This is a genomic window from Nocardioides marmotae (assembly GCF_013177455.1).
Classification (GTDB): Bacteria; Actinomycetota; Actinomycetes; order Propionibacteriales; family Nocardioidaceae; genus Nocardioides; species Nocardioides marmotae.
Genome location: NZ_CP053660.1, coordinates 2772625 through 2886584, shown reverse-complemented (window position 1 = coordinate 2886584; position 113960 = coordinate 2772625). Strand labels below are relative to the sequence as shown.

Sequence of the window (113960 nt, the reverse complement as noted above, 5' to 3'; positions counted from 1 at the left end):
GGCGCCGTCGAGCAGGTCGGTCGTGGCGTCGAGGACGTTGCGGACGGTGCCGGTGACGGGAGCGACCGTGCCGCTGGTGGCCGCGTCGAGGACCTCGACGAGCTCGGTCACGACGGAGTCGAGGAGCGCCGAGGTCGGTCCGCGACCGCTGCCCGGGGTGGGACCTGGGTCGGGGCCGGGCGGCGGCTGCGGGCCGGGGGCGGGTGGCGGTGTCCCGGCGCCGGGGGCCTCGTCTCCTGTCGCGGGCGGGGCGGGCGGGGCGGGCGGGCCGGCCGGGGGAGCCGTGGGGGTGAGCACCGCGCCGGGGACCGGGACGGCCGCGGGGCCGGCCGACGGTCGGGGTCCGGCCGGGGGCGCGGGTCGGGAGTCGGGCGGGGGGCCGGCCTGGGCGGCAGGCTTGCCGCGGTCCCGGTCGAGGAACGGGACGACGTCGGAGAGCGGGCCGGTGCCGACCTGGACGGCCAGCAGCGCGACGACGCCCGCCGCGAGGATCGCCACCGCCCCGGCCGGCTCGAGGAGCCGGTCGCGCCAGCGGACGGGCGTCGTCGCGACGACGGTGGCCGGGGCGGCCGGCGCGGGCGGACGAGGCGCGGGCGGAAGAGGCGAGGGCGCGACGACGGGAGCCGGCAGGTCGGGGACCGCGGCGTCCGCGGCCGCCAGCAGAGCGGCTGCCAGGGCGGGGTCGCGGTGCGCGGGGTGGACCAGCAGCCGGTGGGCACGGCGGGGGCCGGCCGAGGTGGCGACGTACCCCACGACGTGGCGGACGCCGTCGTCGTCGAGCACGGCCACGCCCGACCACGCCGGCCGCTCGCGCTGGAGCCACTGGGCGGCGCGCACCGACCCGGCGGCGACCTCGGGCGCGACCGACGGGTCGTCGGCCACGACCGCCTCGACCAACCGGGCGACGCGCCCGCGGTCGTCGGGGCGCGCCGGCTCGACGCGCGGCCCGGCCGGCGGCTGCGCGGCGGGTGCTCGGTCGTCCATGGGCGCTCCGGGAGCGGGTGTCGGGTCCTGACGGCGGGACAACGAGCGGGGCGCCCCGGGGTACGGCCCGGTCTAGATCGCCGGGTCGTGGTCCGGCCGGTGGGGGAGGTCGAGGGCATCGAGGTCGCGCACGGCGTACCGGTGGTGCTGCCACTCCTCGGTGAGGACCACGTGCAGGCAGTGGAGGGTCGAGACCTGCCTGCCGGGCCCCCACGGGTGCTCGCACGGCACCGCGAGCCGCTCGGCGGTGAGGTCGGCGAGGAAGCCGCGGACCATCGCGACCCGGTCGCCGCGCGCCTCGAGCACCTCGGCCCACGAGGGCGTGCGCGTGGTGAAGACGGAGGTGTCGTACCCGTCGGTGGCGTACTCCGCGTTGGGCACGCCGAGCGGGTGCGTCGCCTCGGCGAGGGTGCGGCCGAGGACGCCGCGGCCGAGCCAGGTGTCGGTGGCCATGACCAGGTGCCGCAGGGTCTGGGCGAAGGACCACTCGCCGTCGACCGAGGCGTCGGCGGCGGCGGGCGGCATCGCCTCGACGCGCGCGAGGGTGCCCGCCCAGGTGCGCTCGACCGCGGCCCAGGCGGCGCGCAGCCCGTCGGGGTCGCTTGCCCGGCGCAGCGCCCGGCCGGGGTGGCGGCGGTCGAGCTCGGCCTCGACCAGCGGGGCGACGTCGACACCGTTGACGATCAGCGAGCCGCCGGCCTCGGCCAGCCACGGCGCGTCGATGTCGGCGCCCTGGACGTCCACGCCCCGCATGACCGCTCCGGACAGGTCGGCGCGGACGAAGCGGGCGCCGCGCAGGTCGGCGTCGACGAACGTGGCGGGCGCCTCCTCCTGGCGGGTCATCTCCCGAGCGTGCCACGGCTTAGGCTCGAGCGGTGAGCGCCACCCTCGTCGCCAAGGACCTCTCCGGCGGCCACGGCCACCGCGTGCTCTTCGAGGGGCTCGACCTCACGGTCGCCCCCGGGGACGTCGTCGGTGTCGTGGGCGCGAACGGCGCCGGCAAGTCCACGCTGCTGCGCCTGCTCGCCGGGGCGGACACCCCGATGGGCGGGACGGTGAGCACCGCGCCGAGCGACGCGTTCGTCGGCTGGCTGCCCCAGGAGCACGAGCGGGTGCCCGGGGAGACGGTCGGGCAGTACGTCGCCCGGCGCACCGGCGCCGCCGCCGCGACCGTCGCGATGGAGGAGACCGCCGCGGCCCTCGGGTCCGGCGAGCCCGGCGCGGACGACGCCTACGCCGTCGCCTTCGACCACTGGATGGCCAGCGGCGCCGCCGACCTCGACGACCGGCTCGGACCGGTCCTCGCCGACCTGGCACCCGATGTCGCCGCCGACGCGCTGATGACCTCGCTCTCGGGCGGCCAGGCGGCGCGGGTCGCCCTCGCGGCGCTGGTGCTGAGCCGGTTCGACGTGGTGCTGCTCGACGAGCCGACCAACGACCTGGACCTCGCGGGGCTGGCCCGGCTCGAGGAGTTCGTCCAGGGCCTGCGCGCCGGCGTCGTCCTGGTCTCGCACGACCGGGAGTTCCTCGCCCGCTGCGTGACCCGGATCGTCGAGCTCGACCTCGCCCAGCAGCAGGTGACGGTCTACGACGGCGGCTACGACGCGTTCCTCGAGGAGCGCGCGGTGCAGCGGCGCCACGCCCGCGAGGCCTACGAGCAGTACGCCGGCACGCGGGCCGACCTCGTCTCGCGGGCGCGGACCCAGCGGGAGTGGAGCTCCCAGGGCGTGCGCAACGCGATGAAGAAGAGCCCCGACAACGACAAGATCCGGCGCAAGGCGGCCACGGAGTCCTCGGAGAAGCAGGCCCAGAAGGTCCGCCAGATGGAGTCGCGGATCGCGCGCCTGGAGGAGGTCGAGGAGCCCCGCAAGGAGTGGGTGCTGCAGTTCGACATCGCTGCGGCGCCGCGGTCCAGCTCGGTCGTCGCGACCCTCAACCAGGCCACCCGCCGCCTCGGCGACTTCCAGCTGGGGCCGGTGTCCCTCCAGGTCGAGGCCGGCGACCGGATCGGGATCACCGGGCCCAACGGCGCCGGCAAGACGACGCTGCTGGACCTGCTGCTCGGCCGGACCACCCCCGACGAGGGCTCGGCCTCGCTCGGGGCGTCGGTCGCGGTCGGCGTCATCGACCAGGCGCGCACCGGCCTCGCCGAGGACCTGCCGCTCGGGGAGGCCTTCGAGGCGGTCGTGCCGGAGCTCAACCAGGCCGAGGTGCGCACCCTGCTGGCCAAGTTCGGCCTCAAGGCCGACCAGGTCGCGAGCCTCGTCTCGCGGCTCTCCCCGGGCGAGCGCACCCGCGCCTCGATGGCGCTGCTCCAGGCGCGCGGGGTCAACCTGCTCGTCCTCGACGAGCCGACCAACCACCTCGACCTGCCCGCGATCGAGCAGCTCGAGCAGGCGCTCGACGCCTACGACGGCGCGTTGCTGCTCGTCTCCCACGACCGGCGGCTCCTCGCGGGCGTCCGGCTCGACGAGCGCTGGCACGTCGAGGCCGGCCGGGTCGAGACCGCGCACGTCGCCGCCGGGGAAGGCGCACACCCCGCGGGCCGTTGAGCAGGACATGAGGCTGTCCCTGCTCGACCGCTCCCGCACCCGCACCGGCCACGCCGAGGGGGCGGCGCTGGGCCACACCGTCGAGCGGGCGGTGCGCGCCGAGGAGCTGGGCTACGAGCGGGTCTGGGTGGCCGAGCACCACGGCGTGCCCGGCGTCGCCTCCGGCGCCCCGGCCGTCCTGCTCGCGGCGGTCGGCGCGGCCACCTCGCGCATCCGGATCGGTTCCGGCGGCGTGATGCTGCCCCACCACCAGCCCTTCGTCGTGGCCGAGCAGTTCCGGATGCTCGCCGCGCTGCACCCCGGCCGGGTCGACCTCGGCGTCGGGCGCTCGGTCGGCTTCACCGCCCCGGTGCGCCGGGCGCTGCGGCGCGGCGCCGAGCAGCCGGACACCTTCGCCGAGGACGTCGCGGAGCTGCGCGACCACCTCGAGGACGCCGGGCCGGTGACCGCACGGCCCGCCGGGGTCGGGCCGGTGCCGGTCTCGGTGCTCGCGACCGGCCGCGGGGTCGAGGTCGCCGCGGCGCTCGGGCTGCCCGCGGTCGTCGGCGGGCCGGTGCTCGCCGAGCCCGACGTTGGCGAGCGGCTGGCGGCGTACCGCCGGGGCTTCCAGCCGCACCGCGGCAGCGAGCCGCACCTGACCGTCTCCCTCGACGTGCTCGTCGCCGACACCGACGCCGAGGCCCGCGAGCTGGCGCTGCCGGAGGTCTGGGCGATGGTCCGCTCGCGCCGCACCGGCGTCTTCGGGCCGCTGGAGCCGGTCGTCGACATCCGCGCGCAGCGCTGGGACGCCCAGGACGCCGCGCGCCTCGAGCGGGGGCTGGACGCGGTGGTCGCCGGCAGCGCGGGGACGGTGCGCCGGCGGCTCGAGGAGCTCGTCGAGCGCACCGGCGCCGACGAGCTGCTGGTCAGCGGCTCCACCCACGACCGGGACGCGCTCGCCGCCTCCGACGCCGCGGTGCGCGCGCTGGTGGCCTGAGCAGTGCTTCGATGAGCGGGTGCCCCTGCTGCGTGCGGTCCTCCCGCTCCTCCTGCTGACGCCGCTCGCCGCGGCACCGGTCGCCTCGGATGTTGCGCCTGCCGAGCGGGCGGCCGAGCCGGTCGCGGCGGTGGTGCGCGTCAACCAGGTCGGGTACGCCGCCGGGGAGCCGGTCGTCGCGCAGGTGATGACCGCCGCGCCGGCCCCGCGGGCGACGTACGCGCTCATCGACGCGGCCGGCGGGGTCGTCGCGTCCGGCCCGCTCGGTGCCGACGTCGGGCGCTGGAGCGATCGGTGGCCGCACGTGCACCGGGTGAGCGTGCCGGCGCCGGCCGACGGTCGCTACCGCGTCGAGGTGCGCGGCGCGGCCGCGGGCGCCTCGCCCACCTTCGCGGTCGCCCCGGCCACCGAGCTCTACGGGCCGCTCGCGGCCAACGGGGTCCGCTTCTTCCAGGCCCAGCGCGACGGCGCGGACGTCGTCGGCTCGGTGATGCAGCGCCGCCCCAGCCACCTCGCGGACCGGCGGGCCCGGCTGCACCGACCGCCGCGGTTCCGCGGCACCCGGCTCGTCGGCGACCTGCGCCCGGCCGGCGGGCGGGTCGACGTGCGCGGCGGGTGGGCCGACGCGGGGGACTACCTCAAGCTCGTCGAGACCACGAGCTACGCCGCCTCCCTGCTGCTCGTCGCCGCCCGCGACGCCCGCACGCCGGTGCCCGGGCTGGTCGAGGAGGCGCTGCACGGCGTGCGCTGGCTGGACCGCGCCTGGCTGGACCGCCGCAAGGCGCTCGTCTACCAGGTCGGGCTCGGCGAGGGCCGGCCCGGCCTGCGCGGCGACCACGACGCCTGGCGGCTGCCCCAGGCCGACGACCGGCGCCGGGTGTCGCCCGGCGACGCGGCGTACCTCCTCAAGCACCGGCCCGCCTTCGTCACCGGCGGGCCGCGTGCCCGGATCAGCCCCAACCTGGCGGGCCGGACGGCGGCGGCCCTCGCCCTGGCCGCGCAGGTCCTCGCCGAGGAGCGGCCGGACCGGGCGCGCGCCCACCTGCGCACGGCGCGCGCCGTGCTCGCCCGGGCCCGCACCCGCGACGTGGGGCGGCTGCTGACGACCTCCCCGCACGTCTACTACGAGGAGGACGAGTGGCGCGACGACCTCGAGCTCGGTGCCACCGAGATCGCGCTCGCCGGCCAGGCGCTCGACGTCCCCGCCGCCCGGCAGCGGGCCGACCTCCGGGCGGCGGCGCGGTGGGCGCGGTCCTACCTGCGCAGCCCGCGGCACGGCTGGTACACCCTGGCCCGCGACGACCAGTCCGCCGTCGCGCACGCCGACCTGGTCCGCGCGCTGGAGGCCCACCCCGGGCTGCGGCTCGCCGTCGACCGGGCCGACCTGGTCGGGGACCTGCGGGCGCAGGTCCGCATCGCGCGGGACCGGTACGCCGCCCCGCTGGCCTTCGGGGGTGACGAGGACCCGGGAGCCGACTTCGCCCTGGGTGCGTCGGTGACCGCGCGGCTGCTCGAGCGGCTGACGGGGGAGGTCCCGGCCGGACCGGTCGCCGGGGTCGGGACCGGCCTGCGCGACTGGGTGCTCGGCGCCAACGCGTGGGGCACCTCGCTCGTGGTCGGCGCCGGGACGACGTACCCCCGCTGCCCGCACCACCAGGTCGCGAACATCCTCGGCGCCCGCGCCGGCGGGCCCGGCCGCGGCGAGGAGCTGCTGGGCGCGGTCGGCAACGGGCCGGTCGCGGCCGCCGCGCTGCGCGGGCTGGGCGCGCCCGGCGCCTACGCCGAGCCGTGCTCGAGCGGGTCGTGGCGCGCCTTCGACGGGCAGGGGGCGCGCTACCTCGACGACGTCCGCGCCTACGCCGCCACCGAGCCGGCGATCGACTACGTCGCGGTCTCGGTGCTCGCCTTCGTGCTCGAGGCGGCCACCGGCCGGTAGCCGAGGCGGTGGCGCGCCTGGGGCGGGCCCGCGTTTCGGCGCTCGCGGCGGCGCCTGGGATGCTTGGCGGCTGCTGCACGGCAGGCGTCGAGGGGGTCGGGGATGAGCGGGATCGCGGGAGAGCTCGCGGGCGTCCGGCGCGCCTTCGCCCAGCCGACGCTGACCCTGCTGCACCAGCGCCAGGCCCCGGTGGTCATCACGATCTTCCGCGAGGCCTTCGGCCGCAACAACCTGCCGATCCCGACCGCGCGGCTGCACACCCAGGTCGAGGAGCACCTCGCCGAGGTCCGCGCGGCCGGCGAGACCGACCTGCCGTCGGGCACCGGCCGGGAGATCTGCCAGCGCTGGATGCGCGGCCAGTGGCTGGTCCGCTCCCTCGACGACGGCGGCCGCGAGGTCTACACGCTCACCTCCCACGCCCAGCAGGCGCTCGAGCTGGTCAAGAACCTCGCCCGCGACCGGGCGACGCTCAGCGAGCACCGGATCGCCACGATCCTCGGCACGGTGCGGCGGTTCAACGCCGAGGCCAACCCCGACCGCACCGCCCGGGTCGGCATCCTCAACGCCGAGATCGCCCGGCTCCAGGCCGAGCGGGACCGGCTCGTCGACGGCGGCGAGCTCGAGGGCGCCACCGAGGACTACATGCTCGAGGGGTTCACCGAGCTGCTGTCCCTGGTCTCGGCGCTGCCCAGCGACTTCGCGCGGGTCGAGGAGCGGTTCGCCACGATCCGCGGGGAGATCCTGGCGGCGTTCCGCGCCGAGGACCGCCCGCCGGGGCAGGTCATCGACGACTACCTCGCCCGCGCCGACGCGCTGATGACCGCTACCCAGGAGGGCCGCGCCTTCGAGGGCGCGTTCGCCCTGCTGCGCGACGACGGGCTGGTCGGCCAGCTCCGCGAGGACCTCACCGCGCTGCTCGACCACCCGCTCGCCGACGGCATCATCAGCGATGCCGAGCGCGCCGAGCTGCGCGGCACGGTCCGGCTCGTCCGCGACGGCCTGGACCGCGTGCTCGTGCAGCGCTCCCGGGTCACCGCGACGCTCAAGGACTACATCGTCTCCCGCGACGCCGCCCGCGACCGCGAGCTCGAGCAGACGCTGCGGCAGGTCGAGTCGGAGCTGATGACCTGGATGGCGACCACCGGACCGCGCGCCACGCACGACGTACCCCTGCTGCCCGCGCGCGCCGACGTCGGGCACCTGCGCGAGCGGTTCCACGACCCCGCTGACGACGTGCTGCCCGAGCGGATCGAGGTCGCCGACCCCGGCGACGCGCCGCCGGTGTCCCTGGCCGAGCTGGTCGCCCAGGGCGGCCCGCGCCTGACCGACCTGCGCGAGCGGCTCGAGGCCTCGCTGGCCTCGCTGCTGCCCGCCGGCTCGCTCGGTGAGCTCTTCGAGGGCCTCGACCCCGCGCTGCGCCGGCCGGTCGAGCTGTTCGGCCTGCTGCACCTGGCCGCCGACCGCGGCTGGGACCCCGACCCCGACGTCCTCGAGACCGTCACCGCCGTCCGCCCCGACGGCTCGCAGCGCGTCTTCGCGGTGCCGCGCACGCCGCTGCCCGACCCCGACCGCGCGCGCGACACCACCCCCGACAGCACCCCCGACAGCGCCGACCGCACCACCGGAAGTGAGACCGCCCCATGAGCCTGACCGGACCCGACCTCGACGAGCCGGTCGACCAGGCCTCGGTCTCGCTCTGGGAGGGCGACGAGGGCGGCCTGGAGCAGGCCCAGCGCCAGGCGCTGGTGACCCTGCTCAAGCAGCGCTTCGTCAGCGCGCGCACCCACCCGCGGGACTGGCAGGTGCTCGTCGAGCACGAGCGGGTGCTGCGCTCGCGGCTCAACGACCTCTTCCTCGACCTCGCGCTGGACCGGGAGCGGGAGGTCGCGTGGAAGCGGCAGGCCGTCTCCGAGACCGGCGCCCGCTTCCCGACCCTGCTGTACGACGCCGCGTGGTCGCGCGAGGAGACGATCGTGCTGGTGCACCTCCGCGACCGCCTGCGCGCCGGCGCGGCCGCGGGCGACCGACGGGTCTTCGTCGACCGCGAGGACCTCGTGGAGCACGTCGCGGGCTTCCGGCCGCCGCACGCCACCGACGAGGCGGGTGACGAGAAGCGCGCCCGCAACGCGGTGGTCAGCCTGGTCAAGGCCGGGCTGCTGATCACCGGCGACCACGAGGACCGGTTCGAGATCAGCGAGGCCGTCGAGCCGCTGCTGCCGCTGGAGCTGCTCCACGAGCTGCTCGAGGCGCTGCGGCGCGCCAACGAGGACCCGGCTCCGGTCGACGAGGTCGAGGGTGACGGGCTGTTCGAGCAGGCCGGCCAGGCAGGGGAGTGACGGTGTCCATCGACGAGATCGAGCAGCTCGAGGACGAGCGCTCCGAGGGGCTCTTCGACCGCAGGGTCGTGGCGACGCCGTCCGACGACGGGATGCAGTGGCGCGCCGCGCTCATGCAGCTGGTCAACTGGGGCGGCTTCGCGGGGCTCACCACCATCCCGCTGCGCGGCGACGCGACGATGATCTCCGGCGCCTCCGGCGCGGGGAAGAGCACCGTCCTGGACGCCTACACCGCGCTGATGATGCCCTCGGACACCAAGTTCAACGGCGCGTCCAACGACGCGGTCGCCGGCCGGGCGCGCGGCGTCGGGCAGCGCAACCTGCTGTCGTACCTCCGCGGCGCCGTCGACGTCGTCGACGACCCCCGCACCGGGCGGCCGGTCGAGCGGCTGCTGCGCGGGCAGGGCAGCGACACCTGGGGCGCGGTCGCGATGACCTTCGTCAACGACCAGGGCGGCCGGTTCACCGTGCTGCGCACCTACTACGTCCCGCGCCGGGCGACCCGGTCGGCCGACGTGCAGATGCAGCTGGCCACCCACGACGGCGCGCTGCCGCTGGGCAGCCTCGAGGTCGCCGTCGGCGAGCGGTTCCACGCCACCACGCTCAAGAAGCTCTTCCCCGGCATCCGGGTGCACCGCACCTACGCGGACTTCGCCGCCGTGCTGCACGCCCGGCTCGGCATCGGCGCGGGCGGCGACGGCGCGAAGGCGCTGCGGCTGCTCGCCCGGATCCAGGCCGGTAACCAGGTCCGCAGCGTCGATGAGCTCTACAAGGAGATGGTCCTCGAGCGGCCCAGCACGTACGCCGCCGCCGACCGCGCCGTCGAGCACTTCGACGACCTCGAGCAGGCCTACGCCGCGATGCGCACCGAGGAGCAGAAGCTCGAGCTGCTCGAGCCGATCACCGACCTGCACGAGCGGGGCACGGCCGCCGCCGCCCGCCTCGCGGAACTCGACTCCTACGGCGTCACGCTCACCGGCGACACCCCGCTGCGGCTGTGGCTGCTGCGCACCCACCTGCGGCTCATCGAGTCCGCCGTCGCGGTCAACCGCGAGGAGCGGGCGACCACCTCCGACGCGCTGGCCACGGCGCTCTCGACCGAGCAGACGCTGCTCGGCGACCTCGAGGCCGCCAAGGAGGAGCACCGCGCGGCCGGCGGGTCGACCCTCCAGTCGCTCGCGCTGGCCCTGGAGCAGGAGCGGGTCGTCCGCGACGACCGGCTCGCGCGGCGTACCGCCCTCTCCGAGCGGCTCCTCCCGCTCCTCGAGGCCACCGAGACGGCCGACGACTCCTCGGCGCTGGACCTCGACGGCGCGCTGATGTCGGCCGAGGCGTTCGCGGTGCTCCAGCAGCACGCCCGGCAGTGGCTCTCGGGCTGCCGCTCGGCGCTGGAGACCATCAAGCGCGACCGCGACGGCACCCGCGACCGGCGCTACCCGCTCCAGCAGCGCCAGGCCGAGCTGCGCCGCGAGCGCGCCTCGCTGGAGAGCCGCGCCGGGCGGGTGCCCGCCGGCATGCACGAGATGCGGGCCGAGGTCGCGCGCGCCAGCGGGCTCTCGGTCGAGGAGCTGCCGTACGTCGCCGAGCTGGTCGACGTCGCGCCGGAGGAGTCGCGCTGGCGGACCGCGGTGGAGACCGTGCTCGGCGCGAGCGCCCGGGTCATGCTCGTGCCGCTCGACCGGCTCGAGCACTTCTCGGCCGCGATCGACGGGCTGCGGCTGCGCGGCCGGCTGACCTTCGAGGGCGTCGAGCTCGACCTGCCCGACCCGGGCCCGGCCGACCCCGACCACGTCGCGGGCAAGCTGGTCCACCAGGACTCGCCGTTCAGCGGCTGGGTCCGCGCCCACGTCGCCCACCCCTCGCGCAACGCGCTGTGCGTCGAGGACGCCGCCGGGCTCGCCGGCGAGGGGCTGCGGGTCACCCCGACCGGTCAGACCCGCAGCGGCCGCCGCGGCACGCACGGCCGCGCGGACGCCCGCAGCATCATCGGCTTCTCCAACGCCGACGCGATCGCCGAGCTCGACACCGAGCTGGCCACCCTCGAGGAGCAGCTGCGGGCGATCGACGCCGAGGTCGGCGCCCTCGACCACCGCGCGGCCGTCCTCGAGCAGCGCCGCACGGCGTACGACGCCGTCGCGACCGCGCGCTTCGACGACCTCGACGTCACCGCCAGCGACCGGCGCACCGCCGAGCTGGAGCGGCGCCGCGAGGACATCCTCGGTTCGGATGACAAGCTCCAGGCGCTCCAGTCGCAGGTCGAGGAGCTCTCCGCGCGGCTGGAGGAGACCCGCCGCGAGCGGTTCGCGCTCGAGCAGCGGTCGCGGGCGCTGACCGAGGCCCACGGCGTGCTCGTTGACGACGAGGACGCGGTCAAGGACCGGCTCGAGGCCGTCGAGCGGGCCGGTGAGGTCGTGCTGACCGAGGAGCAGGACGCCGCGCTGGCCGCGGAGTTCGCCGCCGCCGCCGAGCCCGCCGACCCCGGCGACCTCGACCGGTTCCACGAGACCTCCCACCGGCTCGCCGAGGGGCTGCGCGCCGCGGTCGCCGACGCCGAGGCCGAGACCCGCCGGGTGGCCGAGGAGCTGGCCGGGATCTTCCGGCTCTACCAGGCGCGGTGGGAGTCGCCGAACCTCGGCGCCACCGCCGAGTCCTACCCCGACTACGCGCGCATCCTCGAGGAGGTCCGCGGCACCGGGCTCGCCGAGCGGCGCTCGGAGTGGCGGCGCCGGCTGACCGAGTGGAGCGGGCAGGACCTCGTGCCGCTCGTCGGCGCGATGGCCGCCTCGATCGAGGACATCGAGGACCGGCTCGAGCCGATCAACGCGATCCTGCGGCGCCTGGAGTTCGGCGCGACCCGCGACCGGCTGCGGATCCGGCTGCGCCGGCTCACCCCCGCCCACGTCACGGTCTTCCTGCGTGACCTCCGCGCGCTCTCCTCCGGCTCGACCCGCGAGCTCGACGAGAGCGAGCTGGAGGAGCGGTTCATCCAGCTGAGCCGGTTCATGCAGCAGCTGCGGCCGGCGTCTTCCTCGGCCTCCTCCGCCTCGGCCGGGGGGGCGGACGGGGTGGCCGAGGGCGGCATCTCCGACCGGGACCGGCTACTCGACGTGCGCCGCCACGTGGAGGTCAGCGCCGAGCGGTACGACCCGCTCACCGGCGAGCTCAAGGCGACGTACCGCACGCTGGGGGAGAAGAGCGGCGGCGAGACCCAGGAGCTGGTCGCCTTCATCGTCGGCTCGGCCCTGCGGTTCCGCCTCGGCGACGAGCTGCGGTCCCGGCCGCGCTTCGCGCCGGTCTTCCTCGACGAGGGGTTCGTCAAGGCCGACGCCGAGTTCGCCGGCCGCGCGGTCCAGGCCTGGAAGGGGCTCGGCTTCCAGCTCGTCGTCGGCGTGCCGCTCGACAAGGTCACCGGCCTCGAGCCGCACATGGACGAGCTGCTCGCGATCACCAAGAACAGCGCCACCCACCAGTCGTGGATCACGCCGATCCGCGACGCTGCCGCCGTCGCTGCGGACGGGTAGGGCCGGCTGGTCGCGAGGTTCATCGGCCGGCCGCTGAAACTGTCGGTGGGCCGATGGAACTTCAGCGTCCGACCGGGAGTTTTGTCGGCCGGCCGATGAATCATCCGGCCGGCCGGCCGGCGGTTCATCAAGGTATGTCGGCGAACCGTCACTTCCCCGGGTGAATTCACACGGGGGAGTGACGCGTCATCAAGGTATGCAGGCGAACCGTCGCCCGACGGTTCGCCTGCATACCTTGATGAACAGGCAGCAGCAGGTCAGCCCGAGAACCGCGCGGTGACCGAGCCGAGGCCGGAGATCTCGGCGACGACGGTGGCGCCGGGGGGTACGTCGCGCATCGGGCCGAGCGCGCCGGAGAGGACGACCTGCCCGGCGCGGAGGGGTTCGCCGTAGGCACGGGCGGCGCGGGCCAGCCAGGACAGCGCGGTGAGCGGGTCGCCGAGGCAGGCGGCGCCGGTGCCGGTGGAGACCTCTTCGCCGTCGATGGTCATCCGCATCGTCACCTCGGCCGGCTCGACCTCGTCGAGGGTGCGGCGCTCCTCGCCGAGCACGTAGAGGCCGGAGGAGGCGTTGTCGGCGACGGTGTCGCCGAAGGAGATGTCCCAGCCGGCGATCCGGCTGTCGACGATCTCGAGGGCGGCGACGACGGAGTCGACCGCGGTGCGCACCTGCGCCTCGTCCAGCGGCCCGTCCGCGAGGTCGGCGCCGAGCACGAAGGCCACCTCCGCCTCGGCCTTGGGCTGGAGCAGCCGCGCCATCGGCACCTCGGCGGCGCCGGAGAGGTCCATGTCGTCGAAGAGCCAGCCGAAGTCGGGCTGGTCCACGCCGAGCTGCTGCTGGACGGCCACCGAGGTCGCGCCGATCTTGCGGCCCACGACGATCGCCCCGTCGGCGCGGCGGGCCTCGACGAGCAGCGACTGCACGGCGTACGCCGCCGCGAGGTCCTCGGAGCCGATCAGGTCGCGGACCGGTGCGCAGGGGGCGACCGTGCGGGCGGCGTGCACCAGCCGGTCGGCCGCCTCGCGGATCGCCGCCTCGGGGACGTCGGTGCTGCCGGCGGTGGTCAGGGAGTAGGGCTCGCTCACGAGGGACAGGGTGGCCCCGCTCACCCGCGCAGGGCCAGGGGGTCTCGCGGGTCGGTACGCACGGCGTACCGGTAGGACGACCCGACCCGCTCCAGCGCCCCGTCGAGGCCGGTGTCGATCGCCCGCTTGACCACCTTGCTGGTGGCGGTGCGCGGCAGCGCGTCGACCGGGCGCAGGTAGCGCGGCACCCAGGTCGTGCCGAGGTCGGGCTGGGCGGCGAGGAAGGCGGCGAAGGCGTCGGGGTCGAAGGCCGCGCCGGGCTCGAGCTCGGCGACGGCGAGCACCGCGTCGCCGACGGCTTCGTCGGGCACGGCGAGCACGGCGACCGAGGAGAACGCGGGGAACCGGCCGAGCAGCCGCTCGATCGGCGCGGTCGCGACGTTCTCCCCGTCGACGCGCAGCCAGTCACCGGAGCGGCCGGCGAAGTAGAAGAAGCCGTCGGCGTCGCGGTAGGCGAGGTCGCCGGACCACACCCAGCCGTGGCGCAGCCGCCGCGCCTCGGCCTCGGGGTTGTTCCAGTAGCCCTCGAACAGCGCCGCCCCGGTCGTGTTGACGATCTCCCCGACGGCCTCCTCGGCGTTGAGCAGCACGCCGGCGTCGTCGAACCGCGCCGGCGGGCACTCGCGCAGCGTCTCGGGGTCCAGCACGACGGTGCCCTCGGGTGCGACGCCGAGCGAGCCCGGCGGCGTCTCCGGGGTCCGCATCACGTGGATCTCGCCCTCGCTGGAGCCGAAGGAGTCGATCACGCGGCAGCCGAAGCGCCGGGAGAACTCAGCGATGTCGCGCTCGGAGGCCTCGTTGCCGAAGGCGATCCGCAGCGGGTTGTCGGCGTCGTCGGGCCGCTCGGGGGTCGCCAGCACGTAGTGCAGCGGCTTGCCGACGTAGTTGAAGAACGTCACCCCGTGCCGCCGCACGTCCGGCAGCCACGCCGACGCCGAGAACCGCCGCCGCAGCACGACCCGCCCGCCCGTCCGCACCGCCGGCGCGATCCCGGCCATGATCGCGTTGGAGTGGAACATCGGCATCACCACGTAGAAGACGTCGCCGCCGGTGAGCCCCCGCCGCTCGACCTGCTGCCCGGCGATCCGCGCCATCCGCCCCTGCGTGCAGACCACCGCTTTCGGCGCGGAGGTGGTGCCGCTGGTGAACACCAGGGAGTACGCCGCGTCGGCCGCCACGTCGCCGGCCCGCGCGAGGTTGAGGGGCACCGCCGCGGCCAGCCGGGCGGCGTACCCGGGCTCGTCGACGTGGAGCGTGCGCGCCGCGGGGACGCCGGTCGCGAGCCCGTCGAGCAGGGGGCGGCGGCTGTCGTCGACCACGAGCGCCTGGCACTCGGTGAAGGCGATGTCGCGCGCGAGCTCGGGGCCGCGGCGGGTCGGGTTCACGCCGACCACGGTCGCGCCGGCGATCGCGGCGGCGCACCACCACAGGAGGTGCTCGGCGGTGTTCTCCATCGCCAGGCCGACGTGCCAGGGGCCCTCCACGCGCAGCTGCTCGAGCAGGCCGGCCCGCTGCCGCGCCTCGGCGACGACCTCCCGCCAGGTCCAGGACCGCTCCTCGAACCACAGGCCGGGGGAGTCGTCCTCGGCGCGGTCGGCGACCAGCCGGGCGAACGTGTCGGGCATGGGCCACCTCGGGATCGGGGTCGGGGCCGGCAGGACGAGAACGGATTCTAGTTCTGTGCCGGCCCGCGGCCGCCCGCGTCCACCAGCCGCCGCCCGACCCGGTCGATCGCGGTGGCGAGCTCGGGCGGGCCGACCACCTCGAGGTCGGCGTCGAAGCGGGCCAGCAGCGCGACCAGGCCGGTCCACGACCAGGAGCCCACGGCCAGCCGGGTGTGGTCGGGGCCGAGCGCCTCGACCACCCCGTCGAGCGCGAACGGCGCGACCTGGGCCAGCGGCAGGTGCAGCACCACCTCGCCGCGGCACGGCCAGTCCTCGCCCGCGGCCGCGCCGCGGAAGCGGCCGGTGAGGAACGAGGCCACGCTCCCGTCGCCGGGGAGCGCGCGCGGCGTGAAGCGCGGCCCGTGCGGCACCCGCGGGCGGACCCGGTCGACGCCGAAGACCCGCCAGTCGTCGCGGTCGAGGTCCCACCCGACGAGGTACCACCGGCCGGCCCGGGACACCACGTGGTGCGGCTCCACCCGTCGTACGACGCCGGGCCGGTCGCCGGGGTCGCCGGGGTCGCCGGGGTCGCCGTGGTCGAACCGCACCAGCTCGCGCGCGCGGACCGCGGCGGCGAGCGTGGCCAGCACCGCGGGGTCCGCGGCGGGGCGGGCGCCTCTCGAGGGCGCGGCGGAGGACAGCTCGACGGCGTCGACGCGGTGCCGCAGCCGGGAGGGCATCACCTGGCGCAGCGTCGCCAGCGCCCGGCCGGCGGCCTCGCCGACGTCTGCCCCCGACGCGGTCGCGCTGCGCAGCGCGACGGCCAGCGCGACGGCCTGCTCGTCGTCGAGCAGCAGCGGCGGCAGGTCCGCCCCGGCGCCGAGCCGGTAGCCGCCGTCGGGTCCCTTCGTCGCGGTGATCGGGTAGCCGAGGTCGCGCAGCCGGCCCACGTCGCGGCGCACCGTGCGCTCGCTGACCTCGAGACGCTCGGCCAGCAGCGCGCCGGGCCAGTCGCGCCGCGCCTGGAGGAGGGAGAGCAGCGCGAGGAGACGTCCCGACGTACCGGCCATGGCACTCAGGTTGCCAGGAGAAGAGGACAGGACCTGACCGGATCGCCCGCCAGGCTCGAGGTGTCGGCCGACCGGTCGGCGCCCACCACCTTCCGAGGAGCACCCATGAGCATCGACGTCACCCCCCACCTCAACTTCCGCGGCCGGGCCCGCGCGGCGCTGGAGCACTACCGCTCGGTCTTCGGCGGCGAGCTGGTCATCGCGACGTACGGCGACCTCGGCAGCCAGGACCCGGCCGAGGCCGACCAGGTCGTCTTCGGGCAGGTCATCAGCCCCGACGGCTTCCGCGTGATGGCCTACGACGTGCCGGCCGCCCGCCCGTGGAGCGCCGGGGACGACCCGTTCTTCGTCTCGGTCCGCAGCGCCGACCCGGCCGAGATCACCGAGCGCTGGGAGCGCCTCGCCGAGGGCGCGACCGTCGTGCAGCCGCTCGGGCCGGCGGCGTGGGCGCCGCTCTACGGCATGCTCACCGACCCGTTCGGCGTCACCTGGGTGCTCGACGTCGCGCCGGCCGGCTGACGCCCCGGCTGACGCCCCGGCGGCCAGCCGGCTGACAACCTCGGCGGCCGCGGCAGCGTCGAAGAGGGTGTGGCCGCCGCCCGGCGGCCGCACCCGCCCCCACTCCTGGAGCCACCGTGTCCCGCACCCACGTCGCCCTGGCCGCCACTCTCGCCGCCGTCACTGCTGCGGTCGTCGCGCTGATGCCAGCCCCAGCCGGGGCGGCGGCGGACGACCCGGTGCTCATCCGTCCGGCCGCCCTCGCGCGCGGCGCGGACCCGGCCTTCCCGGCGCTCGTCGGCTCGACGATCGTCGACGGCGACCGGCGCGTCCGCATCGACCTGCCCGACGCCCGGCTGCTCGGCCGCGCCGGCGGGGCCTACGTCGTCGCGTTCACGCCGGTCAACGGCACCCACCAGCGGGTGACCCGGGTGCGGCCCGACGGCTCCCGGCGGGTGCTCCTGCGCGGCCGCGGCTGGAACGACGCGCACCTCTCCGCCGACGGCGACCACCTGCTCACCGGTCAGTACCTCGGCCGGCCCGGGCGGCCCGGCCGCACGGTCCTGCGCGCCCTCGACCCGCGCTCGGGTGAGCTGCTCGTGCAGCGGACCCTCGCCGGCGCCCGTGACGTGCTGGACGCCCGGGACGGGGTCGCGCTCGTCTCCGGCGACGGGGTGCGCCGCCCGACGGTCCGCTGGGACCTCACCGCCGGCACGATCCGCACGCTGACCGGCAGCGACGTCTACCTGGCCGACCTCGCGGCCGACCGGATGGCGGCGTGGACTCGCGACCCCTACCTCGGCGGCTGCAGCGTGGTCACCTCGATCTCCGACCCCGGCCGGGTGTGGTGGCGCTCGTGCCAGTGGCGCGTCGAGGCGGTCGCCCCGGACGGCGGCCGGCTGGCGGTGGTCCCGCTCCTGAGCGACGGGCTCGGCACGAGCACCGTGCAGGCCCGGGCGGTGCGCGGCCGGCGGCTGGCGACGTACGACATCGGCGGCTGGTTCGGCCAGGTCCGCTTCGAGACGGCGACCGACCTGGTGCTCGACGCCCATGGCCGCGTCCGGACCGCGCTGGTGCGCTGCGACGGGGCCGACTGCGAGCGGGCGAGCCGGACGGTGTCGACCCGCCGGCCCTGACCCGCTAGCGCCCGTCCGTGTCTGCCCCCGCGTCGACGCCCGCGTCGGCCCCCGCGTCGGCCCCCGCGTCGGCCCCGGCGTCGCCCGGGGCGAGCACGACGTCGAAGCGCGTGCTCGCCCAGGAGCGGTCGGCGAGGTCGCGGCCGTCGGGGGTCGGCGTGCCGGCCGGGTGCTCGACGAAGTCCATGACCAGCGAGTCCTTGACGCCGAAGACGCTGTCGCTGGCGAGCAGCTCGTCGCCGCGCACGAAGATGTGCGTGACCAGGGTGCGCAGGCCGGGCGCGGTGACCATGAAGTGCAGGTGCGAGGCGCGCATCGGCGAGCGGCCGGTCGCGGCGAGCATGGCGCCGACGGGGCCGTCGTGGGGGATCGGGTACGGCGTCGGCGTGACCGCCCAGAACCGGTAGCCGCCGTCCTCGTCGCTGAACAGGTGGGCGCGCCCGGCGGTGCGGCCGTCGCCGTACTGCACGTCGTAGAAGCCGTCCTCGTCGGCCTCCCACACCTCGATCCGAGCGCCGGGGACGGGCCGGCCGTCGGTGTCGCGGACGGTGCCCTCGACCCAGCACGGCTGCCCGGTCGCGCCGCCGGCGATGTCGCCGCCGAGCTCGACGCGCGGGGCGTCCTCGACGAAGAACGGCCCGAAGACGGTGGCCTCGGTGGCGTCGGCGTAGGCCTGGTTGTTGATCGCGATGGTCTGCATCGAGGCGCCGAGGGTGTCGGAGAGCAGGATGAACTCCTGGCGCCGGTCGTCGGTGATGTGGCCGATCGCGGTGAGGAAGTCGATGCCCTGGCGCCACTCCTCCTCGGTCAGCCGCACCTCGCGGAGGAAGCCGTGGAGGTGGCGGACGGCCGCGCCCATGATCTCGCGGAGCCGGTCGTCGGGCGTGCCGGCGAAGGAGTCGACGACGCGCTGGACGAGCTCCTCCTCGCGCTCGCGCTGGGCGTCCTCGATGGTGTGGTCGGCGGCGCTCGGGGTGGTCGGGGTGCTGGTCATCGCGGGTCTGCTCCTTCCCACGCCTGCCGCAGGAGGTGGCGCAGCGTGTCGATGGTGACGGGGGCGGGGTTGCTGGGTGGCACGGCGGGCAGGACGGCCGCCGCGGCGTCGTCGAGGTCGTCCTCGGGCAGGCCGTGGTCGCGCAGCGCACGGGGTGCGTCGAGCCGCGAGCGCAGGGCCTGGAGGCCGTCGAGCGCGGTGTCGGAGCCGAACGCCTCGGCGATCCGCCGCTCGGCCTCGGGGGCGGCCGGGCCGTTGAGCGCGAGCACGTGGGGGAGCACCACGGCGTGGGTCGGGGCGTGCGGCAGGTCGTAGCGCCCGCCGAGCACGTGGCAGATCTTGTGGTGCAGGCCCGACCCGGCCGAGGAGAAGGCGACCGCGGCGAGGTACGCGCCGTACAGCGACTGCTCGTGGCCGGCGACCCCGGTCGGGTCCTCGACGATCCGCGGCAGGCCGGCGGCCAGCGCGCGGATGCCCTCGGTGGCCAGCGCGGCGTCGATCGGATCGGTGCGCGGCGCCCACATCGAGTCCACGCAGTGGGCCATGGCGTTGAGGCCCGAGGCGACCGCGAGGTCGACCGGCAGCGAGACGAGGAGCGAGGCGTCGTAGACGACCGCGCGGGGCAGCACCCGCGGGTCCACCCCGGTCGTCTTGGCGCCGTCGTCGGTGAGGCCCCAGACGTTCGTCGCCTCCGACCCGGCGTACGTCGTCGGGACGGCGACCACCGGCAGGCCGGTGGTCAGCGCGACCGCCTTGGCCAGCCCGGTGGTCGACCCGCCGCCGACGCTGACCAGCACGTCGGCGTCGTGCTCGGCGGCGGCGGCCCGGGCGCGCTCGGCGACCGGCACCGGGACGTGCATGACCACCTCGTCGTGGTGGTGGACCACCGGCAGCCCGGCCGTCACCCGCGCGGCCACCTCGGCCTCGGGGCGGCCGGCGAGGACCATCACCCGACGGCCGCCGAGCCGCTCGACCTCCTCGGCCAGCGCGGCCGCGGCCTCGCCGGCCCCGAACCGCACCCGCTGGGGGAGCGTCTCGTGCTCGAAGCGCAGGCTCATGCGTCCCCGCCCTGCTCCGGCGCCCGCGAGAGGACGCGGGCGAGCGCGTCGCGCAGGTCGCCGGCCGGGTCCTCGGGCAGCGTGCGGGCGCGCCAGGCGATGTGCTTGTCGGGGCGCACGAGCAGCGCGCCGCTCTCCTCGACCTCGCGCAGCTTGGCCCAGTCGTAGTAGAGGTCGGTGACCTCGCGGCCGGGGCCGATGACGACGGTGGCCAGCGGGACGCCGAGCTCGGCGGCCACCGCCGCGGCGGCCTCCGCCCAGGCCTCCCCGGCGATGCCGGTGATGAGGGTGAACCGGTCGTAGGGGGCGAGGTCCATCATCGCCTGCTTGTGCACGTTGTCGCCGACCCACGCGTGCGGCAGGTGGGAGCCGGGCACGGTCGAGGCCTCGTGGTAGAGGTCGGGGTCGCGGGTCGGGGTGGGGCGCGGGGTCCCGTCGCCGACCACGGCGGAGGACTCGTAGAACTGCCCGAGCTCGACGCCGTGGGCGTTGAACTCGTAGTTCTTCAGCTCCATCGCCTTGAGCAGCGCCGCGCGCTTGGCCGCGCCCTCGGGGGTGTTGGCCTTGCGCTCCTCGATCCTGGCGACCATCTCCTCCTCGGTGCGGGCGTCGGTGACCCCGAGGGCGACGAAGAGGTCGACGAACTCCCGGCTGGAGCGGTTGGCCCGCTTGACGATCCGCTCGGCGACCGGCGCGCGCTCGGTGGAGTAGGTGTCCAGCAGCGCGGGGCCGGCCTGGCCGCGGAGCACGGCGGCGAGCTTCCACGCCAGGTTGTAGGAGTCCTGGACCGAGGTGTTCGAGCCGAGCCCGTTGCTCGGCGGGTGGCGGTGGATGGCGTCGCCGGCGCAGAAGACACGGCCGGACTGGAGGTGCGTCGCGTACATCTCGTTGTTGCCCCACAGGGAGGTGCCGGTGATCTCGACGTCGAGGTCGGGCATGCCGAGCAGGTTGCGCACGATCTGGGTGGCGGCGTCCTCGTCGACCACCGGCGGCGGCCCGCCGATGTCGTAGCCCCACACGATGAGCCACTCGTTCCACGGCCGGACCATGCGCACCAGGCCGGCGCCGATGCCGCCGACGTTGGAGCCGGGCTGGATGACCCAGTAGAGCACCGAGGGGCGGTGGTCGACGTACGCCGCGATGTCGGCCTTGAAGGTGATGTTCATCGAGCCCGCGATGTCCATCGCGCCCTCGAAGGGCAGGCCGATGTCGGAGGCGACCTTCGAGCGCGCGCCGTCGGCGCCGATGAGGTACGTCGCGCGGATCGTGTACTGCTGGCCGGTGAGCCGGTCGAGGACCTGCACGTCGACGCCCTCGTCGCCCTGGACGTGGGAGAGGTACTCGGTGGAGAAGCGCGTCTGCGAGCCGCGCGCGGCCGCGTTGCGGACCAGGATCGGCTCGAGGTAGGTCTGCGGGATGTCGACGGTCAGGCACGGCGAGGCCAGCTGGTAGTCGGCCTCGCGGGCCGGGCTGGTGCCCCAGGTGTGGATGCGCCCGATCTCCTCCCCGGCGATGGAGGTGCAGAAGACGGTGTCGCCGACGAGGTGGTGCGGGGTCGCGTCGGCCAGCACCTGGTCCTCGATGCCGAGGTCGCGGAAGACCTCCATGGCGCGCTGGTTGGTGATGTGGGCGCGGGGGGTGTTCGCGGTCCAGCGGTACTTGGTGATCATGATGTTCGGGACCCCGAGCGTCGCCAGGGCGAGCGCGGCGGCCGACCCGGCCGGGCCCGACCCCACGATGAGCACGTCGGTCTCGACGGTCGCGGTGGTCGGCAGCTCGGTCTCGGTCTGGCCGTCCTGGAACGCAGGCATGGTCGTCACCTCTCTGCGCCGGACACCCGCCGGCGGCCCGGCCAGTCTCGGCACCCGCGCGGCCCGGGCGGGAGGTGTGACGCCGATCTCGGCGCGAAGCGGAAGCGTTGGCCGATCGGCGCACCTGGCTGTTCTGCGCAGGGTCAGGGCAGGGGGACGGCGCGGGCGGCGACGGCCCGGCGGCGTACGTCGCTGGCGCGCTCGCCGACGTGGGTGGTGAAGGCGTGGGAGAAGTGCGCCGCGGAGCTGAAGCCGCAGTGGTGGGCGATCTCGGCGATCGTCATCGAGGTCGCGGCCGGCTTCTCCAGCAGCCGCCGGGCCAGCTCGAGCCGGCGGCCCAGGACGTAGCGGGGCACGCTGGTGTCGACCTGCGCGAAGACCCGCGAGAGGTGGCGGGTGGAGAGCCCGACCGCCGCGGCCACCTGGGCGGCCGACAGCGAGGGGTCGGAGAGGTGGGCGTCGATGTAGGCCTGTGCCGCGCTGCGGTGCGCGGTGGTGAGGTCGCCCTGGTGGTCCCGGCCGGTGAGTGCCGCGAGCAGGTCGAGCAGCGCCTGCTCGGTGACCGGCACCGGGTCCTCGTCGCGGGCGGCGGCGCCGACCATGCGGGCCAGGTCGTGGGCGTGGGCGTTGGCGCCGGCGGCGAAGCCGGTGACCACCGGCTTGGGCACGTCGGTGATGCCGGTGGCCTCGGTGAACAGCTCGCGCGGGACCTTGAGCACCAGCTCCTCCAGGCCGCGGGAGAAGCCGCGCATGAACGGCCGGTCGGCGTCGCAGAGCAGCATCTGGCCCGGCTGGACGGTCCGCACGCCGTCGTCGTGGTAGAAGAACGCCTCGCCGGCGAGGCTGAAGAACAGCGCCACCGACTCCGCCGGGCGGCTGCGGACCATGCCCGCGTCGCGCTCGACGACGTGGGAGCTGCCGCGGACCCGGGCCAGGTGGAGCCGGTCGACCTGGAGGTTGACCTCGGTGGCGTCGAGGGCGGCGCCGCTCATGCTGCGGCAGCGCAGCCCGATGAGGGCCTCGGCGTTGTGGGACTCCCACAGCTCGATCCGCTGCGCCTCGGGGAGCCCGGCCGTGGAGAACGCGACCGGGGCTCCTCCGCCCCCCGCAGGTGTGACGTGCGTCATGTACTCAGGCTACGCATCCGCCGCAGGACGTCCAGACCTCTCGGCGACCCGCACCCGGCGGCCGACGGGGAACAGGTGCAGCCGGTCGCGGGTGAGGGCGCCCCACAGGCCGCGCGGGGCGAGCAGCACGACCGCGATCGCCAGCGCGCCGACCGCCACGAGGTACCACGTGCCCTGGTCGGCGAGCTGCTGCTGGAGCACGAAGAAGACGACCGCTCCCAGGATCGGGCCCTCGATGGTGCCGAGGCCGCCGATCACCACGATGAAGATCATGAAGGCGCTCCAGCTGACCGAGTAGATCGAGTCCGGGCTGACCCGCAGCGTGTTGACGGCGATGAGCGCCCCGGCCAGCCCGGCGCCGGCCGAGGAGGCGACGTACACGGTGCGCTGCCAGCGGCGGACGTCGACGCCGAGCCCGGAGGCCGCCTTGGCGTCGTCGCGGATCGCGGTGAGGCCGAGCCCGACGCGCGAGCGCATGAGCAGGTACGTCGCCACGACGACGAGCACCGCGAGGCCCAGGCCCAGCCAGTAGACGGTCGCGACCCGGTCGACCCGGTCCACGCCGCGGAAGGCGCCGAGGGAGAGCCCCGACCCGCCGCCGAGCGCGTCGACCTGGGTGGTCACCAGCTTGAAGACCTCCGCCACCACCCAGGTGCCGATCGCGAAGTAGCCGCCGACCAGCCGGAAGACCAGGAACGAGGTCATCAGCGCCAGCAGCCCGCAGACCACCGCCGCCAGGGCCAGCGCCCCGATGAGCGGCACCCCGACGGTGTCGGCGAGGTAGATGACGCCGTAGCCGCCCGCGCCGATGAAGGCCTGCTGGCCGATGGAGACCAGGCCGCCGTAGCCGGCCAGCAGGTTCCACGTCGTGGCCAGGATGATCAGCGCGAAGAGGCCGACCAGCTGGCTCAGGGTGCCCAGCGAGACGTTGTAGGGGACCCAGAGCGCGAGCACGAGGACGGCCACGACCAGGACCGCCGCGCCCACGAGGCCCCCGCGCCCGCCGCGGTCCACGTGGACGTCGCGCGCACCGGCGCCGGCGAGCAGGTCCGCGGGCGCGGCGGCGGGGCCGGCGGGGTTGGTGGTGGGGGTCGGGCTCATGCGGTCACCATCCGGGGCATCAGGCCGCTGGGCCGGAAGGCCAGCACGGCGAGGAAGACGAGGTGGCCGACCAGGACGCCGTACGCCGGGTCGACCTGGGCGCCGACGGTCTGCGCGACACCGAGGACGAGCCCTCCGAGGAACGTGCCCCACAGCGAGCCGAGCCCGCCGATGATCACGGCCTCGAAGGCGAAGATCAGGACGAGGTCGCCGTACCCGGGGGTGAACTGCGTGCTCATCCCCAGGAACGCCCCGGCGATCGCGACGCTGCCGACCGCGATGGCGGTCGCGAGGCCGTAGACGTGCCGGTCGTCGATGCCCATCAGCCGGGCCGCGCCGGGGTCGTCGCTGGTCGCGCGCATCGCCCGGCCGGTGGCGGTGCGGGCCAGGAAGAGCTGGATCGCGCCGATGACGGCGACCGCGATCGCGAAGGTGAGCAGGGAGAAGACGCCGAGCGAGAGCCCGTCGGCGAGCTTCACGCTGGACGTGCCGAGCGACCCGATCGAGATGCTGCGCGAGTTGGCGGTGGCCAGCTCCTGGAGCAGGTTCACCAGCACCACCGACACCCCGAAGGTCACCAGCAGCGGCGCCAGCTCGCCCTGGCCCAGGGAGCGGTTGAGCAGCACCCGCTGGAGCAGGTAGCCGACGACCGCGAAGACCAGCACGGCCACCACCAGGGCCACCGGCAGGGGGAGCGGGGTCTGCTCGACGACGAGGAGGGTCAGGTACGCCGCGGCGACGGCGAGCGCGCCGTGGGCGAGGTTGACGATCCGCATGACGCCGAAGACCAGCGAGAGCCCGCACGCGATCAGTGCGTACTGGCCGCCCAGGAGCACGCCCTGGACCACCGCGTTCAGCCAGTCCATCCCTAGACCTCCTCGAGACCGAAGTAGGCGGCCGCGACCTGCTCGCGGTCGACCTGGGAGACCGGGGCCTCCAGCACGGTGCGGCCCTCCAGCAGGCACTGCACCCGGTCGGCGACCTCGAGCGCCTGGCCGAGGTCCTGCTCGACGACCAGCACCGTGGTGCCGCGTGCGGTGATGCGGGGGAGCGCGCGGTAGATGTCCTGCACCACGACCGGGGCCAGGCCGAGCGAGACCTCGTCGAGCAGCAGCAGCCGCGGGTTGGCCATCAGGGCCCGCCCGATCGCGGTCGCCTGCTGCTCACCGCCGGAGAGGTAGCCGCCGGTGCGCGCCCGCCGGTCCGCGAGCAGCGGGAAGGCGTCGTACACCGCCGCGAGGTCCCACGGCCCGGGGCGGCCGGGGTGGCCACCGACCAGCAGGTTCTCCTCCACGCTGAGGGACCGGAAGATCCGGCGGCCCTCGGGCACCAGGGAGATGCCGAGGCGGACCCGCTTGTGATCGGGCACGGCGCTGACGTCGCGACCGTCGAAGCGGACCTGGCCGGCGGTCGGGCGCAGGACCCCGGCGACCGCCTTGAGCAGGGTGGACTTGCCGGCACCGTTGGCGCCGACGACGGCGAGCGTCTCGCCCTCCTCCACGCGCAGGTCCAGGCCGTGCAGCGCCCGGAGCTCGCCGTAGTGGGCGTCGATCGCGTCGACCTCGAGCAGGCTCATCGGGCGTCCCCCTCCGGGATGGAGCCGAGGTAGACCTCCACCACGGCGGGGCTGCGCATCACCTCGTGCGGGTCGCCGATGGCGACGACCTCGCCCATGGCCAGGCACATCAGCCGGTCGACGACCTCGAGCAGCGCGTGGACGATGTGCTCGATCCAGACCACGCCGAGCCCGGCCTCGCGCAGCCGGCGCACGACGTCCATGAGCGCGGGCAGCTCGGCCTCGGTCAGGCCGCCGGCGATCTCGTCGAGCAGCACGAGCCGGGGGCGCGTCGCGAGGGCCCGGGCCAGCTCGAGCCGCTTGCGGTCGAGGAGGCGCAGCCCCCCGGCCCGGGTGTTGAGCAGGTCCCCGAGCCCGGCGACCTCGATGGCGTCGACCGCCGCGCGGTGGGCCTCCTTGCCGCGGTGCCGACCGGCGAAGGTGGACCCGACCAGGACGTTCTCGAAGACCGTCAGGCCCCCGAAGGGCCGGGGGATCTGGTAGGTCCGCCCGACGCCGCGGCGACCACGCGCCGCGGCGTCGAGGGAGGTGACGTCATGCCCGTCGAGCAGCACCTGGCCGGCGTCGGGACGCTGGGTGCCGTTGACGAGGTCGAGCATCGTGGACTTGCCGGCGCCGTTCGGGCCGACGACGCCGAGCACCTCGCCGGCGGCCACCGAGAAGGACACGTCGGTCGCGGTGACCACGCGCCCGAAGCGCTTGGACACCCCGCGGACGGCGAGCAGCTCGGTCACGGGAGCGGCTCGACCTTGCCGGCGGCCGGGATCTCGGGGGCGAGGGCGTTGGAGACGACCACGAGGTCGAAGGGGTGCTCGCCGCCCTCGACGGCGCGCCACTGGCCGCCGGTGAGCGGGGTCTTGGCGATGTACGGCGGCACCGAGTCGTCCGCACCCCAGGCCACGGGCCCGACGACGGTCTCGACCGACAGGCCGTCGAGCGCCTCGTCGATGGCCTCGGCGTCGGTCGAGCCGGCCTTCTGCACGGCGGCCGCCGCGACCTCGAAGAGCGCGTGGGCGAAGCCGAGCGGCTGGGTCCACTGCTGGCCGGTGCCCTCCTCGAACGCGTCCGCGAGCTCCTGGGCCGACTGCCCGGTCAGCGAGCTCTCGAACGGCGCGGTCGGGGTCCACCAGACCTCGGTGCCGAGGCCGTCGGCGATGTCGCCGAGCGCCTCGACGGCCGAGGGGAAGAGCAGCGCCTTGCCGATGGTGGCGACCTTGGGGCGGTAGCCCTGCTGCTTGGCCTGCTTCCAGAACGTCGTGAAGTCCGGCGGGATCGGCACGCCGAGCAGGATGTCCTTGCCCTTGAAGGCGGAGAGCTGGGCGGAGAAGTCCTTGGTGCCGTTCGTGTAGAGGCCGGGGTTCTCGATGGTGACGCCGGTGTCGGCGGTCAGCGCCGGGAAGTTGGCGCTCCACGCCTGGCCGTCGGGGTCGTTGGGGAACAGCCCGCCGGCCTGGCCGTTGGTCTCGACCTGGCTCCAGATGTCGGAGTAGACGGCCGCGACGTCCTCGAGGCCCCAGAAGAAGTGGTGGCTGTACTGGAGGTCGGCCGGCTCGTCGCCGCCGCGGATCGCGAACGGCTGCCAGGGCGCCACGGTGGTGATGCAGGGGACCGAGTTGGCCTCGCACTGCTCGGAGACCGGGTTGGCCACGTCGGGGGTGCCCGAGGAGATGACCACGTCGACCTCGTCGCCGTTGATCAGGTCGGCGGTGACCTCACCGGCGCGGGTGGAGTCGCTCTGGGCGTCCTTGACCACGATCTCGACGTCGACCTCCTCGCCGTCGACCTCGATCGGGTTCTCGGCGAAGTAGTCCTCCATCTGGTCCACCACGAACGCGTTCGCCTCGCCGAACGGCGCGAGCGACCCGGTCTCGGTCGAGACGAACCCGATCCGCAGGGTCTGGGCGTCGCCCGCCGACTCGCCCCCGCCGACCCCGTCGCTCGAGCATCCCGCCGTCAGCAGGGCCAGCGCGGCCGCCCCGGCCACGATCGACACGTGAGTCCTCATGCTGCCTCCTCGACACCGGCCGCGGTCGCGGCCTCGGGGCGTGCCTCGCCCCCCACGAGGGAGCGTGCCGAGCCGGTGTGAGCGCCGTCACCAGTTGTCGGTGCCGTCGTCCGAAAGCCGAAGCCATGGCCGATGGGCGCATCCCGCCCCGGCGGGGAGGAAGGGAGGGTCAGGCCGGGGTGGGGGCCTGCTCGCGCGCGACCGCCTTGGCCCAGCGGTAGTCGGCCTTGCCGGCCGGGGTGCGCTTGACCTCGGGGACGACGACCAGGTCGCGGGGGACCTTGTAGCCGGCCAGCGACTCGCGGGCGTGGCGCTGGACGTCCTCGAGCTGCGGCTCGCGGCCCTCCCGGGCGGAGACCACGGCGGCGACCCGCTCGCCGAGCCGCTCGTCGGGGACGGCGACGACGAGGACGTCGGCGATGTCGGGGTGGCCGTGCAGGACGTTCTCGACCTCCTCGACGTAGACCTTCTCCCCGCCGGTGTTGATGCACTGGGAGCCGCGGCCGAGGAAGACGATCGAGCCGTCGTGGTCGCGGTAGCCCATGTCGCCCAGCACCGAGCAGCGCCGCCCGTCGGGCAGCGTGCGGAACGTGCGGGCGGTCTTCTCCTCGTCCTTGTAGTAGCCCTGGGGGACCGGGCCGAGGCGGGCGATGAGGCCGACGTTCTCGGGCCCGGCGGGCACCTCGGCGAGCGTGTCGTCGACGACGAGCATCTTGTCGGTGGCCGGCACCCGCAGGTTGCCTCCCTCGTCGAGCGTGATCTCGCCGTCGTTGCCCGACTCCGAGGCGCCGAAGTTGTCGCGCTGCATCGCGCCGGGCGCGAGCGCCTTGAACCGGTCGCGGCACGCCTGGGACCAGATCGCCCCGCCGGAGGTGATCATGAACAGCGCGGAGTAGTCGACCTCGTCCTGGCGGCGCTCCATCTCATCGGCCAGCGGCATGCCCATCGCATCGCCCACGATGAGCAGGCTCTGCAGCCCGTCGTGGGCGATGCCGTCGACGATCTTCGCCGGGTCGAAGTCGCGGAGCATGACCAGCCGGCCGCCGAAGATGAAGTAGAAGAACATCGCGTACGACGCCGCGCCGTGCATCAGCGGGGCCGCGATGAGGAACGAGATCGGCGGCATCGCCTGGGCCGCCGCCGCGACGGCCGCGAGGTCGGGGTGGGCGTCGCCGTAGGGGTTGCCGCCCGAGAGCGGCTTGTGGAAGAGGTCGTCGTGGGTCCAGACGACGCCCTTCGGGTAGCCCGTGGTGCCGCCGGTGTAGAGGATGTAGTGCTCGTCCCCGGTGCGCTCGGCGAAGTCCCGCTCGGCCGGCTGGTCGCGCCAGCCCGCGAAGTCGACCAGCGCCACGCCGCGCTCGCCGGCCGCGGACACGAGCGCCGCGTCGGGCTGCCCGACGACGTACACGGTGCGGAGCGCGGGGAGGCGGTCGAGGATCGAGGCGAGCACCTGCTGGTGGGCGGGCTCCTCGACGACGACGGCGACGCTGTCGGAGTTGGTGAAGAGGTACTCCAGCTCCGCGGCGGTGTAGCGGTAGTTCACGTTGATCGGCACCGCGCGGATCTTGAGCAGGCCGACCATCGAGGTGACGTGCTCGACGCAGTTCTTGAGGAAGATCGCCACGTGCTCACCCGGCGCGACGCCGTGCGCCGCGAAGAGGTGGCCGACCTGGGTGGCCTCGCGGTCGAACTCGGCGTACGTCAGGTCGCGACCCTCGTAGGTGAGGGCGACCCGCTCGGGCACGGCGTCGGCGACGGTCTCGAACACGGAGGCCAGGTTGAACTTCATGCCTGGGCACGCTAGCCAGGATCCGGCCCGAATGTGAGCCGAGTCACGAAGAAACTGCAACGTGTTCTCGCGTGGCCGGGCTTCTTCGTCGGCCGTTCGTCGCGTGCGTCTCACCGGCCCCACGGGCCCCACCGTTGACGCGACCCCGACGCCCGGCCGAGCCCGAGCCCGAGCCCGGGACGGTCAGGTCCGGTCGACGAGCACCACGTCGAGCCGCTCCTGCAGGTCGGCGAACGACATGCCGTACGTCGCCAGCACGCCGACCTCGCCGCTCGGGTCGCCGACCTCGAAGACGCCGTGGTCGGTGTAGACCCGGCTGACGCAGGCGACGCCGGTCAGCGGGTAGCTGCACGCGGGGACCAGCTTGGGGCTGCCGTCGCGGCCGAAGAGCGTCATCATCACCCACACCGACCGGGCGCCGATGGCGAGGTCCATGGCGCCGCCGACGGCGGGGATGTCCTCGGGCCGGCCGGTGTGCCAGTTGGCCAGGTCGCCGGTGGCGGCGACCTGGTAGGCGCCGAGCACGCAGACGTCGAGGTGGCCGCCGCGCATCATCGCGAAGGAGTCGGCGTGGTGGAAGTAGGCGGCGCCGGGCAGCTCGGTGACCGGGACCTTGCCGGCGTTGGTGAGGTCGGCGTCGACCTGGTCGGGGGCGGCGGCGGGGCCCATGCCGAGCATGCCGTTCTCGGTGTGGAGGACGACGTCCTGCTCATCGGTGAGGTGGTCGGCGATCGTCGTGGGCTGGCCGATGCCGAGGTTGACGTAGGAACCGACGGGGATGTCGGCGGCGATCACCTTGGCCAGGTCGGCGGTGCGCAGCCGCTCGGCGGCGGAGGTCGGTGGCATCAGCGGGCTCCCTGCACGGTGTGGTGCTGCGGCTCGACGGCGACGACGCGGTCGACGTAGATGGACGGGGTGACCACGGCCTCGGGGTCGAGCGTGCCGGTGTCGACGACCTCGGTGACCTGCGCGATCGTCGTGGTCGCGGCGGTGGCCATGACCGGCCCGAAGTTGCGGGCGGTCTTGCGGTAGACGAGGTTGCCGCGCCGGTCGGCCCGGTGGGCGGCGATGAGGGCGTAGTCGCCACGGATGGGGTGCTCGAGGACGTGCTCGCGCCCGTCGATCACCCGGGTCTCCTTGCCCTCGGCGAGCGCGGTGCCGGCGGCGGTGGGGCTGAAGAACGCCCCGATCCCGGCGCCCGCGGCGCGCATCCGCTCGGCGAGGTTGCCCTGCGGGACGACCTCGAGCTCGATGCGGCCGGAGCGGTAGAGGTCGTCGAAGACGTAGGAGTCGACCTGCCGCGGGAAGGAGCACAGGATCCGGCGGACCCGCCCGGCCTTGAGCAGCGCGGCGAGGCCGACCTCGCCGTTGCCGGCGTTGTTGGCGACCACCGTCAGGTCGGTGGCGCCCTGGCGGATGAGGGCGTCGATGAGGTCGAAGGGCATGCCGGCGAGGCCGAATCCGCCGACCAGGACCGTCGAGCCGTCCTCGATCCCGGCGACCGCCTCGTCGACGCTGTCGTGCAGGGTGGTGCGGCCCATCAGGAGGCCTCCTCGTTCTCCAGGACGACGGCCAGGCCCTGGCCGACGCCGATGCAGATGGCGGCGACGCCCCAGCGCTGCCCGCGCTCGCGGAGCACCTTCGCCAGCGTCCCGACGACCCGGCCGCCGGAGGCGCCGAGCGGGTGGCCGAGCGCGATCGCGCCGCCGCGGGTGTTGACGATCTCCGGGTCGATGCCCCAGGCGTCGACGCACGCCAGCGACTGCACCGCGAAGGCCTCGTTGAGCTCCACCGCCCCGACCTGGTCCCAGCCGATGCCGGCCCGGGCGAGCGCACGGTTCGCGGCCTCGACGGGGGCGTAGCCGAACGCCTGCGGCTCCAGCGCGTACGCCGCCCGCCCGGCGACCCGCGCGAGCGGGTCGGTCCCGGTGAGCTCGGCGGCCGCGGCGGAGCCGAGCAGCACCGCGGAGGCGCCGTCGCTCAGCGGGGAGGCGTTGCCCGGGGTGATCGTGCCGTCCTTGCGGAAGGCCGGCTTGAGACCGGCGAGCTTCTCGGCCGAGGAGTCCGGACGGATGCCCTCGTCACGGGTGAGGTCGGCGCCCTCGACCGGGGCGACCAGGTCGTCGTAGAAGCCGTCCTCCCATGCCTGGTGGGCCAGCCGGTGCGAGCGCGCGGCGAACGCGTCCTGCCGCTCGCGGCTGATCCCGTGCTTGGCCTGGAGCTGCTCGTTGGCCTCGCCGAGGGAGACGGTCCACTCCTGCGGCATGGCGGGGTTGACCAGTCGCCAGCCGAGGGTCGTGGAGACCGCGGCGGTGTCGCCGGCCGGGAAGCCCTTGGCGGGCTTGGGGAGCACCCACGGCGCCCGCGACATCGACTCCACGCCGCCGGTGAGCACGAGGTCGGCGTCGCCGGTCTCGATCGTGCGGGAGCCGATCATCACCGCGTCGAGGCTGGAGCCGCAGAGGCGGTTGACGGTGGTGCCGGGCACGCTGACGGGGAGGCCGGCCAGCAGGGCGGCCATCCGGCCGACGTTGCGGTTCTCCTCGCCGGCGCCGTTGGCGTTGCCCCAGACGACGTCGCCGATCCGGGCGGGGTCGAGGCCGGGGGTGCGCGCGAGCAGCGCCCGGATCGTGGCGGCCGCGAGGTCGTCGGGTCGGACCGCGGACAGCCCGCCGGCGTACTTGCCGAACGGCGTGCGCACGGCGGCGTAGACGTAGGAGCTCATGGGCCGACCGTAGGTCCGGCCGCCATGATTGTGAAGTATCAGAATCGCGCACCATTGATATGTTGCGCGATATGGATTCGCTGCGCCAGCTCCGGTCGTTCGTCGCGGTCGCGGAGGAGAAGCACTTCGGCCGGGCCGCCGAGCGGCTGCACATCGCGCAGCCGCCGCTGTCCCAACAGGTACGTCGCCTGGAGGCCGAGCTCGGCGTCGAGCTGCTCGTCCGCACCACCCGCCGGGTCGACCTGACGCCGGCGGGCGCGGCGTACCTCCAGCGCGCCCGGGCGATCCTCGCCGCCGTCGACGACGCCGCCCACGAGGCCCGGCGGGCGGCTGCCGGCGTGGTCGGCCACCTGACGATCGGGTGCGTCGGGTCGGTGACCTACAGCCTGCTCCCGGCGCTGGCCCGGCGGCTGAGCGAGGACCTGCCCGGGGTCGACGTCTCCTTCCGCGGCGAGATGCTCGCCGCGCCGCAGGTCGAGGCGCTGCGCGAGGGCGCGATCGACCTCGCCCTGCTCCGGCCGCCGGTCACCGACGGCAGCCTGGTGGCCACCCCGCTGCGGCGCGACCGGCTCGTCGTCGCCGTGCCCGAGGACCACCCGCTGGCCGCCCGGCGCCGGCTGCGGGTCGCCGACCTCGCCGGTGTCGACCTCATCGTGCACGCCTCCGACCGGCGCTCGGCGATGTACGACGTCGTGCGCGGCCTGTGCCGCGACGCCGGCTTCGAGCCGACCGTGCGCCACGAGGTGGGGGAGACCTCGACCCTGGTGGCCGGCGGCCTGGGGGTGGCGGTCGTGCCGGAGCCGGTGCAGGCGCTCCCGCTCAGCGGGGTGGTCTACGTCCCGCTGACCCGCCCGACCACCCGGGTCGACCTCCTCGCCGCACACCGGGCCGACCGCGACGAGCCGCACCTGCGCGCCGCCCTCGACATCGTCCGGCGGCTCGCCGCCGAGCCGCACGGCCGCTGAGCCCCTCCGCCGGCCCGCCCTGCAGCGGGGGTCGTGTGCCTGAGGTCGCGCTCGGCAGCGTCGTGGGGCACACGACCGCGCGACCCGGCCGCGCCGGCCCGGCCCGCGCAGGTCAGCCGCGCCGGCCCGGCCCGGCCCGCGCAGGTCAGCCGCGCGCGGCGAGGTGGTCGCCGATGATCCAGCCGAAGCCGAAGGCCGAGAGCAGGCCGTTGCCGGAGGAGTAGCCCGAGGACGACGGGCCGGCGAGCCCGCAGGCGGTGCCGCCGCCGGCGTACAGGCCGGGGACGGGGGAGCCGGCGGGGCCGAGGACGCGGCCGGTGGTGTCGACGACGGCGCCGCCCTGGGTGGCGAGGACGCCGTGAGTGACCCACGCGAGGTGGTACGGCGCGGCGAGGGCCCGGCGGCCGGGGAGCGGCTCGAGGGCGGCGGCCGCGGCGTCGGGGGCGACCCCGAGGGCGGCGGCGAGGGCGGGCAGGTCGGGGAGGTCGCGGATCGCGCCGGCGGCCAGGCTGTCGCGCATCATCTCCGAATGCCGGGTGGCGTCCATCGCCTCGGCGTCCCACACCATCGCGGCCCGCTCGCCGGGCTGGTCGCGCAGGACGCCGGCCATCGAGGAGTACCCGTGGGCCTCCTCGTCGACGAACCGGCGGCCCTCGGCGTCGAGGAGCACCGCGCCGTTGAAGGGCAGCGCGGGGGAGACCCGCGTCCCGTGGTCGACGACGACCAGGCCGCTGCGCAGGCAGGCGCCCATGTTGCGGAAGGTCGCGCCGAGGGAGGCCAGCCACGGCAGCGCCGAGCCGGTCGCGCTGGAGACGCCGCCGTAGAAGGGGGTGCCGAGGTCGGCGCAGTGCTCGGCCATCAGGGCCGGCGCGGCGGCGAACCCGTCGGTGGCCAGCACGACCGAGCCGGCGCGGACGCGCTGGCGCTCACCGTTCTGCTCCACGACGAGGCCGGTGACCGCGCCGTCCTCGACCACGAGCTCGACGACCGGGGCCTCGTCGACGAAGGCGACGTTCGGCAGGTCGGCGAGCGCGGCCCGCAGGTGCGCCATGAGCCGGCCGCCGCCCAGCCGGCCGACGTCGGTGTGCAGCCGCGGCACCGACATCCCCGCGCGCGGCATGTCCGCGCCGATCTCGACCGGGTAGCCGAGCTCGTCGGCGAGCCACTCGACCAGCAGCGGCGCCACGTCGCACAGCGCCCGCACCACCGGCGCCCACTCCTCGTCGCCGCTGGCCGCGAGGATGTCGGCGGCGTGCCGGGCGGGGGAGTCCTCGATGCCGGCTTCACGCTGGAACCGGGTCCCTCCAGCGGCAAGACTGCCGCTGGAGATGGCGGCGTTGCACCCCTCCCGCACCGACCGCTCGAAGACCGCGACGACCAGGTCGGGGTCGCGGGCGGCGCGCAAGGCGGTCATCACCCCGCAGGCCCCGCCGCCGGCGACGGCCACGTCGACCTCGAGGTCCCACGCGGCCGGATCGAACGCGAACGAGGCCGGCCCGGCGGCGCTCACCCGAGCGCCTCCGGCAGCCCGTAGAACGCGCGGGCCGCGTCGACGACCTCGCGCGCGGGCCGGGAGGAGTGGAACCCGACGCGGGTCGGGTGCAGCCCGGTCGCGGCGTGCTGGGCCGCGCGCAGCTCCGCGACCCGCACGCACGTGCCGAGCGAGTCGAGCACCGGCACGTCGTCGACCCGGTGCACGCCCTGGTCGGCGAGGAACACGTTGAGCGGCCCCTCGCCGGGCACGAGGACGTCGGCGCCCTCGGCGATCGCCCGCCGCGCGGCGTCGGTGAACGCCGCGAGCAGCGGGCCGGGGTCGGCGTACGCGGCCATCACGTCGGTGAACCCCGCGGCGACCTGCACGATCGGCCCGACGAGGGCCTCGAGCCGGTAGTGCGCGACGTTGCGCCGCAGCTGCGGGGTGAGCGCCTCGATGAAGTTCACGATCCCGACCCGCTGGCCGAGCAGGCCGGCCATCAGCAGCGAGGTGTGCCCGAACGCGACGACCGGGATGTCGACCAGCGAGCGCACCTCCTCATAGGCGGTGTCGGGGATCGTGGCGATGAGGAACGCGTCGTACCCCTCGTCCTGCGCGCGCAGCGCCGCGTGCACGAACTGCTCCTTGTGCAGCCCGGCGAGGTAGGCGTGGCCGATGTGGGTGCCGGGGTACGCCGAGGGGTAGGTGCCGGCCCGCATGCCGTGCAGGTCGATGGTGGTGCCGGGCGCGGCCTGGGAGGTCAGGTGCCGGGCGAGCGCGGCGCGGTAGTGCGGCACGTCGTCGAGCACGGTGAAGCTCTGGTGCCAGATCCTCATGCCGACGCCCCCGCCGGGAGACCCGCAGGCAGACCCGCCAGCGCCGCCTCGCGCCCGGCGATCCGGCCGAACGTCGCGCCGCGCAGCACCGAGGTGGAGCCGGTGTAGTTGGAGTAGTAGAGCCCGGTCAGCTCGCCCGCGGCCCACAGCCCGGTGATCGGGCGCCCGTCGCGGTCGACGACCTCGGCGGCGGGGGTGGTCTTCAGCCCGCCGAAGGTGAAGACGTTCGCAGCCATGACGGGGTAGGCCTCGAACGGCCCCTCGGCGATCGGGCGCGCCCAGTTCGACTTCGCCGGGGCCAGCCCGGTCGTGGCGAGCCCGTCGGGCGCGTGGTGGTCGAAGCCGGCGGGGTCCGGGCAGGCGGTGTTGTACGCCGCGACGGTGCGCGCCAGCGCCTCGGGCGGCACGCCGATGCGCGTGGCCAGCTCGGCGATCGTCGCGCCGCGCACCGGCGGCTGGTCGGTGCGGATGCCGGCGCGCAGGTTCGGCACGGCGAGGCCCTGCTGGTCGAGCACGACCCAGGCGACGCCGCGCTCCTGGGCCTGGATGTCGCGGGTGGTGCGCTCGTACCAGGCGTCGACCGGGCCGCGCGCCTCGTCGACGAACCGCTCGCCGGCGGCGTTGACCAGCACGCCGTGGGGGAAGCAGAAGATCGCGGCCTCGGGCTCACCGGAGCGCGGGTCGACCGGCTCGGCGTGGAAGAGGGAGAAGTTGCCGGCGGTGGCGGCGCCGAGGGCGAGCGCCATCTCCAGCCCCTCGCCCTTGTTGTAGCCCCCGCCGCGGGCGACCGGGCGCGTGGTGAGCGCCTTGTCCCCGTGGTAGCGCGCCATCAGCTCGGCGTTGCCCTGGTAGCCACCGGAGGCGAGGACGACGCGACCGCGGACCTCCACCGGACCGTCGGCGGTGCGGGCAAGCACGCCGACGACGGCGCCGTCGGCGTCGGTCAGCAGCTCGCGGGCGGTGGTCTCGAAGTGGAAGGTCACACCGAGGCCGCGCGCGGCCCGGCCCATCGTCTCCACGATCGCCAGCCCGCCGCCGACCGGCGCCATCCGGGTGGTGGAGGTGGTGAGGAACGGGGTGGGCAGCGCGTCGAAGCGCATCCCGTGCCCGCTCATCCACGCCAGCGTCGCGGGCGCGTGCGCGGCCAGCTCGGCGACGTAGTCGGGGTCGACGAGGTGGAGGGCGCGGTAGAGGCCGCTGCGCCGCTCGGGCGCCGCGGCGGCCTCGTGGACGACGCTGGGGTCGGGGTGGCCCATGAAGTCCTCGACCAGGGTGTCCTCGAGCCCGTCGGCGGTCTCCTCCAGCGAGCGCATCCGGAGGAAGGCCTCGGTGTAGCGGGTGTTGCCGCCGGTCTCGGCCTCGGTGGCCCGGTCCAGCAGCGCGACGCGCGCGCCCTGCTCGGCGGCCGAGCAGGCCGCGGTCAGCCCGGCGACGCCGCCGCCGACGACCACGACGTCGTACGTCGCCACGGGCTGCGCCGCGCTCATGCCAGGCTCCCCAGCAGCTCCTCGGCGGAGGTGACCGTGCCGAAGAGCGGCAGCATGTTCGCGACCGAGAACTCGTGGAAGTCGGGGCGGAACGAGGCGCACATGTCCTCCACGACCGTCACCTGGAGCCCGGCGTCGCTGGCGTGCCGGGCGGCGGACTCCACGACCAGGTTGGTCGCGACGCCGCCGAGCACGACCTCGCCGACGCCCTCGGCGGCCAGCACCTGCAGCAGCGGGGTGCCGACGAAGGGGTCGACGCAGCCCTTGTCGACGACCGGCTCGCCGGGCAGCGGCGCGAGCGCCTGCACGATCTTGGCCTCGGGGGAGTCGGTGAGCATCGCGCGCTGGTCGGGGTAGGCGTCGAAGCGGGCGAGCCGGTTGGTGCGCAGGACGTAGCTGGGGTCGAAGGCCAGCCGGACGTGCACGACCAGCCAGCCGGCGGTGCGGGCCGCGGCGAGCACCTTCTCGGCGGTGACGAGGACGCCGCGCTCGGCGACCTGGGCGGCCAGCGGGGGCATCCGCAGGTGCGGGCCCTCCTCGCACAGCGCGACCTGGTAGTCGAGCAGCAGCAGGGCCTTGCGGGAGTGGGTCATCGGGGTTCCTGGTTCTTCTCGGGGTGGTGGGGAGCAGCGGGAGTGGAGGGGCGGGGTCTCACCAGGCCGACCAGCCGCCGTCGACGTAGACGACCTGGCCGGTGACGTAGGCGGAGGCGCGGGAGGCGAGCAGCAGCAGCGGGCCGTCGAGGTCGCCGTCGAGGTCCCCGAGGCGGCCGAGCATCGTGCGCTGGGAGAACCACGCGAGGCGCTCGGGGTCCTCGCCGAGCGGAGCGGTCATCTTGGTGGGGTAGAAGACGCCCGGCGCGAGGCAGTTGACGGTGACGCCGCTCGGCCCGAGCTCGGCGGCCAGGGCGCGGGTCACGTTGAGCACGCCGGCCTTGGAGGCGTAGTACGCCGACTCCGGGACCGGCCCGACGCGCTCGGCGTACACCGTGGTCAGGTTGACGATCCGGCCGCGTCCGGCGGCGGCCATCACCCGGCCCGCGGCGCGGTCGACCAGCCAGGTGCCGGTCAGGTTGACCCGCACCACCCGCTCGAACTCCTCCGGCGTGGTCTCGTCGTAGGGCTTGCGCAGCATCAGCCCGGCGGCGTGGACCAGCACGTCGAGCCGGCCGTGGTCGGCCAGCACCCGCGTGACGAGCGCGTCGACCGACGCCTCGTCGGTGACGTCGACGGCGTGGTCGACCGCGCTCGGGTCGATGTCGGCGGTGACCACGGTGGCGCCCCGGTCGGCCAGGGTGCGGGCGGCCCGCTCGCCGAGCCCGCCGGTGGCGGCGCCGACGACGAGGGCGACCTCGCCGGTGAGGTCGAAGGGGTCGGCGAGGGCGGGGCTCGCGGGGCTCACCATGTCAGCCCGCTCTCCTCGGCCGCGGCGGCGGCGCCGGCGATCCGGCCGAAGATGCCGGCCTTGCCGATGGAGGTGCCGGTCATGTAGCCGGCGCCGTGGAAGCCGCCGACCACCTCGCCGGCGGCGTACAACCGCTCGATCGGCTCGCCGAGCACGTCGACCACGCGCATGGTGGTGTCAACGGTGAGCCCGCAGTACGTCGCCAGCACGACCGTGCCGGAGGGGTGGGCGTAGAACGGCGGCCGGTCCAGCGGCAGCAGGTCGCCGACCGTGCTGGACAGCGCCCGGCGGCCGAGCTGGTCGGGCTCGCCGTCGCGGATGCGCCGGTTGTAGTCCTCGACCGTCGCGATGAGCGAGCCCTCGGGCAGCCCGACGGCCGCCTCGAGCTCGGCGACGGTCTCCCCGCGCAGCAGCATCCCGGCCCGCTCGCGGCCGGCGAACTCATAGATCGGCACCTCGTCGTTGCTGGCCGCCATCACCTGGGCGTCGAAGACCTGCCAGGTGGTGACGCCGGGCTGGGCGAGCGCGGCGTCGCCGATCTCCTTGTAGGGCAGGGACTCATCGACGAAGCGGCGGCCCTCGCAGTTGACCGCGATCGCGCCCTTGTAGACCGCGAGGATGCCGGTGCCGTCCTCGCCGGGGTGCGGGCGGTGGTAGATGCCGTAGGTGCCCTTGACGTACGGCGTGTCCACGACGCCGGCGCCGAGCTGCCAGGCCAGCAGCATCCCGTCGCCGGTGCAGCCGGGACCGCCGGCGTGCAGGGCGTGCTCGAGCTGCGGGGCGAACCGCGCGAGCAGCTCGGGGCTGCGGGAGAAGCCGCCGGTGGCCACGACGACCGCGTCGGCGTCGATGCGGTGCGGGCCGGCGGGCCCGTCGACCTCGACGCCGACGACGCGGCCGTCCTCGCGCAGGATCCGGCGGGCCGCGGTCCCGGTGACCAGCCGCGCGCCGAGCCGGCCGGCGGCCTTGAGCAACCCGGTGAGCATGCCGGTGGTGTCGGTGGGGTGGGAGCGCGGCACCGACTGCCCGGAGGCGGCGTGCACCTCGCCGTACCGCACGCCGTGGCCCTTGAGCCAGCGGTAGGTGTCGAGCTGGTGGTCGCAGTAGAGGTCGACCAGCGCCTCGTCGCTGCGGTGCTTGCCGGTCTCGAGCAGGTCCTTGCGCAGCAGCTCGACGGAGTCGGCGATGCCCTGGGCGGCCTGCTCGTCGGTCCCTGCGTACGCCGACAGGCCGGCGGAGCGGACGGTCGAGCCGCCGATCTCGTCGGTCTTCTCCAGCATCACGGCGTACTGCCCGGCCTCGGCGGCCGCCAGCAGCGCGGCGCACCCGGCGAGCCCGGAGCCGAGCACGAGCACGCCGACCCGGTCGGGCAGCTCGGTGGCGTGGGGGAGCCCGGCGATCACGACCGGACCCCCGGCGCGCTCCAGGGCCGGTCGTAGTGCGCCTCGGCCGCGCCGAACTCGGGCAGGTGGAAGAGCTCCTGGCGCTCCTGCCAGGTGGCCATCGCCTCCGCGCGGGACGCGGTCTCGCCGGTGGCGGCGAGGTGGGCGAGCGCGTCGCGGCCGGCGCTGAGCATCGAGCGCATGAGGTAGTTGGCGAACAGCGCGACGTCGAAGCCGAGCGCGGCGTACTCCGCCAGCGGCAGCTGGGGGGTCTTCCCGCCCTCGACGACGTTGACGACGAGGGGGAGGCCGGCGAGCTCGGTGCCGACCCGGGCGAGCTCCTCGACGCTGCGGGGCGCCTCGACGAAGAGCACGTCGGCGCCGGCCTCCGCGTAGGCGTGGGCGCGCTCGATCGCGGCGTCGAGGCTCTCGGCGCTGCGGGCGTCGGTGCGGGCGACGAGGACCATCGCCTCGTCGGTGCGGGCCTCGAGCGCGGCGGCGATCTTGGCCTGCATGTGCGCGGCCGGGATCAGCCGGTGGTCGTCGAAGTGCCCGCAGCGCTTGGGCATCTCCTGGTCCTCCAGCTGCAGCGCGGCGGCGCCGGCCCGCTCGAGCAGGCGCACGGTGCGCATGGTGGCCAGCGGCCCGCCGTACCCGGTGTCGGCGTCGACGACGACGGGCAGGACCGTGGACTCGGTGAGCCGGGAGACGTGGTCGACGACCTCGCCGAGGGAGATCAGCCCCAGGTCGGGGACGCCGTGCTGGGCGTTGGCCAGGCCGGCGCCGGTGGCGTAGACGGCCGCGAACCCCGCCTGCTCGGCGAGCCGGGCGCCGAGGGCGTCGGTGACGCCGGGGAGCACCAGCGGGCCGGGGCCGCCGAGGGCCGCGCGCAGGGCGAGCCGGCGCTCGTGGGCGCTCGGCATCCGGCCGACGCCGGTGAGCGCGTCGGCCCAGGGGCCGGGCCGGGGACCGGGCTCGGCGTCAGGTCGGGGATCGGTGGGGTCCCGGTGGGGCGGGACGGGCAGGGCGGGCAAGCGGACCTCCTGGCTGGTGTCCGAGCAGGCTGGCACCGCGGGGCCCGGGCAGCCTCGGCCCACGGTCCGCCTGACGGCACGGGACAGGAGGGGCCGGGGCCGGCACCGGGGTTTGATCCGAGCACCACCGCACGTCCCACCCCGAGCAGGAGGCACCACTGATGAGCGTCGAGCTGACCGAAGAGGGCACCAGCCGCTTCGTCCAGACCAGGTCCTGGAAGTTGCACTACAACGAGGCCGGCGAGGGCCACCCGGTGATCCTGATGCACGGCAGCGGCGCCGGCGCGACGGGTTGGAGCAACTTCCGCCCCAACATCGGCCCGCTGTCGGAGAAGTTCCGGGCCATCGCCTGGGACGCCCCCGGCTGGGGCAAGTCGGACTCGGCGCCCTCCGACGCCTACGACCACCCCGAGGCCGTCATCGAGCTGATGGACGAGCTGGGCATCGAGAAGGCCGCGCTCGTCGGCAACTCGATGGGCGGGATGATCGGCCTCGCCGTCGCCGCGCGGCACCCCGAGCGGGTCTCGCACCTGATCACCATGGGCCCGGGCAGCTTCCTGGACCTGCCGACGCTCTTCGGCGCCGGCGACGGCCCCAGCGAGGGCCTGAAGATCCTCTTCGAGGGCTACCGCAACCCGACCCCGGAGGTGATGAAGAAGCTCGTCGACATCATGGCCTTCTCCCCGGAGTTCGCCACCGACGAGCTCGCCAAGCTCCGCTCGGACTCCGCGCTCTCCCGGCCCGACCACCTGGAGAACTTCCTGAAGGGGATGGCCGCCGGCCGCGGCCCGGTCTCCAGCCCGGCCACGCCCGCCGAGGTCCGCTCGATCACCGCGCCCTCGCTGCTCATCCACGGCCGCGACGACCGCGTCGTCCACTTCGAGCACTCCCTGCGCCTGGTCTCGATGATCGCTGACTCCCGCCTGGTGCTGCTCAACCGCTGCGGCCACTGGGCGCAGATCGAGCACGCCGCCGAGTTCAACCGGCTCGTCGCCGACTTCGTCGAGAACAACTGAGGTCGGGGACCGTGCACGAGGTGCTGAGCCGGGTCGAGGAGGCCGCCGAGGTCTTCGCGGCCACGGCTGCCGAGAGCGAGGAGCTGGGTCGGCTGAGCGACGTCTCGGCCAAGCAGCTGCGCGACGCCGGGGTCATCCGGATGCTCCAGCCCCGTGAGTACGGCGGCGACGAGGCGCACCCGGTCGACTTCTTCGAGACGGTCCTCGCGGTCGGATCGCGGTGCGGCTCGGCGGGGTGGGTCGCCGGCGTGGTCGGCGTGCACCCCTGGCAGCTGGGCCAGTGGGACCGGCGCCTCCAGGAGGAGCTGTGGGGCGAGGACCCCGACACGTGGATCGCCTCGCCGTACGCCCCGATCGGGCGGGCGCGGAAGGTCGAGGGCGGCTACCGCTTCAGCGGGCGCTGGCCCTTCTCCTCGGGCACGGACCACTGCGACTGGATCATCCTCGGTGGCATGGTGGTCGACGAGGAGGGCACGGTCCTCGACCCCACCCCGTGGAACTTCGTGCTGCCCCGGGCGGACTACGAGATCCACCACGACTCCTGGGACGTCGTGGGCCTGCGCGGCTCGGGCAGCAAGGACGTCTCGGTCCGCGACGCGTTCGTCCCCGACTACCGGGTGAACACCCCGGGCAACTTCGAGGACGGCTACCAGGCCGGCCTCGTGGGGCGCGACGCGGTGACCTACCAGGTGCCGTTCGGGACGATCTTCCCCGCCGCCATCAACTGCGCGACGCTCGCGATGGCCGAGGGCGCGCTGGCGGCGTTCGTCGACTTCACCCGCGGCCGGGTCACCGGGCGCGGGCCGGCGGCGGTCTCCGACCCCGTCCAGCTCGTCGCGCTGGGGGAGGCCGCGGCCGACATCCACGCCAGCCGGGTGCAGTTCCTCGACGACTGGAAGCGACTGGTCGACGTGGTCGAGGCCGGCGACCGGCTCACCCGCGAGCAGCGGATCGCCGTACGCCGCAACGGCGTGCGCGCCGTGCGCCGCTCGGTCGACGCCGTGGACCGGCTGTTCATGAACGCCGGCGGCGGGGCGCTCCAGCACAGCCAGCCCCTCCAGCGGTTCTGGCGCGACCTGCACGCCGGGATGAACCACATGTGCAACGTCGCGCACCCGCTCTACCAGGCCTACGGTCACGACCTGTTCGGGCTCGAGGTCGACCCCTTCGGGTGGTGAGCGGACCCGCGGGCACGTCGTCCGGGGCGGGGCGGAAGACTGCCCCCGTGCAGGACGAGGAGGACGTGCCCGCGGGGGCCTACCAGGTCCTCGCGGTCGTCTTCCTGGCGACCGTCGTGATCTCGTTGAGCTCCACGATGCTCACCATCGCGCTGCCGAGCATCGCCGCCGACCTCGACGCCACCGCGTCCGGCACCGGCTGGGCGCTGACGGCGTACCTGCTCACCAACACCGCCTCGACGATGTTGATGGGCCAGGTCGCCGACAGCGTCGACCGGCGGCGGATGTTCCTCGCCGGCCTCGCGGTCTTCACCGTCACCAGCGCCGCGCTCTCCCTCGCCGACAGCGTGCCCGTGCTGGTCGCGCTGCGGGCCACGCAGGGGATCGGCGCGGCGATGCTGCTGTGCAACGCGGTCGCCGTGCTGGTCGCGATCTTCCCCGGGCGGCTGCTCGGGCGGGCGATGGGCGTCTACCTCGCCGGCTTCTCGATCGCCCAGGTCGCCGGCCCCGCCGCCGGCGGCATCGTCACCGCGACGATCGGCTGGCGCTACCTCTTCCTCCTCAGCGTGCCGGTCTGCCTGCTGGCGCTGGTCTGGGCCCACCGCGCGCTGCGCCGGCTCCCCGAGGTCCCGCGCGGGCGGCTGCGGGTCGACGTCCCGGGCAACGTGACCGCGGCGCTGCTGCTGGTCCTGCTGCTCGGCGCGGTCACCGTCGCGCCCGACCGCGGCTGGTCCGACCCCTGGGTGCTCGGCTCGCTCGCGCTCGGCATCGCCCTGCTGCCGGTGCTGGTCGCGGTGCAGCTGCGGGCGGCGTACCCCGTCCTGGACCCGGCGCTCTTCCGCGACCCGCCCTTCGCCCGCGGCATGCTCGCCGGCTTCCTCGTCTCCTCCCCGCGGCTGGGCATCGTGGTCGCCTCGGGCCTCTACTTCCAGGGCCTGCGCGGCGCGTCCGCGCTCGAGGCGGCCGGGCACGTGACGGTGGCGGCCGGCGGCCTCACCGTCGGCGCGCTGGTCGCCGACGGCCTCGCCCGCCGGTACGGCGCCCGCCGGGTCTCCGCGATCTCGGCGGCGCTCTCCGTGGTCGGCCTGCTGGTGCTGGTGTGGGCGGTCGGCGCGGGCGCCGACGGGTCGCGCGACGACGCCTTCACGATCGGGCTGCTGGTCGTGGGCCTGGGCACCGGCGTCTTCCACCCGATCAACGTCAGCTCGATCATGCGCGGCGTCCCCGCGGAGCGGGCCGGCACGGTCAACGCCGTCCGGGTGACGCTGCAGAGCACCAGCCTGGCGCTCGCCTCGGCGGCGGCGGTGGCCTCGGCGGTCGCATTCGTCGGGCCCGCCGCGGCGGCGTCGTTCGTCTCCGGCGACCCCGCGGGGCTCTCGGCCGCCGACGTGGAGGGGATCGTGCTGGGCCACCAGCTGCTCTTCGCGGCGTTCGCGGTGCTCGTGGTGGCCGGCGGCCTGGTCACGGTGTCGGGCCGGGGGCGGGCGGCCGACGCCGAGGAGCCCGGCGAGGTCGACGAGGTGGCCCTCGCCGCCGCCGCGGCCGACGCGGCGGCGGTCGGGGCTCAGCCCCGGTAGTCCCGCCCGATCGCCTCGGCGGCGCTGCGCACCTCGGCCACGACGGTGGCCGGGTTGAACCGGGTGGCCGGGCCGGAGACGGAGATCGCGGCGACCGCGCGGCCGGCGGCGTCGAGGACCGGGACGGCCGCGCAGACCAGGCCGAGCTGGATCTCCTCGCGGTCGAAGGCGACGCCGTCGGCGTGCACGCGGGAGAGCTCCTGGAGGAAGCGCGCGGGGTCGGCGACGGAGTAGCGGGTGCGGCGCACGAGCCCGCCGTCGAGGACTGCGCGGATCGCGTCGCGGCCGCTGAAGGCGAGCATCGCCTTGCCCAAGGCCGAGCAGCTGGCGGGCATCCGCCCGCCGACGGTGCTGGCGACCTGGACGGCGTCGTGGCCCTGGATCTTCTCCAGGTAGACCACCTCGGTGCCCTCGAGGACCGCGAGGTTGACCAGCCGCTGGGTCCGCACGAGCAGCTGGCCCAGGTGCGGGGCCGCGACGTCGCGCAGGCCGCGCGGGCGGCACAGCGGCACGCTGTTGCCGAGCTCGAAGAGGTGGCGGCCCAGGCAGTAGTCGCGGCCGATCCGCTCGACGTACCCGCCGTGCTCGAGGTGGGTCAGCAGCCGGAAAGCCGTCGACTTCGGCACGCCGGCCCGCCGGGCGATCTCGCTGACGCCCAGCACCCCGCCGGCCGCGCCGCGGAACGCGTCGAGCAGCTGGAGGGCCTTCATCACCGACGGCGTGGCCTGCTTGTCGTCCTCGACGACGGCCTCGGGTGTGGGGCCGGCGACGGGAGTGGCGGTGGCGCCGGACCGGTCGGTCTCGGGAGCGAAGGTGGTCATGGTGCTCTCCTGACTCGCGGCGTGACCGCGATCACCTTGTGGTGCGTGTCACTGTAGTGATCGATACAGGGAACGTCCAGGACTTCGGACAACATGTCCTCCCACTCAGCGGAATGCCGCGCCTGTGCCTGCCGCCGGGACGCTAGGGCGCGGCCGATCGGCGTAGTGATCGCTCCACAGAAGTCCGCCGAGACCGCCCTTCCTGCCCGCCGACTGGGCACCTTTGACGGGCCGAGTCGGCACCTGTGGCGCGCCGAGAACGCACTTCCGGCGCCGTCCGGCAGGAAGTGCGGACTCGGCCGTCCAGAAGTGCCGACTCGGCCGGTCAGAAGTGCCTACTCGGCGGGGCAGGGGTCAGAGGGTTGCGGCGCCGGCCTCGGCGCAGGCGACGTCCTGGTCGGGGTGGGCGCCACTGACGCCGACGGCGCCGACGGTCCGCCCGTCCCGGGTCAGCGGTACGCCGCCGGGCAGGGTGGTGAACCGGTGGGGGAGCTGGTCGTCGACCAGGTCGGCCAGCTCGGGGTACGCCGTGCGGAGGTCGCCGAGCGCGGCGGTCGGCGCGGCCATCGCGGCCGCGGTGGCGGCCTTCGCGCGGGCCACCCCGGGGGTGAACCAGGACGCCCCGTCGTCGCGGAGCACCACCAGGTCGGCGCCGCGCGCGTCGACGACCGCCACGCTGACGCGCACCCCGGCGGCCCGGGCCGCGGCGAGGGCGGCCTGCGCGACCGCCTCTGCGGCAGACAGGTCGAGATCAGGGGCGAGGTCGCTCACGAGGCGCCCACCTCCGACGCAGGCACGGAGGAGGCGGCGTCGAGCATCGTGACGAGCAGCTCGGTGAAGACCCCGACGTCCCAGGTCGGCTCGTCGAGCTGGTTGGAGAAGAACAACCCGTCGGAGAGGGCCATCGTCAGCAGGCCGAGCGCGTCGGCGGTGCCGGGCAGCGCGTCGGGGCCCAGGACCTGCGCGAACCACTGCTCCTGCACCAGCCGCGCCTGCCGGCGGACGCCGACGAAGCGGGCCCGCGCCGCGGGCGGCTGCTCGCGGCGCAGCAGCAGGAGCAGGTGGCCCAGCCGCAGGAACAGCGGCCGCTCGGCCAGGCTGCGCAGGCTGACCGCGAAGTGGTCGCGCAGCTCGTCCTGCCAGCGGGTGCCGGGGTCCGGCGGCAGCCAGGCCGGCTGGGCGACGTACCACTCCTGGTAGGAGTGCTCGATGGCCGACGCGAGCAGGTCGTCCTTGTCCTTGAAGTGCCAGTAGAGCGAGCTCGCCGGCAGGCCCGCCTGCTCGCAGATCCGGGCGATGCCCGCGCCGTCGTACCCGCTGGCGGCGGCGACGTCGGCGGCCGCGCGCAGCAGCTTCTCCCGCCCGGAGTCGGGGTCGGCGACGACGAGGCGGACGGGCGGGACGCGCCGGCCGGTACGTCGCGGCGCCGGCTCGTCGGCGACCAGGTGCCGGGCCGCGGCGGCGAGGCCGCGGGCGAGCGCCTGGACCAGCGGTCCGAGGTCCTCCTGGACGTCGGACTGGTGGGCGAGGAACAGCCCGTCGGTGCTGGCGACGGTGAGCAGCGCGAGGGTGTGCGCGTGGGCGGCCGTGCCGGGGGTGGCGCCGAGCTGGGCGTGCCACCACGAGACGAGCCGGGCGATCGCCCGCTCGCGGACGTCGAGGAAGCGTTCGCGGGGGCCGCTGCCGACGGCCGGGCCGGTCTCCAGGGCGAGCAGCAGGCCCATCCGCCAGAAGTCGGGGTCCTCGTCGAGCGCCCGGGTGGTGCGGCGGAGCTCGCGCAGCACGCGGTCCTCGAGCGGCGCCTCGGGGTCGTGGTCGAGCCAGAGCGACTGCTCGTCGGCGAAGCGGCGGTAGCCGTGGTCGAGGGCGTCGGCGAGCAGCTCGTCCTTGTTGCGGAAGTGCCAGTAGACCGAGCTGGCCGGCAGCCCGCTCGCCTTGGTCACCTTCGCCATCGTGGTGCCGACGTAGCCGCGCTCGCCCGCGATCTGCAGCGTCGCGTCGAGGATCGTCCGTCGGGACGCCTCGCCCTGCGAGTGCTGACGGGTGGTCTTGCGTGCCATGGCTCCGCTCCGGGTGGGGGTGCCGCACGGCGGCGGCGCCAGTCTAGTGAGGGGTGCGGGCGCGGCCGCGGGCGTCGGGGCCGAGCCGCGGCAGGATCACCAGCACCAGGGCGAGCAGCGCGCCGACCCCGGCGGTCGCCATGGTGATGCCCATCAGGGGCCCGGAGACCCCGCCGATCGAGACCAGCGGCGGGACCGCGGCGCCGAGGAGGAACTGGCTGGCGCCGAGCAGCGCGGCGGCGGAGCCGGCGTCGGCGGCGTGCGGCGTGAGGGCGAGCGCGGTGCTGTTGCCGAACGACATGCCGAGCCCGGCGAGCACCAGCCACATCGGCACCACGACGACCGCGAGCGGCGCGTCGAGCGCGAACGCCACGGCCAGGGCCACCGACGCGCCCGCGATGAGGAGCACCCCGGCCCGCAGCAGCGCCGCGGGGCCGACCTGGCCCACCAGCCGGGCGCTGACCTGGCTGCCGACGATCATGCCGGCGGCGTTGGCGCCGAAGACCCAGGCGTAGGCGACCGGGCCGAGGCCGTAGTCGTCCTGGAGCACGAAGGAGCTCATCGAGATGTAGCCGAAGAGCACCACGCCGAACAGCGCGCTCATCACGAGGAACCCGCGGAACCGGGTGTCGGCGACCAGGCGGCGCAGCGCCCGGCGGCGCACCGGGGCCTGGCTGGGCGTCCGCGCCGGCCGGGTCTCGTGCAGCACCAGGCAGGAGGCCGCGACCAGCAGCGCCCCGACGACGCCGAGGAAGACGAAGATCCCGCGCCAGTCGGTCACCGCGAGCAGCTGCCCGCCGAGCATCGGGCCGAGCACGGGCGCCAGGCCCATGACCAGCATCAGGTCGGAGAAGACCTTGGCGGCCCGCGCGCCGTCGTACACGTCGCGCACGATGGCGCGGGCGACCACCATCGCCGCGGCGCCGGCGAGGCCCTGGACCAGCCGCAGCGCGAGCAGCACCCACACGTTCGTGGCGACCGCGCACAGCAGCGAGGTGATGGTCAGCACGACCACGCCCCACCGCAGCGGACGCATCCGGCCGACCCGGTCGCTCCAGGGCCCGGCGACCAGCTGCCCGAGCGCGAGCCCGACCAGGCAGACCGACATCGTCAGCTGCGCCATCGCCTCGGAGGTGCCCAGCGACCGGGCCAGGTCCGGCAGTCCGGGCAGGTAGAGGTCGGTCACCAGCGGCGCGACCGCGGTGAGCGCGCCGAGGGTGATCAGCACGGCACGGGAGAGCTCGGCCGGGGCGGCAGCCGGAGCGGGAGCGGTGCGCTGCGGGGTCGTGTCCTGGTCGTCGGTGGGGGAAGCGGTCACGGCTGCATTTTCTCGGGTGGCCCGGCGGCGTACGACGGCGGTGTGCCTGTCCGCGGCACGGCCGGCCGGGTCGGGGCCGGCGGTCCGCGGAGCGGCACGCGGTGCTGTGTGACACGCGCCACGACGTTCCAAGGTCGGCTCGTTCTCGGGCGAACACCACCGACGACCACCACCCAGCGGCCGCAGCGGCCGCGCACGGCAAAGGACAACCACATGTCACCTCATCGTCACCTCGTCCGGCGGGGCGCGGCACTGCTCGCGACCGCGGCGCTCGTGGGCATGCTCGGCGCCTGCGCCCAGGACAACGTCCAGGCCGACAGCGGCAGCGGCGGCAACGCCGAGGACAGCGCGAGCGGCATCGCGAAGGCCGAGGAGTTCATCGCGGGGATGGGTGCGGAGGTCACCGACTACCCCGCGGAGCCCGCGCTCTCCTCGACGCCCGACCTGGCCGGCAAGAAGGTCACCGTCATCCCGCTCGGCGACAACATCCCGGTCATCCACGGCGTGGCGGTCGGCATCCAGGACGCGATGGAGGCCGTCGGCGCGACGGCGACGATCTGCGACGGCAAGTTCACCCCGACCGCGGTCGCGGACTGCCTCAAGCAGGCCGGCGACCAGGGCGCGGACGCGGTCGTGTCGCTGTTCATCGACTACGCGATGGCCGGCACCGCCTTCGACGCGCTGGCGAAGAAGGGCGTCCCGGTCCTCGTCGGCGGCGTCGAGCCGACCGGCGGCCGCGAGTCCGACGAGACGCTGGCCTTCTACGACAACACCGGCCGCATCGGTCAGCTGTACGACGCCATGTCGATGTCCGCGCTCGCCCAGGGCGGCGAGGAGACCAACGTGCTCTGGCTGCGGCTGATGGACTCCACCACCACCCGCGAGGCCAGCGAGCAGGGCGTGGCGACGTTCAAGGAGCTGTGCCCGACCTGCGGCGTCGCGACCGCGGACTTCACCACCGCCAACGTCGACAAGCTGCCCTCGGCGGTGAGCGCGGCGATGGTCGCCAACCCCGACACCAATGCGCTGATCGTGCCGGTCGACAGCTTCGTCCCGCCGGCCATGCAGGGCCTGCAGAGCTCCGGCAAGGCCGCGCAGGTCAAGGTCTTCTCCTCCAGCTCCGACCTCGCCGGCCTGCAGCGGGTCCGCGACGGCCAGCAGGCCTCCGACCTCGGCACCCCGGTGATCTACGAGGGCTGGAAGTACGCCAACGGCCTGATGCAGCTGCTCGCCGGCGACGAGGTCCTCCCGGCCGACGAGATGGTCACCCGCGACTTCACGCAGGACAACGTCGGCGACCTCGAGCTGACCGACGAGGCCTACTTCACCCCCGACTGGTTCGGCGACGACCGGTTCAAGGACGTCTTCCTGCAGGCCTGGGGCGTGAAGTAACGATGACCGACCTCCCTCGGCTGGAGGCCCGTGGCGCCAGCAAGACCTTCGGCCCCACGACGGTGCTGCAGGACGCCCACCTGGTCGTCCGGCCGGGGGAGATCCACGCGCTGGTGGGTCAGAACGGGTCGGGCAAGTCCACGCTGGTCAAGATCCTGACCGGCTACCACTCGCCGGACCCCGGCATGAGCCTCGAGGTGGACGGGCAGCCGCTGGCGCTGCCCGTCCGGTGGCGGGCCGCGCAGGCCGCCGGCCTGTCCGTGGTCCACCAGGACATGGGGCTGCTGGACCACCTCACCGTCAGCGAGAACGTCGGGATCGGCGGCTTCGTCCGCTCCCGGCTCACCGGCCGGATCGACTGGCGTCGCCAGGACGAGGTCGCGGCCGAGATCCTCGCCCGCCTCGAGATCCCGGTCCACCCGCGCACGCTCGTGGGCGACCTGGCTCCGGCCCACCGCGCGGGCGTGGCGATCGCCCGCGCGCTGCGCGGCACGGTGCCGGGGGAGGGCGTGATGATCCTCGACGAGGCGACCCGCGCCCTCCCACGGGAGGACCTGGCCCGGATGCACGACCTGCTCGGCCGCGTCGTCGGCTCCGGCACCGCGGTGCTGATGGTCAGCCACAACCTCGAGGAGGTGCTGACCCTCAGCCACCGGGTGACGGTGCTGCGCGACGGCCGGGTCGCCGGCGCGGCCCTGCCGACCGCCGAGCTGGCCGAGGCCGACCTTGCCCGGCGGATGCTGGGCAAGACCGTCGACGCGGTCACGCGTACGCCGTCGGCGCGCCCGGCCGGCGACGAGCCCGCCGCGGTGGTCACCGACCTCGCGGTCGACGGGCGGCCGTTCTCGGTCACGGTCCGCCGCGGCGAGGTGGTCGGCCTGACCGGCCTGCCGGGCACGGGCTTCGAGAAGGTGCCGTACCTCCTCGCGGGGGCGGTGCCCGCCACCTCCGGCACCGTCGTCACCCCGACCGGGCGGGTCGACCTGACCCGCGCGGGTGTCGCGCAGACGCTGCGGGCCGGCATCGCGCTGGTGCCCGAGCGGCGGGTGCGCGACGGGCTGGCGGTCGAGCTGAGCGTGCGCGACAACCTGGCGCTGCCGAGCCTGCGCCGCCGGGGGACCGCCTGGCTGGTCAAGCGGGGCTGGCAGGAGGAGCTGACCGACGACGCGGTGCGCCGGCTGGGGATCAAGGCCCGCTCGGGTGACGACCTGGTCAAGGAGCTCAGCGGCGGCAACCAGCAGAAGGTCCTCTTCGCCAAGTGGCTCTCCACCGACCCCGACCTGCTCGTGCTCCACGAGCCGACCCAGGCCGTCGACGTCGGCGCCCGGGCCGACCTGCTGCGGGCGATCGGCGCGGCGGCCGCGGCCGGCCGCGGCGTGCTGCTCGTGAGCACCGAACCCACCGACCTCGTCGAGATCTGCGACCGGGTCCTCGTGCTCCACCCCGGCGTCGAGCCGCGGGAGATGCACACCGACGACCCCGACGCGCTGCTCGAGGCCGTCTACGCCACCCCCACGACCACCGGAGCCCCGCATGCCTGAGTCCACCGTCGGCCACCTCGTCAGCGACGACGAGACCGCGCCCCGGATCCTCGCCGACGACGGAGCGGTCGCGCCGGCGCCCGTCCAGGGCGAGTCGCCCCGCTCCGGCGGCACCCGCGGGCTGCTGCGCACGCTCGCCTCGAAGTACGCCCTCATCGGCGTCTGGGCGGTGATGGCGCTCTACTTCTACGCCCAGGTGCCCGACACGTTCGGCACGAGCGGCACGTTCTCCTCGATCTTCGGCTCCCAGCAGGTGCTGGTGTTCCTGGCGATGTCGGCGCTGGTCACCCTCGTCGTCGGCGAGTTCGACCTCTCGGTGGCGGCCATGATGGGCATCACCGCCACGGTCATCCCCGTCCTGGCCGGGGTGCACGGGATGAACATCGTGCTGGCCTGCCTCCTCGGCGTCGGCGCGGCCGTGCTCGCCGGGGCGGTCAACGCCTTCTTCGTCGTGGTGCTCGACGTCTCCTCCTTCGTCGTCACCCTCGGCATGGCCACCCTGCTCACCGGCGTCGCGCAGCTGGTCTCGGGCTCGACGATCGTCTCGGTCAGCAGCCCCGGCCTGGCGAAGATCGCGATCGGCGACGTGCTCGGCATGCCGGTCTCCTTCTGGTACGGCATCGCGCTGGCCGCCCTCATCGCCTACGTCCTGGCCTGGACGCCGCTGGGTCGCTCGATGGTCTTCGTCGGTGCCAACGCCGAGGTGGCCCGCCTGGCCGGGATCCGCGTGCACCGCGTCCGGTTCGGGGCGTACGTCGTCGCCGGGCTGCTCGCCGGTCTCGCCGGCCTGGTGCTGGTGGCGACCGTCGGCGGCTTCGACTCCTCGACGTCGAACTCCTACCTGCTCCCGGCCCTGGCCGCGGTCTTCCTCGGCACCGCCGTGGTGCAGCCGGGCGCGTTCAACCCGATCGGCACGATGGTCGCGATCTACTTCCTGACCACCGGTATCTTCGGCCTCCAGCTGCTCGGCTACGCCGGCTGGATCCAGAACGTCTTCTACGGCGCCGGCCTGGTCGTCGCCGTCGCCCTGGCCAAGGTCGTCCGCGACCGCTCCCGCGCGCGCTGATCCCGGCCGGCGCCCCCTGCGCCGGGCGCCACCCCGCCGTGTGCCGTCCCCCGGCACGCGGCGGTGGTGGCCCAGGTCACACGCTCCTACGTTTCCCGTAGTGATCGCTACAGAGCCCCGGTGTCGAGCTCGGCGCAGCCGGCCCGGCGATCACCCCCGAACCCCTCGCGGCCCCGCCGCGCAGCAGAGATGAGGAACCCATGCACGAGGTGGTGGAGAAGGTCCACAAGGCCGCCGACGTCCTCCGCGAGGAGGCCGTGCCGAGCGACCGGCTGGGACGGCTGACCGATCGCACGGTCGAGGCGATGAAGGAGACCGGGCTGGTGCGGCTGCTCCAGCCGGTCGAGCACGGCGGGCACGAGGCCACGCTGGCCGACTTCCTCGAGGCCTCGATGGCGGTCGGCGCGGCGTCCCCGTCGGCCGGCTGGGTCGCCGGCGTCGTCGGGGTCCACCCGTGGGAGATCGCGATGATGGACCCGCGCATGCAGGAGGAGATCTGGGGCGAGGACCAGGACACCTGGACCGCCTCGCCGTACGCCCCGATCGGGCGCGCGACCCGCGTCGACGGCGGCTTCCTCTTCACCGGCCGGTGGCCCTACTCCACCGGCACCGACCACGCCGGCTGGGTCATCCTCGGCGGCATCGTCGTGGGGGAGGACGGCCAGCCCGGCATGCCGCCGGACGTGCGGCACTTCGTGATCCCGCGCGCGGACTACGAGATCATCGAGGACTCCTGGAACGTCATGGGCCTGCTCGGCACCGGCTCCAAGGACGTCGCGATGACCGACGTGTTCATCCCCGAGCACCGCGTCGTCGAGGCGAGCACGATGTCGGCCGGCGGCTACGAGCACCGGCAGGAGGGCAAGCCGCTCTACCGGCTGAAGTTCCCCGTCGTCTTCTCCGCCGCGGTCGCGGCCGCCACCCAGGGCATCGCCCAGGGCGCGCTCGGCGCCTACCGCGACTACCTCGCCGGCCGCGTCTCCGCCGACGGGATCGTGGGCAAGACCGACCCGACCCAGCTCACGACGTACGCCGAGGCGGCCGCCGACATCGCCGCCAGCCGCTGCCACCTGCTCACCTCCGCGGTCGAGCTCCAGGAGTACGTCACCAGGGGCGGGGAGATCACCCGCGCCCAGCGGCTGACCTTCCGCCGCGACCAGGTGCGCGCCTCGCGCCGCGCCGCGGACGCGATCGACCGGCTGTTCAAGATCTGCGGCGCGAGCGGCATCCGCACCGACTTCCCCAACGAGCGCTACTGGCGCGACCTCCAGGTGGGGCTCAGCCACATCTGCAACGTCGCCGAGAACGTCTACACCGGCTGGTCGACCGACGACCTCGGCGGCGAGGCCAGCCCGGCCCTGTTCGTCTGACCGGACCCACCTCACACACCAGGAGAACCAGGATGATCACTTCGCTCGCCTACCTCGGGGTGCGCTCGCCCCGGTCGGAGGACTGGCGCAGGTTCGGGGAGGGCTTCCTCGGCGCCGAGCTCGCCGCGGACGGCCCGGACGGCTCGGTGCGGCTGCGCGTCGACGACGCCGCGTGGCGGATCCAGGTCCACCCCGCGGAGCAGGACTCGGTGGCGTACTTCGGCTGGGCCGTCGACCACGAGGAGGACCTCGACGTCGTCCTCGAGCGGCTCGCCGCCGCCGGCGTGACCGCCGAGCGCGGCTCCGCGGAGCTGGCCGAGGCCCGCTCGGTCAACCAGCTCATCACCTTCACCGACCCGTGGGGCTTCCCGCACGAGGTCAGCTGGGGCCAGCACTTCTACCCCGCGACGTTCCGTCCCGGCCGCGCCGTCTCCGGCTTCGTGACCGGCACCCAGGGCCTGGGCCACGTGCTGCTGATGATGCCCGACATCGAGGCCGGGCACCGGTTCTTCCACGACGTGCTGGGCTTCAAGCTCTCCGACAAGATCATCGTGCCGGGCCAGCTGAACGCGCGGTTCTACCACGTCAACGAGCGCCACCACACGCTCGCGCTGGGGCAGTGCCCGCCCGGCGTCGCGGTCTTCAACCACCTGATGCTCCAGATGAAGTCCATCGACGACGTCGGCTCGGCCCACGACATGCTCGACGAGTACGACGTCCCGATCACCCTCAGCCTGGGCCGCCACACCAACGACAAGACCTTCAGCTTCTACTGCGCCACCCCCTCGCTGTTCAACATCGAGGTCGGCTTCGACGGTATCGAGGTCAACGAGGAGTGGGTCCCCTACACGTACGGCGCCGCCGCCATCTGGGGCCACAAGCTCGACCCCGAGGCGAAGAACCGCCCGCCGGGCATCGTGCACCCGCTTGCCAACTGACCCTCGGCTCCACCACCGCTGCCCCGGACGGATCCCGTCCGGGGCAGCGGTCGTTTGCAGGCCGCGCGAGCTCGACTGGGGGATGGGCTCCGACGGCTGGTCTCGCCGCGTGAGCGGATTCCTCTCCGCGCCGGCCCCGGGTCTGGGAGGCTCGCGCATCGCTCCATCTCGGGAGGACACCACGTGAGCACCGACGCCGCCGCCCCGCGATCCGACGCCCCTGACGGTTCGCCGTCGAACGACGACCGTTCGGACCCGGGTGCCACCACGCCCGCGGGCGGCACCGGGCGCCCGCGCTCGAAGCGGCGCCGGATCGTGGCGTCCTTGCTCGCAGCGACGTGCCTGGCGGCCGCCGGCGGCGTGACCTGGGCCGTGGTCACCGACCGCGCGGCTGACCAGGTGCTCCTCCGGTGGCCAGGACTCGAAGCCGGACTGCAACGGCGCGAAGTGGAGACCCCGTCAGAAGACGCCGCCCAGCTCCAGCACGCCGCAGGCCGTGGTGGTCGAGAAGGGCTTCCGGTGCACGATCACGGTCGAGGTCCTCAACCTCTCCGGGCGCACCGTCCACGTCGACCACGCGGTCGCACCATTCGCGGGGCCGCAGACCGGCACAGTCGTGACCGTGGACACGTCGCACCACCCGCAGCCGGAGCGCCGCCGCGACCTCGACCACAGCGGCGATGCCTACCTGGAGATCAGCGGTGGCCTCGACCTCGAGGCAGGAGACCAGGGTTCCTTCGACGTGCACCTCGTCTTCAACCGCCGCGGATGCAACCGCGGGGTGACGGCGTACGTCGAAGGCTGGCCCGAGGTCACGTTCTCGGTCCTGGGCCGATCCTTCGAACGTCCTGCCGCCAACACCTTCGCGATCCACGGCAAGCGGTCTCCGGGGTGTCGCGACTGAACCGCCCGCCCCCACGGTGCCTCCCGGGGCGCAGGGCGACTCTCGCTCGGCTGGGGTGTGGCGTACCAGACCTGTCGGTCAGAGACCGATCTTGTTGACGGCGTAGACCGCTTCCTCGACGGTGAACTGCGATCCGTAGCGGCTGGAGAGCTGGTCGATGAGGCCCTGCCGGGAGAACGAGGAGAACGACAGATAGTCCTTCGCCGACAAGACGGCCTGCTGCTTCCAGTCGACGCTCAGCTGCCCGACCGCCCAGGTCGCGTCCTCCACGCTGTAGCCGTCCGCGTAGGCCGACGACAGCTGGTCGATGAGGCCCTGCCGCGAGAAGGATGAGAAGGAGAGGTAGTCGTTCGCGGAGCTGAGCGCGTTCTCCATGGCCAGCGTCACCTTCCACCGGCTCGGGTCCGCGGGGAACGCGTCGGCTGCATCGGCATGGCGGTCCCCGTCGGAGTCCTGGCTGTACCGGGCGTCCTGCGGGAAGGCGTCCATCTGGTCGGCGACGCGGTCACCGTCGGCGTCCTTGCTGTACGTGGGGTCCTTCGGGAAGGCGTCCCGGTAGTCGGCGACGCCGTCGCCGTCCGTGTCGATGTCGTCCTCCGTCTGGACCTTCGGGTCATTCGGGCGGAGGTCGTCGCCGTCCCTGACGCCGTCGTTGTCGCTGTCGAGGTCGTCCTCGGTCTGGATGGCGGGGTCCTCCGGCCGGAAGTCGTCCTCGTCAGCCGTCCCGTCGCCGTCGGTGTCGACCGGTTCGCTGTCGGCAGCCGGTACGTCGTCGGAGCCGCCGTTGTCGCTGACGGCCGCCGGGGTCTCGTCCGCAGCGTTCGCAGGCTCGTCCTCGCCGCCGCTCACGGCGCCGGCCAGGCCCACGACCACGACGAAGGCGGCCACGCCGCTCACGACCTTGTGCCGAAGCACCCAGCCCACCACGCTCCCGGGAGCCTCCGACCGGGGAGAGGCCGTCCCTCCCGCCGCGGGTGCAGCGGGGGATTGCGCGGGGATGGTCTGTTCGGTCCACTGACGGCCATCCCAGTAACGCTGGCCGCTGCCCGCGTTGTCGGGATACCAGCCGGGCGGCGGTGATGCGTTCACGGGATCGGTCCTTCAAGTCGTCTGCTGTGCAAAGTCAGATCGACCGTAGGTCCGCTGGCGCTGGCGATTCGCAGAATCCGCTGGACTAGTCCACCTACGCTGCTCAAATGGCCCACATGGGCTAGCCGTTAAGGACGGCGTGCGAGATCAGGTGGTCCAGCTTCCGGATGTCGACGCCCTTGCCGAGCTTCACCTTGATGTGGCCGGCCCGGGTCCAGAGCTCCATCTCGGCGTTCATGTCCAGCTTTCCAGCGTTCTCTGAGGACCACATGTTGATCGCCGAGTAGGGGAGCGAGTAGATCTCGACCTTCTTGCCGGTGATGCCCTGAGCGTCCCGGACGATGAGGCGCTTGTTCGTGAAGATTGCGCTGTCGCGGAAGGTCTTGTAGGCAGCCCAGGGCTGCTCGCCCTCGACCAGGATGGGTCCGAGATCGGTGGGGATCGGGCACTCGGCGACGAAGGTCCAAGCGGTGATCGAGGCGGTCTCCATGGTGGGTACTCCTTGTGTGGCGTAGGTCGGGTGGTGTGGCGTAGGTCGGGACGGATGCCGGGCGCGCGATCGCACGCCCAGGTCAGGCGAGGGATGGTGACATGAGCGGCGACGCCGCGATCACGGGCAGGCCTCGTGCAGCTTCACCGCGCCGAGGTCGACCATGGTCGACAGCGGCGTGACCGTTCCGGGGGCGGGGTCCTGCCAGCAGACCTTCCATCCCGAGTCGAGGACCTGGAACCGCTCGGCGCCCGTGGCGTCGGTCTGAGTGAGGATGTAGGAGCCGAGTGACTGAAGCAGGTCTTGTGCGTCCTGGAGGACCATTCCGACCGTGCTCGGCATGACGAAGGTGTCGGCGCTTGCGTTCTTCCCACCGCCAGTGTTGGCCGCCGGCTTCTTGGTCGGCTGGGGCTTCTTCGTGGGGGTCCTAGCCGGCTGGGGTGACTCCGAAGCCGCGTCTGCCTCGTCCTGGCCCGCGGCGGAGTCCTCGTCATCGCATGACCGGTCCACCGTCAGGCGCGGCGCACCGCTGATCTCTTCTGAGGTGGCTGGTTCCTGGCCGCACACGATCCAGTTCGACTCGTCCACCACGCCGAACATCCCGCCGCCGATGACCTCGACCTCATCCTCGAAACCCGCCCGCTCGATGTCGGACAGCGCGACGTCGAGGCGCATGGAGACGACCTCCGGCATGACCGCAGGCTCGTCCTCGCCGCACGCCGTCAGCATGCCGGCGGCGACCACCAGGGCAGATAGAACTCGAAGCTTCACAGGTACTCCTCGCGGCGTCTTTACCTTTCGCCGCGAGTATCGAACAGCGCCTGCGGCCGGGCGACGGAACGGCAGGACTCGACCCCTTCGGGTGGGGCTCCGGCGAAGTCGGCACGAGTCCCCACCGTCAGCGGGGATTGCCCGTGTTCGCCAGCGCGGGTCCCTCTCCGATCTCGCGCTGTGCGAAGCGGCGGAGCCCGCCGCCTACTCCTTGCACGCGGATGGCGTGGCGCTCCCTGGATGCGTGCATCGGGACGTCGAGGTCATTCGCGGCGGTAAGACGCAGCTCCGCGAGTGCGCACATGCGGCAGACCCAGGCACGCGAAAAAGGCCGAAGGACGATCACCGGTTCGGCATCATCCCCGAACGTCACAAGACGCTGCCAACGACCATGAAACGTCGCGACGCTCGTGCTCTCGCGCTTCGCCCGCGGGACTGGCGCACAGGTGCAGTTCGCGTTTCTGGCCCACTGCGCTACCACGAGACCGTCCCGAGTAGCGGTTGGGGCGGGTCTCGTTCGTTCACGGGCCGCAATCGCTACCCTCGGCACGTGCCAAGCCAATTCCACGACAGGATCGATATCGGCGCCGACCCCGCGATCATCGACCCCTTCGTCGCCCTAGGCTGGGTGGAGTCTGAGTGCGATAAGCGCTTCGGTTTCGAGAAGGACCAGTTCGGGTTCGATGCCTACCGGCGCTCGGTCACGATGTTCTTCGAAGGCGGGACTGCTTCAGACAGCACGGTCGCGCAAGTGCGGGCGGACATGGCTGATATCGGCAGCGCCCCAAAGTTCCTGGCGTACAACCTGCGACAGTCTGGGGGCGAGTTAGAGATCGAAGTGACCCACTGGTTGAAGCGTTCTGAGCCGGTGATTGAAATCGAGGCTAGGGGTTCGGATCGAGTCCTCGTTTACGGCCTTGTTCGCGATCTAAGCGAACGCGTTCGCCACGGCATTGAGCGCATCGAATCAGGCGTCAAGCCCGAACCCTCGCCCGAGCCGTCCGTCCACGACGAGGCCGTGGCTGTTGTGACGAGCGGTCTGAGCATCGGGTCGATCAGTGCGTCCACGCGCTCGTCCCCGCCCGAAGCCCCATTCCCACCCGAACCCCCAGTGAAGAAGCACCCGTTGGCCAATCCGTGGGTCGCTGTAGTGGCAGTTCCAATGATCATCGCGATCATCGCCGTGATTCTGGATGCGTTTATCAACTAGCGCGGTGAGCAGAGTTCCGCTGCTGGTAGGTAGCACCAGGTGGTCCTCCACCCGCCTCGTCTCTCAGGCCACAGGAACACCACGAGGGCGACGATCGGCGCGGACTCGACGAACGTCACGCAGAAACCCGGATCGGTGTCCTGGCCCAGTTCTCCACCGTCGCGTAGAGCGGCAACAGCGCTCCGTGGTTCCACCTCAAATTCGGCACCGCTGTCGGTGGAGCTCGATACCGTTTCAACGTGCCTGGAGACGTCCCTAACTACCTCGGCAAGGCGTTCATCTGCCCGCACTGCAACGCGAACGCGCAGCAGTCCTGGGCGTCGTGCACCGCTCAGGGCCACGAGACCAGCGACACCTACCTGCCGGGGCTCACCATCTCGACCTGCTTCGTGTGCTCGGGACTGGCCATTTGGCTAGAGCAGCCCGTACGAACTGACACCTGGGGCGCTTCGGCGCGGATGATCTACCCGGCAGCCACCGTCGAGGGACCGAAGCGCAATGTGGACTTGCCGGAGGCGGTTGCGCGGCTGTACGACGAGGCTGCGACCGTCGTGAATCTCAGCCCGCGCTCGGCGTCGGCGCTGCTTCGGCTCGCTCTCGAAGCTCTGCTGGAGGATCTCTACCCGGACAAGGCGGGTAACCTCAACTCGATGATCGGCGCCGCGGTGCGGGACGGGCTGCCCGAGCGAGTCCAGAGGACGATGGACGTTATGCGGTTCAGCGGGAACCAGTCGGTACATGAGATCCACCACGACGATACGCCGCAGACCGCCGCGACACTGTTTGGGTTGCTGAACATCGTGGCCGAGCAGCTCATCACTCAGCCAAAGCAGCTAGACGCCCTGTACGAGGGGCTGCCAGACGGCTTCAAGCAGCAAGTAGACCGCAGGGACGGACGCGAGGCCGTTTGACTCCGCGCCCTTCGCGAACAGTGAGATGCGAGACCTAAACAAACTGAAGCCCGGTCGTTGACCCGCGTCTCCTCCGCGGCCCGCCTCTACGACCGCCTCCAGAGTCGAAGGCTCTTGTCGTGATTGGGAAGGCGCTGAAGCTCCTCACCAGCCGCTGTGGCGACCTTGACGGACGCCGTGGCGCTCTGAGCCTGGCCGATGCCCTGGATTTGTTTGAGCACCGCCCGCGCCGCGCTCCGAAGGTGCGGCTCGTCGCGGCCAAACTGTCCGATCAGTGCGATCGCCGCTGTCATCTCATATAGGCCGCGGTTGCCAGTCCGGTTGTTGGCCACCTCGGCGAGTTCGGTAAACCTCTTCGCGGTCTCAAGGCGCCGCTTCAGGGCTATGTCTGCCAAAGCTGCACGGGCAGTGACGTACGCACCGATTACGGCGATCAGCGCGATCGCGACCGTCGGAGTGATCAAAGAGAGAAGGGCGTCCTTCACGGGCTGTGTCAGTTCCACGTGCGCAGTCTCGCAGCGTCCCTGCTCGTTTTTCCGAGCGACATGGCTCGTCGAGGAGGGCGATGTATGCGGCATTAGCCTGGACCCCTGTTGACGGGGTGGTGGAAACGAACGAAACTCCTCGGCCCCGCGGACGTCGACGCAGTTGGGCATTGCGAAGGTGGGTCTTTCTTGGCGGAAGGTCGCGGCACTGGCGGATACTCGCCGCGGGTAAGCCCTTACGTCGGGAAGTCGGCCTCGTGCCAAGCTCGATAGTCCGAGGCGCGGTCGGCGCCGCCGATGGCGAGGTCACGCTCGACTGCGAACGGCGCGCTCGCGGGCGGGGGTGAGCTCGCCGGAGGAGAACTCCGCGAGCGCGTCGCGCAGGCGCTCGTAGTCGGCGTGCGCCCGGGCCGGCGATGCTTACCCTGAATCCCCGGCTGGAGTCCCGGCTTGATCGCCAGAAGAAGGGTCGGCGCTCGCTGCCGCAGCAGAGAGCGCATCCAGGGCGTCTAGGCCCTCTTGACTTGAACGTCTAGGGGGGATAGACCTAGGCTGTGAAGCCGATGAGCTACCGGGATCTCGCCCGACGGCTTCGAAGGGCTGGGTGCTCCATCATCCGCAGCTCGGGGCGGCATGAGGTTTGGGAGTGTCCGTGTGGGAAGCACCATGCGCCCGTTCCGAACCACGGAAGAGGCTCGGTGGTCGCCGCTGGAACCGTCCGCTCGATCATCACCCAGCTGTCCTGTCTTCCACCAGGAGTTGTCCAATGACCTTTCCGCTCACGCCGCGTGACCACTACGACGTCGTCGTCACCCGTGAGGCTCGGCATTGGGTGCTCGAAGTCGAGGGCGTTGGTGCAACCAATGTTCGTAGGCTCACCGAAGCCGATGACTGGGTCCGCGACCTGGTCGCGACCATGACCGATCAGCCGGTTCCGGATTCGACTACTTTCCGTTACACCGTTGCTGGCAAGCTCGGCGATCAGATCCGCGAGGTCAGGCGACGCCAGGAGGCCGCGGAGGAGCAAGCCGCCGCCGCTGCCGCAGCAGCCAAGGCCCTCGTCGGAGAGATGGTCCTCCACGAGGGCATCAGCCAGGCGGACGCCGCCAAGGCACTCGGCGTCTCCAAGCAGCGCGTTTCCCAGCTCGTGCGCTGACTCCACACCCGCGTGGCGAGAATGGGGCCGACCGCCCCTGGAGACGGACTGGCTCGCCGTGAGGTGCCCCGGAGGTGACCTCCTCACATCGGGAAGTCGGCCTCGTACCAAGCGCGGTAGTCCGAGGCCCGGTCCGCGCCGCCGCCGGTGGCGAGGTCGCGCTCGACGCAGCGGGCGGCGGCGCGGACCTGGTCGATCCAGCCGGTGACGGCGCGGCCGGGGACGCCGGCGGGGAGCTGAGTGGCGCGCAGGACCATGGCGACCCGGCCGTCGGGGTCGTGGACGGGGACGACGACCGCGCCGACGTCGTACGTCTCCTCGGGCAGGACCTCGACGTCGTCGAAGAAGTGGCGGGTCTGGGCGAGGACGGAGCGGACGGCGCGCTCGCGGGCGGGGGTGAGCTCGCCGGAGGCGTACTCCGCGAGCGCGTCGTGCATCCGCTCGTAGTCGGCGCGGGCGCCTGGGCCGACCATGCTGAGGGCGACGCCGCTCGCGGCGACGGTGGCCAGGCGGCGGCGGTAGCAGGTGACCAGCTCGGGGTCGTGCGGAGTGACCTTCGCCAGCCACCGCTCGACGACCTCGGGCGCGGCGCCGGCGACGTACGCCTCGCCGATCGGGGGGATCAGCGGGATCCGCTGGCCGAGCGGCTCGTCCATGGTGGCGTCGCCGCCGTACGCGCTCACCGCCGTGGTCAGCTCGTCCGGGCTCACCGCGACCAGGGCCGCCGCCTCGCAGCCCAGGCTCGTCGCGAGCCGCTCGACGTGGGTGCGGGCGCGGTCGCCGAGCCGGACGGCGGCGATCAGGTCGCCGTCGCCGCGGGCGGCCATGCCGGCGGGGGAGAACCCGCCGTACCCGCCCTGGAAGAACAGCAGCGGCGTCGCCGGCCGGGTCACCTCCATCGCGTCGACCGCGCACAGCACGATCCAGTGGTCGCCGGCCTCCATGACCGACTGCGTGCGGCAGTGGACGTGCGCGACGGCGTCGGCCAGGACGGGCGCGCCGGCGGCCGAGGGGGCCCAGTCGACCTCGTCGAACTTGTCCGGCTTCGAGACCGCCATCGTGCGGCACAGCGCGAGCTGGTCGTGGGCCAGGACGTTGACGCACAGCGCGTCCGCGCCGGCCAGCCGGTCCCACGTGCGCGACCCGACCTGCGGCATGAACGCCACCAGCGGCGGGTCGATGGAGACGCTGCTGAACGTCCCGACGACCATGCCGACCGGCTCGCCGTCGACGGTGCCGGTCACCACCGCCACGCCGGTGGGGTAGTGGCCCATGACCTCGCGGTAGTGGGCCGGGTCGATCAGGGGGCGCTCTGCGGTGTCCACCGCCTCACGGTGCGCCGGGGGCGGCCCGCGCTCAAGGAGCGCATGCCGCACCCCGGCACGCCGGGTTCGAGCGGGGGTCAGGCGCGGGTGCGGGCCGTCATCACGCCGAAGCCGGCGGTGTACTCGCGGATGGGGCGGCAGGGCGTCGTTGCGGGCCGCCGCGCACCCGGCCCCCGGACCGATCGGCCCGGGTACCTCCGCTCCCGCGGGAGCCCAAGGGCCCTCCCCAGCCCGGTGCTGTCTCCCGAGCGTGGAGGAGACCCATTCCGGCCCCGCCTCGGAGGCAGCACTGTGTGCACTGCGACGAACTACACCGCCAAGGACCACTACTTCGGTCGCAACCTGGACCTCGAGTTCTCCTACCACGAGGCGGTCACCATCACGCCGCGGAACTTCCCGTTCCCGTTCCGCAAGGCCGCGGACCTGACCACCCACTACGCGATGGTCGGGATGACGACCGTGGCCGACGGCTATCCGCTCTACTACGACGCCACGAACGAGAAGGGCCTGAGCATGGCCGGGCTCAACTTCCCCGAGAACGCCGACTACAAGGCCGAGGTCGCGGGGATGGACAACATCTCGCCGTTCGAGTTCATCCCCTGGATCCTGGGCCAGTTCGAGACCGTCGCCCAGGTCAGGGAGGCGCTGGAGAAGCTGGTGCTGGTGGACATCTCGTTCAGTGCGGAGCTCCCGCTCTCCCCGCTGCACTGGATCATCTCCGACCGCGAGGAGTCACTGACGGTCGAGTCGGTGAAGGACGGGCTGAAGGTCTACGACAACCCGGTGGGCCTGCTCACCAACAACCCGACGTTCGACATCCAGCTGTTCAACCTCAACAACTACGCGAGCGTGTCGACCGCCCAGCCGGAGAACCGGTTCTCCAAGAAGCTGCAGCTCGACACCTACAGCCGGGGTCTGGGCGCCGTCGGCCTGCCCGGCGACCTCTCGTCGATGTCTCGGTTCGTCAAGGCGGTGTTCACCGCCGAGAACTCGCTCTCGGGCGAGTCCGAGTCCGAGGCCGTCAGCCAGTTCTTCCACATCCTGGGCAGCGTCGAGCAGCAGCGGGGCTGCGTGGAGGTCGGAGACAGGTACGAGATCACGATCTACTCCTCGTGCTGCAACACCGACACGGGGATCTACTACTACCGGACCTACGAGAACAGCCAGCTGACGGCCGTCGACCTGCACAAGGTCGACCTCGACGGCGACAGCCTCTCCACCTATCCGCTGGTCACCGGCCAGCAGGTCCGGGAGCAGAACTAGCGGCGACCCGATCCACCCCGGGAAGTCGGTCTCGTACCAGGCGCGGTAGTCCGAGGCTCCTCACGGCGCGCCGGGGGCGGCCCGCGCTCGAGGCGCGCATGCCGCACCCCGGCACGCCGGGTTCGAGCAGGGTCGAGCGGGGGTCAGGCGCGGGTGCGGGCCGTCATCACGCCGAAGCCGGCGATGTACTCGCGGATGGGGCGGTAGTACGACGACGCGACGTCGTAGGGCCCTGCCGTGCCCAGGGCGGCGTACGCCGCGACCCAGGTGCGGACCTCGTGGGCGGAGTTGCCGGCGTCCTCGGCCATCTGGCGCGGGGTCATCGCGTCGATGGGGGAGAGGTCGCCCGAGGCGAGCACGCGCATGAGCTCCTGGTCCCACTCCGGGTTGAGGTCGCGGATCGTGGCGGTCCCGGCGGCGAAGGCGCGGCCGGTGTCGATGACCCGCTGCTGGCGGGCGTCGCGGGCCGCGGCGGTCGGGTGCCGCCCGTCGAGCAGCATCGCCCGCTGGGCCTCGTCGGCCGTCGCCCAGCGCGGCACCGGCGGGTCGTGGGAGAGGCCGCCGGAGCCGATGACGAGCACCCGCTCGTCCTCGAGGGTGGTGAGGAAGGAGCCGATCGCCTCGCCGAGCTTCCGCACGCGGGCCATCCGGGTGAACGGCTCGGCGACGCCGTTGACGAAGACCGGGATCGTCGGGACGGTGTCGATGCCGCCGAGCAGGATCTCCAGCGGCTGCACGGCGCCGTGGTCGACCTCCATCCGCCGCGAGATCGCCACGTCCAGGTCGCGCTCGGCGACCCAGCCGGCGAGCCGCTCGGCGAGCTCGGTCGGGACCGACAGGGGCCCCGCGGCGGTGCCGTAGTCGCCGACGCCCTGGGCCTCGAAGCCGATGCAGAACGGCGGCATCAGGTCGTGGAAGAACCCGTTGTAGTGGTCGGGTGCGAAGGACACGACCAGCGTCGGGTCGTAGTCGGCCACGAACGCGCGGGCGGTCTCGAACGCCGCGTCGACCTCGGCCTTGACCTCGGCGGGCGGGTCGTTGAACTCCAGCAACGGGCTGTGGGACATGCAGACCAGGGCCAGGCTCATGCGAGGGCTCCCATCTCGGCGGGGGTGTCGGCGGGGGTCGGGGCAGGGGTGTCGGCGGGGGCAGCCGCGTCGGTGCGCAGCGACCCGGCGGCGGCCACGGCGGCCAGCGCCTGGGGCGCCTGCTGGTTGAGCGCGGCGGCGGCGACGAAGTGGTCGGGGCGCAGCACGACCAGCCCGCAGGCGCGGACGTCGAACCAGCGCTTGAGCGCCCCGGAGGTGTCGCCGACCACGGTGACCGGCACGGGCGCGTCGGCGTACTGCTTCTCCGCCCACTCGCGCTGGGTCTCGGGGACGAAGGCGAGCAGCCGGATGTCGTGGCGCTGCACGAGCGCGAGGTCGGCGGCGGAGAGGAACGCGGTGGGGTCGGTGCCCCAGGTCGCGAGCGCCCACCAGTCGCCGGTCACGTCGTCGAGCAGCACGTCGCGCCCCTCGGCGGTGTTGACGCGCGGCTGGATGAACTGCAGGCCCACCGGCGAGGTCTCGCCGGCGGAGTCGACGAGCGGGGCGAGCCGGCCGCCGCGGAGGCCGGGCCGGGCGCGGCCGGGCTCGAGGGTCACCTGGTCGACCACGACGCCCTCGGCGTACCGCGGCATCGGCTTGAACCGCAGCTCGGTGAAGTACGACTTCCACGTCGGCACCACGTTGAGCGCGGTGGCGACGCGGTCGCGGATCCAGCCGCCGAGCGGCTTCATCTTCATGATCGACCCGGCCGCCATGTTCACCTCGATCATGTCGGCGGCGTGCTTGTGGCGCTCGGTCGTGTAGGTGTCGAGAAGCGCGTCCTCGGCGTCGCCGCGCAGGACGGCGCTGAGCTTCCAGGCCAGGTTGGTGGCGTCGCGCATGCCGGAGTTCCACCCCTGGCCCAGCCACACCGGCATCAGGTGCGCGGCGTCGCCGGCGATGAGGACGTTGCCCTGGCGGAACGACGTGGCGACGCGTCCGTGGTGGGTGAAGGTGCGCTGGTTGATGATCTGCAGCGCGTCCGGGTCGGGGACGAACCGCTCGAGCAGCCGGTTCATGAACGCCCGGTCCTCGACCAGCTCGGTCGGCTCGTCGTCGTGGAGCATGAACTCCCAGCGGCGGATGCCCTGCGGCAGGCCGATGGTGACGTAGGGCCGCTTCGGGTCCGCGCCGAGGTAGACGTTGGGGGAGCCGATCGGGTCGTTCTCGACGTCGACGACCACCCAGCGGGTCGAGGGCGACTTGCCCTCGAACTCCACGCCCATCCACTTGCGGGTGAAGGAGCCGCCGCCCTCGCAGCCGACGACGTACCGCCCCGTCACCTCGACGATCTCGGTGGCCCCGTCGGGGCCGACCCGCTCGGCGGTCACGCGCACGTGGTCACCGCGGTCCTCGATCCCGACGACGCGGTGGCCGAAGCGCAGCTCGGTGCCGGGGAAGCGGTCCAGGCCGGCGGCGAGCTCGCGATCCACGACCGGCTGGTTGAAGCCGTGCTTGCGCGGGAAGCCGAACTCCTGGGTCTGCGGGTCGTTGGTGGCCAGCACCTGCCCGCGGCCGTTGACCAGGCGCACGACGTGGTGGGGGACCGTGAACTGCTCGATCCGCTCCCAGAGCCCGGCGGTGCGCAGCGTGCGGATCGACTCATCGTCCAGGCCGACGCCGCGGGGGTAGTCGATCAGCTCCGCGCGCGCCTCGAGGACGGTCGCGCGGTGGCCGCGGACGCCGAGCAGGTTGGCGAGGGTCAGCCCGACGGGGCCGGCGCCGATGACGACGACGTCGGTGTCGAGGGTGACCTGGTTGGTGGCCGAGGTGGTCGGCTGGGTGGTCATCGCGTCGCCCCGGCTCAGTGGTTGTTGAGGAAGTCGACGACGAGACGGTTGAACTCCTCGGCGTGCTCGATCATCGCCCAGTGCCCGCAGCGGTTGAGCAGCACGGCGCGGGAGTTGGGGATGTTGGCGAGCAGCCACAGGGTGGTCTCGTAGTGGAGCACCCGGTCGTCCTTGCCGTGGATGAGCAGCGTGGGGACGGTGATGCCGGGGATCTTGTCGCGGTCGACCCGGATCGGGATCGGCGCGCCGTGGGCGAGGCCCTCGACGTAGTTCTTCAGGTGGTCGGGCCGGGCGAGCGCGGCCTCGGAGCGGGCGCGGGTGAGCTCGGGCGTGGCGAAGCGGGCCTTGTCGTAGGTCATGATCTCGACGAGCGCCTGCATGTTCTCCGGGCTCGCGTCGCGGTAGGCCCGGACGATGACCTTGAGGCCCTCGCTGGGGCCGTCGCCGGCGCCGAAGAGCGAGGCCGGGCCGCGGCCGAGCGAGGCGCCCATCGTCACCAGGTGGGTGATCCGCTCGGGGTGCAGCGTCGCGAACCGGATCGCGGTGTGCGCGCCCATCGAGTTGCCGACCAGCGCGGCCCGGGGGATCTCGAGGGTGTCGAGCAGCTCGACCAGGTCGCGGTCGTGGTCCATGTCCGTGGTGGCCACGGCGTCCGAGCCGCCCCACCCGGGCATGTCGGGGGCGATGACGCGGAAGCCGGCGGAGGCGAGGACCGGGATGTTGCCGGAGAAGTTCGACCACCCCGTCGCGCCGGGGCCCGACCCGTGCAGCAGCACGACCGGCGGGGCGTCGGGGGCGCCGGCCTCGTAGTAGCGGACGTGCGTGCCCGAGGGCAGCGTGGTGTCCCGGGCGGCGGACTCCTGGGTCAGCGTCATCAGCGAAGCGCTCCTATGCGTTATCTGCACGGTCGTGATCGATAGTTACACGAACCGTCACATAGGAACACCGGCCCCGCTCGGGTGTCAAGGGGTCTGGCGTGTGGCGCGAGCCGGGTCAGCGCAGGGCGGCGGAGATCCGCTCGGCGGCGGCGAGCAGCGCGGGGGCGGCCGACTCGGCGACCTCCGCGCGGTAGGTGATCAGGTTCAGGCAGGCCGCGGGGACGCCCTCGATCGCCGCGAGCGGTGCGGCGACGCCGTACGCCCCCGGCTCGACCTCGCCGTACGTCGCGGCGTACCCGCGCATCCGCGCCGTGGTGACGTCGTCGGCCTCGCCGGGCGCCGGCGGGCGGGCCGCCAGCAGCGCGACGCCGGCCGAGCCGCGGCCGAGGGGGTGGCGGCTGCCGCTGCGGAAGGAGAGCACGTAGCCCGAGGCGGGCGGCTCGATCACGGCGAGGGCGACGGCCTCGCTGCCCTCGTCGACGATCAGCGAGACGGTCGCGCCGAGGTCGGTGGCCAGCTCGCGCATCACCGGCTCGGCGGCCGCGCGCAGGGTGGCGTAGATGCCGGTGGCCAGGGCGGCCAGGCCGGCGCCGGTGCGGTAGCGCCCGTCCGCGCCGCGGATGACCAGGCGCGCCTCGGCGAGCGTGGCGAGCAGCCGCGAGGCGATCGAGCGGTGCACGTCGAGCTGCGCGGAGACCTCCTGGATCGTCGCGCCGTCGCGTCCCTGGGCGACGAGCTCGAGGGCTCGCAGGCCACGGGCGAGCGTCTGGGTGCCCTGGGTGGGTCGTTGCTCGCTCATCGCGGGACAGCGTAGAGGTCGCGATCGTCACGTGGGGGGATGGTCACGTGGCGGGAGCCTTGACAGGCCCCTGTGACTGCGACCACCCTTTCTCCCTATCTGCACGACTATGTGCGTTATCTACACACGGAGAAACTCGTGGAACTCACCGACGCCATCCGGCGCAACCCGATGTCCCGCTTCCAGTGGGTCATCGTCGCGATCTGCATCCTGCTGACGATGGTCGACGGCTACGAGATCCTCGTGACCTCGTTCACCCTCCCGGCCCTGACCGAGCACTTCGGCCTCGACCGGGGCCAGCAGGGCCTCGTGGCGTCCTTCGGCACGCTGGGGATGGGCATCGGCGCGATCTTCCTCAGCCCGCTGGCCGACCGGATCGGCCGGCGCAACCACATCCTCGCCTCGCTCGCGATCATCGTCGTGGCGATGACCCTGACCGGGTTGGCCACGTCGTTCGAGACCTTCCTGGCCTTCCGCTTCTTCGGCGGGCTGTTCCTCGGCGCGATCGTCCCGAGCATCAACGTGCTGGTCGCGGAGTACGCCAACCAGAAGCGGCGCGGTGCGGTCATGGGCGTCTACGGCATCGGGCTGCCGCTCGGCGCCGCCATCGGTGGGTTCCTCTCCCTCAGCCTGATCGACGCCTTCACCTGGCGCGGCCCCTACTTCTTCTCCGCGATCATCACCGCGGTGCTGCTCGTCGTCGCCGCCGTCGTGCTGCCGGAGTCGGTCGACTACCTCGTCCAGAAGCGCCCCGCCGGCGCGCTGCGGGCCTACAACAAGATCGCGCGCCGGATCGGCGTCCCGGAGTCGGCGAGCCTCCCGGTGCCCACCCGGCCGGCGCCGGCCAAGGGCGCCTTCGTCAGCGGGGTCTTCCGCGGCATCATGCTGCGCCGCACGATCCTGCTCTGGATCTCCTACGGCCTGGTGATCGCGGCGTTCTACTTCGCCAACGGGCTGACGGCCAAGCTGGTCACCGAGACCACCGGCGACGCCGACTTCGGGATCACCGCCCAGGCCCTGGTGGCCGCGGGCGGCGTCATCGGCGCGCTGCTGTTCTCCCTCGCCTCGCGGCGGATCCACCCGCGGCTGGTGACCGCCGGCATCGGCGTCGTCGGCTTCGTGGTCTTCTTCGCCTTCGCCGCGTTCTTCGACCGCGACACGATGGTGCTCGTCCTCGCCGTGATGGTCGGCCTCGCGGTCAACGGCGGCGTGGCGGCGTACTACGCGATCAGCCCGTCGATCTACCCCGTCGCGGTCCGCGCCGCCGCGGTCGGCCTGATGATGGGTCTGGGGCGTGCGGTCGCCTTCTTCGCCCCCAACGTCGCGACGTTCCTCCAGGAGCGCGGGCTCAGCCCCGCCGACCTCTACCAGCTGTACGGCGTCGTGCTGCTGCTCTCGGCGGTCGCCGTCGCGCTGCTGCACGCGACGTACCGCGGGGTGCACAGCCGCGACGCGATGGACGAGGAGGACGACGCCGCGGAGACCGCCTCGCTCGAGGCCGAGGCCCGGGCTGCCGGGTCGGCCGCCGGGCAGCCGGTCGGCTAGCGGCGCCGGCGGGACAGGGTCGAGCCGAGCGCGGCGGCGGCGGCCCGCACCGCCGTCTCGTGCGCCTCGGGCCGGAAGCGACCCACCGGCCCGGTGACGCTGATCGCCGCCAGCGCGGTGCGCCCGTCGGGGTCGAGCACCGGCGCGGCGACGCAGAGCAGCCCGGGGGTGGACTCCTCGCGCTCGTAGGCGACGCCGGTCTCGAGCACCTTCGCGAGCTGGCGGCGCAGCAGGCCGGGCGCGACCACGGTGTGCGGCGTACGCCGCTCGAGCGGGCCGGCGAGCAGCTCGTCGCGCACCTCGTCGGCGGCGTGCGCGAGCAGCACCTTGCCGATGGCGGTGCAGTGCATCGGCATCCGCCCGCCGGTCCGGGAGGGCGACCGCGCCTGCCGGTGGCCGCCGATCTTGGCCACGTAGACGACCTCGGTGCCGTCCTGCACCCCGAGGTGCACCGTCTCGTGGGTGCGCTCGTAGAGGTCCTGGAGGAACGGCATCGCCAGCTCCAGCAGGGTCCGCTCGGTGGCCGCCCGCATGCCGAGCTCGAAGAGCCCGCCGGAGAGGCGGTAGCCGTGCGGGGTCTTGTCCAGCAGTCGGTGCGCGACCAGGTCGCCGGCGATCCGGTGCACGGTGCCCTTCGGCAGCCCCGTGCGGCGTACCAGCTCGGCCAGCGGCAGCACGGTGTCGTCGACGCGGAACGCGCGGAGCAGCGCGACGGCCTTGCCGAGCACGGTGTCCAGCGCCGTGTCGGCGCCGGGGCTGGTCCCGGGTTGCGTCCCGGGTTGTGGGGGAGCCTCGGTCACGCCCGACAGCGTATCGGTGAGTGGAACGCCGCCCTGGGCCACGGGCAGGTCCAGCGGCGAGGGTGGGGACCATGAGCCAGACCACCACCAGCGTCAGCCCCGAGGCCCTCAGCGCGGCCGCGGACCGGCTGCGCACCGCCGACCGCACCGGGGTGCCCGGCGCCCCCGTGCGCGACCTGATCGGCCGCGACGACGTCGCCGCGGCGTACGCCGTCCAGCAGCAGCTGACCGACGAGCGCGTCGCCGCCGGCGCCCGCGTCGTCGGCCGCAAGATCGGGCTGACCTCGGCCGCGGTCCAGGCCCAGCTCGGCGTGGACCAGCCCGACTTCGGCGTCCTCTTCGACGACATGGCGTACGCCGACGGGGACACCGTGCCCGCCGGGAGCGTCCTGCAGCCCCGCGTCGAGGCCGAGGTCGCCTTCGTGCTCGGCGCCGACCTCGCCGAGGGCCCGCTCGACCACGAGCAGGTCCGCGGCGCGATCGCCTCCGCCGTCGCGGCGCTGGAGATCTGCGGCAGCCGCGTCGCCGACTGGGACATCAGCTTCGGCGACACCGTCGCCGACAACGCCTCCGCCGGCGCCTACGTGCTCGGCGCCGACCCGCGCACCCTCGACCAGGTCGAGCCCCGCGAGGTCACCATGAGCATGTCCATCAACGACGAGGTGGTCTCCACCGGTGCCGGCGAGGCCTGCCTCGGCGACCCGATCGAGGCCGTCGTCTGGCTGGCCCGGCAGGCCCGCGAGTTCGGCGAGCCGCTGCGCGCCGGCCAGGTCGTGCTCTCCGGCGCCCTCGGCCCGATGCGGCCCGTCGCTCCCGGCGACCGCGTCACCGCCACCATCACCGGCCTCGGCGCCGTCAGCGCCGTCTTCTCCGAGTAAGGACTCCCCACATGACCAAGACCAAGGTCGCCGTCATCGGGTCGGGCAACATCGGCACCGACCTGATGATCAAGGTGATGCGCACCAGCAAGCACCTCGAGATGGGGGCGATGGTCGGCATCGACCCCGACTCCGACGGGCTCGCCCGCGCGCGCCGCTTCGGCTTCGCCACCACCCACGAGGGCGTCCAGGGCCTCATCGACCTGCCCGGGTTCGACGAGATCGAGATCGTCTTCGACGCCACCTCGGCCAAGGCCCACCAGCACAACGCCGCGCTGCTCGAGCCGCTCGGCAAGCGGATGATCGACCTGACGCCCGCGGCCATCGGCCCCTACGTCGTCCCGGCCGTCAACATCGACGACCACATCGACGCCCCGAACGTGAACATGGTGACCTGCGGCGGGCAGGCGACGATCCCGATCGTCGCCGCCGTCTCCCGCGTCGTGCCGGTCGCGTACGCCGAGATCGTGGCGTCCATCGCCTCGAAGTCGGCCGGCCCCGGCACGCGCGCGAACATCGACGAGTTCACCGAGACCACTTCCGCGGCGATCGTCGAGGTCGGCGGCGCGGCCGCCGGCAAGGCGATCATCATCCTCAACCCGGCCGAGCCGCCGCTCATCATGCGCGACACGGTCTTCGCCCTCGTCGAGGCGCCCGACCCCGCGACCCACGAGGACATCCGCGGCTCGGTCGAGAAGATGGTGGCCGACGTGGCGGCGTACGTGCCCGGCTACCGGCTCAAGCAGCAGGTGCAGATCACCGAGCTGCCCGCCGACCAGCCGGTGGGCACCCTCGTCGGCGAAGGCGCCGGCCGGCCGACCCACCAGGTGTCGGTGTTCCTCGAGGTCGAGGGCGCCGCGCACTACCTCCCGGCGTACGCCGGCAACCTCGACATCATGACCTCCGCCGCGCTGCAGATGGCCGAGCGGATCGCGGCCTCGAAGGCAGGAATCTGACCATGACCACCCCGATCTTCGTCCAGGACGTCACCCTGCGCGACGGCATGCACGCCGTGCGCCACCGGATCACCCCCGAGGACGTCACCCGCATCGTCTCCGCCCTCGACGCCGCCGGCGTCGACGCCATCGAGGTCGCCCACGGCGACGGCCTCGCCGGCTCCTCGCTCAACTACGGCCCCGGCTCGCACACCGACTGGGAGTGGATCGAGGCCGCGGCCTCGGTGCTGAAGAAGGCGCGGCTGACCACCCTGCTGCTGCCCGGCGTGGGCACGATCCACGAGCTGAAGAAGGCCTACGACCTCGGCGTCCGCTCGGTGCGCGTGGCCACCCACTGCACCGAGGCCGACGTCTCCGCCCAGCACATCGCGGCCGCCCGCGAGCTCGGCATGGACGTCTCCGGCTTCCTCATGCTCTCCCACATGTCCTCGCCCGAGGACCTCGCCCAGCAGGCGAAGCTGATGGAGTCCTACGGCGCGCACTGCGTCTACGTCACCGACTCCGGCGGCCGGCTCACGATGCACGACGTCGCCGCCCGCGTCCGGGCCTACCGCGACGTCCTCGACGCCGAGACCGAGATCGGCATCCACGCCCACGAGAACCTCTCGCTCTCGGTCGCCAACTCCGTGGTCGCGGTCGAGAACGGCGTACGCCGCGTCGACGCCTCGCTCGCCGGTCACGGCGCCGGCGCGGGCAACTGCCCGCTGGAGGCGTTCATCGCGGTGGCCGACCTGTCCGGCTTCGAGCACGGCTGCGACCTGTTCGCGCTGCAGGACGCCGCCGACGACATCGTCCGCCCGCTCCAGGACCGCCCGGTGCGGGTGGACCGGGAGACCCTCACCCTCGGGTACGCCGGTGTCTACTCCTCCTTCCTCCGCCACGCCGAGGCGGCCTCGGAGCGCTACGGCGTCGACGTCCGCCAGATCCTGATGGAGTGCGGCCGCCGCCGCCTCGTCGGCGGCCAGGAGGACATGATCATCGACATCGCCCTGTCCCTCCAGGAGCCCGCCGCCTGACCCTCCCCCCACGAAGTGGGACTCCTGCAGGGTCGAGGTGGGACTCGTGCAGGGTCGAGGTGGCACTCCTGCAGGGTCGAGGTGGCACTCCTGCAGGGTCGAAGTGGCACCCGTGCAGGGTCGAAGTGGCACTCCTGCAGTACGACGAAGCCCCGGTCGCTGGTGCGGCCGGGGCTTCGTCGTGCTGTCACGCGCTGTTCGTCCGGCTGCCGCGCTGTTCGGGCATCTACCGCGCCGACCCAACGGCGCGGTAGATGCCTGGACAGCGCGTTGCTCGCGCCCGCCGGCGCGCCCCGGCGTACGACGAAGCCCCGGCCGCTGGTGCGGTCGGGGCTGGGTCGTGGGTGGTGCGGGGGTGTCAGCGGAGGACGGGGGCCTTGCGGACGAGGGTGGTGCGGGCCCAGATCTTGCCGAGGCCCCAGGTGTTGCCGGCGGCGAGGGCGCCGAGGGCGACGAGGGTGGCGGCGGAGAGGAGGTGGTCGTCGATGACGGGGTTGTTCTCCGGGGGGAGGACGACGGTCCACATCAGGACGTAGAGGAGGGCGCCGGCGGCGGTGGCGAGGCGCATCCCGATGCCGAGGATGAGGGCGAGGCCGATGCCGAGGAGGCCGGCCATGAAGAGGGTGTCGGCCCACCAGGCGCCGGCGATGTTGTTGTAGAGGCCCTCGAAGGGGCCTTCGGCGCCGAAGGCGAGGAAGCCCTCGGTGGGGCTGCCGCCGTTGATCCAGGCGGCGTCGCCGAAGCGGTCGAGGTTGCCGGTCTGGTCGTAGCCGGTGTGGAAGCCCAGGGCGAGGAGCTTGTCGAAGAAGGCCCACAGGAAGGTGATGCCGAAGCCGATGCGGGTCACGGCGAGTGCGCGGGCGGCGAAGGTGGTCACCACGACCGGGCCCTCTGCCTGTGCGACCTCGTGACGGGCGTGGTTGGCGTTGTTCGCGATGGTGGTCATGTCGGTGACCTCCTTTTCTCTTCGTTTGGTGCTGGTTGGTTGTTGCCTTAACTCTGGCGGTTGGCGGAGGTGGGGGTCAGAGGCCGCGGTCCTGTCTATGCGCGGGCCCTTGGTCCCGCCCAGCTCCCACCTCACGCCGAGTCGGCACTTCTGCCGCGCCGAGTCGGCACTTGTGGGCCGCCGAGTCGGCACCTGTAGAGGTTGGTCGCCGGCGCGCCCCGGCGTACGACGAAGCCCCGGCCGCGGGTGCGGTCGGGGCTTCGTTGTGTGTGGTGCTGGGTGGTGCGGGGGTGTCAGCGGAGGACGGGGGCCTTGCGGACGAGGGTGGTGCGGGCCCAGATCTTGCCGAGGCCCCAGGTGTTGCCGGCGGCGAGGGCGCCGAGGGCGACGAGGGTGGCGGCGGAGAGGAGGTGGTCGTCGATGACGGGGTTGTTCTCCGGGGGGAGGACGACGGTCCACATCAGGACGTAGAGGAGGGCGCCGGCGGCGGTAGCGAGGCGCATCCCGATGCCGAGGATGAGGGCGAGGCCGATGCCGAGGAGGCCGGCCATGAAGAGGGTGTCGGCCCACCAGGCGCCGGCGATGTTGTTGTAGAGGCCCTCGAAGGGGCCTTCGGCGCCGAAGGCGAGGAAGCCCTCGGTGGGGCTGCCGCCGTTGATCCAGGCGGCGTCGCCGAAGCGGTCGAGGTTGCCGGTCTGGTCGTAGCCGGTGTGGAAGCCCAGGGCGAGGAGCTTGTCGAAGAAGGCCCACAGGAAGGTGATGCCGAAGCCGATGCGGGTCACGGCGAGTGCGCGGGCGGCGAAGGTGGTCACCACGACCGGGCCCTCTGCCTGTGCGACCTCGTGACGGGCGTGGTTGGCGTTGTTCGCGATGGTGGTCATGTCGGTGACCTCCTTTTCCTCTTCGTTTGGTGCTGGTTGGTTGTTGCCTTAACTCTGGCGGTTGGCGGAGGTGGGGGTCAGAGGCCGCGGTCCTGTCTATGCGCGGGCCCTTGGTCCCGCCCAGCTCCCACGCCGGCGGCGGTGCCACCTCGTCCCTGCAGGGGTGCCACCTCGTCCCTGCAGGGGTGCCACCTCGTCCGTGCAGGGGTGCCACCTCGTCCGTGCAGGGGTGCCACCTCGTCCCTGCGGCGGTGCCACCTCGTCCGTGCAGGAGTGCCACCTCGACCCTGCAGGAGTGCCACCTCGGCTGACCGCGGTCGATCCACGACTGCTCCTCGGCGCAGAACAGCTCGACTTCGCCGGGAGGTTCCCAGCGGGGACGGATCGCTCTAGCGTGCCTGTACGCCTGACCTGCACGTCCCGACGAGCACAGGAGACCCATGAGCACCGATCGGATCGACGACGAAGCACTCGGGGACCTCGATGCGTGGTGGCGGGCGGCGAACTACCTGTCGGTCGGCCAGATCTACCTGATGGACGACCCGCTGCTGCGCCGGCCGCTCCAGCCCAGCGACATCAAGCCGCGCCTGCTCGGCCACTGGGGCACCACCCCCGGCCTCAACCTGCTGTGGGCGCACCTCAACCGGCTGATCCGCGAGCGCGACGTCGACGCGATCTTCCTCGCCGGCCCGGGGCACGGCGGCCCGGCGGCGGTCGCGAACGCCTGGCTCGAGGGCACCTACACCGAGTTCTACCCCCACGTCGGCGACGACGCCGAGGGGATGCGCGAGCTGTTCCGCCAGTTCTCCTTCCCCGGCGGCGTGCCCAGCCACGTCGCCCCCGAGACGCCCGGCTCGATCCACGAGGGCGGCGAGCTGGGCTACGTGCTCTCCCACGCGTACGGCGCCGCCATGGACAACCCCGACCTCGTGGTCGCCGCCGTGGTCGGCGACGGCGAGTTCGAGACCGGTCCGCTGGCGGCCTCGTGGCACGCCAACAAGTTCGTCGACCCGGTCCACGACGGGGCCGTCCTGCCGGTGCTGCACCTCAACGGCTACAAGATCGCCAACCCGACCGTGCCGGCCCGGATCCACCGCGACGAGCTGATCTCGCTGCTGCGCGGCTTCGGCCACGAGCCGATCGTGGTGGAGGGCGACGAGCCCGCCGCCGTCCACCGGGAGCTCGCGGCGGCGCTGGACCGGGCCCACGACGAGATCCGCGAGATCCAGCGCGCGGCCCGCGAGGACGGCGACCTCGAGCGGCGGCCGTGGCCGATGATCGTCCTGGTCACGCCGAAGGGGTGGACCGGCCCGCGCACGGTCGACGGGGTCCAGGTCGAGGGCACGTGGCGCTCCCACCAGGTCCCGCTCGCCGGGACCCGCGACAACGACGAGCACCGCGCGATGCTCGAGGCCTGGCTGCGGTCCTACCGGCCCGAGGAGCTCTTCGACGACGCCGGCCGGCTGGTCCCGCGGCTGCGGGCGCTCGCCCCGCACGGCACCCGCCGGATGAGCGCCAACCCGCACGCCAACGGCGGTCTGCTGCGGCGGCCGCTGCGGCTGCCGGACTTCCGCGACAGCGCCGTCGAGGTCACCGCGCCGGGCGCCTCGGTGCACGAGGCGACCCGGGTGCTGGGTCGCTACCTGGTCGACGTGGTGCGCCAGAACCCCGACAACTTCCGGATCTTCGGCCCCGACGAGACCGCCTCGAACCGGCTCGACGCGGTCTACGAGGTCACCGACAAGGTCTTCGCGGGGGAGCTGCTCGAGACCGACGAGCACCTCGGTCGCAGCGGCCGGGTCATGGAGATCCTCTCCGAGCACACCTGCCAGGGCTGGCTGGAGGGCTACCTGCTGACCGGGCGGCACGGGCTGTTCAGCTGCTACGAGGCGTTCATCCACCTCGTCGACTCGATGCTCAACCAGCACGCGAAGTGGCTCAAGACGACCCGCTCGATCGAGTGGCGCCCGCCAATCGCCTCGCTGAACTACCTGCTCACCTCCCACGTGTGGCGCCAGGACCACAACGGCTTCTCCCACCAGGACCCCGGCTTCATCGACCACGTGGTCAACAAGAAGGCCGAGGTCGTCCGCGTCTACCTCCCGCCGGACACCAACACGCTGCTCGCGACGATGCGCGACTGCCTGGACACCACCCACTTCGTCAACGTCGTGGTGGCCGGCAAGCAGCCGACGTTCGACTGGCTCGACGCGGAGGCCGCCGACCTGCACTGCGCGCGGGGCCTCGGCATCTGGGACTGGGCCTCGACCACCGACGGCGACCCCGACGTGGTCATCGCCTGCGCCGGCGACGTCCCCACGCTCGAGGCGCTCGCGGCGACCTCGATCCTGCGCGAGCACCTGCCCGAGCTCGGCGTGCGCTTCGTCAACGTCGTCGACCTGATGCGGCTCCAGGACGAGACCGAGCACCCGCACGGCCTCTCCGCGCGCGACTTCGACACCGTCTTCACCACCGACAAGCCGGTGGTCTTCGCCTACCACGGCTACCCCTGGCTCATCCACCGGCTGACCTACCGGCGCACCAACCACGCCAACGTGCACGTGCGCGGCTACAAGGAGGAGGGCACCACCACCACGCCCTTCGACATGGTGATGATGAACGACCTCGACCGGTACCACCTGGTCATGGACGTCATCGACCGCGTCCCCGCGCTCGGGCAGCGCGCCGCCGGGCTGCGCCAGCTCATGGTCGACACGCGCCGGCGGGCCCGCGCCTGGACCCGCGAGCACGGCGAGGACCTGCCCGAGGTGCGCGACTGGGCGTGGGACCACCGCGTCGCCCCGGACCGCAGCGGGTCGCCGTCGACCACCGCCGAACCGGACACCTCTGCGGACTTCAACTAGGGCCGGGACACACCCACCAGCGCGACCACCTGGCGGGCGATCGACAGCTCCTCGTCGGTCGGCACCACCAGGACGGTGACCGCGGAGTCGTCGGCCGAGATCCGGGCCGGCCCGCCGCGCACCTGGTTGCGGGTGGCGTCGAGGTGGATGCCGAGCTGCTCGAGACCGGCGAGGACGTCGGCCCGGACGCGGGGGACGTTCTCGCCGATCCCGGCGGTGAACGTCACCACGTCCGCGCCGCCGAGCACGGCCAGGTAGGCGCCGACGTACTTGCGGAGGCGGTGGCAGCAGACCTCGTAGGCCAGCGCGGCGTCCGCATCGCCGCCGTCGACCGCGGCCAGCAGGTCGCGGAAGTCCTGGCGGCCGCTGAGCCCCTGGAGGCCGGAGCGGTGGTGCAGGAGGTCGTCGAGATCGGCGACCGAGAGCCCGCCGACCCGCAGCAGGTGCAGCAGCACGCCGGGGTCGACGTCGCCGCCGCGCGTGCCCATCACCAGGCCCTCCAGCGGGGTGAGGCCCATCGAGGTCTCGACGGGTCGCCCGCCGCTGATCGCGGCCGCCGAGGCGCCGTTGCCGAGGTGGAGCACCACCTGGTCGAGCTCCTCGACCGGCCGGCCCAGGAACGCGGCGGCCCGCCCGGCGACGTGCTCGTGGCTGATGCCGTGCATGCCGTAGCGGCGCACCGAGAGCCGCGCGGTCACCTCGCGGTCCAGGGCGTACGTCGCCGCGGCCGCCGGCAGGTCGGCGAAGTAGGCGGTGTCGAAGACAGCGACCTGGGGGAGGCCGGGGTACGCCGCCAGCGCGTGCCGCACCCCCGCGATCGCCGGCGGGTTGTGCAGCGGCGCCAGCGGCACCAGCGCCTCCAGCCCGTCGAGGACGGCGTCGTCGACCAGCGTGGGGGCCACGAACCGGTCGCCGCCGTGCACCACCCGGTGGCCGACCGCCGCCAGGTCGTCCGCGGCGATGCCGGCCGCAGCCAGTCTCGCCACGAGCCGGTCGAGGGCGGCCCCGACGTCGTCGGTGCCCAGCCGCTCCAGGTGCTCCCCGAGCAGGGTCTCGCCGGTGTCGGGGCGGACGACGGCGTACTTGAGCGAGGAGGAGCCCGCGTTGAGCACGAGCACCGGCCGAGCGGTCATGGCTGCCTCCGTTCCTCCCCGCACCGTAGCGGCGGAGCCCGCCCGCCGGCGGCTGGTCGCCGGGTCGGCCCGGTCCACGCTCGGTCCACGGGACCCCTTCCCCTGGGGATGCCGGGCGGGGATGCTGGCGGCATGCCGAAGGCACCCCCCGCGTCCGCCCCCCTCGGCACGCCGGCCCCGGGCGACGCGCGGTGACCGCTCCGGTGGAGGTCCGCCCGGCCGACGTGCTGCTGGCCGACGGCTCGATCGCGGTCGTCCGGGCGCTGCGGCAGAGCGACGGTCCTGCGCTCCACGACCTGCACGAGAGCGTGTCGGACGAGGCGATCCGGATGCGGTTCTTCTCCTCGGCCCGCCACGCCGCCCACCGCTACGTCGACACCATGCTCGCCAGCGAGTCGACGCTGGCCCTCGTCGCGGAGGCCCGCGGCGAGCTGCTGGGGCTCGCGACGGCCGAGCCGCTGGACGCGGCGACCGCCGAGGTGGCGTTCCTCGTCGCCGACGCGGCTCGCGGCCGCGGCGTCGGGACGCTGCTGCTCGAGCACGTCGCGGCGCTCGCGTCGGCGCAGGGGTTCACCCGGTTCGAGGCCGACGTGCTCACCGAGAACCACGCGATGCTCAGCGTCTTCGCCCGCGCGGGGTACGTCGAGGGGCGGGACTCCGACTCCGGCGTGGTGATGCTGCGGCTGGCGACGCGGGCCGGCTCGGTCCCCTCGGCGCGGGCCGACGAGCGCGACTTCCGCGCCGAGGCCCGCTCCCTCCGCCCGCTGCTCCGCCCCCGCGCCGTGGCGGTGGTCGGTGCGGGACCGGGCGGCACGGACCTCGGGGCGGCGGTGCTCGACCAGGTGCTCGGCGGGGTGCTCGGCCGGGCCGCCACCCGCGGCCCCGACGGCCGGGTCGTCGTCGTCCACCCGACCGCGGCCGAGGTGGCCGGCGTCGCGACCACCCCGTCGCTCGCGGCCGCGGGGGAGGTCGACCTGGTCCTCGTCTGCGTGCCCGAGCAGGACGTGGTCGAGGCGGTCCGCGAGGCGGGCGCCGCCGGCGCCGGCGCCGCGGTCATCGTCTCCCCGGAGCCCGCGCCGCCGGACTCGGCGGGTCGCCGGGAGCTGCTCGCGGCCGCCCGGGCGGCCGGGGTGCGGCTCGTGGGCCCGGACTCGCTCGGGGTGCTGCTCGCCGGGCCGGAGCGCGTGCTCAACGCGACGTACCAGCAGGTCGTCCCGCCGCCCGGAGGCCTGGCGATCGCCAGTCAGTCCGGTGGGGTCGGGGCCGCGCTGCTGCGGCGCGCGGACGAGGCCGGCCTGGGGGTCCACTCCTTGGTCGCCCTCGGCGCCAAGGTCGACGTCTCGAGCAACGACCTGCTCGCCGCGTGGTACGACGACGAGGAGGTCCGCGCCGCCGGGCTGTACCTGCAGTCGTTCGGCAACGCCGCGAAGTTCGCCCGGTTCGCCCGGCGGTTCTCCCGCCGCAAGCCGCTCCTCGCCGTGGTCGGGGGACGCGCTCCCGGCGCCGACGGCGAGCGGCGCCCGGGCGGCCTGCGCAGTGTCGGCGTCGACGCGCTCTTCGCCCAGTCCGGTGTCCTCGGGTGCCGCGACGTCGACGACCTGGTCGAGACCGCCAGGCTCCTCGCCGAGCAGCCGCTGCCCGCCGGCGGCCGGGTCGCCGTGCTCGGCAACACCGGCGGGACCGGCGTGCTCGTCGCCGACGCCGCCCGCGCGGAGGGCCTGGTGGTGCCCGAGCTGTCCGCGGCGCTCCAGGAGCGGTTGCGCCCGCTCCTCGCGGCCGGCGGCGCGCCCACCAACCCGGTCGACGCCGGTGTCTCGGCGACCCCCGAGCAGCTCGGTCGCCTGCTCGACGAGGTGCTCGACTCGGGCGAGGTCGACGCCGCCGTGCTGGTGCCGGTCGCCACCGCCCTCACCGACGCCGCCGCCACGGTGCGGGCGCTGGGCGAGGCCCGGGCGCGGCACCCGCAGCTGCCGGTCCTCGCCGTGCCGGTCGGCCTCGACCTCGCCACGACGGCCGGCCCCGGCGGGACCACGGTGCACGCCACGCCCGCCGCGGCGGTCGGCTCCCTCGCGCACGCCGTGCGGTACGCCGCGTGGCTGGCCGACGAGGAGGGGCCGGGGGCGCCGCTGACCGACGCCGCGGAGGCCGCGCGGACCCGCAGCCTGGCGCGCGACCTGCTGCGGCGGGGGAGCAGCGGCTGGTCCGACGGGTCGGACGTGGCGGCGTTGCTGGCGGCGTACGGCCTCGCTGCGGTCGGGACCACGGCCCGGTCCGCGACCGGTGCCGCGCGCGCCGCGGGCGCGCTGGGGCTGCCGGTGGCGGTCAAGGTGGTCGACGCCGGCACGGTCCGCCGCGCCGAGGCGGGCCTGGTCCGCACGGGCCTGCGCACGCGCGAGCAGGTCCGGGACGCCTACCGCGACTTCGCGGGCAGCGTCGGGGGAGCACCGGAGGTCCTGGTGCAGCCGATGGTGTCGGGCACCGAGGTCGCGCTCGGGGTGGTGCGCGACCCCACGCTGGGGCCGCTGGTGACGGTGGCGAGCGGCGGCGTGCCGCCCGGTCTTCGCTCGGACCAGGTCATCCTGGTCGCGCCGGTCACCGAGGCCGATGCCCGGCGGGCGGTCGGCTCGCTGCGGTCGACCGCGCTCCTGGCCGCCGACGGCGGCGGCGCGACCGAGGTCCTCGAGCCGGTGGTCGGCCTGCTCGTCTCGCTGGGACGGCTGGTGACCGACGTGCCCGAGGTCGCCGAGCTCGTGCTCGACGCCGTCGTGCCGGGGCCGGGGGCCGGTTGCCAGGTCGTCGACGCCAAGCTCCGCCTCGGGACGCCGTTGGGGCCCGACCCGACCGCGCCGCGCCAGCTCCGCTCCGCGGACTGAGGCACCCACCAACGTCCTGCCGCCCGGGGCCCTTGGACCCTGCCGGTGCGCCCGCGGCGGCCCGAGGCTTGAGTCACCGACCAGGACAGGACGTGAGACCCGTGACCATGACCAGCAAGCCCATCGTCGTCGCCGTCGGGGCCGGCGAGAGCGAGGCGCTCCTCGACTTCTCGACGCGAGAGGCGATGCTGAGCGGCAGCCCGCTGCACCTCGTGCACGTCGTCCGGATGCCGCCCACCCTCCCGAGCTCCCTCGCGGCGGCCTACCAGACCGCCCAGGAGTACGGCGCCGAGGTGCTCCGCCAGGCGGTCGCGGGCGCCCGGGCCCGTGTCGGCAGCGCCGTCGTCGTCACCTCCGAGCTCGTCACCACCGGCGCGCCGGCCGCCGTCCTCGCCGGGCGCAGCGCCGACGCCCGGATGGTGGTCCTCCAGCACCGTCACCTGACCGGGACCAAGCGCCTGACCAGCGCCTCGACGACCAGCGGTGTCGCGGCCCGCGCCCACGCACCGGTCGTCTCGGTGCCGGAGGCGTGGCGCCCGCCGGACGGCGCGGAGCCCGGCCCCGTGGTCGTCGGCGTCCACGACCCCGCCCGCTCCCGCGAGATCATGCGCGCGGGGTTCACGCTGGCACGGGAGCGCGGGGCCGACCTCCGGATCGTCCACGCGTGGTGGCTGGCCAACGGCTACGACGGCATCGTCGTCGACGACGCCATGCGCGAGGCGGAGAAGGAGCGGTTCGGCCAGGAGGTCGCCCCCGACCTCGACGCCCTCCGGGCCGAGCACCCGGGCGTCAACACCGTCGTCAGCGTCTACCACGCCCCGGCCGCGCTGGCCCTCGACGACGTCGCCGAGGGCGCGCAGCTGCTGGTCCTCGGTCGCCGGAACCCCACCCTGGCCGTCGGGTCGCACCTCGGCTCGGTGGTCCGCACGGTCCTCCGGCAGAGCCCGGTCCCGGTCGTGGTCGTCGAGCCCTCGGCCGCGATGACGGCGAGCGGCGGGGAGCGCCGCGACACCGCGGCTCGCTGAGCCGCTGCCGAGCCGCGGAGCCGCGGAGCCGCGGGGCCGCGGGGCCGCGCGGCCGCGGGGGTCGCAGGAGTCCGGACCAAAGGTCCTCGGAGAGCAGGGTCGATCGTCGCTTCAGGGCGCCCTCCGGCCCGACCTAGGTTCTCGGCATGGGAGAGCAGCCGAACGCGAGCCCGTCGCCCATCCGGGTCTTCCTCGTCGACGACCACGAGATCGTCCGCCGGGGGATCAAGGACCTCCTGGAGGCCGAGGGCGACATCGTCGTGGTGGGCGAGACGGGGTCGGCCGACGAGGCCATCAACCGGATCCCCGCGTTCCGTCCCCACGTCGCGATCCTCGACGGCCGGCTGCCGGACGGCACGGGCATCGAGGTGTGCCGCAAGGTGCGCTCGCAGGATCCCTCCATCGCCGGGCTCATCCTGACGTCGTACGACGACGACGACGCGCTGTTCGCCGCGATCATGGCCGGCGCCGCCGGGTACGTCCTCAAGCAGGTCCGGGGCGGCGACCTGGTCGACGCCGTACGTCGCGTGGCCGCCGGTCAGTCGCTGCTCGACCCGGCGGTCACCCAGCAGGTCCTCGACCGGGTCCGCCAGGGTGTCGAGCGGGACCCCCGCATCGCCCGGCTCAGCAACCAGGAGCTGCGCATCCTCGAGCTCATCGGCCAGGGCCTCACCAACCGCGAGATCGCCGAGGCGATGCACCTGGCCGAGAAGACCGTGAAGAACTACACCTCGGTGCTGCTCGGGAAGCTCGGCGTCCGGTCCCGGACCCAGGCGGCCATCCTCGCGACCCGGCACCTCACGGACTCCGGCACCGACCCGGCGTCCTCCGGCGGGTACCGCTGAGCCCGGTCTCTGAAGCCGGGTCGCGCCCGCGGACACCGGGATCGGTACCGGACGTCGGAGACCAGGCCCAAAGGCCCACCGGCGTTGTGGCCTCCGCCCCTCCTGGCCGGGGCCGGCCCGCACGAGGATGGTCCTGGCGGGGATCCTCGCCGCCGACGCCGACCAGGAGGACGATCGCGATGGCGAACACCATCCAGCTCGAGGAGGGCGGCCCCGTGGTGGTGGGCGTCGACGGATCGCCGGCCAGCCTCGTCGCGGCGCGCTTCGGGGTCGCCGAGGCCCATCGGTTCGGGACGATGGTGCGCCTGGTGCACGTCGTCCCGGACTACATCGCGATGGCGCCGATGTACCCGCTCCCGCCCGACGAGCTGACCGACGCCGGCCGCGTGATGCTCCGCGAGCTCCTCGACGAGCTCGGCCCGATCGACCCCGAGGTGCGCGTGCAGCGGGTGGTGCGGCGCGGCTCCCGGGTCGCCGCCCTGACCTCCGACGCACGCGGCGCGCGGCTGCTCGTGGTCGGCAGCGACCGCCGCCCGGTGACCGCCCGGCTGCTGACCGGGAACACCTCCACGGGTGTCGCGGCGAGCGCCGCGTCCCCGGTGGTCGCGGTGCCCGAGACGTGGGACCCCGACCGCTCCACCGGGGTGGTGGTCGTCGGGATCAAGCGCCCCACCCGCGTCACCGAGCTGTTCGGCGAGGCCTTCGCCGTCGCCCACGCCCGCGGGGCCCGCCTGGTGGTGATGCACGCCTGGAAGCTGCCCTCGGAGTACGACGACATCGTGGCCGGGCGGACCTCGCGCGAGCAGTGGGACGCCCGGGCGCGCACCGAGCTCGAGGGTCCGCTGGCGGAGTGGCGGGAGGCATACCCCGAGGTCGAGGTCGAGGTGCGGACGATCCACGACCAGCCGGCGCACGCGCTGGTCGCCGTCTCCGCCGAGGCCGACGAGCTGGTGCTGCTGCGCCGGGCCCACGGCATCCCGGCCGCGGCCCACCTGGGCTCGACCGCGCGGGCCGTGCTGCGCGAGGCGCAGTGCCCCGTCCGGATCGTGCCCCCCGGTCACGTCGTGGCGTTGCCCGGCCTGTCCCTGGAGGACTCCGGGACGATGCGCAAGTGAGCCAGGCTCCGGAGTCCCGGAGCCCGGAGGGCCCGCCGTCCGGGCTCGACACCACCGGGCTGACCTCGGCCGAGGCAGCCCGGCGCAGGGAGGAGCACGGGCCCAACGAGGCCCCCCGGGCCGCGCCGAAGAGCCTGGCCGCCCGGGTGTTCGACCAGCTGCGGGACCCGATGATCCTGCTGCTGCTGGGGGCCCTCGTCGTCGTCGCCCTCGTCGGGGACCTCGCCGACGCGGCGATCATCGCCGCGGTCGTGGTGCTCAACACCGTCATCGGGGTCGTCCAGGAGGTGCGGGCGGCCAACGCGATCGCCGCCCTCGACAAGCTCGCCGCGCCGCACGCCACGGTCGTCCGCGACGGCCGGTTCGTCCGGGTCGCGGCGCCCGACGTCGTCCCGGGCGACGTCGTACGGCTCGAGGCCGGCGACGTCGTGCCCGCCGACGCCACCCTCGCCGAGGCCGCCGGGATGCAGGTCGACGAGTCCGCGATGACCGGCGAGTCCGTCCCCGTCGACGTGCTCACCGGCGGGGAGGTGCTCTCCGGCACCGTCGTCACGCGCGGCCGCGGTCGCGCCGTGGTCACCCGCACCGGCGCGGAGAGCGGGCTGGGCCGGATCGCGGCCCTCATCGCCTCCACCGCCACCCGGCCGACACCGCTCCAGCAGCGCCTGGCGCGGCTCTCGCGCCAGCTGGTGGTCCTCGCCCTCGCGCTGTCCGCGCTGGTCTTCGTCCTCGGCGTGCTGCGGGGGCAGGACGCCCTGCCGACCCTCGTCCTCGCCGTGAGCCTGGCCGTCGCCGCCATCCCCGAGTCGCTGCCCGCGGTGGTCTCGGTGGCGCTGGCCCTCGGCGCCTACCGGATGGCCCGCCACTCTGCCCTCGTGCGCTGGCTCCCGGCGGTGGAGACGCTCGGCTCGGTGACCGTCCTGGCCTCCGACAAGACCGGCACCCTCACCGAGGGCCAGATGGTCGCGCAGCGACTCTGGACGCCCTTCGCCGAGTGGTCGTTCTCCGGCCGCGGCTACGGCGTCGAGGGCGCGCTGCAGCGGTACGACGACCGGTCGGCCGACCCGGCGGAGCCCGTCGACGCCGACGACGCCGTCGGCTCCGACCTGCTCCTGCGCGACCTGGTGCTCTGCAACGACGCCCGGCTCGGCGGGCCGACCGACGGCGCGTGGACCGTCGTGGGCGACCCGATGGAGGCCGCGCTGCTCGTCGCGGCCGCCAAGCGCGACCCCCGCCTGCTCGACCTCCCCGAGGCCTGGACCCGCGAGGCCGAGGTGCCCTTCGACAGCCTCCTGCAGCGGATGGTGACCCTGCACCGCGCCCCCGACCCCGACGGCTCCTGGCTTGTGGTGTGCAAGGGCGCCCCCGAGGTGGTCCTCGACCTGCTCCCGCCCGGGCCCTCGGTCGACGCCGCCCGCGCGGCCGCCGACCGGTACGCCCTGGCCGGCCTGCGCGTGCTCGCGGTCGCCGACGCCGTCCACCACCGGCCTCCCGCGGAGGACGCCCTCGAGCGCGGGCTCGCCCTGCGCGGCCTGGTCGCGCTGGTCGACCCGGCGCGTCCCGACGCGCGGAAGGTGATCGAGGAGTGCCGCGCCGCCGGCATCCGGACCATCCTCATCACCGGCGACCACCCGCGCACCGCGCGCGCCATCGCCGACGAGCTCGGCATCACCGCCGACGGCGGCGAGGTCAGCGACGGCGCCGCCGTCGCGCGCGGCGAGCACGTCGACCGGGTCGAGCACATCGCGGTCTACGCCCGCACCCGCCCCGAGCAGAAGGTCGACATCGTCAGCGCCTGGCAGCAGCACGGCGCCGTGGTCGCGATGACCGGCGACGGCGTCAACGACGCACCCGCCCTGCGCAGCGCCGACATCGGCGTGGCGATGGGCGACCGCGGGACCGAGGTCGCGCGCCAGGCCGCCGACCTCGTGCTCGCCGACGACGACCTGCGCACCGTGGTCCGTGCGGTGGGGGAGGGGCGGCGGATCTACCGCAACATCCGCACCTTCCTGCGCTACGGCCTGGCCGGCGGCCTCGCGGAGGTGCTGGTCATCCTCATCGGCCCGTTCCTCGGGATGCCGGTGCCGCTGGCCCCGGGCCAGATCCTCTGGATCAACATGCTCACCCACGGCCTGCCCGGCGTCGCGTTCGGCGGCGAGCCGCTGGACCCCGCGGTGATGACCCGGCCCTCGCCGTCGCCGGACCGCTCCGTGCTCGCCGACGGCCTGGCCCGGCAGATCGTCGTCGCCGGCTCCCTGATCGCCGTCGTCTCGCTCGTCGCGGGCCTCGTCGTGCCCTCCGGCGACCAGAGCCAGACCGCCGTCTTCCTCTGCCTGGGCCTCGCCCAGCTCGGCGTCGCCCTGGCCGTCCGCGCGCCCCGGCAGGGCCTCGCGCTGCGGTCCCGGGGCCTGGAGCTCGCGGTGGCCGGCGCCGCGCTCCTCCAGGTGCTGGGCGCGGTCTGGTCGCCGCTGCAGGACCTGCTCGGCACGACCGACCTGGCGCTCGACTCCACCCTCTGGCTGGTCCTCCTCGCCGCCGTCCCCGGCGTGCTCGTCCGGTTCGCCGACCGGGTCATCGAGGCCCGCGCGCGGGTGCGGGCCTGAGGGACCGGGTGGCCGGGGACCTTCGTCCCCGGCCGCCGCGACTTCGTCCCCTGCCGCGGCGCGCCGCGGCCCAGGAGCATCGAGGGGGAGGGGCGCAGTGAGCGACCTCCACGAGGAGGCGAGCGAAGATGCTGGAACGGATCCGAGGCCACGTCGTGGTCGGCGCCGACGGCTCCACCGGGGCGGACCGCGCGATCGCCTGGGCGGCGGAGCAGGCGGCGGCCGAGCACCGGACGCTGACCGTCGTGCACGCGCTCGACGCGCTCGTCGCCGCCACCTCGTTGTGGTCCACCGCGCCCAGCGTCGAGGCGGCCCGTCTCGGCGAGGTGGCCGCCCGCGGCGGCGAGGAGATCGTCGCCCGGGCCGCCGAGCAGGCCGGGCACGCGAGCCCGGGCGTCACCGTCGAGACACTCGTCAGGTACGGCGACTCGCGGGTGGTCCTCGAGGAGGTCGCCCGCACCGCGCACCTGGTGGTGGTCGGCTCCCGCGGTCGCGGACCGGTCGCCAGCCTGCTGCTCGGGTCGACCAGCGCCTCGCTGGCCGAGCAGGCCGCCTGCCCGGTGGTCGTCGTCCGCCCCCAGGAGGGCTGGCGCCGCGGCGGCGGGGTCGTCGTCGGGGTCGACGGCCGGGAGCGCTCGACCCGCACCCTGGAGTTCGCCTACGAGCAGGCCGCGCTGCGGCGTACGTCGGTGACGGTCGTGAACTGCCTGTGGGAGGCCCCCGTCGAGGGCGAGACGCCGATGGACCAGCGGCTCGACCACCGGGTGCTGGTCGCGGAGACCATGGCCGGCCTGGGCGAGAAGTACCCGGACGTCCCGGCCGAGGTGCAGATCGAGAACGGGCTCGCCGACACCGTCTTGTGGGAGCACTCGCGGACCGCGGACCTCGTCGTGGTCGGCCGCCGCAAGCCGGGGTTGATCGGCAGCCTCGTCCACAGCACCCTCGCCGCCTCCGTCGTCGAGCACGCGACCTGTCCGGTGGCCGTCGTGCCGGCCGAGGACGGAGGTGCGGAGTGACGGTCCTCGATCGACTCGGGGTGCGCGAGGCGGCCGTGGCCGCACCCGCGTCGTCGGAGCGGGACACCCAGGAGCCGTGGTTCGTCCGGCACCAGCGGCGGTCCCTCGCGGTGGCGCTGGGGTTGTTCGCCGCGGTCACCCTGCTCCGCTTCCTCTCCGGCGCCGACCTCACCACCGGCACCACGATGCTCTACGTCCTGCCGGTGAGCCTGCTCGCGCTCTCCCACGGCACCGCTGCCGGGGTCGCCGCGGGCGCCGCCGCCTCCGCCGCGGTCGCGGTGTGGAGCGGGGTCGCCCAGGTCGACATCGGCCTCGTCGGCTGGGCCACCCGGGCCCTCCCGCTCGTCCTCGCCGGCTACCTCCTCGGAGACGCCTCCGACCGGCTGCGCCGCGCCGCCGAGCAGCGCCTCGAGCACGAGGCCGCCGCGCTGCGCCACCGCCAGGCGGTCGAGGTCAACGACCTGCTCGTGCAGGGCATGGCCGTCTCGAAGTGGTCCTTCGAGGCCGGCCGCACCGAGGCCGGCCTCCGCGCCCTGGAGGAGACCATCGAGACCGGCCAGCAGCTGGTGTCACGGCTGATCAAGGACGCCGACGCCGGCGGCCGGGTCATGGACTGACGCGGCTCGTCCGGAGCCGTCAGGGCGAGGCCGTGTCGTGGCCCGGCCGGGGGTCCTCGCGCCGCCGCCGCAGCGCCAGCCACAGCAGGACCAGCCCGACGAGCGCCACCACGACGCTGGTGAGCAGCAGGACGCCGACCGCGTCCTCGACGATCGAGGACCCGAGGAAGGGCAGCTGGGCGCCCACGCTGACCTCGGTGCGCACGGGGCTCGCGCCGTCCTTGCGCATCACCACCAGCGTCCAGTCGCCGTCGGCGGGCTTCCAGGTGAGCCGCCGCGGTCCCGTCCCGGCCGCGCTGGCCGCCCAGAACGACTCCTGGCCGGGGGCGCCGCGCGGCGCGCCGCCGTCCCGGTCGTCCAGCTGCGGGCCGTCACCGTCACCGTCACTGTCGTCGTCGCGGACCACCGACCGGGCCACCCCGTCGAGGTAGTCCTCGACGTCGCGGGTGGGGCCGATGCCGACGAAGACCGCGCCGGCTCCGGCGCTGCGCGCGTCCACGCGTAGGTCGCCGAGCAGCCGGTCCAGGACGCCGGCCTCGTCCGCCCCGGCCTCGATGTCGACGTCGGGGAAGACGATCGCGTGGCCGGGGGAGTCGAAGGTCTCCGTCGAGCTCATCAGGTACCCGTCGTCGTCGCGTGCGGCCCCGCCCGCGAGCACGATCGTCGCGGCGGCCAGCAGCACCAGCGAGAGCAGCATCAGCAGGCTCCCGACGACCACGGTGACCAGCCGGCCGGCGCCCCACGGGTGGGCGGGTGCCGCGGCTCGCCGGCCGGGTGCCACCGGCGCGGAGCCCGGCCCGTCCGGCTCCTCCACCGCGGGTGCCGCGTGGGCCGCGTGCGCCGGGACGGCGGCGATCTCGGCGGCCCGGGTGCCGGGGTCGATGCCGCCCTGGTCGAGCCGGAACGGCGGGTAGGCGTCGGTCATCAGCGAGCTGTAGGCACTCACGCGGAGCACCCACCGGTTGATGCCGAGGACGAGGTCGAACAGGCCGCGCGGGTAGCGGCCGGAGAAGAGCAGCGCGACCGCCACGAAGAGGACCAGCAGCGGGAGCAGGCCGGGCGTGGGCTGGGAGGTGACGTCGTCGGAGACGGCGTACGTCGTGCCGCCGACCAGCACCCCCACCACCAGCGCCTGCGGGATCACGAGCAGCCACCACTTGACCAGCACCAGGCCGCGGGAGAGCCGCTCGGGGCGGGTCACGTCGAGGTGCGCGGGGTAGTCGGGGCGCTCCGCGAGCGTGAACGGCGGGTAGCGGTCGGTGCCGAGCGCGCCGTAGGAGTAGTAGGCGACCCGCCAGCTCCACCGCATGATGCCGACGTTGAGGGAGAAGATCCCGGCCGGGTAGCGACCGGTGACCAGGATGCACCAGAACGCGATGAAGGTGGTCACCGCGAAGGCCGGCCACAGCAGCGCCAGCACGATGTAGTGGGGGATGGCCAGCAGCCACTTCACCAGCCACAGCCACCGGCTCGGGTGCTCGTCGGGGGTCGCGTCGACCCGGAGCGGGTACGCCGCGGGGCCGGGCGGGTGCTGGCTCGGCGCGGTCGCGCCGCTCATGTCCGTCGCCCCCGTCAGAGCTGGAAGACCAGGCGGGCGGGGGCCCGCCCCTCGAGCACCTCGGCGACGGCGTCGTTGACGTCCTCGAGCCGGCGGGTCTCGGCGATCACCCGGGTGCGGCCCAGCGCGTGCAGCTCGAAGACCTCGGTGAGGTCCTGGCGGGTGCCGACGATCGAGCCGATCACCGAGAGCCCCTTCAAGACGGTGGGGAAGATCGGCAGCGCCATCGGGCCGTCCTTCTCCGGCGGCAGGCCGACGCAGACCAGCCGGCCGCCGCGGCGCAGCGAGGCGAAGGCCTGCTCGAAGACCGTGGGGATGACGGCCAGGACGATCGCCACGTCGGCCCCGCCGAGCTCCTCGATGGCGGCGACCGGGTCCCCGGTGGCCGCGTTGACGGTGTGGTCGGCCCCCAGGTCGCGGGCCAGCTCGAGCTTCTCGTCGTTGACGTCGACCGCGATCACGGTGCCGCCGACCAGGCGGGCGTACTGCACCGCGAGGTGCCCCAGCCCGCCGATCCCGAAGACGGCGACCCGCTCGGCCGGGCGGATGTGGGCGACCTTGACCGCCTTGTACGTCGTCACGCCGGCGCAGGTGAGCGGCGCCGCCTCGACCGGCGAGATGCCCTCCGGCACCCGCACGGCGTACGTCGCGTCGGCCAGCGCCCATTCCGCGAACGTGCCGTCGATGGAGTAGCCGGTGTTCTGCTGCTCCTCGCAGAGGGTCTCCCAGCCGTCGATGCAGTAGTCACAGTGCCCGCAGGCGTGGCCCAGCCAGGGGAGCGCGACGCGGTCCCCGACGGCGTGGGCGGTGACGCCCTGGCCGACGGCCTCCACGATGCCGACGCCCTCGTGCCCGGGGACGAACGGCGGCGAGGGCTTGACCGGCCAGTCGCCGTGGGCGGCGTGGATGTCGGTGTGGCACAGCCCGCTCGCTTCGATCCGCACCAGGACCTGGCCGGGGCCGGCGGCGGGGACGGGACGCTCCTGCAGCTCGAGGGGCTTGTCGAAGCTGGTGACGACGGCGGCGCGCATGGGTCTCCTCGGGTGGGGGTCCGGGACGGGTGGTCCCGTCCTCGGCCAGCCTCGCCCGGGCACGGGGGTGCCCCGGCAGGGTCACAGGTCCCGGCCGGCGATGACCTTGGGAGGGGCCGGACCCCCGCGGGAGGACCGCGGTCCCCGGGCCGGAGGACCTTCGCCCGTGGTCGCGTTCGGTGGTCCGAGCCACGCTGGAGGCAGGCCACCTCCCGGTGGGTACGCCGCCGGGGGACCGAGACGAGGAGCGCCTGCCGTGAGCCCTGATGAGACGAGCGGGACCGAGACCGGGTCGGGGGCCGTCGTCGAGCGGCTCTCGCTCGAGGACTGCTGGGACGTGCTGGAGCCCGAGTCCTTCGGCCGGCTCGCCTACCGGCTGGTCGACGAGGTGCACGTCGTGCCCATCGACTACGCCGCGGACGGCCACCGGATCCACCTGCGCACCGGCGCGGGCAACAAGCTTCTCGCCGCGGCGCTGGAGTCCGACGTCGCGCTCGAGATCGACTGGCGGGGGACCGGCGCGGCCTGGTCGGTGGTGGTGCGCGGTCGGCTGCGCCGCCTCGAGCCCGGCGAGTCGCCGTCGCCCGCGCCGCCGGTGCGGCCGTGGCTCGAGGGCGTCGACCACGAGGTCGTCGAGCTGGTCGCCGTCGACGTGGCGGGCCGCCGATTCACCTGGGACGCCGAGGCCGACCGGTCCACCGGGGCCTAGCTGTACCTAGCCGGGCCGGCCGCTATCGTCTGGCCCGCACCGATCCCGCCCGCGACCCTCGAGGTGACATGCCGGACCCCCGCCCGTCGGCTCGCCGACTCTTCGAGCTCACCGAGCCCATCTGCCTGGTCGCGTTCTTCGCCGAGGAGCCGAACGACGCCATGGCCGACCTCGGCCTCCGCACCTACTGGGACGGCTACTTCGCCGGGCGCGCCGCGCCGCTGGGGCAGGTGCCGGCCGAGGTGGTCGACGCCGCGTTCTACAGCTTCGCCGACGGCGAGGTCGCGCGGCACGTCCCCCGGGTCTGGGAGACCACCACGCCCGCGGCGGCCCTCGCCGCCCGTGAGCGCGGCTGCGCCGCCGCCCTGCGCCGCATCCTCGGCGACCTCGCGGAGGCACCCGGGCTGACCGTCGCCGCCGACCTGCTCGCCGAGGCGGCGACGACCGCGCCGCTCGGGGGACGGGTCATGTACGCCGCCCTCCGCTCGGTCCCGCTGCCCGCCGATCCCGTGGCCCGGCTCTGGCGCGCCGCCGACATGCTGCGCGAGCACCGCGGGGACGGCCACGTCGTCGCACTGCTCGCCGAGGGCATCGGCGGGATCGAGGCCCACGTGCTCAACGCCCTCGACGCCGGCATCCACCCCGCCGAGTCCTTCGGGCGGATCCACCACCTGCCCCCGGCCACCCTCGCGGCGGTCATGGCCGGCTTGCGCGCCCGCGGCCTCGTCGACCCCGAGGGCCGCTTCACCGAGGCCGGCCGCGCGGTCAAGGACCGGATCGAGTCGCTGACCGACACCCTGGCGGCCGCGGCGTACCAGTCCCTGGCCGACGCGGACCTCGACCGGCTGGTCGCCGAGCTCACGCCGATCTCCGAGCGGCTCCGGGTCGCGGGCTCGCGGTAGGGCACCGGGGCCCCGGCCCTCTCCACCTGCGGCGGAGGCGCTGCGCCGGTCTCGTGGCCCCGCCGGCCGCCCGCTGAGGCCGGCCCGGCGCGTGGCGGCCACGGGCCCGGCCGACGTGGACGGAACGGCTGGTGAGGGGTGTCGCGGGGCCGTCACGTGTGGCACGTTGGCCCTTCGGCCGGCCCGGCCCCGGCGTTCGGACGACGTTCCTGCGAGCGGAGGACTCCCCATGCTGCGTCGCTCTCCCAGGTCCCGCTCCGCCGGCCGCTCCGGAACCTCCGGGACCGATCGCCCGGCGGGGCCCGCGACCAACGCGGCCCGTGGCTCGCTGCGCTTGGAGCAGGGGTTCTTCGACCGGTTCCCGGCGTTCCTCGAGACGAGCGAGACCTCGTCCTTCCCGTGGCGGCTGAACCTGCGGCACGAGGCGATCGTGACGGCCCATGCGCCGGCCTTCGTCGGGGCGCGCGTCCTGGACATCGCCAGTCACGACGGCCGCTGGTCGATGGCTGCTCTCGAGGCCGGCGCGTCCCACGTGACCGGCATCGAGGCCAGGCCCGAGCTCGTCGACCAGGCGGAGGCCACGTTCCGCAGCCACGACGTGCCGCCCGATCGCTACACGGTCATCCGAGGCGATGTCTTCGAGGTCCTCGCCCGGGAGGACCGCGCGTTCGACGTCGTGCTGTGCCTGGGTTTCCTCTACCACACGCTGCGGCACGGTGAGCTGTTCGCCCGGATCCGCGCGACGGGGGCGCGGCAGCTGATCGTCGACACGGAGGTCCACCGCAGTCCCGACCCGCTCGTTCGGCTGGCCACCGAGCACGTCGACCGCCAGGGAAACGCGGTCCCCGACGAGTTCAACCGCGGGGCTTCGGTGATCACCGGGCGCCCGTCGCTGTCCGCGCTGGAGCTCCTGGCATCGAGCCAGGGCTACGCGCTCGCGGGACTCTCGGACTGGGACGGCCTGCTGCGCGACAACCCCGACGCCGACCAGGTCCGCGACTACCGGATCGGCCGCCGGCTCACCGCCGCCTTCACCCGGGAACGTGCCGGAGGCCCGGGCGATCGGTAGCGCGATCGGGCGGCCGTCGGTCCATTGACGAGGCCGGATCGAGGGGGTAGGCAGGCTCCAACGGGACTTCACCCGGACGAAGGAACCGTGATGGAACCATCGGACATGCCCACCTCGCGGGACGGGTCCTCCGCCTTCGGAGAATCAACAGTGAACGACCTGCTCCGCGAGGTCCAGGGGCGGGTGGATGGAGCGCTCGACGAACGTCGGCGGTGGGAGCTGCTGCTCGATGCGGTCGTGTCGATGGGCGCCGACCTCTCCCTGGACGGCCTGCTCACCCGGATCGTGGAGATCGCCAGCAACCTCACGGGCGCGCAGTTCGCCGCGCTCGGTGTGCTGGAGCACGGGAGTGCCGACCGCCTCAGCACCTTCGTCACCTACGGCATGGACGACGACCAGCAGGCCCGGCTCGGGGAGCTGCCGACGGGGCCCGGCATCCTGGACCTCGTCATCGACCGCTCCGAGCCGCTCCGGCTCCGCGAGCTGCCGAGCCATCCGGACTCCTACGGCCTCCCCGCCCACCACCCGCCCCTGAGGTCGTTCCTCGGGGTGCCGGTCCGCACCCGGGGTGGCGTGTTCGGGAACCTCTACCTCACCGAGAAGCTGGGAGGCGCGGAGTTCACGGCCGAGGACGAACGGATCGTCGTCGCGCTGGCAGCGGCGGCGGGGGTCGCGATCGAGAACGCACGCCTCCACGAGGACGCCGTCCAGCGCCAGCGCTGGCTTGCCGCGACCGCTGAGATCGCGCGACTGCTCACCGGGTCCGAACCGGACAGCCACGCCTTGCAGGTGGTCGCGGACCGGGCTCGGGAGCTGGCCGATGCCGACGTGTGCTGGATCGTCGCCGGGCACGGTCCCGACGACCTCGACGTGCAGGCCGTCTCCGGCCTGGAGGTCGACCTGGACGGGCTGTCCGGACAGCTGCAGGGCTGGTCCATCGCCCGGGACGTCGTGGTCTCGGGCCAACCGGTGACGGTCGCGGACCTGCGGGGTGATCCTCGCGCCAGCAGCACGGCACAGGCCTCTGGGCGGCGGGAGCTCGGCCCGGCCGTGATGGTGCCGATGTCGACGACCGGGTCCGGGCTCCGCGGCGTGCTGGCTCTGGCCTGGTGTCCCGAGAACGCCACGGGGGCCGCGCTCGAAACGGACCTGCCGGCCGCGTTCGTCGAGCAGGCAGCGTTGGCGTTGCAGATCTCGCTGGCGAACCGGGACCGGCGCAGGCTGACCCTCTTCGAGGACCGGGACCGCATCGGCCGGGACCTCCACGACCTGATCATCCAGCGCCTCTTCGCGGTCGGGCTGGGCTTGCAGAGCGCGAGTCGGCTCGCGGCCGAACCCGAGCTGGCCCGGCGTCTGGAGTCGGCCGTCGACGACATCGACGCCACGATCAGGGACATCCGGCGAGCGATCTTCGCGCTGAGCACAGCCGGCGAGGCGACTGGCGATCTTCAGTCGGAGATCACGCGCATCGTCGAGCGCGCCGCCGGCACGCTCAAGGTCATACCGTCGGTCCAGATCGAGGGGCCGGTGCGTGCCCGGGTCCCCGACACCGTCGCGCCCCATCTCCTGGCCGTGCTCGCCGAAGCCCTCTCCAACGCGGCCCGGCACGCAGCACCATCAGCGATCGACGTCAGCCTGGTCGTCGACGGCGACCAGGTCTCCCTGACGGTCCGCGACGACGGACGCGGCATCCCGCCGGACGTCGTGGAGAGCGGCCTCGCGAACATGAGACACCGGGCGGCGGACCTGGGCGGGACGTGTGAGATCTCCAGCTCTCCCGGGCAGGGCACGACGATCGAGTGGCGCGTGCCCCTGACCGTGCCGAGGTCGTGAGAGCGCCACGCGTCAGGGGCTCGTCGCCATCCGGTCCTGAGCCGCGACCGCGACGGTCCGACCCCACGCAGTGGCCTGCTCGAGCTGGTCGGGGAGCAGCGGCCCCTTGACGTCGGCGACCAGGAAACCGGCCGGCCGTACGACGGAGACGTAACCGCGCCGCTCGAGCATGCGGTGGGCGCGGTGCGCGGCGTTGGCGGGGAGGTGCTTGATCTTGGCGACCCGGGTGTCGAACACCGCGACCAGGCGCCCCCCTCCGTCGTCGGACGCGGCGTCGATCCACTCGCGCAGGCCGGGACCGCCGGCGGCCTCCGCAGGCGCGCCCTGCTTGACGGCGTCCTCCCGGGTCGGCCTCCGGCTGAGGGAGAACGCGTGCGTCGGTGCCCCCACCACGATCAGGTCCGCGTGGACGGAGTCCAGCGGCGGTGCCTCCGCCACGCTCATCAGGTCGACCGTGGCACCTTCGAGCTCGATCCCGGCCGCGACGCCGTCGGCGACGGACCTGGTGTTGCCGAACATCGACTCTGCGATGACGGCCGCGTGCAGCTGTCGTGCCATGGGGGCCTCCTCATCCGGCTCTGAGGACCCCAGCCTGCAGGCGCGGGCTGCCGGGCAACCGAGGCTCCGGACCATGCTGTCGAGGACCTTGGTCCTCGCCGAGCCCCGCGGGTTGCCTGACGCCGGTGGACGTCGCCGGCGAGGGGATCAGGACGGTGTCCCTGCCGGCCGGCGAGGTGGCCCACGCGCTCCACCGGGACCTCTCGGACGGCGTCATGCGGGAGGTCCACGAGACGGGTCCCGGGAGGCCGGCCGATCGGCCGGTCACCCGCCCAGCAGGTCGCGTCGGCGGAACCCCCGCTCGCCGACGACCGCCAGCGTCACGGCCATCGCGGTCATGACCACGAGGGGTACGGCGTCGTACCCCACCGACGGCACGAGGGGCGTGCGCTCGAACGGGGAGATGCCCATCGCCCAGTCCGGCAGGCGCAGGAGGTCCCCGAGCCAGCCGATGACGAAGCAGACGCCGAGCGCGGCGTACGCGGCCCCCGCGAGGTGCGGCTGCCAGCCGTAGACGAGGAAGGTCAGCGCGCCGAGGAGCAGCACGGCCGGCAGGTAGCTCAGCTGGGCGGCCGTCAACGCCGCCACCTGGCCGGGGTCGGAGCTCGTCGCCGCCCACACCACTCCGGCCAGGAGGCCCGCGGTGCCGACGACGAGCACGCTGCCGAGGACCGTCACGGCCAGCCACGAGAGGGCCCACCTGGTCCGCGAGACCGAGGTCGCCAGCGCGGGCTCGGTGTGCAGGTCGCTCTCCTCGGTGCGCAGCCGGAGCACCGAGGAGATGGTGAAGCCCGTGGCGATGATGGCGTTGAACACCACGACGACGCTGAAGTAGGCATCGGTGACGGCCGCCTCGCCGGCCACCTGGCGGAAGTAGTCGGCCATCTCGGGGTTGTCGTCCAGCATGCTCTGCACGTCCTGGCCGAAGGACCCGTAGACCGCGCCGAGCGCCCCCATGCCGACGGCCCACCCGATGACGGCGGCGCGCTGCAGGCGGGCCGCGAGCCCGAGGGGGCTGCCGAGCCGGCGAGACGCCCGGGCTCGGCCGGGCCGGTCGGCCACGAGGCCGGCGCCGAGGTCCCGCCGGCCGGCCAGCCACCCGGCGAGGGCTGCCGTCCCGGCGGCGAACCCGAGCGCCAGGCCGAGGGGCCACCAGCGCTCGTCCGCGAACGGTCGCACCGCCTGGGCCCAGCCGATCGGCGATGCCCAGGTGACCCAGCTGCCCTCGACGTCCCCGATCGCGCGCAGGCCGTACAGCAGGCCGAGCACGGCCAGGGAGAGCCCGGTCGCGCCGCGGCTGTGCTGGCTCACCTGTGCGGCCACGAGCGCGACGCCGGTGAAGACCAGCCCCAGCGTGGTGACGGCGGCGGCGTACGCCAGCGACCCGGTGGTCGGCAGCCCGACGCCCACGAACGTCAGCAGCGTCCCGACGCCCACGAGGACCGAGGCGCCGCTCATCACCACGCAGATCGCCGCCAGGTCGGCGTGGCGCCCGAGGACGCCGGCCCGGAGCAGCTCGGTCCGTCCGGCCTGCTCCTCGGTGCGGGTGTGGCGGACGGTCAGGAAGACGGCCATCAGCGAGACGCCGACGACGGCCACCTGGCTGACCTCGAACACGGTGATCCCGCCGATCGTGTCCAGCGCGACGGGAGGGCCGCTGAGCGCGATCGAGGCGGCGCTGCCGCCCGCGGTCCGTGCGTACGACGCACGCGAGGCGGCGGTGTCGTAGATGCCCTGCACGCCGGCGGCCGACGCGCCGACCAGCCCGACGAGCGCGAGCAGCCAGATCGGCAACCGGACCCGGTCGCAGCGCAGGATGAGTCGCACCAGGGTCCAGGTCCCGGTGAACCGGTTCACGGCTCGGCCACCTCGACCCGCTCGCCGTACTCGCGCAGGAACAGCTCCTCGAGCGTGGGCGGGTGGCTGACCAGGGACCTGATCCCCAGCTCGGCGAGGCCGGCGATCGCCGCGCCGAGGTGGTCGCTGTCGACGTCGAAGCGGATCCGGTCGTCGGTCCGGTGCACGCCGGTCACCCCCGGCAGCCGGGCGATGGCGTCCGCGGGGCGGGCCGTCTCCGCGACCACCCTCGTGTGCGTGAGGTGCCGCAGCTCGTCGAGGGACCCGCTCTGGACCGTGCGACCGGACCGGATGATGCTCACCCGGTCGCAGAGCGCCTCGACCTCGGCGAGGATGTGGCTGGAGAGCAGGACCGTGCGGCCCTGGTCGCGGACCTCGCGGACCACCTCCTGGAACTCCTCCTCCATGAGCGGGTCCAGGCCGGAGGTCGGTTCGTCGAGGATCAGCAGCTCCGCCCGCGACGCCAGGGCCGCCACCAGCGCCACCTTCTGCCGGTTGCCCTTGGAGTACGAGCGCGCCCTCTTGGTGGGGTCGAGGTCGAAGCGGCCGACCAGCTCGTCGCGCCGGGCACGGTCGAGGTCCCCCCGCAGCCGGCCGAGCAGGTCGATCACCTCGCCGCCGGTGAGCTGCGGCCACAGGTTCACCTCACCGGGGACGTACGCGAGGCGCCGGTGGAGGTCGGTGGCCTGGCTCCACGGGTCCTCGCCGAAGAGCCGGGCCTCGCCGGACGTGGCGCGCAACAGCCCCAGGAGCACCCGGATCGTCGTGGACTTGCCGGACCCGTTCGGGCCGAGGAACCCGTGTACCTCTCCCGCGCGGACCTCCAGGTCCAACCCGTCGAGCGCACGGGAGCGGCCGAAGTCCTTGACGAGACCGTGGACGACGATGGGCGAGGCCATGGACGACGGTACGACTCCCCGACGCTCCGCGGGGGGAAGGACCAGCGCCCGCGTCGTCTGCCGAGATCCCGGGCAGCCGTCCTCCGTCTCAGACGAACGACCGCCACGCGGACAGCTCGGCGGGGGAGGTGAGCTCGTAACCGGGGGAGGTGGGGTACTCGAACAGCGCGACGTACGCCGGGTCGCTCTCGGCGAGCAGCAGCCCGCACGCCAGCAGCCACTGCGCCCGCGCCTCGCCGTCGACGTCGGTCTCGATCCGCGGGGCGCCGAACTCCGGGACGCACCAGCCCTGGTAGTCGCCGCGCTGCGCCACGAAGTCCCGGGCGGTGTCCATCTCCCCGTGGAAGTTGGGGTAGGGGAGCCGTTCGGGGCGGACGCCGTCGAGGTCCAGCCCGAGCAGGTCGGCCCGCACCGCGGCCCAGCGATCGATGTCGCCGCGGGTCACCGGGTTCGCCGGGTCGGCCTCCCAGCCGCTGAGGGTGCAGGCGACCCGGAGGTCGGGCCGCACCTGCTTGACCACGTCGTGGAAGCGGTTCTTGAGGGCGAGGGCCTCCCGCATCGTCAGCTCGCCCTCGCGCATCTTCGTGTCCGGCTCGTGCCACACCTCGACCACGTCGCCGGGGAGCAGGTCGGCGGTGAGCGCGGCCACCGCGGCGGGTGTGACGAGCCCGGGCGCGACCGGTTTCCAGCTGGCGTGCACCACCGAGGCCGCCGGGTCGCGCGGCGCGGGCACCGAGAACGCCGGGAAGAACTGCCGCACGCAGGCCCCCTCGCCCCACTTCGCCAGCACGCTGCTCTGGGCCTCCAGCGACGTGCCGCCCTCGGCCGGGCACGCGCCGTACGCCGGTCGCGCGGCAGCCGGCTCGGCCACCCACAGATCCCCGTCGCGACCGGGCAGGCCCACGACCTTCCCGGCCCCCAGCCCGAGAGCGGCGACGCCGGCGAGCCCGGCGACCACCGCGCCGCGGCGGCTGGTCCTGGTCTCGAGCACGCGCGCCTCCGGTCGGCCGGCCGGCCGGTCGGCCGTCGTCCGCCACCGTAGGAACTGCTCGGGGGCCACGCATCCCTTATTTGGGGGACGCTCGCGGTCCGTGACCGGCGATCGCGACCGGCTCGGGGCCTGGCGGAGGGAACGGCTGGCGGCGCAGGCGGGCGGCTAGGCGACCAGCCGCCAGATGGGAAGGGCGGAACGGCGTCGTAGGGGCGTGCCTCGCGGCAGGGCCGCGGCCGGCACCCGCGGCGTACCGTCTTCGAGATGGCCGGGCCGCACGCTCCCGATCGCTCGATCGGCACCCTCGGGCTGACCTTCGTCGCCGTCGGCGGCGTGGTCGGGTCCGGCGTGCTGTTCGCGCCGCTGTTCGCAGCCCAGGAGGCCGGTCCGGCCGCCGTCCTCGCGTGGCCGATCGCCGGGCTGATGCTGATCACGGTCGCGCTGGTCTACGCCGAGATCGCCGCGATGCTCCCGGTGGTCGGCGGGCTCGGGCTGCTGCCCACCTTCAGCCACGGGCAGGGGGTCGGCATCGCGGTCGGCTGGGTGGCGTGGGTCGGCTACGTGACGGCCGCACCGATCGAGACCCAGGCCATGCTGGAGTACGCCAGCAACGAGCCGGCCTTCGACTGGCTCTTCGTCGCGGGGGCCTCGTCGAACGGGGAGAGCGCCCTGAGCCTGCCGGGGGTCGCGGCAGCGGTCGTCGTGCTGGCCGCGTTCACCGCGCTCAACGCCTTCGGCGTGGCGCTGTTCACCCGGGTCAACAGCGCGCTCACCTGGGTGAAGGTGATCATCCCGGTGGTCATCGCGATCGCGCTGCTCACCTCGTTCTCCACCGCGCCGATCCGCGAGACCGGGTTCGCCCCCGACGGGGCCACCGGGGTGATGAGCGCCATCACCTCGGGCGGTGTCGTCTTCGCGTTCCTGGGCTTCCGGCACGCGCTGGACCTCGCCGGCGAGGCGCGTCGACCGCAGGTGACCATCCCGGTGGCGCTGGTCGGGGGCATCCTCATCTGCACCGTGCTCTTCACCGTTCTCCAGCTCGGCTTCATCGGCGCGGTCGACCCCGGCGACCTCGGCCAGGGCTGGGCCGGCCTCGAGAAGGGCGGGGCGAACGGGCCGCTGGCTGCCCTCCTCACCGGACTGGGCATGACGGCGCTGGCGAAGCTGGTGGTGGCCGACGCCGTCCTCGGGCCCTTCGGCGCGGGTCTGGTCTCCACCGCCTCCACCGGTCGGCTCGCGGTCGCGACCGCGCAGAACGGCCTCTTCCCGCACGCCGTGACGGTCTTCAACCGGCACGGGGTCCCGCTGCGCGCGATGGTGCTGAACCTCGTGGTCGGGGTGGTGCTGCTGCTCGCGTTCCGCGACGGGTGGTCGGAGCTGCTCTCCTTCAACTCCGGGGCGATCGTGCTGTCGATGTGCCTCGGCCCGGTCACGGTGCTCGCGCTCCGGCGCCAGGTCCCCGACCGCGACCGTCCCTTCCGGTTGCCCGCGGTCCCCGTCCTGGCCCGGGTCGCCTTCGTCGTGATCACCCTGATCATCTACTGGACCGGGTGGGAGACGATGATCAAGCTGACCCTCCCGATCGCCGTCGGGATCGCGGTGCTGCTCTGGCGCATCGCCCGCGACCGCCAGCTGCGCGGCTCGCTGGCGCTGGGGTCGCTGGCGTGGCTGGGGCCCTACTACGCCGGTGTGCTGGTGCTGACCTTCCTCGGCCGGTTCGGCGGGGGCCGCGAGGTCCTGCCCGCCGGCGTCGACATGGTCGTGGTCACCGCGTTCGCGCTGGTGCTCTTCGAGTGGGGCATGCGCTCCGCCCTGCCCGCCGACCTCGCCGCCGCGCGGGTCGCCGAGGTGCCGCTGGTCCGGGCGGAGCCGCGCGGCTGAGGCCCGCCGGTCAGGGGCGGGTGCCGCGGATGAGGTGCTGCATGAGCACCTCGTGGTTCGGGGCCACGCCGTGCTCGCGGTCCAGCTCGTGCAGGCGGGTCAGCGCCACGACCTCGACGTCGACGAAGCCGGCGGCCCGGATCCGCTCGGCGAACGGCTCGATCGAGGTGGACTCCGCGAGCGGGATCGCCTGCCGCACCTCCTCGTCGTACGCCGCCTTGAACTCCTCGCTGGCGCCCTCGTGCAGGCCGCGGGCGAACCAGGTGGCGTCGACGACCGCGAGGGTGCCACCGGGTCGCAGCAGCTGCAGCCAGTTGGCCAGCGCCGTGTCGGGCTCGCGCAGCGTCCAGGTGACGTAGCGGTTGACGATCGCGTCGAACGAGCCGGCGGGGAAGTCGGGCGCGACCGCGTCACCGCGCAGGAAGGTCGGCGGGTTGTCCATCGCCCCGGCGTGCAGCCGGGCGCGCTCGAGCATGCCCTCGGCGAGGTCGATGCCGGTGACCCGGTGGCCCTGGTCCGCGAGCAGGCAGGCGACGTACCCCGAACCGGTGCCGACGTCGAGGACGTCGAGCGGCTCGGCGCCCAGGGCGTCGGTGAAGACCTCGCCCCAGGCGGCGAGGTCGACCTCCTTGCGGTCCGCGCGCTGCTGGTACTCGTCGTACGGCACGGAGCGGTGGGTCCAGTAGTCGTTCATCGCTGCCTGGACGTCGGTGGGCGGGGTCATCGGGTGGTCCTCTCGGGGGTCCGGTGGGCGGAGAGCGGGCGGAAGGCGAGCTGGAACCCGTCGTCGAGCTCGAGGCGCCGCACGGCCACCTCGTAGACGGGCTCGAGGTGCTCGGGGGTGAGCACGTGCGCGGGAGTGCCGGCGGCCACGACGCGGCCGCGGTGGAGCAGGGCGACGCGGTCGCAGTAGGACGCCGCGAGGTTGAGGTCGTGGAGGATGACGACGACCGTCTGGTGGTTCTCGACGGCGAGGCGCCGGGCGAGGTCGAGCACCTCGTGCTGGTAGCGCACGTCGAGGTGGTTGGTCGGCTCGTCGAGCAGCAGGTGGGTGGACTCCTGGGCCAGGGCGCGGGCGATGAGCACGCGCTGCCGCTCGCCGCCGGAGAGACCGTCGAAGGGCTGGTCGGCCAGGTGCAGCGCACCGACCTGGGCGAGGGCGTCGGCGGCGATCCGTTCGTCCTCGGCGCCGTTGCGGCCGAAGCCGGAGCGGTGCGGCGTGCGCCCCAGCAGCACCATGTCGGAGACCAGCAGCGGCAGGTCGCCGGGGGTCTCCTGCACCACGACCGCCACGCGCCGGGCGACCTCGCGGGCCGGGAGGTCGCCGAGCTGGTCGCCGTCGATGAGGACCGCGCCCGACCGGGGCTTCAACGAGGCGTACAGCGTGCGCAGCAGGGTGGTCTTGCCCGAGCCGTTGGGGCCGACCAGGCCGAGCACCTGGCCGTGCGGGGCGTCGAGGTCGACGCCGTCGAGGACCGTGCGCCGGCCGTAGGCGAAGGCGATGTCGTGGGCGGAGATCATCGCTGGAAGTGCTCGACGATCCGCTCCAGGCCGTCGATCGCCAGGGGCGAGGGCGGCTCGGTGAAGTTGAAGAGCTGGGTGAGGATCGCGTCGTCCTGGACCGCGGTGAGGGCGCGGGCGCCGTTCATCTGCGTGATCGCGGCCTCGACGTCGGCGGGGTCGCCGTCGGAGTGGAGCAGGATGAGGACGTCGGGGTCGCGGCCGACGAGCTCCTCGAGGGTGACCTCGAAGACCCGCTCGCTGGTGTCGGCGAAGACGTTGGTGAAGCCGGCGGCCTCGAGCTGGGGATGGGCCATCGAGGAGGTGCCGTAGGCGTACGGCGTGCCGCCGCCGACCGTGGGGTAGAGCACCGCCGCGGTGCGGCTCTCGTCGGGGTCGACCTCGGCGAGGATCTCCTCGAGCCGGTCCTGGAGCCGCTCGACCGCGGCCTCGGCCTCCTCGGTCCTGTCGAAGATGCGGCCGTAGGTGCGCATCTGGTCGTGGACGTCCTCGAAGGACGGGTCGCTCGGGGGCTCCGGGCACAGCGCGGGCTCCTCCATCAGGGGGATGCCGGCGGCGCCGAGGGTCTCCCGGGTGAGGTTGTCGGCCTCGCCGAGGACGATGTCGGGCTGCTGGGCGAGCACGACCTCCTTGGAGATCTGCAGGTGGCCCGCGGAGTCGAGGTCGTCGGAGAGCATCGGGACCGACTCGAGCTCGGCCCAGGTCTCCTCGTCGTAGTAGCCCCGCGGGTAGGCGCCGGCGCGGGCGGTGACGACGTCGTCGAGGACGCCGAGCTCGTGGAGGTACGTCGCCGCCGCGGGCTTGAGCAGCACGGCCCTCTCGGGGGCTCGGTCGACGACGACGTCGGCGCCGCAGTTCTCGACCGTCACCGGGTAGGAGCCGTCACCGGCGGCGGCTTCCGAGGAGCCCGAGGAGCCGGTCTCGGAGCCGCAGGCGGCGAGCGACGTGAGGAGGACGGCGGTCGCGGCCAGGGCGGCGCTGCGGGGGAGCTTCACGGGGGCCTTCCGGTGGTCCGAACGGGGGGACGGCATCACGCGGCGGAGTGCAGCCGGCGGATGAGGTAGAGCAGGAACGGGGCGCCGACCATCGCGGTGACGATCCCGATGGGCAGCTCGCGCGGCTGCAGGAGCATCCGCGAGAGCAGGTCGGCCCAGACCAGGAAGGTCGCGCCGAGCAGCGCGGCGGTCGGCACCGACCAGGCGTGGGCCGCGCCGACCAGGCGGCGGGCCAGGTGGGGCACGACCAGGCCGACGAACCCGATCGAGCCGGACGCGGCCACCACGAAGCCGATGCACAGCGAGACGACGACGAGCACCTGGGTGCGGAAGCGGGTGGGGGAGACGCCGAGCACCAGCGCGGTCTCGTCGCCGATCGTCAGCGCGTCGAGCCGGCGCCCCCACAGGGTCAGCACGAGCGCGGTCAGCGCGACGACCAGGCACAGCGCGAGCAGGGGTGCGCCCCACTGGGCCAGGGCGAGCGAGCCCAGCAGCCAGAACATCACCGAGCGCGCGCCCTCCGCGGAGCCGGAGGCGAAGATGAGGAAGCTCGTCAGCGCCGAGAGGGCGTAGCCGACCGCGACGCCGGCCAGCAGCAGCCGCACCGACGTCACCCGCCCGGCGGCGCGGGCCACGACGAAGACCAGCAGTGACGCGGCCAGGGCGCCGAGGAAGGCGCTGGCCGACAGGGCGTGCTCGCCGACGCCCAGCGTCACCCCGAACAGGATGGTCGCGGCCGCGCCGCTGGAGGCCCCGGAGTTGATGCCGAGCAGGTAGGGGTCGGCCAGCATGTTGCGCACCATCGCCTGCAGCGCGGTGCCGCACACCGCGAGGCCGGCACCGGCGGCGATCGCCATCAGCACGCGCGGGACGCGGACGTCCCACACGATCACCTCGGACGTCGCGCTCACCCCGTCGGGCGCCACGGACACCAGCCGGGCGCGCAGCACCTCGAGGACCTCGGCCGGGGAGATCACGATCGGGCCGACCCCGATCCCCAGCACCGTCGAGACGACCAGCATCGCCGCCAGCCCCGCCACGATCACCGTGTTGCGGCGCCGCCTCCGGCCCCGCCCGAGGGGGTCGACAGCGACCTCGCGAGGCAGGGCGAGCGCAGGAGCGGAGGGCACGGACGTCCTTGTTGCGAATAAGTTGCAGTAGCGACTCATGCTAGCGGGCAGCCGACGGGCGCCGCTGCCCGGGCCCGGCCTCCTCGCGGATCACGGGCAGCCCGGGCCCGGGCGTACGACGCCGTCGCCGGCCGAGCCGCCACAGCCGGCCGAGGGCGAGCACCATGGGCACCGACCAGACCGGGTATGCCCAACCGAACGACACGAGCGCCCCACCCACAGCACCGGCAGCGCCCACCCGACGTCCATCACGTCCTACCACTGCGGGCAGCGACCACGAGCCCGGCGAGCCAGCCGGGCGCCCGACCGTGCTCGGGCGGGCCGATGGTGTCCATGTCGTGCCCGCTGCGAGCCAGCAGCCAGGCGACCAAGGAGTTGGAGTTCCACATGTCGCCGGCCCGCTGCTCGTCCCTTCCCCAGGTCGCGGTGGGGAAGGACGGCGCCAGGTCCAGGACCTGCTGCGCCATGGCCGGGTCCGCGCTGAGGCGCTGCGGGCTGTCCACCGCTTCCGCGGCATCGGGAATCACCCCGTCGCGCCACCGTCGGACCTCGTAGCGGAAGAAGCGGGAACGACCCAGCCGATGCAGCCCCACCGGGCCTTCGCACACGACTCCGCGATCGGGCGCGTCCGTGCCCCACGCCGGTGCCATCTCGATGGTGAACAGTTGTCCGTCCAGGCTCACGGCGAGCGCAGCGTGGAAGAGGTCGCAGCGCTCTCGATGCTGACGGCGGGCGGCCGCCGCCTCGAAGACGCGACCGTTGACGCGAACGCAGTGGGTGCTGTCGCCGGCGCCGAGCGGCAGCCCGAACAGGTCGACGCCGGCCGAGGCCGGGTGGGTGTGGTCGGGCACGGCAGATCACCCGCCCAGCTCTTCCTCGGCCAGCCGGGCCGTGTCCGCCTCCGTCCACCCGGGCGGCGGCAGGATCGCCGCCCACGCCCAGACCGGCTCCTGGCCGAACCGGTGACCCTGTCCGGCCGGCATGTCGTTGGCCATCATCTGGTCGGCCCCGAGCTGGAGCATCGTGATCCCCGGGATCCAGCGGATGCTCGGCGACACCCCCGGAGCCCTCGGCTCCTCGAGCCAGTCCGGACGCTGGACGGCCAGCGACCAGCTCCACCAGGTGATGGGGTCGTTGGCGTGCTGGAGGTAGCCGACGAGCTCGCCGCGGCCGCCCACCAGATCTGTCCCTACAGCAACGCGACGCGCGGCAACGTCCCGGTCACCGTGGACACCGCCGTCGACTGAGCATCCGCTGCGTCGACACGCGCGGGGTCGTGCAGGTCAGGAGGCTGGTGTCGCCGACTTCTGAGATGTAGACGCGTGGCTCGACCATGAGGCAACCGGCCCGGCAGTCCTTGGTCGACCGAGAACACGCTTCTCCGTGGCTCGGTCTCCCTCGGCCCCGGCGGACGCTCAGCGGTAGGTGAGCGCGAGCAGCAGCGGGCTTCCGCTCCGGACACCTGTGTACGTCGGCACGTAGATGTTCCCCTTGGTGGGGCCGCGCCGCGAGACCTGGACGGTCTGCGGGGCGTACAGCTCCTCGCCCCGGGCGCCGTGCAGCGGCGCGAGCGAGCGCGCGTCGAGGGCGAGGAACGACTGCTGCTCGGCCGGGCTGGCCCGCCAGGTGGTGGCGTAGAGGTAGCGGCCGTCGGGCGAGACGGCGAGGCCGAGCCCGTCCTCCTGGGCGGGGATCCGGGCCGCCTTGGCCACCCGCTTCTTCTTGAGGTTCAGCCGGGCCACGTGCAGCTCGCTAGTCGTGGAGCCTCCGGAGAGGACGTACGCCGCACGGTTCTGGTCGTCGATCGCTACCGCGTCGCCGCGGAAGCTCAGCCGCAGGCGCTTGACCTTCGTGGGCTTGCCGGTGCGCTTGTCGACCTTGTACTGGAGCAGGTAGTCGTCGGTGGTGTGGTTCGAGGTCACCAGGTGCTTGCCGTCGGCGGAGATCGCGATGTCGCCGTCCCACTCCGGGGTCTTCACGCGCCCGGTCTGGCGGGGCTTGCGGGGCTTGGCGAGCGAGAGGACCTGGATGCCCTTGCCGGTGCCGTGGTCGCCGTACTCGAAGCCGTGCTTGAGGTAGAGGAACCGGCCGTCGCGGGAGGCGACCATGCCGAAGACGTGCGAGGGCGCGAGCTTCTTGTGCTGGATCTTGCGGACCATCCGTGGTGCCTTGGTGCCGCTGACGTCGACGACGTAGAGCGTGTCGTTCTGGCTCAGGACGTAGGCCGTGCGCCCGTCGCGCGAGAGCTCGACCTGCTCGCCGAACACCGTCCGGGTGGACCCGAGCAGCTGCGGGTCGCCCTCGGTCAGCGCCACCACCTGCAACCAGTCCCCGCTCACGGCCACCGCGCGCTTGCCGTTGGTGCTCACCGCCAGGTCGAGGACGCCGCGGTCGGTCTCCGGCAGCACCACCGAGCCGACCTCGCGGATCTCGGGGGTCTGCTGGGCGGACGTCGGTGCCACCAGCGTGCCGGCGAGCACGACACCCAGGGCGGCGCCGACCGGGAGAAGGGTGCGGAGGACCGCGTGGACGAGGGCCATGGCCGTGCTCCTGTCGCCGGAGGTATCGGTAGGCCTTCCCTCCCGTGGCCGCCCCCACACCCTCTCGCGGGCCCGGCGATCCGTGCACGAAGAACGGCGCCCGGCCCTGGAAGACGTCGAAAGACGTTTTTCCAGGGCCAGGCGCCGTTCAGGCGTCTAGCCGCGGGTCAACGAGACCCCGGGGATCAGATGTCGTAGTACAGCTCGAACTCGTGCGGGTGCGGGCGCAGCTGCACGGGCGCGATCTCGTTGGTGCGCTTGAAGTCGATCCAGGTCTCGATCAGGTCCGGCGTGAAGACGTTGCCGACGGTCAGGTACTCGTGGTCCGCCTCGAGGGCGTCGAGGACCGCACCGAGGCTGGTCGGCACCTGGTCGATCTCGGCCATCTCGTCCGGCGGGAGCTCGTAGATGTCCTTGTCGATGGGCGCGGCCGGCTCGATCTTGTTCTTGATGCCGTCGAGGCCGGCGAGCATGAGCGCGGAGAACGCGAGGTAGGGGTTCGCCGACGGGTCGGGGAAGCGGGTCTCGATCCGCTTGGCCTTCGGGTTCGAGCCGGTGATCGGGATGCGCACCGACGCGGAGCGGTTCCGCGAGGAGTACACCAGCGAGATCGGAGCCTCGAAGCCCGGGACCAGGCGGTGGTAGGAGTTCACCGTCGGGTTGGTGAAGGCCAGCAGCGACGGGGCGTGCTTGAGGATGCCGCCGATGTAGTAGCGGGCCATCTCCGAGAGGCCGCCGTACCCGGTCTCGTCGTAGAACAGCGGGTCGCCGTTCTTCCACAGCGACTGGTGCACGTGCATGCCCGAGCCGTTGTCGCCGAAGATCGGCTTCGGCATGAAGGTGACCGACTTGCCCTGCTCCCAGGCGGTGTTCTTGATGAGGTACTTGAACTTCATCACGTCGTCCGCGGCGCGCAGCAGGGTGTCGAAGCGGTAGTTGATCTCGGCCTGACCGGCGGTGCCGACCTCGTGGTGGGCGCGCTCGACCAGGAGGCCGCAGGCCTCGAGGTTCTTGACCATGTCCGCGCGCAGGTCGCTGTAGTGGTCGTAGGGCTCGACGGGGAAGTAGCCGCCCTTGAGGCGGGTCTTGTAGCCCAGGTTGTCGGCGCCGTCCTTGCCGGAGTTCCACCAGCCCTCGACGGAGTCGATGTGGTAGTAGCCCTCGTTGACGCCAGTGGAGTACCGGACGCTGTCGAAGATGTAGAACTCCGCCTCCGGGGCGAAGAACGCGGTGTCGGCGACACCCGTGGTCTCGAGGTAGGCCAGCGCCTTGCGCGCGATGTTGCGCGGGTCGCGGGAGTAGGCCTCGCCCGTGATCGGGTCGTGGATGAAGAAGTTGACGTTCAGCGTCTTCGACTTGCGGAAGGGGTCGATGTACGCCGTGGTCGGGTCCGGGAAGAGCGACATGTCGGACTCGTTGATGGCCTGGAACCCACGGATGGAGGAGCCGTCGAAACCCAGGCCGTCGTCGAAGACGCTCTGGTCGAACGATGAGACCGGCACCGTGAAGTGCTGCATGACTCCGGGCAGGTCACAGAAACGGACGTCGACCATCTCGACGCCCTCGTCCTTGATGTACTTGAGCAGCTCGTCGCTGTTCTGGAACATTCGTCCTCCTGTGGCTGCGACTGGGCCGCGAGCCGGCGAGTTCTCTCGGGTCGTGCCGGCCGGGGCGGCTCTGCACCGGACGACTGCCGCCACCCTCGTCGGGAGCGGTTTCTCGACCATATCCGCATTGTTTCAGGCGTGTAACAGGTGTCCCGTGGTCCAGTCCGGTGGGCCGCCCGCCTAGGCTTCGCCCGTGAAGACGGCAGCTCCCGGTCCCTCGTTCGAGACAGCCTCGTGGGCCCGACGCATCGCCGCGCTGGCCGTCGACTGGTTCGCCTCGACCCTCGTGGTGATCGCCTTCATCGGCCTCGAGGACTACACCGCGACCGGCAGCCCGGCCCCCGCCTACGTGCTCCTCGTGTACGTCGTGGAGTCGGCCCTGCTGACCTGGGCCGTCGGCGGCTCCTTCGGCAAGATCGCCACGCGGCTGCGGGTGGTGCGGGTCGACCTGAGCACCAGGCCGCTGAACCCGCTGGTGCTGCTCGCGCGGCAGGTGGCGATCGCGCTGGTCATCCCGCCGCTCGTCTACCGCCCCGACGGCCGCGGCCTGCACGACATGCTCGCCGGCACCGCCACCGTGACCCTCGACGTCTACCGCACGCTGGGTCGCACCTCCGGTCCCACGTCGGGCACCTCGGACCGCTGAGCGAGGTTTGCCCGGTTGGTCGTTCGGGACATGCTTGACGGGTCAGTCCATTGATCTCGAAAGGCCCCGACGTGACCCGTCCGCTCCGCACCCGCCGCCTCCTCGCCGCCATCGCGGTGGCGCCCCTCCTGTCGACCGCGCTCGTCGCCTGCGGCGGTGACAGCGAGAGCGACGAGGCGAAGGACCCCGCGACGTCGAGCAGCGCCACGGCCGACGCCGAGCCCGCCGACGAGGGCGACGACGCGGCCGACGCCTCCGACCTCGAGGACGGCCAGGACGTCCCCGCCGCACAGTTCGTCGACATCATCAGCGCCGGCGTGGAGGCCTCCACGACGGCCAGGACGACCACGACCTCCTCCTTCGGCGGGCAGACCTCCACCAGCGAGGGCGTCGTGGACTACACGACCACCCCGCCCTCGATCTCGATGACGACCACCATCCCCGGTGGCGGCCCGACGACCGAGGTGATCGCCGTCGACGGCATCACCTACGTCTCGCTCGGCGAGCTCAGCCAGGGCAAGTACTGGAAGATCGACCCCGCCGACCCCGACGGCCCGATGGCCGGGATGGGCATGGACCAGCTGCTGAAGCAGAACGACCCGCTCGCCGCGATCCAGACGATGGAGGAGGGCATCGACAAGGTGACCTACGTGGGCGAGGAGGACGTCGACGGCCGCGACCTCGACCACTTCGAGATGACCGTCGACCTCGCCGCGTCGCTCGCCAGCCTCGGCACCGAGATGCCGAAGGAGGCGACCCAGAGCCTGCCGAAGACCATCACCTACGACGTGTGGCTCGACGAGGAGGGCCGGATCGGCAAGATGGTGATGGAGATGCCGGTCATGGGGTCGACCACGACCATGGAGATGACCATGGACGACTGGGGCACCGACGTCACGATCGAGGCGCCGCCGGCCGCCGAGGTCACCGACATGCCCGACCCGAGCGAGATGATGCAGCAGATGCAGCCCTCGCCGGCCGCCTGACCCGCGCCACCGCAAGACGCGAGAACGCCCCCAGCCGCACGGCTGGGGGCGTTCCTCGTCTGTGGCTCGGTGGGGGAGCCGGGTCAGCGGCCGCGCAGGTTGCCGCGCATCCCCTTCATCGAGGTGGGGATCGGGCCCTTGGGCAGCGGGATGTTCGAGCGGGTCGCGTCGAGCGCCTTGAGGCGGCTCAGCACGTCGGTCATCTCCGCGGGCTTGACCTGCTTGCCGAGCTTCTGCACGTGGCGGACGAGCTTCGGCAGCGGGACCTCGCCCTCGCCGTTGCCGCAGACGACCTCGTGGATCGGTACGTCGGAGGCGACGCGCTCGTGCTTGCGGCGCTCGGTGACGAGCAGCTGGCGCACGCGGTTGGGGCTGGAGCCCTCGCCGACCAGGACGATGCCCGGAGGGCCGACGACGCGGTGGACGACGTCCTGGTTCTTGTTGAACGCGATGACCGGGTCGGCCTTCCAGCCGCGGCGCAGCATCCGCAGCGCGGCGGCCGCCGCGCCCGGCTGGCCCTCCATCTGCTGGTAGGCGGCGTTCTGCGCGCGCCGCCCGAAGATGATCATCGCGGCCAGCGAGCCGCTCAGCAGCGAGCCGACGACGGCGAGGATCCAGCCGATGATGCCCGAGCCGGGAAGCAGCCAGAAGACGAGGAAGCCCAGGAAGCCCGCGAGGACCGCGGCGCCGAAGGTGTAGAGCCCCACCCGCCGGTCGGTGCGGCGGGTCATCTTGTAGGTCTCGACCAGCTGCTTGCGGCGGCTCATGTCCGCCGTCGAGGTCTGGGCCGCAGCCGCGGTCGTCTTGGCGTTCTTCTTCGAGGCGTCCTTGGCCATGGAGGTCGTTCGTGCCCTTTGCTGTCGTGCCGCGGGGAAGGGGAGGCCGCCGGTCAGGCGGTGGTGACGCCCGCACGGGCGTCCATGGCCTGACGGTACAGCCGTCCGGCGCGGTAGGACGAACGCACCAGGGGACCCGAGAGCACCCCGGAGAAGCCGATCTCCTCGGCCTCGGCGGCCAGCTCGACGAACTCCTCGGGCTTGACCCAGCGCTCGACGGGGTGGTGGCGCACCGAGGGGCGGAGGTACTGGGTGATGGTGATCAGCTCACAACCGGCGCCGTGCAGGTCGCGCAGCGCCTGGCTGACCTCCTCGCGGGTCTCGCCCATGCCGAGGATGAGGTTGGACTTGGTGACCAGGCCGAAGTCGCGGGCCTGGGTGATCACGTCGAGGGAG

The 113960-nt window shown here is 73.8% G+C and carries 101 protein-coding genes and 1 pseudogene (2 of these 102 only partly in view); 43 read left to right on the top strand and 59 right to left on the bottom strand.

What is annotated here, in order from left to right:
* Both HPC71_RS13755 and HPC71_RS13750 read right to left on the bottom strand, forming a co-directional pair.
* Positions 1-984: the 5' portion of a GNAT family N-acetyltransferase gene (locus HPC71_RS13755; RefSeq protein WP_154616328.1), read on the bottom strand. It extends 30 nt beyond the left edge of the window; the window shows 984 of its 1014 coding nt (coding positions 1-984); it begins with the start codon at positions 982-984; its stop codon lies beyond the left edge, outside the window.
* Positions 985-1056: 72 nt separating this feature from the next.
* The gene (locus HPC71_RS13750) at positions 1057-1827 is read right to left on the bottom strand and encodes a DinB family protein (RefSeq protein ID WP_154616329.1); all 771 of its coding nucleotides are present in this window, start codon (positions 1825-1827) and stop codon (positions 1057-1059) included.
* A 32-nt stretch (positions 1828-1859) separates the two neighbouring features.
* Between HPC71_RS13750 and HPC71_RS13745 the strand changes: the two genes are divergently transcribed.
* From HPC71_RS13745 to HPC71_RS13720, 6 genes are all read left to right on the top strand, one after another.
* Entirely contained in the window at positions 1860-3536 is a 1677-nt protein-coding gene (locus HPC71_RS13745) for an ABC-F family ATP-binding cassette domain-containing protein (protein ID WP_171896797.1), read from the top strand.
* Between the two features lie 7 nt (positions 3537-3543).
* Positions 3544-4512 (top strand): MsnO8 family LLM class oxidoreductase, encoded by a 969-nt coding sequence (locus HPC71_RS13740; protein ID WP_154616330.1) that lies wholly within the window; start codon positions 3544-3546, stop codon positions 4510-4512.
* 19 nt (positions 4513-4531) lie between these two features.
* Entirely contained in the window at positions 4532-6448 is a 1917-nt protein-coding gene (locus HPC71_RS13735; protein ID WP_154616331.1) for a glycoside hydrolase family 9 protein, read from the top strand.
* A gap of 102 nt (positions 6449-6550) precedes the next feature.
* Complete coding sequence (locus HPC71_RS13730; RefSeq protein ID WP_154616332.1) at positions 6551-8092, top strand: DUF3375 domain-containing protein; 1542 nt, start codon at positions 6551-6553, stop codon at positions 8090-8092.
* Positions 8089-8784 (top strand): DUF4194 domain-containing protein, encoded by a 696-nt coding sequence (locus tag HPC71_RS13725; protein WP_154616333.1) that lies wholly within the window; start codon positions 8089-8091, stop codon positions 8782-8784. The genes HPC71_RS13730 and HPC71_RS13725 overlap by 4 nt, the downstream gene beginning before the upstream one ends.
* 2 nt (positions 8785-8786) lie before the next feature.
* Positions 8787-12305 (top strand): ATP-binding protein, encoded by a 3519-nt coding sequence (locus HPC71_RS13720; RefSeq protein WP_253943715.1) that lies wholly within the window; start codon positions 8787-8789, stop codon positions 12303-12305.
* 257 nt (positions 12306-12562) lie between these two features.
* Here HPC71_RS13720 and HPC71_RS13715 read toward each other — a convergent pair whose 3' ends face one another.
* From HPC71_RS13715 to HPC71_RS13705, 3 genes are read right to left on the bottom strand one after another with little or no spacing between them, the layout of a single operon-like run.
* Positions 12563-13390, bottom strand: coding sequence for a 2-keto-4-pentenoate hydratase (locus tag HPC71_RS13715; protein ID WP_171896796.1), 828 nt, complete (start codon positions 13388-13390; stop codon positions 12563-12565).
* Between the two features lie 20 nt (positions 13391-13410).
* The gene (locus HPC71_RS13710; protein WP_154616334.1) at positions 13411-15015 is read right to left on the bottom strand and encodes an AMP-binding protein; all 1605 of its coding nucleotides are present in this window, start codon (positions 15013-15015) and stop codon (positions 13411-13413) included.
* 47 nt (positions 15016-15062) lie between these two features.
* Positions 15063-16064, bottom strand: coding sequence for a helix-turn-helix transcriptional regulator (locus tag HPC71_RS13705; protein WP_154616335.1), 1002 nt, complete (start codon positions 16062-16064; stop codon positions 15063-15065).
* A gap of 105 nt (positions 16065-16169) precedes the next feature.
* Here HPC71_RS13705 and HPC71_RS13700 point away from each other — a divergent pair, with 105 nt between their 5' ends.
* Together HPC71_RS13700 and HPC71_RS13695 are read left to right on the top strand one after the other, a co-directional pair.
* Positions 16170-16583, top strand: a complete 414-nt coding sequence (locus HPC71_RS13700) for a VOC family protein (RefSeq protein ID WP_154616336.1) — start codon at positions 16170-16172, stop codon at positions 16581-16583.
* Positions 16584-16699: 116 nt separating this feature from the next.
* Positions 16700-17698, top strand: coding sequence for a hypothetical protein (locus HPC71_RS13695; RefSeq protein ID WP_154616337.1), 999 nt, complete (start codon positions 16700-16702; stop codon positions 17696-17698).
* A gap of 4 nt (positions 17699-17702) precedes the next feature.
* Here HPC71_RS13695 and HPC71_RS13690 read toward each other — a convergent pair whose 3' ends face one another.
* The 13 genes from HPC71_RS13690 to HPC71_RS13630 all read right to left on the bottom strand — a co-directional run bounded on the left by HPC71_RS13690 (position 17703) and on the right by HPC71_RS13630 (position 31884).
* Positions 17703-18692 (bottom strand): intradiol ring-cleavage dioxygenase, encoded by a 990-nt coding sequence (locus HPC71_RS13690; RefSeq protein WP_154616338.1) that lies wholly within the window; start codon positions 18690-18692, stop codon positions 17703-17705.
* The gene (locus HPC71_RS13685; RefSeq protein WP_154616339.1) at positions 18689-19750 is read right to left on the bottom strand and encodes a maleylacetate reductase; all 1062 of its coding nucleotides are present in this window, start codon (positions 19748-19750) and stop codon (positions 18689-18691) included. Before HPC71_RS13685 ends, HPC71_RS13690 begins: the two co-directional genes overlap by 4 nt.
* Complete coding sequence (locus HPC71_RS13680; protein ID WP_154616340.1) at positions 19747-21561, bottom strand: FAD-dependent oxidoreductase; 1815 nt, start codon at positions 21559-21561, stop codon at positions 19747-19749. The genes HPC71_RS13685 and HPC71_RS13680 overlap by 4 nt, the downstream gene beginning before the upstream one ends.
* Before the next feature lie 143 nt (positions 21562-21704).
* Complete coding sequence (locus HPC71_RS13675; protein WP_154616341.1) at positions 21705-22688, bottom strand: helix-turn-helix domain-containing protein; 984 nt, start codon at positions 22686-22688, stop codon at positions 21705-21707.
* Between the two features lie 9 nt (positions 22689-22697).
* Entirely contained in the window at positions 22698-23789 is a 1092-nt protein-coding gene (locus HPC71_RS13670) for a branched-chain amino acid ABC transporter permease (RefSeq protein WP_154616342.1), read from the bottom strand.
* Positions 23786-24655: a branched-chain amino acid ABC transporter permease gene (locus HPC71_RS13665; RefSeq protein ID WP_154616343.1), complete on the bottom strand. Its 870-nt coding sequence runs from the start codon at positions 24653-24655 to the stop codon at positions 23786-23788. The genes HPC71_RS13670 and HPC71_RS13665 overlap by 4 nt, the downstream gene beginning before the upstream one ends.
* Before the next feature lie 2 nt (positions 24656-24657).
* Positions 24658-25365, bottom strand: coding sequence for an ABC transporter ATP-binding protein (locus HPC71_RS13660; protein ID WP_154616344.1), 708 nt, complete (start codon positions 25363-25365; stop codon positions 24658-24660).
* The gene (locus HPC71_RS13655; protein ID WP_171896795.1) at positions 25362-26099 is read right to left on the bottom strand and encodes an ABC transporter ATP-binding protein; all 738 of its coding nucleotides are present in this window, start codon (positions 26097-26099) and stop codon (positions 25362-25364) included. Before HPC71_RS13655 ends, HPC71_RS13660 begins: the two co-directional genes overlap by 4 nt.
* A complete protein-coding gene (locus HPC71_RS13650; protein WP_154616345.1) occupies positions 26096-27370 on the bottom strand; it encodes an ABC transporter substrate-binding protein in 1275 nt (424 codons plus the stop codon). Before HPC71_RS13650 ends, HPC71_RS13655 begins: the two co-directional genes overlap by 4 nt.
* Positions 27371-27539: 169 nt before the next feature.
* Complete coding sequence (locus HPC71_RS13645) at positions 27540-29159, bottom strand: AMP-binding protein (RefSeq protein WP_154616346.1); 1620 nt, start codon at positions 29157-29159, stop codon at positions 27540-27542.
* Between the two features lie 183 nt (positions 29160-29342).
* Positions 29343-30005: a CoA-transferase gene (locus tag HPC71_RS13640; RefSeq protein ID WP_154616347.1), complete on the bottom strand. Its 663-nt coding sequence runs from the start codon at positions 30003-30005 to the stop codon at positions 29343-29345.
* Entirely contained in the window at positions 30005-30700 is a 696-nt protein-coding gene (locus tag HPC71_RS13635; protein WP_154616348.1) for a 3-oxoacid CoA-transferase subunit A, read from the bottom strand. The genes HPC71_RS13640 and HPC71_RS13635 overlap by 1 nt, the downstream gene beginning before the upstream one ends.
* Positions 30700-31884, bottom strand: coding sequence for a thiolase family protein (locus HPC71_RS13630; protein ID WP_154616349.1), 1185 nt, complete (start codon positions 31882-31884; stop codon positions 30700-30702). Before HPC71_RS13630 ends, HPC71_RS13635 begins: the two co-directional genes overlap by 1 nt.
* Positions 31885-31955: 71 nt before the next feature.
* Here HPC71_RS13630 and HPC71_RS13625 point away from each other — a divergent pair, with 71 nt between their 5' ends.
* A complete protein-coding gene (locus HPC71_RS13625) occupies positions 31956-32849 on the top strand; it encodes a LysR family transcriptional regulator (protein WP_154616350.1) in 894 nt (297 codons plus the stop codon).
* Positions 32850-32994: 145 nt separating this feature from the next.
* Here the strand turns inward: HPC71_RS13625 and HPC71_RS13620 are convergent, their stop codons facing one another.
* The 7 genes from HPC71_RS13620 to HPC71_RS13590 are packed head-to-tail and all read right to left on the bottom strand — an operon-like array spanning position 32995 to position 40466.
* A complete protein-coding gene (locus HPC71_RS13620) occupies positions 32995-34359 on the bottom strand; it encodes an FAD-dependent oxidoreductase (RefSeq protein WP_253943714.1) in 1365 nt (454 codons plus the stop codon).
* The gene (locus tag HPC71_RS13615; RefSeq protein WP_154616351.1) at positions 34356-35159 is read right to left on the bottom strand and encodes an aspartate/glutamate racemase family protein; all 804 of its coding nucleotides are present in this window, start codon (positions 35157-35159) and stop codon (positions 34356-34358) included. Before HPC71_RS13615 ends, HPC71_RS13620 begins: the two co-directional genes overlap by 4 nt.
* Complete coding sequence (locus HPC71_RS13610) at positions 35156-36646, bottom strand: FAD-dependent oxidoreductase (RefSeq protein WP_154616352.1); 1491 nt, start codon at positions 36644-36646, stop codon at positions 35156-35158. The genes HPC71_RS13615 and HPC71_RS13610 overlap by 4 nt, the downstream gene beginning before the upstream one ends.
* Positions 36643-37239: a cysteine hydrolase family protein gene (locus HPC71_RS13605; RefSeq protein ID WP_154616353.1), complete on the bottom strand. Its 597-nt coding sequence runs from the start codon at positions 37237-37239 to the stop codon at positions 36643-36645. The genes HPC71_RS13610 and HPC71_RS13605 overlap by 4 nt, the downstream gene beginning before the upstream one ends.
* A 58-nt stretch (positions 37240-37297) precedes the next feature.
* Positions 37298-38050, bottom strand: coding sequence for an SDR family NAD(P)-dependent oxidoreductase (locus HPC71_RS13600; protein WP_154616354.1), 753 nt, complete (start codon positions 38048-38050; stop codon positions 37298-37300).
* Positions 38044-39453 carry an FAD-dependent oxidoreductase gene (locus HPC71_RS13595; protein WP_171896794.1) on the bottom strand — a complete coding sequence of 470 codons (1410 nt, stop codon included), beginning with the start codon at positions 39451-39453 and terminating at the stop codon, positions 38044-38046. The genes HPC71_RS13600 and HPC71_RS13595 overlap by 7 nt, the downstream gene beginning before the upstream one ends.
* Positions 39450-40466, bottom strand: coding sequence for an isocitrate lyase/PEP mutase family protein (locus HPC71_RS13590; protein WP_230084490.1), 1017 nt, complete (start codon positions 40464-40466; stop codon positions 39450-39452). Before HPC71_RS13590 ends, HPC71_RS13595 begins: the two co-directional genes overlap by 4 nt.
* Before the next feature lie 161 nt (positions 40467-40627).
* Here HPC71_RS13590 and HPC71_RS13585 point away from each other — a divergent pair, with 161 nt between their 5' ends.
* From HPC71_RS13585 to HPC71_RS13575, 3 genes are read left to right on the top strand one after another with little or no spacing between them, the layout of a single operon-like run.
* A complete protein-coding gene (locus HPC71_RS13585; protein WP_154616356.1) occupies positions 40628-41482 on the top strand; it encodes an alpha/beta fold hydrolase in 855 nt (284 codons plus the stop codon).
* A gap of 11 nt (positions 41483-41493) precedes the next feature.
* A complete protein-coding gene (locus HPC71_RS13580) occupies positions 41494-42660 on the top strand; it encodes an acyl-CoA dehydrogenase family protein (RefSeq protein WP_171896793.1) in 1167 nt (388 codons plus the stop codon).
* Positions 42661-42707: 47 nt separating this feature from the next.
* Positions 42708-44237, top strand: a complete 1530-nt coding sequence (locus HPC71_RS13575) for an MFS transporter (RefSeq protein WP_171896792.1) — start codon at positions 42708-42710, stop codon at positions 44235-44237.
* Here the strand turns inward: HPC71_RS13575 and HPC71_RS13570 are convergent.
* The 4 genes from HPC71_RS13570 to HPC71_RS13555 form a co-directional block, all read right to left on the bottom strand.
* Entirely contained in the window at positions 44225-45058 is an 834-nt protein-coding gene (locus HPC71_RS13570; RefSeq protein ID WP_154616359.1) for an IclR family transcriptional regulator, read from the bottom strand. The genes HPC71_RS13575 and HPC71_RS13570 overlap by 13 nt on opposite strands.
* Positions 45059-45412: 354 nt before the next feature.
* On the bottom strand, positions 45413-45829 hold the full coding sequence (locus tag HPC71_RS13565; RefSeq protein ID WP_171896791.1) for a GlcG/HbpS family heme-binding protein: 417 nt from the start codon (positions 45827-45829) through the stop codon (positions 45413-45415).
* Entirely contained in the window at positions 45826-47118 is a 1293-nt protein-coding gene (locus tag HPC71_RS13560; protein ID WP_154616360.1) for a TetR/AcrR family transcriptional regulator, read from the bottom strand. Before HPC71_RS13560 ends, HPC71_RS13565 begins: the two co-directional genes overlap by 4 nt.
* A 43-nt stretch (positions 47119-47161) precedes the next feature.
* On the bottom strand, positions 47162-48436 hold the full coding sequence (locus HPC71_RS13555) for a multidrug effflux MFS transporter (RefSeq protein WP_171896790.1): 1275 nt from the start codon (positions 48434-48436) through the stop codon (positions 47162-47164).
* A 213-nt stretch (positions 48437-48649) separates the two neighbouring features.
* Between HPC71_RS13555 and HPC71_RS13550 the strand changes: the two genes are divergently transcribed.
* The 6 genes from HPC71_RS13550 to HPC71_RS13525 all read left to right on the top strand — a co-directional run bounded on the left by HPC71_RS13550 (position 48650) and on the right by HPC71_RS13525 (position 55647).
* Positions 48650-49828 carry a sugar ABC transporter substrate-binding protein gene (locus HPC71_RS13550; RefSeq protein WP_154616362.1) on the top strand — a complete coding sequence of 393 codons (1179 nt, stop codon included), beginning with the start codon at positions 48650-48652 and terminating at the stop codon, positions 49826-49828.
* Positions 49829-49830: 2 nt separating this feature from the next.
* Positions 49831-51369 carry a sugar ABC transporter ATP-binding protein gene (locus tag HPC71_RS13545; RefSeq protein ID WP_154616363.1) on the top strand — a complete coding sequence of 513 codons (1539 nt, stop codon included), beginning with the start codon at positions 49831-49833 and terminating at the stop codon, positions 51367-51369.
* Positions 51362-52435: an ABC transporter permease gene (locus HPC71_RS13540; protein ID WP_154616364.1), complete on the top strand. Its 1074-nt coding sequence runs from the start codon at positions 51362-51364 to the stop codon at positions 52433-52435. Before HPC71_RS13545 ends, HPC71_RS13540 begins: the two co-directional genes overlap by 8 nt.
* Before the next feature lie 200 nt (positions 52436-52635).
* A complete protein-coding gene (locus HPC71_RS13535; RefSeq protein WP_154616365.1) occupies positions 52636-53805 on the top strand; it encodes an acyl-CoA dehydrogenase family protein in 1170 nt (389 codons plus the stop codon).
* Positions 53806-53837: 32 nt separating this feature from the next.
* Entirely contained in the window at positions 53838-54743 is a 906-nt protein-coding gene (locus HPC71_RS13530; protein WP_154616366.1) for a VOC family protein, read from the top strand.
* A gap of 496 nt (positions 54744-55239) precedes the next feature.
* On the top strand, positions 55240-55647 hold the full coding sequence (locus HPC71_RS13525) for a hypothetical protein (RefSeq protein WP_154616367.1): 408 nt from the start codon (positions 55240-55242) through the stop codon (positions 55645-55647).
* Between the two features lie 78 nt (positions 55648-55725).
* On the opposite strand, the gene HPC71_RS13520 is transcribed toward HPC71_RS13525, so the two are convergent.
* The 3 genes from HPC71_RS13520 to HPC71_RS13510 all read right to left on the bottom strand — a co-directional run bounded on the left by HPC71_RS13520 (position 55726) and on the right by HPC71_RS13510 (position 57997).
* Entirely contained in the window at positions 55726-56736 is a 1011-nt protein-coding gene (locus HPC71_RS13520) for an Ltp family lipoprotein (protein WP_154616368.1), read from the bottom strand.
* Positions 56737-56857: 121 nt separating this feature from the next.
* Positions 56858-57226: a PH domain-containing protein gene (locus HPC71_RS13515; RefSeq protein WP_154616369.1), complete on the bottom strand. Its 369-nt coding sequence runs from the start codon at positions 57224-57226 to the stop codon at positions 56858-56860.
* A 120-nt stretch (positions 57227-57346) separates the two neighbouring features.
* Positions 57347-57997 carry a PASTA domain-containing protein gene (locus HPC71_RS13510; RefSeq protein WP_154616370.1) on the bottom strand — a complete coding sequence of 217 codons (651 nt, stop codon included), beginning with the start codon at positions 57995-57997 and terminating at the stop codon, positions 57347-57349.
* Between the two features lie 550 nt (positions 57998-58547).
* Here HPC71_RS13510 and HPC71_RS13505 point away from each other — a divergent pair.
* Positions 58548-59207 (top strand): hypothetical protein, encoded by a 660-nt coding sequence (locus HPC71_RS13505; protein ID WP_154616371.1) that lies wholly within the window; start codon positions 58548-58550, stop codon positions 59205-59207.
* 239 nt (positions 59208-59446) lie between these two features.
* Positions 59447-60118: a DUF4145 domain-containing protein gene (locus HPC71_RS13500; protein ID WP_154616372.1), complete on the top strand. Its 672-nt coding sequence runs from the start codon at positions 59447-59449 to the stop codon at positions 60116-60118.
* Positions 60119-60204: 86 nt separating this feature from the next.
* Here HPC71_RS13500 and HPC71_RS13495 read toward each other — a convergent pair whose 3' ends face one another.
* On the bottom strand, positions 60205-60621 hold the full coding sequence (locus tag HPC71_RS13495; RefSeq protein ID WP_154616373.1) for a hypothetical protein: 417 nt from the start codon (positions 60619-60621) through the stop codon (positions 60205-60207).
* A 545-nt stretch (positions 60622-61166) separates the two neighbouring features.
* On the opposite strand from HPC71_RS13495, the gene HPC71_RS21265 reads away from it, so the two are divergent.
* Both HPC71_RS21265 and HPC71_RS13485 read left to right on the top strand, forming a co-directional pair.
* Positions 61167-61373 carry a type II toxin-antitoxin system HicA family toxin gene (locus tag HPC71_RS21265; RefSeq protein ID WP_412033871.1) on the top strand — a complete coding sequence of 69 codons (207 nt, stop codon included), beginning with the start codon at positions 61167-61169 and terminating at the stop codon, positions 61371-61373.
* Entirely contained in the window at positions 61370-61759 is a 390-nt protein-coding gene (locus HPC71_RS13485; RefSeq protein WP_154616375.1) for a helix-turn-helix domain-containing protein, read from the top strand. The genes HPC71_RS21265 and HPC71_RS13485 overlap by 4 nt, the downstream gene beginning before the upstream one ends.
* 83 nt (positions 61760-61842) lie before the next feature.
* Here HPC71_RS13485 and HPC71_RS13480 read toward each other — a convergent pair whose 3' ends face one another.
* Positions 61843-63084 (bottom strand): flavin reductase, encoded by a 1242-nt coding sequence (locus tag HPC71_RS13480; protein WP_154616376.1) that lies wholly within the window; start codon positions 63082-63084, stop codon positions 61843-61845.
* A 291-nt stretch (positions 63085-63375) separates the two neighbouring features.
* Here HPC71_RS13480 and bsh point away from each other — a divergent pair, with 291 nt between their 5' ends.
* The gene (gene bsh / locus HPC71_RS13475; RefSeq protein ID WP_171896789.1) at positions 63376-64347 is read left to right on the top strand and encodes a choloylglycine hydrolase; all 972 of its coding nucleotides are present in this window, start codon (positions 63376-63378) and stop codon (positions 64345-64347) included.
* 143 nt (positions 64348-64490) lie between these two features.
* Here bsh and HPC71_RS13470 read toward each other — a convergent pair whose 3' ends face one another.
* From HPC71_RS13470 to HPC71_RS13455, 4 genes are all read right to left on the bottom strand, one after another.
* A complete protein-coding gene (locus HPC71_RS13470; protein ID WP_154616377.1) occupies positions 64491-65435 on the bottom strand; it encodes a 3-carboxyethylcatechol 2,3-dioxygenase in 945 nt (314 codons plus the stop codon).
* Positions 65432-67225 carry a bifunctional 3-(3-hydroxy-phenyl)propionate/3-hydroxycinnamic acid hydroxylase MhpA gene (mhpA, locus tag HPC71_RS13465; protein WP_154616378.1) on the bottom strand — a complete coding sequence of 598 codons (1794 nt, stop codon included), beginning with the start codon at positions 67223-67225 and terminating at the stop codon, positions 65432-65434. The genes HPC71_RS13470 and mhpA overlap by 4 nt, the downstream gene beginning before the upstream one ends.
* Before the next feature lie 14 nt (positions 67226-67239).
* Positions 67240-68100 carry an alpha/beta fold hydrolase gene (locus tag HPC71_RS13460; RefSeq protein WP_154616379.1) on the bottom strand — a complete coding sequence of 287 codons (861 nt, stop codon included), beginning with the start codon at positions 68098-68100 and terminating at the stop codon, positions 67240-67242.
* 118 nt (positions 68101-68218) lie between these two features.
* Entirely contained in the window at positions 68219-68902 is a 684-nt protein-coding gene (locus tag HPC71_RS13455; protein ID WP_154616380.1) for an IclR family transcriptional regulator, read from the bottom strand.
* A 138-nt stretch (positions 68903-69040) separates the two neighbouring features.
* Here HPC71_RS13455 and HPC71_RS13450 point away from each other — a divergent pair, with 138 nt between their 5' ends.
* A complete protein-coding gene (locus HPC71_RS13450; RefSeq protein WP_154616381.1) occupies positions 69041-70447 on the top strand; it encodes an MFS transporter in 1407 nt (468 codons plus the stop codon).
* Here the strand turns inward: HPC71_RS13450 and HPC71_RS13445 are convergent.
* A complete protein-coding gene (locus tag HPC71_RS13445; RefSeq protein ID WP_216656418.1) occupies positions 70444-71247 on the bottom strand; it encodes an IclR family transcriptional regulator in 804 nt (267 codons plus the stop codon). The genes HPC71_RS13450 and HPC71_RS13445 overlap by 4 nt on opposite strands.
* Before the next feature lie 71 nt (positions 71248-71318).
* Between HPC71_RS13445 and HPC71_RS13440 the strand changes: the two genes are divergently transcribed.
* The 3 genes from HPC71_RS13440 to dmpG are packed head-to-tail and all read left to right on the top strand — an operon-like array spanning position 71319 to position 74097.
* A complete protein-coding gene (locus HPC71_RS13440; protein WP_154616382.1) occupies positions 71319-72125 on the top strand; it encodes a 2-keto-4-pentenoate hydratase in 807 nt (268 codons plus the stop codon).
* A gap of 11 nt (positions 72126-72136) precedes the next feature.
* Positions 72137-73081 carry an acetaldehyde dehydrogenase (acetylating) gene (locus HPC71_RS13435; protein WP_154616383.1) on the top strand — a complete coding sequence of 315 codons (945 nt, stop codon included), beginning with the start codon at positions 72137-72139 and terminating at the stop codon, positions 73079-73081.
* 2 nt (positions 73082-73083) lie between these two features.
* A complete protein-coding gene (gene dmpG / locus HPC71_RS13430; RefSeq protein ID WP_154616384.1) occupies positions 73084-74097 on the top strand; it encodes a 4-hydroxy-2-oxovalerate aldolase in 1014 nt (337 codons plus the stop codon).
* Between the two features lie 358 nt (positions 74098-74455).
* Here dmpG and HPC71_RS13425 read toward each other — a convergent pair whose 3' ends face one another.
* Both HPC71_RS13425 and HPC71_RS13420 read right to left on the bottom strand, forming a co-directional pair.
* Positions 74456-75043, bottom strand: a complete 588-nt coding sequence (locus tag HPC71_RS13425) for a hypothetical protein (RefSeq protein ID WP_154616385.1) — start codon at positions 75041-75043, stop codon at positions 74456-74458.
* A 293-nt stretch (positions 75044-75336) separates the two neighbouring features.
* A complete protein-coding gene (locus tag HPC71_RS13420; RefSeq protein ID WP_154616385.1) occupies positions 75337-75924 on the bottom strand; it encodes a hypothetical protein in 588 nt (195 codons plus the stop codon).
* Positions 75925-76364: 440 nt separating this feature from the next.
* Here HPC71_RS13420 and HPC71_RS13415 point away from each other — a divergent pair, with 440 nt between their 5' ends.
* Positions 76365-78788 (top strand): phosphoketolase family protein, encoded by a 2424-nt coding sequence (locus tag HPC71_RS13415; protein WP_154616386.1) that lies wholly within the window; start codon positions 76365-76367, stop codon positions 78786-78788.
* Here the strand turns inward: HPC71_RS13415 and HPC71_RS13410 are convergent.
* Positions 78785-79921 (bottom strand): acetate/propionate family kinase, encoded by a 1137-nt coding sequence (locus HPC71_RS13410; RefSeq protein WP_154616387.1) that lies wholly within the window; start codon positions 79919-79921, stop codon positions 78785-78787. The genes HPC71_RS13415 and HPC71_RS13410 overlap by 4 nt on opposite strands.
* Positions 79922-80112: 191 nt before the next feature.
* Here HPC71_RS13410 and HPC71_RS13405 point away from each other — a divergent pair, with 191 nt between their 5' ends.
* The 7 genes from HPC71_RS13405 to HPC71_RS13375 all read left to right on the top strand — a co-directional run bounded on the left by HPC71_RS13405 (position 80113) and on the right by HPC71_RS13375 (position 90015).
* Complete coding sequence (locus HPC71_RS13405; protein ID WP_154616388.1) at positions 80113-82794, top strand: GNAT family N-acetyltransferase; 2682 nt, start codon at positions 80113-80115, stop codon at positions 82792-82794.
* Between the two features lie 107 nt (positions 82795-82901).
* A complete protein-coding gene (locus HPC71_RS13400) occupies positions 82902-83819 on the top strand; it encodes a universal stress protein (RefSeq protein WP_154616389.1) in 918 nt (305 codons plus the stop codon).
* A 146-nt stretch (positions 83820-83965) separates the two neighbouring features.
* On the top strand, positions 83966-84664 hold the full coding sequence (locus HPC71_RS13395; RefSeq protein WP_154616390.1) for a response regulator: 699 nt from the start codon (positions 83966-83968) through the stop codon (positions 84662-84664).
* Positions 84665-84843: 179 nt separating this feature from the next.
* Complete coding sequence (locus tag HPC71_RS13390) at positions 84844-85779, top strand: universal stress protein (RefSeq protein WP_154616391.1); 936 nt, start codon at positions 84844-84846, stop codon at positions 85777-85779.
* Positions 85776-88382, top strand: a complete 2607-nt coding sequence (locus HPC71_RS13385; protein WP_154616392.1) for a cation-translocating P-type ATPase — start codon at positions 85776-85778, stop codon at positions 88380-88382. The genes HPC71_RS13390 and HPC71_RS13385 overlap by 4 nt, the downstream gene beginning before the upstream one ends.
* A gap of 128 nt (positions 88383-88510) precedes the next feature.
* A complete protein-coding gene (locus tag HPC71_RS13380) occupies positions 88511-89398 on the top strand; it encodes a universal stress protein (protein WP_154616393.1) in 888 nt (295 codons plus the stop codon).
* Positions 89395-90015, top strand: coding sequence for a hypothetical protein (locus HPC71_RS13375; protein WP_154616394.1), 621 nt, complete (start codon positions 89395-89397; stop codon positions 90013-90015). Before HPC71_RS13380 ends, HPC71_RS13375 begins: the two co-directional genes overlap by 4 nt.
* Before the next feature lie 19 nt (positions 90016-90034).
* Here HPC71_RS13375 and HPC71_RS13370 read toward each other — a convergent pair whose 3' ends face one another.
* The gene (locus HPC71_RS13370) at positions 90035-91573 is read right to left on the bottom strand and encodes a DUF4389 domain-containing protein (RefSeq protein WP_154616395.1); all 1539 of its coding nucleotides are present in this window, start codon (positions 91571-91573) and stop codon (positions 90035-90037) included.
* A 14-nt stretch (positions 91574-91587) separates the two neighbouring features.
* On the bottom strand, positions 91588-92604 hold the full coding sequence (gene adhP / locus HPC71_RS13365) for an alcohol dehydrogenase AdhP (RefSeq protein ID WP_154616396.1): 1017 nt from the start codon (positions 92602-92604) through the stop codon (positions 91588-91590).
* A 256-nt stretch (positions 92605-92860) separates the two neighbouring features.
* Here adhP and HPC71_RS13360 point away from each other — a divergent pair, with 256 nt between their 5' ends.
* The 4 genes from HPC71_RS13360 to HPC71_RS13345 all read left to right on the top strand — a co-directional run bounded on the left by HPC71_RS13360 (position 92861) and on the right by HPC71_RS13345 (position 97117).
* A complete protein-coding gene (locus HPC71_RS13360) occupies positions 92861-93313 on the top strand; it encodes a pyridoxamine 5'-phosphate oxidase family protein (RefSeq protein ID WP_216656417.1) in 453 nt (150 codons plus the stop codon).
* A gap of 68 nt (positions 93314-93381) precedes the next feature.
* Positions 93382-94215 carry an SCO6745 family protein gene (locus HPC71_RS13355; protein ID WP_154616398.1) on the top strand — a complete coding sequence of 278 codons (834 nt, stop codon included), beginning with the start codon at positions 93382-93384 and terminating at the stop codon, positions 94213-94215.
* A gap of 229 nt (positions 94216-94444) precedes the next feature.
* Positions 94445-95284: a class I SAM-dependent methyltransferase gene (locus tag HPC71_RS13350; RefSeq protein ID WP_154616399.1), complete on the top strand. Its 840-nt coding sequence runs from the start codon at positions 94445-94447 to the stop codon at positions 95282-95284.
* A gap of 105 nt (positions 95285-95389) precedes the next feature.
* The gene (locus HPC71_RS13345; RefSeq protein ID WP_253943713.1) at positions 95390-97117 is read left to right on the top strand and encodes a GAF domain-containing sensor histidine kinase; all 1728 of its coding nucleotides are present in this window, start codon (positions 95390-95392) and stop codon (positions 97115-97117) included.
* A gap of 12 nt (positions 97118-97129) precedes the next feature.
* Here HPC71_RS13345 and HPC71_RS13340 read toward each other — a convergent pair whose 3' ends face one another.
* The 4 genes from HPC71_RS13340 to HPC71_RS13325 form a co-directional block, all read right to left on the bottom strand.
* Positions 97130-97675, bottom strand: a complete 546-nt coding sequence (locus HPC71_RS13340; protein ID WP_154616401.1) for a flavodoxin family protein — start codon at positions 97673-97675, stop codon at positions 97130-97132.
* 264 nt (positions 97676-97939) lie between these two features.
* Positions 97940-99532 (bottom strand): ABC transporter permease, encoded by a 1593-nt coding sequence (locus HPC71_RS13335; protein WP_154616402.1) that lies wholly within the window; start codon positions 99530-99532, stop codon positions 97940-97942.
* The gene (locus tag HPC71_RS13330) at positions 99529-100431 is read right to left on the bottom strand and encodes an ABC transporter ATP-binding protein (RefSeq protein ID WP_154616403.1); all 903 of its coding nucleotides are present in this window, start codon (positions 100429-100431) and stop codon (positions 99529-99531) included. The genes HPC71_RS13335 and HPC71_RS13330 overlap by 4 nt, the downstream gene beginning before the upstream one ends.
* Before the next feature lie 88 nt (positions 100432-100519).
* Complete coding sequence (locus tag HPC71_RS13325; protein WP_154616404.1) at positions 100520-101422, bottom strand: hypothetical protein; 903 nt, start codon at positions 101420-101422, stop codon at positions 100520-100522.
* Between the two features lie 264 nt (positions 101423-101686).
* Here HPC71_RS13325 and HPC71_RS13320 point away from each other — a divergent pair, with 264 nt between their 5' ends.
* A complete protein-coding gene (locus HPC71_RS13320; protein WP_154616405.1) occupies positions 101687-103303 on the top strand; it encodes an APC family permease in 1617 nt (538 codons plus the stop codon).
* A gap of 10 nt (positions 103304-103313) precedes the next feature.
* Here the strand turns inward: HPC71_RS13320 and HPC71_RS13315 are convergent, their stop codons facing one another.
* The 7 genes from HPC71_RS13315 to HPC71_RS13290 all read right to left on the bottom strand — a co-directional run bounded on the left by HPC71_RS13315 (position 103314) and on the right by HPC71_RS13290 (position 108055).
* A complete protein-coding gene (locus tag HPC71_RS13315) occupies positions 103314-104027 on the bottom strand; it encodes a class I SAM-dependent methyltransferase (protein ID WP_154616406.1) in 714 nt (237 codons plus the stop codon).
* Entirely contained in the window at positions 104024-104824 is an 801-nt protein-coding gene (locus HPC71_RS13310) for an ABC transporter ATP-binding protein (protein WP_154616407.1), read from the bottom strand. Before HPC71_RS13310 ends, HPC71_RS13315 begins: the two co-directional genes overlap by 4 nt.
* A complete protein-coding gene (locus HPC71_RS13305; RefSeq protein ID WP_253943712.1) occupies positions 104821-105819 on the bottom strand; it encodes an ABC transporter substrate-binding protein in 999 nt (332 codons plus the stop codon). Before HPC71_RS13305 ends, HPC71_RS13310 begins: the two co-directional genes overlap by 4 nt.
* Positions 105820-105854: 35 nt before the next feature.
* Entirely contained in the window at positions 105855-106949 is a 1095-nt protein-coding gene (locus HPC71_RS13300) for a FecCD family ABC transporter permease (RefSeq protein ID WP_216656416.1), read from the bottom strand.
* Between the two features lie 40 nt (positions 106950-106989).
* Entirely contained in the window at positions 106990-107115 is a 126-nt protein-coding gene (locus tag HPC71_RS21180; RefSeq protein WP_284438242.1) for a hypothetical protein, read from the bottom strand.
* Positions 107116-107197: 82 nt separating this feature from the next.
* Positions 107198-107800: a hypothetical protein gene (locus tag HPC71_RS13295; protein ID WP_253943711.1), complete on the bottom strand. Its 603-nt coding sequence runs from the start codon at positions 107798-107800 to the stop codon at positions 107198-107200.
* Between the two features lie 6 nt (positions 107801-107806).
* Positions 107807-108055 (bottom strand): alpha/beta-hydrolase family protein, encoded by a 249-nt coding sequence (locus HPC71_RS13290; RefSeq protein WP_230084527.1) that lies wholly within the window; start codon positions 108053-108055, stop codon positions 107807-107809.
* A gap of 6 nt (positions 108056-108061) precedes the next feature.
* Here HPC71_RS13290 and HPC71_RS21260 point away from each other — a divergent pair.
* A pseudogene (locus tag HPC71_RS21260) lies at positions 108062-108196 on the top strand (organic hydroperoxide resistance protein); the annotation flags it as partial.
* Positions 108197-108364: 168 nt separating this feature from the next.
* Here HPC71_RS21260 and HPC71_RS13285 read toward each other — a convergent pair.
* Positions 108365-109489, bottom strand: coding sequence for a YncE family protein (locus HPC71_RS13285; protein ID WP_154616411.1), 1125 nt, complete (start codon positions 109487-109489; stop codon positions 108365-108367).
* 185 nt (positions 109490-109674) lie between these two features.
* The gene (gene glnA / locus HPC71_RS13280) at positions 109675-111096 is read right to left on the bottom strand and encodes a type I glutamate--ammonia ligase (RefSeq protein ID WP_154616412.1); all 1422 of its coding nucleotides are present in this window, start codon (positions 111094-111096) and stop codon (positions 109675-109677) included.
* A gap of 193 nt (positions 111097-111289) precedes the next feature.
* On the opposite strand from glnA, the gene HPC71_RS13275 reads away from it, so the two are divergent.
* Positions 111290-111742, top strand: coding sequence for an RDD family protein (locus HPC71_RS13275; protein WP_171896787.1), 453 nt, complete (start codon positions 111290-111292; stop codon positions 111740-111742).
* A 71-nt stretch (positions 111743-111813) separates the two neighbouring features.
* Positions 111814-112728: an SCO4651 family lipoprotein gene (locus HPC71_RS13270; RefSeq protein WP_154616413.1), complete on the top strand. Its 915-nt coding sequence runs from the start codon at positions 111814-111816 to the stop codon at positions 112726-112728.
* An 83-nt stretch (positions 112729-112811) separates the two neighbouring features.
* Here the strand turns inward: HPC71_RS13270 and HPC71_RS13265 are convergent, their stop codons facing one another.
* Both HPC71_RS13265 and lipA read right to left on the bottom strand, forming a co-directional pair.
* Positions 112812-113564, bottom strand: coding sequence for a DUF4191 domain-containing protein (locus HPC71_RS13265; RefSeq protein WP_154616414.1), 753 nt, complete (start codon positions 113562-113564; stop codon positions 112812-112814).
* Between the two features lie 53 nt (positions 113565-113617).
* A protein-coding gene (gene lipA / locus HPC71_RS13260) for a lipoyl synthase (protein WP_171896786.1) crosses the window boundary here: on the bottom strand, positions 113618-113960 show its final stretch. Its footprint extends 602 nt past the window's final position; only the last 343 of its 945 coding nucleotides appear in the window; its start codon lies off the right edge, out of view; it ends in the stop codon at positions 113618-113620.

Bases quoted from the DNA above. Each gene is read 5' to 3' on its own strand.
- HPC71_RS13750 (WP_154616329.1), bottom strand. From the start codon at position 1,827: ATGACCCGCCAGGAGGAGGCGCCCGCCACGTTCGTCGACGCCGACCTG.
- HPC71_RS13740 (WP_154616330.1), top strand. From the start codon at position 3,544: ATGAGGCTGTCCCTGCTCGACCGCTCCCGCACCCGCACCGGCCACGCC.
- HPC71_RS13730 (WP_154616332.1), top strand. From the start codon at position 6,551: ATGAGCGGGATCGCGGGAGAGCTCGCGGGCGTCCGGCGCGCCTTCGCC.
- HPC71_RS13725 (WP_154616333.1), top strand. From the start codon at position 8,089: ATGAGCCTGACCGGACCCGACCTCGACGAGCCGGTCGACCAGGCCTCG.
- HPC71_RS13710 (WP_154616334.1), bottom strand. From the start codon at position 15,015: ATGCCCGACACGTTCGCCCGGCTGGTCGCCGACCGCGCCGAGGACGAC.
- HPC71_RS13705 (WP_154616335.1), bottom strand. From the start codon at position 16,064: ATGGCCGGTACGTCGGGACGTCTCCTCGCGCTGCTCTCCCTCCTCCAG.
- HPC71_RS13700 (WP_154616336.1), top strand. From the start codon at position 16,170: ATGAGCATCGACGTCACCCCCCACCTCAACTTCCGCGGCCGGGCCCGC.
- HPC71_RS13690 (WP_154616338.1), bottom strand. From the start codon at position 18,692: ATGACCAGCACCCCGACCACCCCGAGCGCCGCCGACCACACCATCGAG.
- HPC71_RS13685 (WP_154616339.1), bottom strand. From the start codon at position 19,750: ATGAGCCTGCGCTTCGAGCACGAGACGCTCCCCCAGCGGGTGCGGTTC.
- HPC71_RS13680 (WP_154616340.1), bottom strand. From the start codon at position 21,561: ATGCCTGCGTTCCAGGACGGCCAGACCGAGACCGAGCTGCCGACCACC.
- HPC71_RS13675 (WP_154616341.1), bottom strand. From the start codon at position 22,688: ATGACGCACGTCACACCTGCGGGGGGCGGAGGAGCCCCGGTCGCGTTC.
- HPC71_RS13670 (WP_154616342.1), bottom strand. From the start codon at position 23,789: ATGAGCCCGACCCCCACCACCAACCCCGCCGGCCCCGCCGCCGCGCCC.
- HPC71_RS13665 (WP_154616343.1), bottom strand. From the start codon at position 24,655: ATGGACTGGCTGAACGCGGTGGTCCAGGGCGTGCTCCTGGGCGGCCAG.
- HPC71_RS13660 (WP_154616344.1), bottom strand. From the start codon at position 25,365: ATGAGCCTGCTCGAGGTCGACGCGATCGACGCCCACTACGGCGAGCTC.
- HPC71_RS13650 (WP_154616345.1), bottom strand. From the start codon at position 27,370: ATGAGGACTCACGTGTCGATCGTGGCCGGGGCGGCCGCGCTGGCCCTG.
- HPC71_RS13645 (WP_154616346.1), bottom strand. From the start codon at position 29,159: ATGAAGTTCAACCTGGCCTCCGTGTTCGAGACCGTCGCCGACGCCGTG.
- HPC71_RS13640 (WP_154616347.1), bottom strand. From the start codon at position 30,005: ATGCCACCGACCTCCGCCGCCGAGCGGCTGCGCACCGCCGACCTGGCC.
- HPC71_RS13635 (WP_154616348.1), bottom strand. From the start codon at position 30,700: ATGGGCCGCACCACCCTGCACGACAGCGTCGACGAGGCGGTCGCCGGG.
- HPC71_RS13630 (WP_154616349.1), bottom strand. From the start codon at position 31,884: ATGAGCTCCTACGTCTACGCCGCCGTGCGCACGCCGTTCGGCAAGTAC.
- HPC71_RS13625 (WP_154616350.1), top strand. From the start codon at position 31,956: ATGGATTCGCTGCGCCAGCTCCGGTCGTTCGTCGCGGTCGCGGAGGAG.
- HPC71_RS13615 (WP_154616351.1), bottom strand. From the start codon at position 35,159: ATGAGGATCTGGCACCAGAGCTTCACCGTGCTCGACGACGTGCCGCAC.
- HPC71_RS13610 (WP_154616352.1), bottom strand. From the start codon at position 36,646: ATGAGCGCGGCGCAGCCCGTGGCGACGTACGACGTCGTGGTCGTCGGC.
- HPC71_RS13605 (WP_154616353.1), bottom strand. From the start codon at position 37,239: ATGACCCACTCCCGCAAGGCCCTGCTGCTGCTCGACTACCAGGTCGCG.
- HPC71_RS13600 (WP_154616354.1), bottom strand. From the start codon at position 38,050: ATGGTGAGCCCCGCGAGCCCCGCCCTCGCCGACCCCTTCGACCTCACC.
- HPC71_RS13585 (WP_154616356.1), top strand. From the start codon at position 40,628: ATGAGCGTCGAGCTGACCGAAGAGGGCACCAGCCGCTTCGTCCAGACC.
- HPC71_RS13570 (WP_154616359.1), bottom strand. From the start codon at position 45,058: ATGACCACCTTCGCTCCCGAGACCGACCGGTCCGGCGCCACCGCCACT.
- HPC71_RS13560 (WP_154616360.1), bottom strand. From the start codon at position 47,118: ATGGCACGCAAGACCACCCGTCAGCACTCGCAGGGCGAGGCGTCCCGA.
- HPC71_RS13550 (WP_154616362.1), top strand. From the start codon at position 48,650: ATGTCACCTCATCGTCACCTCGTCCGGCGGGGCGCGGCACTGCTCGCG.
- HPC71_RS13545 (WP_154616363.1), top strand. From the start codon at position 49,831: ATGACCGACCTCCCTCGGCTGGAGGCCCGTGGCGCCAGCAAGACCTTC.
- HPC71_RS13540 (WP_154616364.1), top strand. From the start codon at position 51,362: ATGCCTGAGTCCACCGTCGGCCACCTCGTCAGCGACGACGAGACCGCG.
- HPC71_RS13535 (WP_154616365.1), top strand. From the start codon at position 52,636: ATGCACGAGGTGGTGGAGAAGGTCCACAAGGCCGCCGACGTCCTCCGC.
- HPC71_RS13530 (WP_154616366.1), top strand. From the start codon at position 53,838: ATGATCACTTCGCTCGCCTACCTCGGGGTGCGCTCGCCCCGGTCGGAG.
- HPC71_RS13515 (WP_154616369.1), bottom strand. From the start codon at position 57,226: ATGGAGACCGCCTCGATCACCGCTTGGACCTTCGTCGCCGAGTGCCCG.
- HPC71_RS21265 (WP_412033871.1), top strand. From the start codon at position 61,167: ATGAGCTACCGGGATCTCGCCCGACGGCTTCGAAGGGCTGGGTGCTCC.
- HPC71_RS13485 (WP_154616375.1), top strand. From the start codon at position 61,370: ATGACCTTTCCGCTCACGCCGCGTGACCACTACGACGTCGTCGTCACC.
- HPC71_RS13470 (WP_154616377.1), bottom strand. From the start codon at position 65,435: ATGAGCCTGGCCCTGGTCTGCATGTCCCACAGCCCGTTGCTGGAGTTC.
- mhpA (WP_154616378.1), bottom strand. From the start codon at position 67,225: ATGACCACCCAGCCGACCACCTCGGCCACCAACCAGGTCACCCTCGAC.
- HPC71_RS13460 (WP_154616379.1), bottom strand. From the start codon at position 68,100: ATGACGCTGACCCAGGAGTCCGCCGCCCGGGACACCACGCTGCCCTCG.
- HPC71_RS13455 (WP_154616380.1), bottom strand. From the start codon at position 68,902: ATGAGCGAGCAACGACCCACCCAGGGCACCCAGACGCTCGCCCGTGGC.
- HPC71_RS13440 (WP_154616382.1), top strand. From the start codon at position 71,319: ATGAGCCAGACCACCACCAGCGTCAGCCCCGAGGCCCTCAGCGCGGCC.
- HPC71_RS13435 (WP_154616383.1), top strand. From the start codon at position 72,137: ATGACCAAGACCAAGGTCGCCGTCATCGGGTCGGGCAACATCGGCACC.
- dmpG (WP_154616384.1), top strand. From the start codon at position 73,084: ATGACCACCCCGATCTTCGTCCAGGACGTCACCCTGCGCGACGGCATG.
- HPC71_RS13425 (WP_154616385.1), bottom strand. From the start codon at position 75,043: ATGACCACCATCGCGAACAACGCCAACCACGCCCGTCACGAGGTCGCA.
- HPC71_RS13420 (WP_154616385.1), bottom strand. From the start codon at position 75,924: ATGACCACCATCGCGAACAACGCCAACCACGCCCGTCACGAGGTCGCA.
- HPC71_RS13415 (WP_154616386.1), top strand. From the start codon at position 76,365: ATGAGCACCGATCGGATCGACGACGAAGCACTCGGGGACCTCGATGCG.
- HPC71_RS13410 (WP_154616387.1), bottom strand. From the start codon at position 79,921: ATGACCGCTCGGCCGGTGCTCGTGCTCAACGCGGGCTCCTCCTCGCTC.
- HPC71_RS13400 (WP_154616389.1), top strand. From the start codon at position 82,902: ATGACCAGCAAGCCCATCGTCGTCGCCGTCGGGGCCGGCGAGAGCGAG.
- HPC71_RS13395 (WP_154616390.1), top strand. From the start codon at position 83,966: ATGGGAGAGCAGCCGAACGCGAGCCCGTCGCCCATCCGGGTCTTCCTC.
- HPC71_RS13390 (WP_154616391.1), top strand. From the start codon at position 84,844: ATGGCGAACACCATCCAGCTCGAGGAGGGCGGCCCCGTGGTGGTGGGC.
- HPC71_RS13380 (WP_154616393.1), top strand. From the start codon at position 88,511: ATGCTGGAACGGATCCGAGGCCACGTCGTGGTCGGCGCCGACGGCTCC.
- HPC71_RS13370 (WP_154616395.1), bottom strand. From the start codon at position 91,573: ATGAGCGGCGCGACCGCGCCGAGCCAGCACCCGCCCGGCCCCGCGGCG.
- adhP (WP_154616396.1), bottom strand. From the start codon at position 92,604: ATGCGCGCCGCCGTCGTCACCAGCTTCGACAAGCCCCTCGAGCTGCAG.
- HPC71_RS13355 (WP_154616398.1), top strand. From the start codon at position 93,382: ATGCCGGACCCCCGCCCGTCGGCTCGCCGACTCTTCGAGCTCACCGAG.
- HPC71_RS13350 (WP_154616399.1), top strand. From the start codon at position 94,445: ATGCTGCGTCGCTCTCCCAGGTCCCGCTCCGCCGGCCGCTCCGGAACC.
- HPC71_RS13345 (WP_253943713.1), top strand. From the start codon at position 95,390: ATGCCCACCTCGCGGGACGGGTCCTCCGCCTTCGGAGAATCAACAGTG.
- HPC71_RS13340 (WP_154616401.1), bottom strand. From the start codon at position 97,675: ATGGCACGACAGCTGCACGCGGCCGTCATCGCAGAGTCGATGTTCGGC.
- HPC71_RS13330 (WP_154616403.1), bottom strand. From the start codon at position 100,431: ATGGCCTCGCCCATCGTCGTCCACGGTCTCGTCAAGGACTTCGGCCGC.
- HPC71_RS13320 (WP_154616405.1), top strand. From the start codon at position 101,687: ATGGCCGGGCCGCACGCTCCCGATCGCTCGATCGGCACCCTCGGGCTG.
- HPC71_RS13315 (WP_154616406.1), bottom strand. From the start codon at position 104,027: ATGACCCCGCCCACCGACGTCCAGGCAGCGATGAACGACTACTGGACC.
- HPC71_RS13310 (WP_154616407.1), bottom strand. From the start codon at position 104,824: ATGATCTCCGCCCACGACATCGCCTTCGCCTACGGCCGGCGCACGGTC.
- HPC71_RS21180 (WP_284438242.1), bottom strand. From the start codon at position 107,115: ATGGTGCTCGCCCTCGGCCGGCTGTGGCGGCTCGGCCGGCGACGGCGT.
- HPC71_RS13285 (WP_154616411.1), bottom strand. From the start codon at position 109,489: ATGGCCCTCGTCCACGCGGTCCTCCGCACCCTTCTCCCGGTCGGCGCC.
- glnA (WP_154616412.1), bottom strand. From the start codon at position 111,096: ATGTTCCAGAACAGCGACGAGCTGCTCAAGTACATCAAGGACGAGGGC.
- HPC71_RS13265 (WP_154616414.1), bottom strand. From the start codon at position 113,564: ATGGCCAAGGACGCCTCGAAGAAGAACGCCAAGACGACCGCGGCTGCG.